General features: G+C 37.7%; 95 protein-coding genes, 6 tRNA genes and 6 pseudogenes (2 of these 107 cut by a window edge). 41 read left to right on the forward strand and 66 right to left on the reverse strand.

The genetic code is table 11. The features are described from left to right. On the forward strand, positions 1-654 hold the 3' portion of the coding sequence (locus tag IPO27_07850; GenBank protein MBK8846443.1) for a serine hydrolase. 372 nt of this gene lie to the left of the window's left edge; the window shows 654 of its 1,026 coding nt (coding positions 373-1,026); its start codon lies beyond the left edge, outside the window; the stop codon is at positions 652-654. A 431-nt stretch (positions 655-1,085) separates the two neighbouring features. Here the strand turns inward: IPO27_07850 and IPO27_07855 are convergent, their stop codons facing one another. The 3 genes from IPO27_07855 to IPO27_07865 are packed head-to-tail and all read right to left on the reverse strand — an operon-like array spanning position 1,086 to position 4,076. After that, positions 1,086-1,583, reverse strand: a complete 498-nt coding sequence (locus IPO27_07855; GenBank protein ID MBK8846444.1) for a T9SS type A sorting domain-containing protein — start codon at positions 1,581-1,583, stop codon at positions 1,086-1,088. Next, the gene (locus tag IPO27_07860) at positions 1,580-2,581 is read right to left on the reverse strand and encodes a hypothetical protein (GenBank protein MBK8846445.1); all 1,002 of its coding nucleotides are present in this window, start codon (positions 2,579-2,581) and stop codon (positions 1,580-1,582) included. Before IPO27_07860 ends, IPO27_07855 begins: the two co-directional genes overlap by 4 nt. A 4-nt stretch (positions 2,582-2,585) precedes the next feature. Next, a complete protein-coding gene (locus IPO27_07865) occupies positions 2,586-4,076 on the reverse strand; it encodes a hypothetical protein (protein MBK8846446.1) in 1,491 nt (496 codons plus the stop codon). 369 nt (positions 4,077-4,445) lie between these two features. Between IPO27_07865 and IPO27_07870 the strand changes: the two genes are divergently transcribed. Genes IPO27_07870 through asnB form a run of 3 tightly spaced genes read left to right on the forward strand, consistent with a single transcriptional unit; the run spans position 4,446 to position 8,034 of the window. Further along, a complete protein-coding gene (locus tag IPO27_07870; GenBank protein MBK8846447.1) occupies positions 4,446-4,925 on the forward strand; it encodes a hypothetical protein in 480 nt (159 codons plus the stop codon). A gap of 26 nt (positions 4,926-4,951) precedes the next feature. Then, the gene (locus IPO27_07875) at positions 4,952-6,133 is read left to right on the forward strand and encodes a glycosyltransferase (GenBank protein MBK8846448.1); all 1,182 of its coding nucleotides are present in this window, start codon (positions 4,952-4,954) and stop codon (positions 6,131-6,133) included. A gap of 2 nt (positions 6,134-6,135) precedes the next feature. Further along, on the forward strand, positions 6,136-8,034 hold the full coding sequence (gene asnB, locus IPO27_07880) for an asparagine synthase (glutamine-hydrolyzing) (GenBank protein MBK8846449.1): 1,899 nt from the start codon (positions 6,136-6,138) through the stop codon (positions 8,032-8,034). A 582-nt stretch (positions 8,035-8,616) separates the two neighbouring features. On the opposite strand, the gene IPO27_07885 is transcribed toward asnB, so the two are convergent. The 6 genes from IPO27_07885 to IPO27_07910 all read right to left on the reverse strand — a co-directional run bounded on the left by IPO27_07885 (position 8,617) and on the right by IPO27_07910 (position 15,062). After that, positions 8,617-9,273, reverse strand: a complete 657-nt coding sequence (locus tag IPO27_07885; protein MBK8846450.1) for a phosphatidylserine decarboxylase family protein — start codon at positions 9,271-9,273, stop codon at positions 8,617-8,619. A gap of 114 nt (positions 9,274-9,387) precedes the next feature. Further along, positions 9,388-10,665: a Glu/Leu/Phe/Val dehydrogenase gene (locus IPO27_07890; protein ID MBK8846451.1), complete on the reverse strand. Its 1,278-nt coding sequence runs from the start codon at positions 10,663-10,665 to the stop codon at positions 9,388-9,390. A 658-nt stretch (positions 10,666-11,323) separates the two neighbouring features. Next, on the reverse strand, positions 11,324-12,244 hold the full coding sequence (locus tag IPO27_07895) for a hypothetical protein (GenBank protein ID MBK8846452.1): 921 nt from the start codon (positions 12,242-12,244) through the stop codon (positions 11,324-11,326). A 19-nt stretch (positions 12,245-12,263) separates the two neighbouring features. Further along, complete coding sequence (locus tag IPO27_07900; protein ID MBK8846453.1) at positions 12,264-13,574, reverse strand: hypothetical protein; 1,311 nt, start codon at positions 13,572-13,574, stop codon at positions 12,264-12,266. Positions 13,575-13,662: 88 nt separating this feature from the next. Next, positions 13,663-14,154, reverse strand: a complete 492-nt coding sequence (locus IPO27_07905) for a hypothetical protein (GenBank protein ID MBK8846454.1) — start codon at positions 14,152-14,154, stop codon at positions 13,663-13,665. A 14-nt stretch (positions 14,155-14,168) separates the two neighbouring features. Then, complete coding sequence (locus IPO27_07910) at positions 14,169-15,062, reverse strand: hypothetical protein (protein ID MBK8846455.1); 894 nt, start codon at positions 15,060-15,062, stop codon at positions 14,169-14,171. Between the two features lie 572 nt (positions 15,063-15,634). Between IPO27_07910 and IPO27_07915 the strand changes: the two genes are divergently transcribed. The 14 genes and pseudogenes from IPO27_07915 (at position 15,635) to rpoC (ending at position 29,391) form a co-directional block, all read left to right on the forward strand. Next, positions 15,635-15,707: transfer RNA gene (locus IPO27_07915), tRNA-Thr, on the forward strand. 101 nt (positions 15,708-15,808) lie between these two features. Continuing rightward, positions 15,809-15,891, forward strand: a tRNA-Tyr gene (locus tag IPO27_07920). A 27-nt stretch (positions 15,892-15,918) separates the two neighbouring features. Next, positions 15,919-15,991: transfer RNA gene (locus IPO27_07925), tRNA-Gly, on the forward strand. 49 nt (positions 15,992-16,040) lie between these two features. Continuing rightward, a tRNA-Thr gene (locus IPO27_07930) sits at positions 16,041-16,112 on the forward strand. 221 nt (positions 16,113-16,333) lie between these two features. Further along, a complete protein-coding gene (gene tuf, locus IPO27_07935; protein MBK8846456.1) occupies positions 16,334-17,521 on the forward strand; it encodes an elongation factor Tu in 1,188 nt (395 codons plus the stop codon). A gap of 71 nt (positions 17,522-17,592) precedes the next feature. Continuing rightward, positions 17,593-17,661, forward strand: a tRNA-Trp gene (locus IPO27_07940). 102 nt (positions 17,662-17,763) lie between these two features. Next, positions 17,764-17,955 (forward strand): preprotein translocase subunit SecE, encoded by a 192-nt coding sequence (gene secE, locus IPO27_07945; GenBank protein ID MBK8846457.1) that lies wholly within the window; start codon positions 17,764-17,766, stop codon positions 17,953-17,955. A gap of 38 nt (positions 17,956-17,993) precedes the next feature. Continuing rightward, positions 17,994-18,542, forward strand: a complete 549-nt coding sequence (gene nusG, locus IPO27_07950; protein ID MBK8846458.1) for a transcription termination/antitermination factor NusG — start codon at positions 17,994-17,996, stop codon at positions 18,540-18,542. A 121-nt stretch (positions 18,543-18,663) separates the two neighbouring features. Continuing rightward, positions 18,664-19,101 (forward strand): 50S ribosomal protein L11, encoded by a 438-nt coding sequence (gene rplK / locus IPO27_07955; protein MBK8846459.1) that lies wholly within the window; start codon positions 18,664-18,666, stop codon positions 19,099-19,101. A gap of 209 nt (positions 19,102-19,310) precedes the next feature. Next, entirely contained in the window at positions 19,311-19,994 is a 684-nt protein-coding gene (locus IPO27_07960; GenBank protein ID MBK8846460.1) for a 50S ribosomal protein L1, read from the forward strand. A gap of 37 nt (positions 19,995-20,031) precedes the next feature. Next, positions 20,032-20,559, forward strand: coding sequence for a 50S ribosomal protein L10 (locus IPO27_07965; protein ID MBK8846461.1), 528 nt, complete (start codon positions 20,032-20,034; stop codon positions 20,557-20,559). A gap of 103 nt (positions 20,560-20,662) precedes the next feature. Beyond that, positions 20,663-21,040, forward strand: a complete 378-nt coding sequence (rplL, locus tag IPO27_07970; GenBank protein MBK8846462.1) for a 50S ribosomal protein L7/L12 — start codon at positions 20,663-20,665, stop codon at positions 21,038-21,040. Between the two features lie 215 nt (positions 21,041-21,255). Beyond that, positions 21,256-25,075: pseudogene (gene rpoB / locus IPO27_07975) on the forward strand (DNA-directed RNA polymerase subunit beta). A gap of 44 nt (positions 25,076-25,119) precedes the next feature. Then, positions 25,120-29,391: a DNA-directed RNA polymerase subunit beta' gene (gene rpoC / locus IPO27_07980; GenBank protein ID MBK8846463.1), complete on the forward strand. Its 4,272-nt coding sequence runs from the start codon at positions 25,120-25,122 to the stop codon at positions 29,389-29,391. Between the two features lie 448 nt (positions 29,392-29,839). On the opposite strand, the gene IPO27_07985 is transcribed toward rpoC, so the two are convergent. The 11 genes from IPO27_07985 to IPO27_08035 all read right to left on the reverse strand — a co-directional run bounded on the left by IPO27_07985 (position 29,840) and on the right by IPO27_08035 (position 46,734). Continuing rightward, positions 29,840-31,330, reverse strand: coding sequence for a T9SS type A sorting domain-containing protein (locus tag IPO27_07985; GenBank protein MBK8846464.1), 1,491 nt, complete (start codon positions 31,328-31,330; stop codon positions 29,840-29,842). Positions 31,331-31,378: 48 nt separating this feature from the next. Next, on the reverse strand, positions 31,379-32,266 hold the full coding sequence (locus IPO27_07990) for a hypothetical protein (GenBank protein MBK8846465.1): 888 nt from the start codon (positions 32,264-32,266) through the stop codon (positions 31,379-31,381). Between the two features lie 430 nt (positions 32,267-32,696). After that, positions 32,697-34,175, reverse strand: coding sequence for a T9SS type A sorting domain-containing protein (locus IPO27_07995; GenBank protein ID MBK8846466.1), 1,479 nt, complete (start codon positions 34,173-34,175; stop codon positions 32,697-32,699). A gap of 41 nt (positions 34,176-34,216) precedes the next feature. Further along, on the reverse strand, positions 34,217-34,645 hold the full coding sequence (locus tag IPO27_08000; protein MBK8846467.1) for a hypothetical protein: 429 nt from the start codon (positions 34,643-34,645) through the stop codon (positions 34,217-34,219). Beyond that, the gene (locus tag IPO27_08005; protein MBK8846468.1) at positions 34,642-35,040 is read right to left on the reverse strand and encodes an endonuclease domain-containing protein; all 399 of its coding nucleotides are present in this window, start codon (positions 35,038-35,040) and stop codon (positions 34,642-34,644) included. Before IPO27_08005 ends, IPO27_08000 begins: the two co-directional genes overlap by 4 nt. An 84-nt stretch (positions 35,041-35,124) precedes the next feature. Continuing rightward, on the reverse strand, positions 35,125-36,609 hold the full coding sequence (locus tag IPO27_08010) for a T9SS type A sorting domain-containing protein (GenBank protein ID MBK8846469.1): 1,485 nt from the start codon (positions 36,607-36,609) through the stop codon (positions 35,125-35,127). 2 nt (positions 36,610-36,611) lie between these two features. Next, the gene (locus IPO27_08015) at positions 36,612-37,076 is read right to left on the reverse strand and encodes a T9SS type A sorting domain-containing protein (protein ID MBK8846470.1); all 465 of its coding nucleotides are present in this window, start codon (positions 37,074-37,076) and stop codon (positions 36,612-36,614) included. After that, entirely contained in the window at positions 37,073-37,471 is a 399-nt protein-coding gene (locus IPO27_08020) for an endonuclease domain-containing protein (protein MBK8846471.1), read from the reverse strand. The genes IPO27_08015 and IPO27_08020 overlap by 4 nt, the downstream gene beginning before the upstream one ends. A 105-nt stretch (positions 37,472-37,576) precedes the next feature. Further along, positions 37,577-39,025: a hypothetical protein gene (locus tag IPO27_08025; protein MBK8846472.1), complete on the reverse strand. Its 1,449-nt coding sequence runs from the start codon at positions 39,023-39,025 to the stop codon at positions 37,577-37,579. Position 39,026: 1 nt separating this feature from the next. Continuing rightward, positions 39,027-44,036, reverse strand: coding sequence for a DUF11 domain-containing protein (locus tag IPO27_08030; protein MBK8846473.1), 5,010 nt, complete (start codon positions 44,034-44,036; stop codon positions 39,027-39,029). Beyond that, positions 44,029-46,734 (reverse strand): hypothetical protein, encoded by a 2,706-nt coding sequence (locus IPO27_08035; protein MBK8846474.1) that lies wholly within the window; start codon positions 46,732-46,734, stop codon positions 44,029-44,031. Before IPO27_08035 ends, IPO27_08030 begins: the two co-directional genes overlap by 8 nt. 569 nt (positions 46,735-47,303) lie before the next feature. Here IPO27_08035 and IPO27_08040 point away from each other — a divergent pair. Together IPO27_08040 and IPO27_08045 are read left to right on the forward strand one after the other, a co-directional pair. Next, positions 47,304-47,480 carry a hypothetical protein gene (locus tag IPO27_08040; GenBank protein ID MBK8846475.1) on the forward strand — a complete coding sequence of 59 codons (177 nt, stop codon included), beginning with the start codon at positions 47,304-47,306 and terminating at the stop codon, positions 47,478-47,480. 295 nt (positions 47,481-47,775) lie between these two features. Continuing rightward, positions 47,776-47,967, forward strand: coding sequence for a T9SS type A sorting domain-containing protein (locus tag IPO27_08045; GenBank protein ID MBK8846476.1), 192 nt, complete (start codon positions 47,776-47,778; stop codon positions 47,965-47,967). Between the two features lie 13 nt (positions 47,968-47,980). Here IPO27_08045 and IPO27_08050 read toward each other — a convergent pair whose 3' ends face one another. The 6 genes from IPO27_08050 to IPO27_08075 form a co-directional block, all read right to left on the reverse strand. Further along, on the reverse strand, positions 47,981-48,175 hold the full coding sequence (locus tag IPO27_08050) for a hypothetical protein (GenBank protein MBK8846477.1): 195 nt from the start codon (positions 48,173-48,175) through the stop codon (positions 47,981-47,983). Between the two features lie 227 nt (positions 48,176-48,402). Continuing rightward, positions 48,403-49,266, reverse strand: a complete 864-nt coding sequence (locus IPO27_08055; GenBank protein MBK8846478.1) for a TonB family protein — start codon at positions 49,264-49,266, stop codon at positions 48,403-48,405. Between the two features lie 14 nt (positions 49,267-49,280). Further along, on the reverse strand, positions 49,281-49,931 hold the full coding sequence (locus IPO27_08060) for a biopolymer transporter ExbD (GenBank protein ID MBK8846479.1): 651 nt from the start codon (positions 49,929-49,931) through the stop codon (positions 49,281-49,283). A gap of 62 nt (positions 49,932-49,993) precedes the next feature. Further along, positions 49,994-50,590 carry a biopolymer transporter ExbD gene (locus IPO27_08065; protein ID MBK8846480.1) on the reverse strand — a complete coding sequence of 199 codons (597 nt, stop codon included), beginning with the start codon at positions 50,588-50,590 and terminating at the stop codon, positions 49,994-49,996. 54 nt (positions 50,591-50,644) lie between these two features. Beyond that, on the reverse strand, positions 50,645-51,469 hold the full coding sequence (locus tag IPO27_08070; GenBank protein MBK8846481.1) for a MotA/TolQ/ExbB proton channel family protein: 825 nt from the start codon (positions 51,467-51,469) through the stop codon (positions 50,645-50,647). A 306-nt stretch (positions 51,470-51,775) separates the two neighbouring features. After that, entirely contained in the window at positions 51,776-52,585 is an 810-nt protein-coding gene (locus IPO27_08075) for an SDR family oxidoreductase (GenBank protein ID MBK8846482.1), read from the reverse strand. A gap of 348 nt (positions 52,586-52,933) precedes the next feature. Here IPO27_08075 and IPO27_08080 point away from each other — a divergent pair, with 348 nt between their 5' ends. The 5 genes from IPO27_08080 to IPO27_08100 all read left to right on the forward strand — a co-directional run bounded on the left by IPO27_08080 (position 52,934) and on the right by IPO27_08100 (position 57,830). Continuing rightward, positions 52,934-54,076: an acyl-CoA dehydrogenase gene (locus IPO27_08080; protein MBK8846483.1), complete on the forward strand. Its 1,143-nt coding sequence runs from the start codon at positions 52,934-52,936 to the stop codon at positions 54,074-54,076. A 39-nt stretch (positions 54,077-54,115) separates the two neighbouring features. Then, entirely contained in the window at positions 54,116-54,913 is a 798-nt protein-coding gene (locus tag IPO27_08085) for a polysaccharide biosynthesis/export family protein (protein ID MBK8846484.1), read from the forward strand. A gap of 33 nt (positions 54,914-54,946) precedes the next feature. Next, a complete protein-coding gene (locus IPO27_08090; protein ID MBK8846485.1) occupies positions 54,947-55,696 on the forward strand; it encodes a hypothetical protein in 750 nt (249 codons plus the stop codon). Further along, complete coding sequence (locus IPO27_08095; GenBank protein MBK8846486.1) at positions 55,632-57,341, forward strand: polysaccharide biosynthesis tyrosine autokinase; 1,710 nt, start codon at positions 55,632-55,634, stop codon at positions 57,339-57,341. The genes IPO27_08090 and IPO27_08095 overlap by 65 nt, the downstream gene beginning before the upstream one ends. Before the next feature lie 117 nt (positions 57,342-57,458). Then, the gene (locus IPO27_08100; protein MBK8846487.1) at positions 57,459-57,830 is read left to right on the forward strand and encodes a response regulator; all 372 of its coding nucleotides are present in this window, start codon (positions 57,459-57,461) and stop codon (positions 57,828-57,830) included. Between the two features lie 378 nt (positions 57,831-58,208). Here the strand turns inward: IPO27_08100 and IPO27_08105 are convergent, their stop codons facing one another. From IPO27_08105 to mnmA, 4 genes are all read right to left on the reverse strand, one after another. Continuing rightward, entirely contained in the window at positions 58,209-61,004 is a 2,796-nt protein-coding gene (locus tag IPO27_08105; protein ID MBK8846488.1) for a hypothetical protein, read from the reverse strand. Then, positions 60,980-61,540, reverse strand: coding sequence for a hypothetical protein (locus IPO27_08110; GenBank protein MBK8846489.1), 561 nt, complete (start codon positions 61,538-61,540; stop codon positions 60,980-60,982). The genes IPO27_08105 and IPO27_08110 overlap by 25 nt, the downstream gene beginning before the upstream one ends. A gap of 17 nt (positions 61,541-61,557) precedes the next feature. Next, positions 61,558-62,346: a hypothetical protein gene (locus IPO27_08115; protein ID MBK8846490.1), complete on the reverse strand. Its 789-nt coding sequence runs from the start codon at positions 62,344-62,346 to the stop codon at positions 61,558-61,560. A 243-nt stretch (positions 62,347-62,589) separates the two neighbouring features. Continuing rightward, positions 62,590-63,681, reverse strand: coding sequence for a tRNA 2-thiouridine(34) synthase MnmA (gene mnmA, locus IPO27_08120; protein ID MBK8846491.1), 1,092 nt, complete (start codon positions 63,679-63,681; stop codon positions 62,590-62,592). 173 nt (positions 63,682-63,854) lie between these two features. On the opposite strand from mnmA, the gene IPO27_08125 reads away from it, so the two are divergent. Further along, complete coding sequence (locus IPO27_08125) at positions 63,855-65,084, forward strand: T9SS type A sorting domain-containing protein (GenBank protein ID MBK8846492.1); 1,230 nt, start codon at positions 63,855-63,857, stop codon at positions 65,082-65,084. Here the strand turns inward: IPO27_08125 and IPO27_08130 are convergent. The 6 genes and pseudogenes from IPO27_08130 to IPO27_08155 form a co-directional block, all read right to left on the reverse strand. Then, positions 65,085-66,862 (reverse strand): annotated as a pseudogene (locus tag IPO27_08130) (ABC transporter ATP-binding protein). Between the two features lie 62 nt (positions 66,863-66,924). Continuing rightward, positions 66,925-69,027 (reverse strand): S9 family peptidase, encoded by a 2,103-nt coding sequence (locus IPO27_08135; GenBank protein ID MBK8846493.1) that lies wholly within the window; start codon positions 69,025-69,027, stop codon positions 66,925-66,927. Between the two features lie 158 nt (positions 69,028-69,185). Beyond that, complete coding sequence (locus tag IPO27_08140; GenBank protein MBK8846494.1) at positions 69,186-69,401, reverse strand: hypothetical protein; 216 nt, start codon at positions 69,399-69,401, stop codon at positions 69,186-69,188. A gap of 23 nt (positions 69,402-69,424) precedes the next feature. Continuing rightward, a complete protein-coding gene (locus tag IPO27_08145; protein MBK8846495.1) occupies positions 69,425-70,153 on the reverse strand; it encodes an aminopeptidase in 729 nt (242 codons plus the stop codon). 69 nt (positions 70,154-70,222) lie between these two features. Next, positions 70,223-72,196 carry a glycosyltransferase gene (locus tag IPO27_08150; protein MBK8846496.1) on the reverse strand — a complete coding sequence of 658 codons (1,974 nt, stop codon included), beginning with the start codon at positions 72,194-72,196 and terminating at the stop codon, positions 70,223-70,225. Positions 72,197-72,385: 189 nt separating this feature from the next. After that, positions 72,386-73,144, reverse strand: a complete 759-nt coding sequence (locus IPO27_08155; protein ID MBK8846497.1) for a hypothetical protein — start codon at positions 73,142-73,144, stop codon at positions 72,386-72,388. Between the two features lie 161 nt (positions 73,145-73,305). Between IPO27_08155 and IPO27_08160 the strand changes: the two are divergent. Beyond that, positions 73,306-74,543 (forward strand): annotated as a pseudogene (locus IPO27_08160) (dicarboxylate/amino acid:cation symporter). Between the two features lie 663 nt (positions 74,544-75,206). Here IPO27_08160 and IPO27_08165 read toward each other — a convergent pair. Continuing rightward, positions 75,207-76,796, reverse strand: coding sequence for a T9SS type A sorting domain-containing protein (locus IPO27_08165; protein MBK8846498.1), 1,590 nt, complete (start codon positions 76,794-76,796; stop codon positions 75,207-75,209). Positions 76,797-77,097: 301 nt separating this feature from the next. On the opposite strand from IPO27_08165, the gene IPO27_08170 reads away from it, so the two are divergent. Genes IPO27_08170 through IPO27_08180 form a run of 3 tightly spaced genes read left to right on the forward strand, consistent with a single transcriptional unit; the run spans position 77,098 to position 80,193 of the window. Beyond that, positions 77,098-78,396: a transglycosylase domain-containing protein gene (locus IPO27_08170; protein MBK8846499.1), complete on the forward strand. Its 1,299-nt coding sequence runs from the start codon at positions 77,098-77,100 to the stop codon at positions 78,394-78,396. Beyond that, on the forward strand, positions 78,351-79,445 hold the full coding sequence (locus IPO27_08175; GenBank protein MBK8846500.1) for a hypothetical protein: 1,095 nt from the start codon (positions 78,351-78,353) through the stop codon (positions 79,443-79,445). Before IPO27_08170 ends, IPO27_08175 begins: the two co-directional genes overlap by 46 nt. Positions 79,446-79,461: 16 nt before the next feature. Beyond that, positions 79,462-80,193, forward strand: coding sequence for a menaquinone biosynthesis protein (locus IPO27_08180; GenBank protein MBK8846501.1), 732 nt, complete (start codon positions 79,462-79,464; stop codon positions 80,191-80,193). A gap of 6 nt (positions 80,194-80,199) precedes the next feature. On the opposite strand, the gene IPO27_08185 is transcribed toward IPO27_08180, so the two are convergent. Then, on the reverse strand, positions 80,200-82,044 hold the full coding sequence (locus IPO27_08185) for a gliding motility-associated C-terminal domain-containing protein (GenBank protein MBK8846502.1): 1,845 nt from the start codon (positions 82,042-82,044) through the stop codon (positions 80,200-80,202). Between the two features lie 170 nt (positions 82,045-82,214). Between IPO27_08185 and IPO27_08190 the strand changes: the two genes are divergently transcribed. After that, a complete protein-coding gene (locus IPO27_08190; protein ID MBK8846503.1) occupies positions 82,215-83,801 on the forward strand; it encodes a glycosyltransferase family 39 protein in 1,587 nt (528 codons plus the stop codon). Positions 83,802-83,850: 49 nt separating this feature from the next. On the opposite strand, the gene IPO27_08195 is transcribed toward IPO27_08190, so the two are convergent. Both IPO27_08195 and IPO27_08200 read right to left on the reverse strand, forming a co-directional pair. Continuing rightward, a complete protein-coding gene (locus IPO27_08195) occupies positions 83,851-85,356 on the reverse strand; it encodes a T9SS type A sorting domain-containing protein (GenBank protein ID MBK8846504.1) in 1,506 nt (501 codons plus the stop codon). Further along, on the reverse strand, positions 85,305-86,093 hold the full coding sequence (locus IPO27_08200) for a hypothetical protein (protein MBK8846505.1): 789 nt from the start codon (positions 86,091-86,093) through the stop codon (positions 85,305-85,307). Before IPO27_08200 ends, IPO27_08195 begins: the two co-directional genes overlap by 52 nt. A gap of 98 nt (positions 86,094-86,191) precedes the next feature. Here IPO27_08200 and IPO27_08205 point away from each other — a divergent pair, with 98 nt between their 5' ends. After that, positions 86,192-87,388, forward strand: a complete 1,197-nt coding sequence (locus IPO27_08205) for an alanine dehydrogenase (GenBank protein MBK8846506.1) — start codon at positions 86,192-86,194, stop codon at positions 87,386-87,388. A 312-nt stretch (positions 87,389-87,700) separates the two neighbouring features. Here the strand turns inward: IPO27_08205 and udk are convergent. The 19 genes and pseudogenes from udk to IPO27_08300 form a co-directional block, all read right to left on the reverse strand. Continuing rightward, positions 87,701-88,299: pseudogene (gene udk, locus IPO27_08210) on the reverse strand (uridine kinase). Positions 88,300-88,379: 80 nt separating this feature from the next. Continuing rightward, a complete protein-coding gene (locus IPO27_08215) occupies positions 88,380-88,676 on the reverse strand; it encodes a hypothetical protein (GenBank protein ID MBK8846507.1) in 297 nt (98 codons plus the stop codon). After that, a complete protein-coding gene (locus tag IPO27_08220) occupies positions 88,634-88,870 on the reverse strand; it encodes a hypothetical protein (protein ID MBK8846508.1) in 237 nt (78 codons plus the stop codon). The genes IPO27_08215 and IPO27_08220 overlap by 43 nt, the downstream gene beginning before the upstream one ends. Positions 88,871-89,222: 352 nt before the next feature. Then, the gene (locus IPO27_08225; GenBank protein ID MBK8846509.1) at positions 89,223-89,405 is read right to left on the reverse strand and encodes a hypothetical protein; all 183 of its coding nucleotides are present in this window, start codon (positions 89,403-89,405) and stop codon (positions 89,223-89,225) included. A gap of 742 nt (positions 89,406-90,147) precedes the next feature. After that, complete coding sequence (locus IPO27_08230; protein ID MBK8846510.1) at positions 90,148-90,450, reverse strand: hypothetical protein; 303 nt, start codon at positions 90,448-90,450, stop codon at positions 90,148-90,150. A 70-nt stretch (positions 90,451-90,520) separates the two neighbouring features. After that, complete coding sequence (locus IPO27_08235) at positions 90,521-90,721, reverse strand: hypothetical protein (GenBank protein ID MBK8846511.1); 201 nt, start codon at positions 90,719-90,721, stop codon at positions 90,521-90,523. Positions 90,722-91,249: 528 nt separating this feature from the next. Continuing rightward, positions 91,250-91,765, reverse strand: coding sequence for a T9SS type A sorting domain-containing protein (locus IPO27_08240; GenBank protein ID MBK8846512.1), 516 nt, complete (start codon positions 91,763-91,765; stop codon positions 91,250-91,252). Positions 91,766-91,811: 46 nt separating this feature from the next. After that, entirely contained in the window at positions 91,812-92,354 is a 543-nt protein-coding gene (locus IPO27_08245) for a hypothetical protein (protein ID MBK8846513.1), read from the reverse strand. A gap of 1,822 nt (positions 92,355-94,176) precedes the next feature. Next, positions 94,177-94,794 (reverse strand): hypothetical protein, encoded by a 618-nt coding sequence (locus IPO27_08250; GenBank protein MBK8846514.1) that lies wholly within the window; start codon positions 94,792-94,794, stop codon positions 94,177-94,179. Next, positions 94,742-94,990, reverse strand: a complete 249-nt coding sequence (locus IPO27_08255) for a right-handed parallel beta-helix repeat-containing protein (protein ID MBK8846515.1) — start codon at positions 94,988-94,990, stop codon at positions 94,742-94,744. Before IPO27_08255 ends, IPO27_08250 begins: the two co-directional genes overlap by 53 nt. Continuing rightward, positions 94,959-95,666 carry a hypothetical protein gene (locus tag IPO27_08260; protein MBK8846516.1) on the reverse strand — a complete coding sequence of 236 codons (708 nt, stop codon included), beginning with the start codon at positions 95,664-95,666 and terminating at the stop codon, positions 94,959-94,961. Before IPO27_08260 ends, IPO27_08255 begins: the two co-directional genes overlap by 32 nt. Before the next feature lie 495 nt (positions 95,667-96,161). Then, positions 96,162-96,431 carry an ATP-binding cassette domain-containing protein gene (locus IPO27_08265; protein ID MBK8846517.1) on the reverse strand — a complete coding sequence of 90 codons (270 nt, stop codon included), beginning with the start codon at positions 96,429-96,431 and terminating at the stop codon, positions 96,162-96,164. Between the two features lie 93 nt (positions 96,432-96,524). Beyond that, complete coding sequence (locus IPO27_08270; GenBank protein ID MBK8846518.1) at positions 96,525-96,737, reverse strand: ATP-binding cassette domain-containing protein; 213 nt, start codon at positions 96,735-96,737, stop codon at positions 96,525-96,527. A gap of 23 nt (positions 96,738-96,760) precedes the next feature. Further along, positions 96,761-97,207: a hypothetical protein gene (locus IPO27_08275; GenBank protein MBK8846519.1), complete on the reverse strand. Its 447-nt coding sequence runs from the start codon at positions 97,205-97,207 to the stop codon at positions 96,761-96,763. Further along, positions 97,188-97,394 (reverse strand): hypothetical protein, encoded by a 207-nt coding sequence (locus tag IPO27_08280; GenBank protein ID MBK8846520.1) that lies wholly within the window; start codon positions 97,392-97,394, stop codon positions 97,188-97,190. The genes IPO27_08275 and IPO27_08280 overlap by 20 nt, the downstream gene beginning before the upstream one ends. Positions 97,395-97,709: 315 nt before the next feature. Further along, the gene (locus IPO27_08285; GenBank protein MBK8846521.1) at positions 97,710-97,874 is read right to left on the reverse strand and encodes a hypothetical protein; all 165 of its coding nucleotides are present in this window, start codon (positions 97,872-97,874) and stop codon (positions 97,710-97,712) included. A 2-nt stretch (positions 97,875-97,876) separates the two neighbouring features. Beyond that, positions 97,877-98,083, reverse strand: a complete 207-nt coding sequence (locus IPO27_08290; protein ID MBK8846522.1) for a hypothetical protein — start codon at positions 98,081-98,083, stop codon at positions 97,877-97,879. Next, positions 98,076-98,246 carry a hypothetical protein gene (locus tag IPO27_08295; GenBank protein ID MBK8846523.1) on the reverse strand — a complete coding sequence of 57 codons (171 nt, stop codon included), beginning with the start codon at positions 98,244-98,246 and terminating at the stop codon, positions 98,076-98,078. The genes IPO27_08290 and IPO27_08295 overlap by 8 nt, the downstream gene beginning before the upstream one ends. Positions 98,247-98,344: 98 nt before the next feature. Next, complete coding sequence (locus IPO27_08300) at positions 98,345-98,539, reverse strand: hypothetical protein (protein MBK8846524.1); 195 nt, start codon at positions 98,537-98,539, stop codon at positions 98,345-98,347. 266 nt (positions 98,540-98,805) lie between these two features. Here IPO27_08300 and IPO27_08305 point away from each other — a divergent pair, with 266 nt between their 5' ends. From IPO27_08305 to IPO27_08320, 4 genes and pseudogenes are all read left to right on the forward strand, one after another. After that, on the forward strand, positions 98,806-99,087 hold the full coding sequence (locus IPO27_08305; GenBank protein MBK8846525.1) for a response regulator transcription factor: 282 nt from the start codon (positions 98,806-98,808) through the stop codon (positions 99,085-99,087). 252 nt (positions 99,088-99,339) lie between these two features. Continuing rightward, positions 99,340-99,447, forward strand: coding sequence for a hypothetical protein (locus tag IPO27_08310; protein MBK8846526.1), 108 nt, complete (start codon positions 99,340-99,342; stop codon positions 99,445-99,447). Positions 99,448-99,729: 282 nt separating this feature from the next. Further along, a pseudogene (locus IPO27_08315) lies at positions 99,730-100,679 on the forward strand (nitronate monooxygenase). 48 nt (positions 100,680-100,727) lie between these two features. Further along, a complete protein-coding gene (locus IPO27_08320; GenBank protein MBK8846527.1) occupies positions 100,728-101,063 on the forward strand; it encodes a hypothetical protein in 336 nt (111 codons plus the stop codon). A gap of 219 nt (positions 101,064-101,282) precedes the next feature. Here IPO27_08320 and icd read toward each other — a convergent pair. Then, a pseudogene (gene icd / locus IPO27_08325) lies at positions 101,283-102,615 on the reverse strand (NADP-dependent isocitrate dehydrogenase). 213 nt (positions 102,616-102,828) lie between these two features. Here icd and IPO27_08330 point away from each other — a divergent pair. Next, positions 102,829-102,904, forward strand: a tRNA-Lys gene (locus IPO27_08330). Between the two features lie 217 nt (positions 102,905-103,121). After that, a complete protein-coding gene (locus IPO27_08335; GenBank protein ID MBK8846528.1) occupies positions 103,122-103,754 on the forward strand; it encodes a hypothetical protein in 633 nt (210 codons plus the stop codon). A gap of 149 nt (positions 103,755-103,903) precedes the next feature. On the opposite strand, the gene IPO27_08340 is transcribed toward IPO27_08335, so the two are convergent. The 6 genes from IPO27_08340 to IPO27_08365 form a co-directional block, all read right to left on the reverse strand. Further along, entirely contained in the window at positions 103,904-104,908 is a 1,005-nt protein-coding gene (locus tag IPO27_08340) for a HipA domain-containing protein (GenBank protein MBK8846529.1), read from the reverse strand. Next, complete coding sequence (locus tag IPO27_08345) at positions 104,905-105,234, reverse strand: HipA N-terminal domain-containing protein (GenBank protein ID MBK8846530.1); 330 nt, start codon at positions 105,232-105,234, stop codon at positions 104,905-104,907. Before IPO27_08345 ends, IPO27_08340 begins: the two co-directional genes overlap by 4 nt. Positions 105,235-105,238: 4 nt before the next feature. Continuing rightward, positions 105,239-105,448 (reverse strand): helix-turn-helix transcriptional regulator, encoded by a 210-nt coding sequence (locus IPO27_08350; GenBank protein MBK8846531.1) that lies wholly within the window; start codon positions 105,446-105,448, stop codon positions 105,239-105,241. A 288-nt stretch (positions 105,449-105,736) separates the two neighbouring features. Beyond that, positions 105,737-109,072 carry a choice-of-anchor J domain-containing protein gene (locus IPO27_08355; protein ID MBK8846532.1) on the reverse strand — a complete coding sequence of 1,112 codons (3,336 nt, stop codon included), beginning with the start codon at positions 109,070-109,072 and terminating at the stop codon, positions 105,737-105,739. 289 nt (positions 109,073-109,361) lie between these two features. Further along, positions 109,362-109,985, reverse strand: coding sequence for a response regulator transcription factor (locus IPO27_08360; GenBank protein ID MBK8846533.1), 624 nt, complete (start codon positions 109,983-109,985; stop codon positions 109,362-109,364). Positions 109,986-109,993: 8 nt separating this feature from the next. Continuing rightward, positions 109,994-112,171: a hypothetical protein gene (locus IPO27_08365; protein ID MBK8846534.1), complete on the reverse strand. Its 2,178-nt coding sequence runs from the start codon at positions 112,169-112,171 to the stop codon at positions 109,994-109,996. 210 nt (positions 112,172-112,381) lie between these two features. On the opposite strand from IPO27_08365, the gene IPO27_08370 reads away from it, so the two are divergent. From IPO27_08370 to IPO27_08380, 3 genes are all read left to right on the forward strand, one after another. After that, positions 112,382-113,716 carry a hypothetical protein gene (locus IPO27_08370; protein ID MBK8846535.1) on the forward strand — a complete coding sequence of 445 codons (1,335 nt, stop codon included), beginning with the start codon at positions 112,382-112,384 and terminating at the stop codon, positions 113,714-113,716. A gap of 220 nt (positions 113,717-113,936) precedes the next feature. Next, positions 113,937-114,428, forward strand: coding sequence for a hypothetical protein (locus IPO27_08375; GenBank protein ID MBK8846536.1), 492 nt, complete (start codon positions 113,937-113,939; stop codon positions 114,426-114,428). After that, a protein-coding gene (locus IPO27_08380; GenBank protein MBK8846537.1) for a T9SS type A sorting domain-containing protein crosses the window boundary here: on the forward strand, positions 114,386-115,343 show its start. It continues 1,475 nt past the right edge of the window; 958 of the gene's 2,433 nt are visible here — the first part of the coding sequence; it begins with the start codon at positions 114,386-114,388; its stop codon lies beyond the right edge, outside the window. Before IPO27_08375 ends, IPO27_08380 begins: the two co-directional genes overlap by 43 nt.

Consider the following 115,343-nt stretch of genomic DNA (forward strand, 5'->3'; position numbering starts at 1 on the left):
TATGAGCCAGCCTCCTTAATGAAGATATCTATTTTGATTACCTATTTGCGGCAATCAGAAACCAACCCTTCGCGCCTTAATGAGAAGTTGACTTATAATAAAAAATTGCATAATTCGAGAGCGGTTGTATATACTGACCAAACTTTAATACTAGGAAATACATATACCATAAGAGAGTTGCTTGAGTATATGATAGTTTACTCAGATAATGAGGCAACAGCTTTACTAAATCAACAAGTTGGCGTTGAAGATTATTTGCAAACTTTCAAAGATTTTAATTTGCCCATCCCAAATGCAAATGATGCTAGCTATCCAATTACCGCAAAGAGCTATTCTTATTTTTTAAGAAGTATATACAATGCAGGTTATATAAACCATAAAAATTCAGAGTTTGCTGCAGAATTATTAAGTAAGTCGAAATTTATTGATGGATTTAAGAAGGGTATTCCTTCGGATGTGTTAATCATTCATAAGTTTGGTGAGTTTCCTGCTCAACCATTGAGCCAACTGCACGAAACTGCTATTATATACTGCAATCAACATCCTTACCTTATTACCGTGATGACCAAAGGGAACCGCATTGACAACCTTCCAAAAGTTCTTGCATCGATGGCTCAGATTTCATACCAATTTCAAGTTAGCAAAATACAGTAAGTAACCGGGAATAGATTTTTTTTGCAAGGGGCAATATATTGTATATTTGAAGCCCGATTCATGCATATGGAAGCATCAAATTATACTGAAGTAAATTTTTTTCCAATATCGAGCTAAAGCAGCTTCTCGCCCTTGAAAATAAACAGATTCGGAAGGTAACTTATTAACACTATATTAATAGGCGGCCCCGAAGAGTAATTGACAACGCCCTTGCCCCATAGAGGAATTTTATTGTACCCGTATATAAAGTACGAATTCATTTGACCTTGAATTTCGACTAAAAAGAATAAATTACAAAAGGCCAAAAGCAATAGAACCTTGGTAACTATTTTTTTTGATATCGTGAAAGAAGAATAAATTAGATTCAGATTTTTCATTCGATGTTAAGATTTCTTAATAATCTTCAATTAAATTAATTATAAATTTCCTTGTCACTCTACCAATATACGTTTGCTTTCACTTACATTATTACAACTTACATTAACTACATACAAGCCCGGTGTGTACATTGCAGTGGACACTTGTAGGTTAGAAAAATGTCCATATAAATTATGCTGTTCAACTTTTTTGCCTGTTACATCATACACAGTAGCAAGTGCTGTTGCATTGCCCGGTATGGAGTAGCGTATATTGTAAAATCCGCTTGCCGGATTTGGAAACAATTGCAAACCTACCGAAGTTATAACCTCATATTGCGCCAAGCCAAGGCTATCGCATATACTGCCTATCTCCGGGCCAAGCTCGTAGTTTGGCCAGTTGGGGCAAGTGCGTTGATTTAATTTTGATAGCATTAAACCATGTTGTATCACATCACAAGCAAGTCCAAGGCTATCTGGATTATTAATTACATTCATGGCCAAGTAATTTGCCTGTGTAACCACATAGATTTTATTATCTGCCGCAAGAAACTGTTGGTAAAATGTATTCATATGTTGTGAGCCACCGGCAAGATCATACTATCAGTATGAGCTACTTTAATTTTATTTGCCAACATATTTATTGTATCTTCTAAATTGTATTGATACAAGTCTAACCAGGTTGATACATACAAACGTTTGTTGTTAGGTGAAAATCCAACACCTCCGCAGCCCATTTTTGAAATTGTATCATGCAATACATTAAAAAATTGCCCGGTGCATCTATCAAATTGCATGATGACTATTCCACCATTTGCATCAGCACGGGCATACCATTTGCCATCGTTACTAAAGTTACTTTGACCTGTGTATTCAATAGAGTCCATTACTGGGCCAATTTTTTGGCTACTCACTATCATAGTATCAGGGGTAACTAATACTTTATAATATAAATTGGTATATGCTTTATTACATATAATCCACCAATCGCGCCCATTAGCGTGTTTAACGCCAGTAAGAAAACCATCAGTAAGTGTATCATAAATTACTTGATGGTTGCACGATACATTTTCTCCATGTCCATTGTCGCCATCCATATCAATCAAATGAAAATTAAGCCAAGGGCCTTGACTATTTATTGAAATGTTATAACTTAATTGAAACATATAATAAAAATGTGAATTATTACCGGGTTTTGGAATCACAAAAAATAATTGTGAAATAGGAAGACCATCTTTAATTGATAAAGTATCTAAATAATAATTATCTTCTAAACAAATACTATCACAGCCTGCAATATTTGTATTCTGACTGTTAAATAGAAAAACCCCATTTGAATAAAATAGAATGTTTCCAGTAGAATCATTCATAAAGCCGTTAGCCATAGTAAATCCCATAGGAGTTGTTATTGGAAGATTTGTTGGCGCACCACTACTAAAATTTAATAATGAAGTTCCAACATATGGGATATTGCCTGGCCAAAATCCATAAAATAAATTATTCTTCATGGATTGTCCTACCGCTGTTGTTATTATAAATAATAACAAAGCCATTATAACTAAACGCTTCATAATATTATTTGATTACAATTCTTGACAAATAGTGTTTGTTTTTTATATCTACTACATCTAATAAATAGATGCCCGATGTTAATTGTGCTTCAAGTTTTTGAATGTCAATTTCCACATCTCGCAATACCACTCTTCCGGTGTATTCGTAAATTGTTACGTTTCGCATTTCATTTGATAATATGAGAGGTAAATCAATTTTATTATTTTGAGTTTGAAAACTCATAACTTGGTTTGAAGCATTGCTGGTTTTATAATTAATACTCATAGTGCTATTTAGGTGTGGCAATGGTGAGGCAATACCAATATTAGTAACTACGATACCTTCGACACCTTTGTAAACATTAATATTATTATTGCTTATATCAGTGGTTGTACTTGTATTAGCAAGTGCTGAATAATCAATACCAGTTCCAAATCCCCAAATAGAACCAGCTTGTATATCAAGTTTAATTTTATTTTGAGAGATTTGAGTATTGGTGCATAAATCAGCTTGAGTAACAACTATTCCATCATTTTCACAATTCATATGATTGCCATATATGCTACACGATGAAACAGGTAGAAGCCCTATCACACCATTAGTCATATAATCCATTTGACATTGGGTAATTTTTACATTGGCACGCTCAAATCTTACACCGGTAAAACAATTATTAAATGTAAGGGGCTTTGGAAACATAATACTGGAAATTCCTAAACCAGTTATAGTGACTACATCATCCAAATTTCCATTAATAAGAATACCACACCCATTAGAAAGCAGATTAAAATAATTATCATAATTTTTGATATTTTCAAAACTACAATCTGCAACAATTAAATTTTCAGAATTGCTTATTATACCGCAATTCAGATTATTGAAAGTATTATTATATCCTGATAAAAATGATGAGGTAAACAATGTGCCAATTTCTGTACTAAGAATTCCTGCAAATGAACGAGTTCCGGGATTTGAATTCGGCATTTGATTTTGATAAGGAATAATTAAATTGTTGGTGCAAGTAAAATGTGTTCCACCCATAGCAAAGCTAATGGCATTATAGCCAAGACCATCGCCAAGTCGTATTCCAATGTAATTAGCATCAAATGTAGAATATAGCGAGGCAAGACTTCCTCCTTTGCCTACATCAACCCCTATGTTTGCATTTAGTATTATAACATCCGATAATTCACAAGTACCACCACTTCCAAATTGATTGGAAGGATTTCCTTGTAATGTGATGCCACTCCACATGCAAGTTTGGCTGTTTGCGAGTGTTACACCTTCAGCATATAAAGTACTGCCAGATTTTACAATTATGCCTTTGCCCGGAGCAAAAGAAATAGTACCCGGCCCATAAATTTCCAACAAGGAATTTCCATCAACAATAATATCTTCATTATAAATTTGTGGTGCATTAATAATAGTGTTTACATTAATTGTTTGAGGCGGGTTGTTAATGACTGAGCATTGAGAATGTACGCTGCTATTTACTAAAAGAAGAACGGATATCATTGTAAATAAAAATGCAAATTGCCTAATACGATTAATATAAGAATATACTACATTGTACTGTGTGCTGTGTGCTGTGTGCTGTGTGCTGTGTGCTGTGATTTCATAACGATATATTTTTATTGATTAGAGTGTAAATATATAAATTAGTTGAAATGGGAAAATTATTTGTAGAATTTTTTTACAGGCTATCAAATAAATTTTCAAATGGTTTTTGGACTCAACCATAGACAAGGGCCATAATCAATGCTAGCAACTTTAAAATCTACACTTTAAGTTCAATGGCTTAAAATTTGGAGCATTCAACCTCCCAAATCTTTCATTCTTCCAAACCCATTTTAGTATTATCTTTGGCCTCCCAACAATTTAAGTATGCAAGAAAGTAACTTTACCGAAGTTAAATTTTTTAGTGCGAGTGAATTAAATCAATTATTATTGCTCGAAAATCAGCAGATTCAAAAAGTAACTTATTTTAATTGGGTAAATAAGGCCAAAAATGATGAGGCTGTTGAGTTTCTTGATAAAATAGAATTTACTTTTATTGATAAAGAAACCATTTGCATAAGTGTAAGTGAACTGATGGATGCACTTGAAGTAATTGATTTTAATATAATTGCTGTCAATAAGGAGTTGTATGATAAATTTGAAGGCGATGTATATATCAAAGAGAGCGATGTATCCAATTCAGATGTATGGCAGAATGTACTTGAATACGAAATTAACGAAGTGCAACTGGAAATGAATGAAAAGCACGAGTATTTTAGCGATAAAATTTTGCTCAGCTTTGGCCCTGAAAAACGTTTGATAAGCCTCGGACAGCAAGGCATTGTAGTAACTATTCCAAGTTTGTAAAACTAAGAATCAATAGATAGGTAGTTTTGAAAATTCTATATCTCACATCGCGATTTCCTTACCCACTTGAAAAAGGTGATAAGCTGCGTGCTTATGAATTTATTAAGCATCTGAGCAAGAATCATGAAATAATCCTGTTTGCACTAAACGAAACGGAGGTAACGCAAAATCAGTTGGCACAACTGCAACCGTACTGTAGTCAAATACATACTGAAGTAATATCCAAGATTAACAGCTATTTTAATCTGATAAAAAATATTATTGGATATCTGCCGTTTTCGGTGGTGTACTTTAAGCGTTATTCTGCACAATCAAAAATTGATGCATTGATATCAGAATTTCAACCTGATCATATAGTTTGCCATCTGATACGGATGAGCGAGTATGTAAAGCACATAGACAAAATTCCCAAAACGCTTGATTACATGGATGCATTTGGCATGGGCATGTCGCGGTTGGGCGAGCGCAGTTCATTTCCAATGAGCATGTTTGCCAGGATGGAGCAAAAGCGCCTCGAATGGTATGAAGAATCAATCTATGAGCATTTTGAAAATCATATCATTATCAGCGAACAAGATAGGCAGCATATAACCAAAACTGATGGTGGTCATATACACATTGTGCCCAACGGTGTTGACCTGGATTATTTTAACCCGGCACAAGTACCGGCTAAAAAATACGACTTGTTATTTGCCGGCAATATGAACTATCCACCCAATATTGAAACGGTACTTTTTATACACGACAAAGTTTTGCCGTTGTTGTATAAGGACTTTCCTGATTTGAAATTTGTAATTGCAGGCGATAATCCTGATGCAAGAGTAAAGGCGCTTGCCAGTGGCGATGGAACTAATAGGGTTACCGTTACAGGATGGGTAGATGATATTCGCCCTTATTTTTATGAGAGCAAGTTGTTGTTTGCTCCTATGCAAATTAGTATTGGATTGCAAAATAAAATATTGCAAGCGATGGCCATGCAAACACCATGTGTAATCAGCAATTTGGCCAACAACGCAATACATGCAACACATGGGGTACAAGCATATGTTGGGTCACAACCCGAAGAATATGCCGCGCACATTACAAAACTGTTGAATAGCGAAGCTGAGCGCAACAACATAGCCAACAATGCTATTAAATTTGTAAGAGAAAACTTTGATTGGCGTGTGATTATACAGCAATTTGAAAAAACAATTACGCCCGAGTAATTATGTGTGGTATAGCAGGTGTTATAGCCAAAACGGAAAAGGGAAAATCGTATTTATCGAAGATAAATATAGCAACCGAATGTCTGGCACACCGCGGCCCTGATGGGCAAGGTATCTTTAGCGATGAGCAAATAGCTCTGGGGCACCGCAGATTGTCAATCATTGATACAAGTACAAGTGGCAACCAGCCAATGTATGATGCAACCAAGCGATACGTAGTTGTTTTCAATGGAGAGTTTTTCAACTACAAGCATTATCGGAATCAACTGTTGCAAGAAGGTGTTACATTTAATAACGAAAGCGATACCGAAGTACTGCTGCAATTATACATAAAGCATGGAATAGATTTTTTGCACCATGTGAATGGTTTTTTTGCACTTGCACTATACGATACGCTTACCAAAAAGCTTGTGCTGGCTCGCGACCGATTTGGAGTGAAGCCAATGTACATTTATGAGGATGAGGATGTCTTACTTTTTGCCTCTGAGTTAAAATCCATTTTGACTTTTGGAATAAACAAGACATTAAACTATACCGCATTGCTTGAGTATTTGCAGCTTAACTACATAAACGCACCTCTTACCATTATTAAGAATGTACACAAGATGCCGGCAGCTTGCTACAGCATATATCAGTGCAACAAGGATGTGGTTGATATTATTTGCAAGGAAAAAAGATTCTATCAAATTCAACATACTGTTGCACAGTATTACCAGGATTATGAAAGTGCAAAAAAGAAATTAAATAATCTCATGCATGATGCTGTGCAACGAAGGTTGGTGGCCGATGTGCCTTTAGGTGCATTCCTGAGTGGAGGTATCGATTCTTCTATTATTTGTGCATTGGCAAGCAAGAGTGTAAGCAAGCTTAACACGTTTTCAATTGGATATGCCGATGAAAAATATTTTGATGAAACAGTTTATGCCAATCTTGTTGCTAAAAAACTAAATACCAACCATACCGTCTTTAGTTTGCGCAATGATGATTTATTCAACAACCTGTTTGATGTGCTAGATAGTATTGATGAGCCTTTTGCTGATTCTTCTGCCATAGCTGTATATATATTGAGCAAGGAAACACGCAAGCACGTCACCGTGGCTCTTAGTGGCGATGGAGCAGATGAAATTTTTGCCGGATATAACAAGCATGCGGCCGAATTGAAAATACAGCTAAGTAACATTACAAATTTGGTGATGGGCGTGGCCAAGCCTGTACTAAATGTTTTGCCCAAGTCGCGCAACAATAAAATAACTAATACCTTCAGGCAGTTGCATCGTTATGCCGAAGGTGCAGCGCTAAGTACATCCGAGCGATATTATCGCTGGATTTCTTATGCCGTGCTACAACAGGCATCATCAATTCTAAAGGAAAATAAAACTGCCGATTTTATTGCTCATCAGCAATTGCTGATGAGTGCGTTAAACGATTATATAGATTTCAATTCTGTTTTGCTAGCGGACGTAAATATTGTATTGCAAGGTGATATGCTTGTAAAGGTTGATACCATGAGCATGGCTAATAGCCTTGAGGTAAGAAACCCGTTTTTAGATTATACCATTGTTGATTTTGCATTCAAGTGCCCACCTGGTTTTAAAATAGATGCACATAGCCGAAAAAAAATATTGAAAGACACTTTTCGAAATGATTTGCCTGAGGAAATATTTAAGCGTGGTAAACATGGTTTTGAAGTACCGTTATTAAAATGGTTGCGCAATGATTTGAATCAATTGATACGAGAAGATTTGTTAAGCAAAAAAACAGTTGAAATGCAGGGCATATTTAATTATCACGAAATTGAAAAGCTCATTGCCCAGCTCCACAGCACTGACCCTGGCGAGGCCGCAGCACGTATATGGGGGTTGATTGTGTTTCAGTATTGGTGGAAAAAGAATATAGTGTAATGTAAATCGTTTGTAAACGTCAGTTATTATATTTGAAATTATTCTTAGCTACCAAACTACCATTCAAAATCACTCTTCTATCCTCAACTCAACTTTTGCTTGCACTGCTTTGGTAAATTCTTGCACATTGCAATAACGTATAGCCTTACCGTTAACAAAGAAAACGAACAAGGTAGAATGCAATTTATTTTCTGTTGCCAGTTTTTTTAAGACGAGTCGATAAGCTTTAGCTAAAAATCATGTATTTAGAGTCCCTAGCAGCAGTTGGGGGTATTGTCATTATTAAGTTAAGAAAATAATGTCACCTCTACGAGCCTGCCTTACAGAAGGTAAGGGTTTAGGTTCAACTCAACTTTTATTTGCTATAATAATTTCAACCCTTCGGGTTTTAAACAGCATTCCAATCACGAAGTGATGGTATTATTATAGAATGCACCCAAAGTTATGTTCAAACCCGAAACGGGTGACATTATTATTTTTCAACCTAAACTTAATGACATTGACCTTGCAGGCGGTTGGGGGTTTTGTTGCTTGCAAAAAAAATCAAGACCAATCTAAATTACTACAATCACATCTCTGCAATCACATCTCTGCAATCACCGTTTCATTCCCAACAGCTTTATCACCAATTTTTACGTGTAGTTTAGTACCAAGTGGTAGATATATATCAACCCGCGATCCAAATTTTATAAAGCCAAGTTCGGTGCCCTGTTTTACAACAAGGCCTTCGTTGCCGTAATACACAATTCGCTTAGCCAATGCACCTGCAATTTGCCTCACCAAAATCGAAAATTTATTTTCCTTTTCTATGACTATGGTACTACGTTCGTTTTCGGTACTTGCTTTGGGGTCCCAAGCAACCAGGTATTTTCCGGTGTGATACTTCAGATATTTAATTGCACCACTTATCGGGTACCAATTTATATGCACATTAAATGGCGACATAAAAATGCTTACCTGCAATCGCTTTTCTTTGTAATATTCAGGCTCATAGGTTTCTTCTATCACCACTACTTTACCATCACAAGGCGACACAATCAATTGCTCATTGCGAAATATTTTACGATCAGGCGATCTAAAAAATTGCAAAATGATGTAGAGAAAAATCATTGTAAAAATGAAAAGTCCTACCTGTATCGGAAAATAATTTTTTAATAAAACAAAGCTCGCTGCATTAACTAACACAATTCCAATCAGTGTATATGTAATAGTAGCTTTTCCTTCTTTATGCAGTGTCATGGTTGGGTATTTTAAGTCAGGGTGCAGTTGAATATTAGGTAGCTATAGATGTTATTCACATAATGATTAGAAAAAGAAATTCCCCTTAGCTCAAGCTAAGGGGAAGTATTTATATTAATAGCTGCCGCGCGATTTTACGCCATCAGCAACTTTGTTTAATGCAAATACATAAGCTGCAATGCGCATCGATATTTTATGCTTAATGCTTTCTTTCCACACATTTTCAAATGCTTTAATCATCCATTTATCAGCACGTCTGTTTATTTCTTCTTCGCTATAATAGTAGCCCGTGCGATTTTGTACCCATTCGAAGTACGACACCGTTACACCTCCACCATTAGCTAAAATATCTGGTATAATAACAATACCTTTTTTGTTTAATATATCATCAGCATCAAATGTAGTTGGGCCATTAGCGCCTTCCACTATCAATTTTGCTTTTATGTCTTTTGCATTTTTTGTTGTTATCTGATTTTCCATGGCACATGGAGCAAGCACATCTACTTTAAGTTCAAGTAGCTCCTCATTGGTTATAAGGTCGCCTCCCTTAAAGCCTTTCAATACATTGCCATTTTTAGACTTATAATCCAAGGCTTTAGCAATATCAATTCCTTTTGCATTATAAAATCCTGCTGTATGGTCGCTTATACCAGTTACTTTAAGTCCACGCTCTATAAAGTGCTTGGCAGTAATGCTACCTACATTACCAAAGCCCTGCACTGCTGCGGTGCTTTTCGTAGGGTTCATTTTCATTTTGTCCATAGCACAAATTGCGCTGGTGGTTACACCACGTCCGGTAGCCTCTACACGCCCAAGCGACCCCCCCAGATGTAATGGTTTGCCGGTAACAATACCCGGAGTAAACCCACCGGAAAAACGAGAAAACTCATCCACTATCCACGCCATCTCACGACCGCTTGTATTTACATCAGGAGCAGGTATATCTTTATCTACACCAAAAATATCGCTCATGGCACGTGTATAAGCACGCGTCAATCGCTCCAATTCTCCTTCCGACATAACCGCAGGGTCGCATTTAATTCCACCCTTTGCTCCTCCATATGGTATATCTGCAATAGCACATTTCCAGGTCATCCACGCGGCTAACGCTTTCACCTCATCTTCGGTTACATCAGTGCTATAGCGTATTCCTCCCTTACTGGGCCCTAATGCTGTGGAGTGTATTACACGATATCCGTTAAATACTTTGATCTCGCCACTATCCATTTTTATTGGTAGGTTAACCTCAATGGAGCGAGAAGGATACTTCATTATCTCATACACATCGTGTTCAAGTTTCAATGTTTTTGCAGCAATATCAAATCGCTTTATCATCTCTTCAAAAGGATTTGCGCTGTGCACCGTATCCAGGATGTTCTTATTTTTTGCCATATTATGTTTAAAATTTAAGTGGGGCGAAATTAGAAATTTTATTATTCACAACAGGCTTCAAAGTGCATTTATAATCAGGAATATTAAACATTGCGTATTTGATTATCAAAAACAGGGATATATGTATTATTTTTTTTGGCGCCCGGGCAGGCTGCTGCGGGCTTCGGCTTTTTAAGGTTTATGTTTCTGCTTCCTGCAGTTGAGCATTTTATTCTGCATTAAACAATTTTTCACTTTCGTATTATTATCTCTTCACATAAACCTAAAAAGAGCTGCCCCTTCGCATCCTTGGCGCAACCTAATTCAAATAATGTTTGGTGCTTAAAATCACTAGTCCATATCAAACAATTTATCAAAACAAACATCTCATACTAATAGCAGAAGCTCCATTTCCTAATGCTTTCAGCAACTTCATCAGGTAAGGAAACTAGCGTTTCTCCTGAGCTAAATCAAGCTCGATAATTCTTTGTACAATTTGAGTTAATCATCCTTTTTTCGAGAACTGCAATTATTGTTATATAGCTGGTATTACGGCAATTCTAACAAGTCCTTGTACTACCTTATTAGTTTACCAATACTTTTAAAAGCACGTAAAATAAACCGCGCAAGGCAGAAACAAAATTAGAAACAAAAAAATTGAACCGAAAAGATGTTGCTATTAATACACAATCATAGCAAAATAGGTTTTGTAATAATCAGGGCTTAAGTTGTTTGGAAATTCAACATTATTATTTGGATTACCATCACCTACATAATACCTGAAGTATAACACCTGATTCTTTGGCAATAAGGAACAGTCAACCGGAGTATAATAAATTTCGCCAGGTTGCAAGTTAAGGTAAGTGCAAGATAAGGTAATAGCCTGGCTAAAGTCATCCTTTTGAGTCGAAATCTTTAACTGATTAATCGTTAATGCACTTATCGCAGTGCTATCATCTGCAAGTGCAAAAGCCATTATCATTTGAGTAGCACTCGGTATCTGAAATGGATAATACTGCAAGCCATTTTGCCTTAAGGTATCTACTTGCACATTGCCTACAAAAGCTCCGTATCCGTTAACCATTGGTGGAGCATTAGGCAGCGAAGCTTGCGAAGCAGGAGTGCCAAACATATCCTGAGCGCCCTTCATTATCCATCCATTTATTTTATCCATCTCGCTTTGCTTTAGCGGATTACCATACAGTGGCATTTGACCAAGGTCAGGATCATCAGTAATAAGCCGCTCATGAAGCCATGAATTTAGTGTATCATATGGTTTTACACGATATATAAAACTTCCTTGTGGATTGTTCTTTTTTACCTTCTGATACACCATAGTCGAATATGAACTTTGTATGGTTCGAAAATCAGGTTCAAAATTGCCATCATGGCAACCAGGATTATTGCATTTCGGGTTAAATATATTTTTATGCAGCCATTGAATGGAGTAGGGGCTATTGGTATCCACAGGGGGAGGGGTTACTGTTATTTTAATATCATCATACGGGTTAGGAGGCAATTCCTCTTTTCCACATGTTACAAATAAGATTATAGATGTACCTCCTATAAATAACAATGATAGTATACGTTTTAGTTTCATTGATAATTTTTTTTTCGCTTTATATAAATGATTGTTGCAATACCTGTCCACTAAGCATACCATTCGGTATGCCTGTATCAAAGCCAAGTATGTTAGCAATAGTAGGTACTATGTCAATACTTTCACCCTGAATAGAGTTTATTACCTGTCCCTGTTTTACTACCGAAGGCGGCCCAATTACCATACAAAATATTTCGCGCGAAGTTTGGTCACTGGTATGGTCTAGGGCTTTGCGTCCATAATTATCAACTATCGAGTTTGGATTTAAGTTGCGGCCATGCTCAGGTGCAATTATCATGATGGTATCATTAGCCATTCCCGGAGTGTTCTGTATGGTATTCCACAAATGGGCTACGGCATAGTCACTCTTGCGAAGGTTGTTGCAATATTGCGTAAAGTTTGAATGACATATATCCACATCCTGCATGTTTACAACCATTAACTCAGGCTTAAACTCCTGAATTATTTCTTCTGCAAAAAGTATGTTATACATATCATTCGTCATAATGCCACCGTTAGCCAGATTCCACGGATTAGCATACTGACCACTTACTGCTTTATTAAACTTATCAAGAATAAAATCCTGAAGCCTTTTTACATCCTGTGTTTCATTAACAACACCTACTTCATTATCTTTAAATTTCTTATTAAAGTTCAGATTCATAAAGTTACGAATGTTTTTTATCGTAGCTTCCTCGCTGCTGGTAAAGGATTGCATGTTGCCTAAGGCATCGTAACCTTCCTGACTAATTAAAAACGTGGGTGCAATAAAGTTGGCGCCAAATGCAGCACCATATCCCGGATATTTGCTATAATTTAAAGCTGGATATGGACCGAGACTATTCGATACCCACCAGGTATTTAATGCGCTTTGCGATGTGGAATTATATTTACGATAATATTCAAATATAGTTGGGTTGGCCGGATTATCTCTGATGTTTAAGTCAACCGCAGTATAGGTTCCGGTCACTGCAGTTGTATGTCCATTATAGTGCCCCGTAGGCCCGGTGCCATATCTGAACTCTTTATATAATGTACCATAGTTTTGTAATGGCAATGGCAATGGCGAATTTGGCAGCGGAGACATAGCAGGCAATATATCGGCTGTTATGGCCTCATTGCCATTAAGCATTGCACGCATTAGGTTGCCTTCTGCCTTTTGTATCGATTCAAAATTACGAACCCCTCCGGCAAATAAACAAAACACGACATGGTTAACCTTTCGAGCACCTGTAGCTGCAAATAACCGCCCACTGGGCAATATATAAGGTGCAGCAAAAGCGCCTGCGCTTGCAACCATCGATTTTTTCAGAAAACTCCTTCTATTCATTATTTGTCTTTTTTCTTAATATTTCAATTCAAATACCTTGTCTGAAGAACTAAATTCTATTTAGCATCTGATTTAATTTTTTCGTTAGTTAATAATACCTGTATTCATCCGAAGTCATCATAGCATAATAAATCATTTTTGGGGTAAGTGATGCATTATCAGTTATCTCCTTTTCCATAAACCAGGTTTCGTATTCGCCAGGATTCCGGTTGTAAATTTTCTTAAAAGTTTCGGAAATAAATTTCTGTTTGTCTGCCATCATCACTGCTTGAGTTGGTATGGTCGTATTTGGTTGGTTGATAAAGTTTTTAATTATCATATCTTCAATTAACTTTTTGTCGCCAAAAGCGGTATAGGCAACGCTTAGCGATGACAATTTCTGAGCCGAAATAGTATTGCCAAACAAATCCTGATAAGCAATTGAAATAAATTCAACCGTTGTTTTAATACGTTCTTTTGGATTTCCAAAAGTGTTTACCGTGCTCTCATTTACTTCATATACTACATTTGTTTCTTTTTTACATGAACCTAGTCCGGCTATAATAAAGTCCAGTATAAGTAATTTTATTTTGTTAACCATTGCTATATATGTTTTTAAATTCCGGCAAATTCATTTTCAGCTAAAATGTCTGACTGGAATTTTGTAAAGTCTTTATAAGTTTTTAAATCCTTTGTGTACTTAATCATTTCAGCATTATCGGGCTCACGAAAATAATAGCGTAAAAAATATTTTCGCACCTGACCCTCAAAGTAATCATCCGAATTGAAGAAAATATCATTAAAATCTTTTTTTGATTTTCCCAATTGACCAAACAAGAGGGCAGACTGCCCATCTATCATTGTAACACATGACGTCTCCTCGCTATTGCTGGGGTTTCGTAAAAGGAAGTGTTGAAAAACCGATATCACATAATTCAATGAACCCATATTAATTTGGTCATAAAAATAGTTGTCAACCATCATGCGGTGTAATTCATCAACACGTTTATTGCCTACAGCCCATTCATTATTAAATTTTTGAAAATCAATGAGCCGATTCTGTTCTTCCTGTATAATTGACCAAAATGGGGCATATGTTGTATCGTTTAGTAAAATTCCAAATACGCTTATCATCAGCGAAATATCTGTAGTATCCTGATTGTTTAAAAGTTCAGCTAAAAATACAGTGTAGGTATGAGTTAGATAGTCGGGTAATTTAATTACATCCTGCAAGAATTCTTTTCGTTCGGCCATCGAAAAATTCGCAACCAACAAGTTCTGTTTGTAGAAGCCTAATTCAGCGGTTGAGGGCTCTCTTCCAATCAATGTGATGAAAGATTTATTTACATAGTTTTCTACCTTTACTTCATCAACAGTATAATCTGGTGGTGGGGTATTGTTTGGTTCGGTAACAGTTTCATATTTTTTACATGAAAAAATAAGTAAACTAAAAAGAACCAAAACATAAAAACACCTGCTTAATCGAAAAAAACCTGAGTCGTTTTGCATTTCCGGATATTTTTTTTCAAAAGTATAAATTTTTGTCTCGCATAGTCATTAAACCGTAAAATTAACTTTTTAGTATTCTTATCAGGCCTAACTTACCTTTTTTTAATCATTAATAGAGGATAATCTTCAGTAGTTGGTATCGCTAAATAACAACAATAATAAGATTCTAATTGGATAAACATAAGAGTGTTTTAATTTGCTTTACAGACTTCACGCTTCCTTTCCCGAGTTGTTCTTTAAACTCTAAAACCTAACTTTTCAATAGATTAAATAGTTTAACAGCGAAAACGAATTTACTAAATGAGGCAAAGGATCGGGAATATTGACATAATTTTAAAGAAATGAAAATGTGTCAAAATGTATAAAAACAACTAATAAACGTCCTTTTATAGTGCTAAAATATTGCCTAACTTGACGCGACCCAAAGAGGAAAAAAAATTGAGTTCTAAATTTGTAGGTTAAAAATTGTTTTCTACATTTGCAGTCCCAAAAAAATGGCATCTGTACAAATGCCGTTCCAATGGGTTCGCTTTGAGCAAGTTACCTTGGTAATTTATCAAATCTAATCGAAGGCCGAAGTAGCTCAGTTGGTAGAGCAACTGATTTGTAATCAGTAGGTCGGGGGTTCAAGTCCCTTCTTCGGCTCAAGAGCTTCCTGTATTGTTAGTACATACAGGAACTTTTTTTTGTTTACTGACAAGCGATTGGTTCTTTGAAACAATAAAGTTGGTAACTTGAATTAAATAGGGGAGTTACCAGAGTGGCCAAATGGGACAGACTGTAAATCTGTTGTCTTACGACTTCGGTGGTTCGAATCCACCACTCCCCACTTGGTATTTGGTTATAAACCATCAATGCGGAAGTAGCTCATTTGGTAGAGCGATAGCCTTCCAAGCTATAGGTGGCGGGTTCGAGCCCCGTCTTCCGCTCTAGTTGTAGTTCTTTTGTTTATTAATACAGAGCTTAATAAATTAGTAAGCTGTTGTAGCTCAGGGGTAGAGCACTTCCTTGGTAAGGAAGAGGTCGTGAGTTCAATTCTCATCAACAGCTCTTCTCAAATTTTGGCTCTTTGATTTATGCTCGAATCGGGTTTGCTTAAAAAGTTAGTCTCCTAGCGACACAAACCATTAAGAATTGGTATTCGGCAAATGGGTTTATTAATAAACAGTAAAGGTTAGCAGCCTTCTAAATTGAATGAATTATTGAAATGAAAAAACGTATTTAAATCTTATAAAAAACACTTAAAGTTAACAATTTAACACTATATCAAAATGGCAAAAGAAAAATTTGATCGTTCCAAACCGCACGTTAACATTGGAACTATTGGTCACGTTGACCACGGTAAAACAACCTTAACCGCTGCAATTACTACCGTATTGGCAGAAAAAGGACTTTCAGAAAAGCGTTCATTCGATTCTATCGATAATGCTCCTGAAGAAAAAGAAAGAGGTATCACCATCAACACTGCACACGTAGAGTATCAAACTGCTGCGCGTCACTATGCACACGTTGATTGCCCAGGACACGCTGATTATGTGAAGAACATGGTTACCGGTGCTGCGCAGATGGACGGTGCTATATTAGTGGTTGCAGCTACAGATGGACCTATGCCACAAACCCGTGAGCACATTCTTCTTGCCCGTCAGGTAGGAGTTCCAAAGATTGTTGTTTTCATGAATAAGGTTGACATGGTTGATGATGCTGAAATTTTAGATATCGTTGAGATGGAAATCCGTGAATTATTAAGCTTCTATCAATTCGATGGTGACAATACTCCTATAATCCGTGGATCTGCTTTAGGTGGATTAAACCTGGATGCTAAGTGGGTAGAGAAAATCATGGAATTAATGAATGCAGTTGATACATTCATTCCACTTCCTCCTCGAGATGTTGATAAGCCATTCTTGATGCCAGTAGAAGACGTATTCTCTATTACTGGTCGCGGAACTGTTGCAACAGGCCGAATCGAGCGTGGAGTAATCAACTCAAATGAAACTGTTGAAATCATCGGTATGCAAGAGAAGAAATTAACTTCTACTGTAACTGGGGTTGAGATGTTCCGTAAAATTCTTGATCGTGGAGAAGCAGGTGACAACGTGGGTTTGTTATTACGTGGTATCGAAAAGAACGATATCCGCAGAGGAATGGTTATAGCCAAGCCTGGCTCTATTACTCCTCATACTGTTTTCAAAGCTGAGATTTACGTATTGAAAAAGGAAGAAGGTGGTCGTCATACTCCTTTCCACAATAAATACCGCCCTCAGTTCTATATGCGCACTACAGATGTAACTGGAGAGATAGAATTGCCAGAAGGTCGTGAGATGGTAATGCCAGGTGATAACGTTACAATTACTGTAAACCTTATCGTACCCGTAGCTATGGATAAAGGATTACGTTTCGCGATTCGCGAAGGTGGTCGTACTGTAGGTGCAGGTCAGGTAATTGATATTGTTAAGTAATCTTAACTGAGTCAATTATAAACAGCATTCACCGGAGGTTTTTGAGCCTTCGGTGATTGTTTGTATATGAAAGGAGCATAGTTCAAGGGTAGAATAGCGGTCTCCAAAACCGTTGATGGGAGTTCGAATCTCTGCTCCTGCAAGTATCAACGGTGTTGTAATTCAATAAGTTATCTGTGATTATTAAAATAGTTTATTGAATAGGAATAACAATTAAAAACAAGAAAGTAAAACAAGCAAAGATGGATAAATTGAAAATATATGTGCAAGAGTCGTACAACGAACTAATGCACAAGGTATCCTGGCCAACATGGGCAGAATTACAAGAATCGGCCATTACCGTTTTGGTAGCAACAGTAATTGTTGGATTAATCATTTGGCTTATAGACCTGGTATTCTCTGGTATACTTGGATTTATTTATAGCCTTACTTAAACGAATAAATCAATCAGGTTTTATTAAGCCGAACAAAGATGACAGAGGTAGCAGAAAAAAAGTGGTACGTAATACGTGCCATCAGTGGTAAGGAAAAGAAAGTAAAGCAATATATAGATGCTGAAATTTCACGATTGAAATTGCAGGATTTTGTTGCTCAGGTTCTTATACCTACCGAAAAAATATATCAGATTAAAAATGGTAAGAAGATTTCTAAAGAACGCAGTTATTTGCCTGGTTATGTATTGTTGGAAGCAAATATTTCTGGCGAAATCCCCCATATAATTCAGAATATTCCAGGAGTAATTAACTTTCTGGGCCCTAAGGGAGAGGCACCAGCACCATTGCGTGTGTCTGAAGTAAACAGGATTTTAGGAAAGGCGGATGAATTGGCCGAATCTCCTGAAATTGCTAACATTCCTTTCGTAGTTGGCGAAACTGTAAAAGTAATTGATGGACCATTCAATAGTTTTTCAGGAGTTATTGAAGAAGTTAATGAAGAAAAGAGAAAATTAAAGGTAATTGTAAAAATATTTGGCCGCAAAACTCCACTTGAGTTGAGTTACTTGCAAGTTGAAAAGGAATAAAATCATCGCATTACTCAGTTTTTGCTTAGACCGGAAGTATCAAAATAGCTTCCATATTTTGCCGGCTAAGAATGGCACAAAAACATAGGATTAATGCCTACTCAAACTAAAAAAAAATAAAATGGCAAAAGAAATAGGTGCATTAATAAAACTTCAGGTAAAGGGTGGCGCTGCCAATCCTGCCCCTCCAATTGGTCCTGCATTAGGAGCAAAAGGGGTTAACATTATGGAGTTTTGCAAGCAGTTTAATGCTCGCACACAAGACCAGGCTGGCAAAGTATTGCCAGTGGTAATAACAGTATATGTAGATAAGTCCTTTGAATTTATTATTAAAAAGCCACCGGTAGCGGTAGCTATTTTAGAGGCCACAAAACTTAAGAGCGGTTCGGCAGAACCTAACCGTAAGAAGGTTGCTACTATAAATTGGGATAAGGTGCGTGAAATCGCCCAAGAAAAAATGTCTGATTTGAATTGTTTTACAATGGAATCAGCCATGAGTATGGTGGCGGGTACTGCACGCAGCATGGGGGTAATTGTAGAAGGCACTAGGCCTTTCTAATTGTTCTTTGATTTTTTTCGAATGTTGGAATTAAAAAGGTAAGCGGAAAAGTAAGCAGTATAGAAAAACATCTTCAAAAGTTAGATGTTCTAAATACTTAATAGCTCATAACGTATCTTTCAAGGTCATCATTCTTAGACAAAAAAGATTGTTCACTTGATGGAGTGTCGCAAATAACGGCACGCTTGCACATCGTAATAAATTAATAAATGGCAAAATTAACGAAAAAACAAAAAGCTACGCTTGCCAAGTATGATCCTTCGAAAACATACAGTTTGAAGGATGCAAGCAAAATTGTAAAGGACATTTCCTATACAAAATTTGATGCTTCAGTTGATCTGAGCATCCGCCTGGGGGTTGACCCGCGTAAGGCAAATCAAATGGTTCGTGGGGTGGTAACTCTTCCACATGGTACCGGAAAAAATGTACGTGTTCTTGTTCTTTGCACTCCCGATAAGGAGGCAGAAGCAAAAGCAGCAGGTGCCGATCATGTTGGATTGGATGACTATATTTCGAAAATCGAAAAAGGTTGGACCGATATCGATATTGTAATTACCATGCCTTCAGTAATGGCTAAGGTAGGTAAGTTAGGTAAGATATTGGGACCTCGCAGCCTTATGCCAAATCCAAAGACTGGTACAGTTACAAACGATGTTGGTAAAGCAGTGGAGGAAGTTAAAGCCGGTAAGATTGATTTTAAAGTAGATAAGCAAGGAATCATTCATTCTTCAGTTGGTAAGGTATCATTTGATGCTAAGAAAATTGAAGAAAATGCAAATGAATTATTGAACACTATTGTAAAGCTAAAACCTAGTGCAGCCAAAGGAACTTATATGAAGAGTGTAAGTTTGTCAAGCACAATGAGCCATGGTATTAAGATAGACACTAAATAAATAGCTTAAATTATAAACCCATAAAAACTTACACAAAATGACAAGAGAAGAAAAGAATAAAGCAATAGATGAGATAGTGGATACCCTTTCTGCTTACAATGGGTTTTATATAACCGATATCTCAGGTTTGAATTCAGAAAAAACAAGTCAATTGCGAAGAATGTGCTACGACAGAGGCATTAAAATGAGTGTTGCAAAAAATTCGCTCATAAAGAAAGCCCTTGAACGCATGAATACTGAAGCTTATGAACCTTTGTATGATTCATTAAAAGGATCTTCGGCACTTATGCTATGCGAAACGGCAAACCTTCCCGCAAAACTTATTAAGGAAATTCGAAGCAAAAAAGACAACACCAAGCCGATATTAAAATGCGCTTATATTGACTCTTCAGTTTTCATTGGCGATAATCAAGTTGAAGTGATAGCCAGTCTGAAGTCGAAGAATGAATTAATAGCAGATGTATTAGCCTTGTTGCAATCTCCAATACGCAATGTTATTGGTGGATTACAAAGTGGCGGTCACAAAATTGCAGGAATTATTAAAACGCTTGAGTCACGTGCATAATTTTTCTATAACTGTAGCTTCCATACAGTTTAGTTAATCTTTGCAATCGATTCTTTAAACAATATCAAAATCAATAAATAACAAATTAAAAATTTCAAATAAAATGGCAGATTTAAATTCATTAGCAGAAACACTCGTTGGCTTAACCGTAAAAGAAGTTAACGAACTTGCAAAAATCCTTAAAGACGTACACGGTATAGAGCCGGCAGCAGCAGCAGCTGTAGTTGCAGCCCCAGCAGCTGGTGGTGGTGCAGCAGCAGCCGAAGAAAAGTCAACTTTTGATGTTATTCTTAAAAGTGCAGGTCAAGCTAAACTTAACGTAGTTAAGTTGGTTAAAGATCTTACAGGATTAGGATTGAAGGAGGCAAAAGATTTAGTTGATGGTGCTCCAAAGGCAATTAAAGAAGGTGTATCTAAAGCTGAGGCTGATTCATTGAAAGATCAATTAGTAGCTGCAGGTGCTGAAGTTGAAGTTAAGTAATTCAACACATAAAAGTTTTGATTTAGGCCAATGGTGCACTTCAGTGCACCGTTGGTCTTATTCCTGTTTATAACGCAAGTATATTTTGTGTTTTTCTAAAACCAAATGGATTTATAAAAATACAAACTTCCCTGGGTAGATTATCTATCCAACTCATTTCTCTCAACTCACGGTTTCCTTTATTTTAATTTAAAAATCTTATTATAGTGGCTTCAATCAGCACTTTCCACGAAAAAGGCACGAAACGAATTAACTTCGCCAAGGCCAAACAAAATCTGGAGTATCCTGATTTTCTAGAAATTCAGTTAAAATCTTTCCAGGATTTTTTCCAGTTAGAAACAACTTCTGATAACCGCGAAAAAGAAGGCTTGTATAAAGTATTCAGTGAGAATTTCCCCATCACTGATTCGCGAAATAATTTTGTCCTCGAATTTCTTGATTATTTTATTGACCCTCCTCGCTATTCTATTGAAGAATGTATCGAGCGAGGTCTCACCTATAGCGTACCGCTAAAGGCAAAACTTAAATTATATTGTACAGATCCCGAGCACGAGGATTTTCAAACGATTGTACAAGACGTTTACCTTGGAACAATTCCTTACATGACTCCTAAAGGCACATTTGTAATTAATGGTGCTGAACGTGTAGTTGTATCGCAATTGCATCGATCGCCTGGTGTATTCTTTGGTCAAAGCAGACATGCTAATGGTACCAAATTATATTCGGCACGTGTAATTCCGTTTAAAGGCTCATGGATTGAATTTGCCACCGATATAAACAATGTCATGTACGCATACATTGATCGTAAAAAGAAGTTCCCAGTAACTACGCTTTTACGGGCTATCGGCTTTGAAACTGATAAAGACATATTAGAAATATTTGGGCTTGCCGATGAGGTAAAGGTGTCAAAGGCTGCCCTGAAAACATGTGTAGGCCGCAAGTTGGCTGCCAGAGTATTGAAATCCTGGGTTGAAGATTTTGTTGATGAGGATACTGGTGAAGTAGTTTCTATTACACGAACCGAAGTAATTTTGGATCGTGAAACGATACTCGAGTCTGAACACATTGATCTTATTGCTGATGCTGGAGTAAAAAGTATCATCTTACATAAAGATGAAACAAGTGCTGCTGATTATGCAGTAATTTACAATACACTTCAAAAAGATACATCAAATAACGAAAAGGAAGCGGTGGAGCATATCTACCGTCAATTACGTAATGCAGAACCACCTGATGAGGAAACAGCTCGTGGAATCATTGAGAAGTTATTTTTCTCTGACAAACGTTATGATTTAGGTCAGGTTGGTAGATATCGTATCAATAAGAAGTTAGGACTATTAACTCCGTCAGATACCAAAGTACTTACTAAAGAAGATATCATATGCATAATTAAATATCTTATTCAACTTATCAACTCAAAAGCTGATGTAGATGATATCGATCACTTGAGCAATCGTAGGGTTCGTACAGTTGGCGAGCAATTATATTCGCAATTTGGAGTAGGATTGGCCCGCATGGCCCGCACAATACGTGAGCGTATGAATGTTCGCGATAATGAAGTTTTTACACCAACTGATTTAATCAATGCAAAAACATTGTCATCAGTTATTAATTCATTCTTTGGAACTAATCAGTTGAGCCAGTTTATGGATCAAACTAATCCATTAAGTGAAATTACTCACAAACGCAGGTTGTCAGCTCTTGGACCCGGAGGTCTTTCGCGTGAACGCGCAGGATTTGAAGTACGTGATGTGCACTACACCCACTACGGTCGTCTATGCACAATTGAAACACCCGAAGGGCCGAATATCGGTTTGATATCTTCCCTTTGTGTTTATGCAAAAATCAACAATTTGGGATTCATAGAAACACCTTATCGTCCGGTAATTGAAGGTAAGCTAGATGTAGATAATACCGATGTTGTTTATTTAACTGCTGAAGAAGAAGATAACAAGGTAATTGCCCAGGCGATTGCTCAGGTAGACTCTAAAGGAAATTTTGAAACTGTAAAAGTTAAAGCTCGTAAAGAAGGTGACTTCCCAATCGTTGACCCGCACGAAGTAAATTTAATGGATGTGGCACCTAACCAAATTGCATCTATTGCGGCTTCGCTCATCCCATTCTTGGAACACGATGATGCGAATCGTGCGTTGATGGGTTCGAACATGCAACGTCAAGCGGTGCCTTTATTGCGTCCCGAAGCACCAATTGTAGGCACAGGACTTGAAGGACGCCTTGTGCGCGATTCACGGGTATTAATTAATGCTGAGTATGATGGAGTTGTAGAGTATGTGGATGCCGAAGAAATTCATATTCGTAGCAACCGCAGTGACGAAGAAAAGTTGATTTCATTTGAAGACGATTTAAAGGTTTACAAGCTTACTAAATTTCAAAAAACTAATCAGAATACAAGCATTAATCTTAAACCTATTGTAAGACGAGGTGATAAGGTTAAAGCAGGTCAGGTGCTATGTGAGGGTTATGCTACCAACAATGGAGAATTAGCTTTGGGACGTAATTTAAAAGTAGCTTTTATGCCTTGGCGTGGTTTCAACTTTGAGGATGCCATTGTGATAAATGAAAAAGTAGTAAGTCAGGATATATTTACCTCGGTACATATTGATGAATATAGCCTTGAAGTACGCGATACCAAACGCGGTATGGAAGAATTAACAGCCGATATACCAAACGTAAGTGAAGAGGCAACTAAAGACCTCGATGAATATGGAATGATACGTGTAGGTGCAGAGGTTCGTGAGGGTGATATCCTAATAGGAAAAATTACTCCTAAAGGGGAGACAGATCCTTCGCCAGAAGAGAAATTATTACGCGCTATTTTTGGAGATAAGGCCGGTGATGTTAAGGATGCATCGCTTAAGGTTCCGCCATCGGTAGTCGGTGTTGTAATTAACAAGAAATTATTCTCTCGTAACCTTAAGGATAAGGTATCGAAAGGCGATGAAAAGGCTATTCTTACCCAGCTTGATGAAGACCAGGCTAAGCAGCTTGTTGAGTTAAAATCTAGATTGGTTGAGAAGTTATTCACGCTGGTTAACGGAAAAACATCGCAAGGTGTTTCAAACTTATTAAAAGCAGTTTTAATTCCAAAGGGAACCAAGTTTACGCAAAAGATGTTAGCAGACTTAAGTCTTGAAAACATCAACCCGTTAAAATGGACTACCGATAAAGAATTAAATGAGAAGATTACTCAGCTGTTACATAATCATACTATAAAGTCGCAAGATGTAATTGGAGCTATTAAGCGCAAGAAATATGCACTTACCGTGGGAGATGAATTACCAGCTGGAATTATGCAACTAGCTAAGGTATATATTGCCAAAAAGCGTAAACTAAAGGTTGGTGATAAAATGGCTGGTCGACATGGAAACAAGGGTATTGTAGCAAAGATTGTGCGTGCCGAAGATATGCCTTTCCTTGAAGACGGAACACCGGTAGATATTGTACTTAACCCACTGGGCGTGCCATCGCGTATGAATATTGGTCAGATTTATGAAACCGTTCTTGCTTGGGCGGGTGAGAAGTTAGGGGTTAAAGTTTGCTACACCTATTTTTGATGGCGCAACCCTTGATGATATCTGTAACTACACCGACAAGGCCGACATTCCTCGCTATGGTGTAACTCAGTTATATGATGGTCTTACAGGCGACAGATTCGATCAGTCTGCAACGGTAGGTATTATCTATATGCTTAAACTGGGCCATATGGTTGATGACAAAATGCACGCACGTAGCATAGGACCATACTCACTGATTACGCAACAACCATTGGGGGGTAAAGCTCAATTTGGAGGTCAGCGTTTTGGAGAGATGGAGGTATGGGCTATTGAAGCATTTGGTGCTGCCAACATTTTGCAAGAATTACTTACTGTAAAATCCGATGATGTAGTTGGACGTGCTAAGGCATATGAAAGTATAGTAAAGGGCGACAACATGCAAACTCCGGGTGTACCCGAATCGTTTAATGTATTGTTGCATGAACTTCGTGGTCTTGGCCTAAAGATTACTTTAGACTAAGCATTAAACATTTATCATTTAGAAATAATTTAAAAAAAAATACTGTGAAGAAAGAAGTAAAAGTTAAAAGCAATTTCTCACGAATAACCATAAGCCTGGCTTCTCCTGAGGATATCCTTGAGCAATCGGCCGGTGAAGTGCTTAAGCCTGAAACTATTAATTATCGTACTTACAAACCTGAACGTGATGGCTTGTTTTGCGAACGAATTTTTGGGCCTGTAAAGGATTGGGAATGTCACTGTGGAAAATACAAGCGTATTCGCTATAAAGGAATTGTTTGTGATCGTTGTGGAGTAGAAGTTACCGAGAAAAAGGTACGAAGAGAGCGCATGGGCCATATACAACTTGTGGTTCCGGTTGCACACATTTGGTATTTCCGATCATTGCCAAATAAGATTGGATACCTGTTAGGATTGCCAACTAAGAAGCTTGACCTTATCATTTATTACGAACGCTATGTGGTAATCAATGCCGGTATCAAGTCTGCTGATGGAGTAAACTATCTTGATTTTCTTACCGAAGATGAGTACCTGAATATTCTTGAAAGCTTACCAAAAGAAAATCAACACCTTGATGATGAAGATCCAAATAAGTTTCTTGCCAAGATGGGAGCTGAAGCACTTTACGATTTGTTGCAACGACTTGATTTAGATTCATTGTCATACAAACTTCGTACACAAGCTGCTAACGAAACTTCGCAGCAACGTAAGAATGAGGCATTAAAACGTTTATCAGTTGTTGAAGCATTCCGTTCAGCCAACGAAAACATCGTTAATCGCCCCGAATGGATGATAGTAAAAGTGGTACCGGTTATTCCACCCGAGTTAAGGCCTTTGGTGCCATTGGATGGAGGCCGCTTTGCAACCAGCGATTTAAATGACTTATACCGCAGGGTGATTATACGTAACAATCGCTTAAAGCGATTGATGGAAATTAAAGCCCCGGATGTAATCTTACGTAATGAAAAACGTATGTTACAAGAGTCGGTCGATTCCTTATTCGATAATTCGCGTAAAGTAAATGCGGTTAAAACTGAAAGTAACCGAGCCTTAAAATCCTTGAGCGATTCGCTTAAAGGAAAGCAAGGAAGGTTCCGTCAGAACCTTCTTGGAAAGCGTGTTGACTACAGTGCGCGCTCGGTTATTGTTGTTGGGCCTGAGCTTAAGTTGCATGAATGTGGATTGCCAAAAGATATGGCGGCCGAGTTGTTCAAGCCATTTATCATTCGTAAAATGATTGAGCGTGGCATAGTAAAAACAGTAAAATCTGCCAAAAAAATAGTTGACAAGAAAGAACCAATTATTTGGGACATACTTGAAAACGTGTTAAAGGGACATCCTGTGCTACTTAACCGCGCGCCAACACTTCACCGTTTAGGTATACAGGCATTTCAACCTAAAATGATTGAAGGTAAAGCCATTCAATTACATCCTTTGGTTTGTACGGCATTCAATGCCGACTTTGACGGTGATCAAATGGCTGTGCATGTACCCCTTGGCAATGCCGCAATATTAGAAGCACAGATGCTGATGCTTGCATCGCATAATATTCTTAACCCTGCAAATGGTGCACCTATCACCGTACCTTCGCAGGACATGGTTTTGGGACTATACTACATTACCAAAGGAAAGCGCAGCAGCGATATCCTAAAGGTTAAGGGAGAAGGATTGACATTTTATTCATACGATGAATTAAATATCGCATATAATGAAGGTCGTGTTGACTTACATGCATTTATCAAAATACGTGTACCTGTAGAAACTGAAAACGGTATTGAAATCAAGATACTTGAAACTACAGTTGGTAGAGCTCTGTTCAATCAGGTGGTCCCTGAAAGTGTTGGATATATTGACGAATTGCTTACAAAGAAATCGTTGCGTGAAATAATTACTCGCGTATTGAAAAAAGTAGGTATTGCAGGCACTGCCCAGTTTTTGGATGATATTAAGAGCCTTGGATTCCGTATGGCATTTAAAGGTGGCTTGTCATTTAACCTGGGTGATATCAATATTGAGGTTGACAAAGAAAAGCTTATTGGCAAAGCAAATGATCAGGTAGAAGAGGTATTGGACAATTATCGTAATGGATTTATTAACGACAACGAACGTTATAATCAGATTATTGATATCTGGTCACGTACCAATTCACGCATCACCGAAAATCTGATGAAGAAAATTGCTACCGACAAGCAAGGATTTAATGCAGTATGGATGATGCTTGATAGTGGTGCCCGTGGAAGTAAAGATCAGATTCGTCAGTTAAGTGGTATGAGGGGATTGATGGCTAAGCCACAAAAATCGGGAGCAGCAGGAGGTGAGATTATCGAGAACCCGATTCTTTCCAACTTTAAAGAAGGACTTTCCATCCTTGAGTACTTTATCAGTACACACGGTGCGCGTAAAGGTTTGGCTGATACAGCCTTGAAAACTGCCGATGCAGGATACCTTACACGTAGGTTGGTTGATGTAGCACAGGATGTAATTATTAATGAAGCAGATTGCGGAACCCTTCGTGGGCTTGCCGAAACTGCATTAAAGAATAACGAAGAAGTAGTAGAATCATTATACGATCGTATTTTAGGTCGTGTTTCATTGCATGATATTATTCATCCTCTTACAGGTGAAGTAATTATACATGCAGGTCATGAAATAATAGAACCAATTGCCGATATGATTGAAAACTCTCCGATTGAGAGTGTAGAAATTCGTTCGGTATTGACGTGCGAAAGCAAGCAAGGTGTATGTGGCAAATGCTACGGACGTAATCTAGCTTCGGGACGCATGGTTCAAAAAGGCGAAGCGGTTGGCGTAATAGCTGCTCAGTCAATTGGTGAGCCGGGAACACAGCTTACACTTCGTACATTCCACGCGGGTGGTGCAGCAAGCAAGCTGGCAGCCGAAACTAATCTTCTGGCCAAGTATAGCGGAATTATAGAATTTGATGAATTACGTTCTATAGCTTTCGATAGCGAAAGCAAGAAAAAGATGACAGTTGTAGTAGGTCGTTCGGGCGAAATGCGAATTGTAGATAAAAATACAAAAGCCATACTGGCAACCGCAAATATCCCTTACGGTGCTCACTTATTTGTAAAGGAAAATCAGGAAATAACCAAGGGAGATGAAATCTGCACCTTTGACCCTTACAATGCCGTGATTATTACTGAAGCAACCGGTGTTATTGATTTTGAGCATGTAGAAGAAGGGATTACTTTCCGCGAAGAAAGCGATGAGCAAACAGGATTTAAGGAAAAAGTAATTATTGATAGCCGCGATAAATCTAAAAACCCGGTAGTTAGAATTCTGGGTAAAGATAAAATGGTATTGAAATCATATAACATTCCAGTAGGAGCTCACGTAGTAGTTAACAAAGGAGATAAGATAGGTGCAGGACAGATTCTGGTGAAGCTACCACGTAGCAGCGGTAAGACATCGGATATTACAGGTGGTCTTCCACGTGTAACCGAATTGTTTGAAGCACGTAATCCAAGTAATCCGGCTGTAGTTTCTGAAATTGATGGAATAGTAGCATATGGAGGAATTAAGCGGGGTAATCGCGAGATTATTGTGACCAGCAAAGATGGTGAAGTAAAGAAGTATATGGTGCCACTTAGCAAGCACATTCTTGTACAAGACAATGACTACATACGTGCCGGAATGCAGTTAAGCGGTGGTAGCATTGCACCATCTGACATCTTAAATATTAAAGGACCAAATGCCGTGCAAGAATATCTTGTAAACGAGGTACAGGAAGTTTACCGTTTGCAAGGCGTAAAGATTAACGATAAGCATTTTGAGGTAATTGTAAGGCAGATGATGCGTAAGGTTGAAATTGATGATCCGGGAGATACGCGTTTCCTTGAACGTGAGTCTGTAAATCGTATCGAATTTATCGAAGAGAATAATGAGATATTTGATAAAATGGTAGTATTAAACGCAGGCGATAGTGTCAACTTTAAAGAAGGCCAGATAGTTACAGTACGTAAACTGCGCGATGAGAATACTATGCTTAAACGTATGGATAAAACTCCTGTTGACGCACGTCAGGCAGTACCAGCTACTTCACATCCTTTGTTACAGGGGATTACACAAGCATCGTTACATACACGTTCATGGATTTCGGCTGCTTCCTTCCAGGAAACAACCAAGGTATTGAATGAAGCTGCAATTGCCGGTAAAATTGATGATTTGGTAGGATTGAAAGAAAACGTTATTGTAGGGCACCTAATTCCAGCTGGTACAGGTATGCGCGATTATGATAAGTTGATTGTAGGTTCGCAAGAAGAATACGATTTGTTGATGGCAACCAAAGAAGACTAAATCGTAGAAACTGATAAATTGAATTCCCGCATCAAATTTTTGATGCGGGAATTTTTTTGAAAAAAGCCGCAAGCATTTACAATTGACCTAACCACCTTTACACTCCCCTCACCACTTGGCCAATTCATCTTACAAAAATAAACCCCTGCACTAAGTGCACTAATATCCACCGTTTTATACTGGCTCCACTGAGCCACCCTCTCCGTACGTATACAGCCACCGTTACAATACACCCCAAACCCCTTTCTGGGGCTTACCTATTCTCGGCTGGCTATTTCGTATCATTACGTTACTCGTTCTATTAGATTTATAGTTTTTTCAATTACACACAATACTTTACTTTTTACAAATAAGCAAAATTTAAATAGGAAACCTAAAGCAACTATAAACCAAAATTCCTTGTATTTAAGCCCCTTAAGGGGTTTGGGGTGTATTTTGGCTTACATGACTACTCCAACCTAACCACCTTAACACTCCCCTCCCCACTCGGCCACCGCATCTTACAAAAATAAACCCCCGCACTAAGCTCACTAATATCCACAGTCTTATACTGACTCCATTGTGCAACCCGCTCGGTACGTATACACTCACCGTTAACATCATAAATCTCTAACCAACCCACATCTTTATCAACCGGAAACCATAAAGTAAATTTATCGTGTGTAGGATTACCAAACACTGTAACTTTCTTAACCTTCCAACTTTCTAAACTTTCATAACTCAAATTATTGCACAACCCATTTGCACCGAGAAAATAATTAGGGTGATTTGGTGGTGCCGACACAGATTTGGTTGGTAATTGTAACCCATGTTGAATAAAATTGCATGCTGTGCCAGGGCTATCCGGTTGGTCTATGATGTGCATATGTAATGTACTGTTGCCTGTGTTTATGTATATTTTGCCATCGGGCGCGAGGCTCATCCACTCATATAGTGTTGCAAAAGGTGGGCTTGGGCTGTAGAAACTATCCCATTCAGCAACAATAATTTCGCTATTTTTTATGTTGACCTGACTTAAATCATACTGAAAAACTTTATAGACGGTTGCTACATATAAATATTGGCCGTTTGGAGAAAATGCTATACCACGAGCATAACCAACCGAATCTATTGATTCAATGTTTCGCTCATTTGATAAAATTCCGTTGCATCTATCAAAATCATATAAATGAATATTGAATTTATGAATGGAATCCCCCAAAAAAACGCCAGCATATTTTGTTCCATCACGCGAAAATGCATTTCCACTTCCGCTTTGGTTATGGAAAGAGGGGACACTAATTTTAGGTAAATTAATGATGCCGTATGGAGTCAATATTGCGCAGAAAAATTTATTGGTATATCTTTCAACCGCTGTTATCCACCAATCTCGTCCATTACCGTGTTTGCATGCGTTAATCGCACCCAACATTATTTGACCGTTAAATAAAATATTATTTTTTGAAATTATTCCACCGAAACCATTATTTAAATTCATATCAATTACCGAGTACCATACATAATTTGTAAAATTGTAATTGTTTGGATTGTCAACTGATGAATGTATAAGAAAATAAATGTTACTATCGTTAGGCTTTTGTAAAAACATTGAACATTGACCAACCCATAGCCCTAATGAATCTTGCACTACAGGTGGACTAATACCACCGCCATTAACTATAGTGTCGTCATTTGCCCCTGCAACCCAAATACCATTTGTATATAATTTAATATTACCAAGGCTATCGCTAATGGTGGCTACTCCTGTGCTAAAATTCATGGGAATGTATTTGTAGTTTACGTTTATACTCCCTGTTTTGAAATCCAAGACAGTTCCACCAAAAGGCAAACCACCCCAGCTTGCGTAGCCACTCAACCAAATATTGGATAATCCTTGTGATTTAACATTGATACTAATTATACAGCATAGCAATAACAAAAAGCACTTAAACTTTCTCATGTTACTTACGAATAATTATTAGGTTTTCGTTAAAAATATTTTGCTCCTCTAATAATAATGCAATATGATAAACACCAGTTGCATAATCTTGAGTTCCAAATTTGAATAATTGCGATTGTCCAATATTTTTTCTAAAATAATCTGACCGAATACATTTGTAATTCTAAGTACAACATTTTGGTTTGGTTTATTATTGAACAAAATAGTAGCTTCGTCACTTGCTGGATTTGGAAACAATTTTATTTTTTCAATTTTTTCAATTTTTAGTTTTCCTTTTCTTATTGGTATTCCAATTGCATTACAAGCACTCATATCATTATATTCTGCATTACATTCAATAATACTGTAGAGCGTTCGAGCTTTAAAAACTACATCGCCAAATGCTATTGGACATAAATTGGCAATCGTGTACAGTATTTGCTTTTGATAAGAATTAATATTGTAATTATGTCGGCCAACCGTACTCAGATAAATCTCATTGAATAGTTGTTCATAATCGGCAATATCATTACTGGAGGCTATGGCATCGTTATCAGTTTTTATTATGGCTGCATCTAATTCATCCGTTGCTTCCTCTTCCGTTTGCAAACTATCGCCTTCGGCCATTGTAATGTATAGTTTATTTTGCAACTGAACTATTAACTGAATAAGGCTATCGATTGCGGCAGTATCGGTCATGTTTGCATAGATAGCTTCCAGGCTTAAATTTACCACATCGTTGGTCTGTTTAATAGTGTCTCGCTTTTGGTCTAATTGCCAAATATCAGCACTGTCAGACATATTTAATTGGCTTTTATCATCTTCTACTGCTACTAAATCTGCCAGGTCAGTATTTAAATTACTTTGGTAACCCATCATCCACAAATTACTTAACCCCTGAGCCATGCTACTTTTTGCAACAAAAAGCAATAAAACTAAAAAGCAAGATTTTCTCATGGCTACTTCAGTTTTATAAGTTTACCATGGTAAAGCCCCCCGTTCCCGCAAGCACCCTCGCTTACAGCTCGTGAAATAGTTTTGCATTGTTCATTCATTTTATAACATAAATATTTTACTAAGCAAATATAAAATTTTGTTATTCACAACTGACATAGATGCAACCACAAGCGTAGTCGCATTCGGCACCAAAATACACCCCAAACCCCTTAAGGGGCTTACCTTTGCTACGCTGGGTTTCTCTTATTATTTAGTATTAGTTTTCAAATTTTATTCAATTAAAAAATCAAATAGTCACGAAAATCCAAGCCGAGAATAGGCAAGTCCCCCTAAAGGGGATTTAGGGGTGAATTGCCAATTGTCTGAACCACACATTAAGCTGATTGAACAGATTACACAAATTTTAAAACTTTCTCAACCTTCAAAACTTTCAAAACTTCACAACCCTACAACTCCCCTCACCACTCCGCCACCGCAACTTACAAAAATAAACCCCTGCACTAAGCGCACTAATATCCACCGTTTTATACTGGCTCCATTGGCTTACCCGCTCGGTACGTATACACTCACCGTTAACATCATATATCTCCAACACACCCACATCCTTATCCACCGGAAACCACAATGTAAATTTATCATGCGTAGGATTACCAAACACAGTAACTTTCTTAACCTTCCCACTTTCTAAACCTTCAAAACTCAAATTATTGCACAACCCATTTGCCCCCAAAAAATAATTAGGGTGGTTGGGAATAGTATTGAAATAAAACGAAGGCACCATTAACCCATGTTGTATAACATTGCAGGCAAGCCCGGGGCTATCTGGCTGGTCTATTATATGAAAATAGCGGGTACCGTTACCAGTAGTTATGTATATTTTGCCATCGGGCGCAAGTTGTGGGTAGCATAGGTAAGTGCCAAGGCCAGGTACACTATCATAAAACCCATCATATGTAGCAACTACCATTCTGTTGTTTAGTAAGTTGGCATCATTTGCATTGTACTGATATATCTCTGTAATATTGCCAACATACAATTGCTGTGAGTTTGGCGAAAATTCTACGCCTACATTGCCATATTGAATTGGTATGGTATCGTTACGCCAATTGCTTAACATGCCTGTGCAACGGTCAAAATCATATACATCAAGACCTGCGGTATTGTAATGAAAGTATGCATATCGTGTTCCGTCTGAGGAAAATTTTGCTTGACCAGCATCTGTTGCTCTAAAGGATCCTATTGATTGTTCACTTATTGAATCTGCTCCATATGGCGTTACCAATATTTTATAAAACTTATTACTATTCATACGGTGAGCGACTACCCACCAATCTCTACCATTGCCATGTTTACATGCGGTTATTTTGCCAACATTTAATGTGTCACTTATTATCGCAACATTTTTCGTAATTACTTTCCCCAATCCATTATTTAAATCCATATCAATAGTTGTTATTCTTAAGTGATACGCAATACTGCTGTTTGGATTGGGATAATTATCGACTGAAGAGTGAAATAAATAATAAATATTACTCAATGGTTTTCGGATTATCAAAGCACCCTGCGGTATCAAAAACCCATCAGGCACAAAGTTGGCGTAAGCACCGGGGTTTATGCCACCGCCATTATCCATTGTATCGTCTGTAGCATCGGCAATGTAGTACCCATTTGTATAAAACAACATATTGCCTGCGCTATCGCTTATATTGGCATGGGTGTGTGCAAAATTCATATCAATGCTATCATAGGAAACTGTAGGAAATCCAGCAAAAAAATTCATACGATTTTGACCAAAGGGTTTACCCCAAATTGAATAATATCCTGATAGCCAATTATTGCTGATACCTTGTTGTGCAACGCCAAAACTGCATGCAAATAGCATAACAATTATTAATGCCTGCGTTTTCATGCTTAGTGTATTATTACTAATTTACCTGTTTCGATAATGCTTTAGTCACATTTTATTTGGTAGGTATAAATACCGATACGCCAATGCTTTCGTACTAAATGTAAATGGCACCTTGGTTTGTCCAATAAATTATACAATGCAATTGGTTGCCCTAATTTATTGATGAGCTCAAAATTGGCTGCACATTCTATACCAGCGTTTACAACAACCGTTACACTCTCGTTGGCAGGATTGGGATATACGACTGCCGTTGGTTTTATTATTTCCGTTTTAGGTAATTGCCTCAATGTAATACCAACACTGTTGCATATATCGCGGTCGTTATATGCCAGTGTATCGTTAATAGCCTGCAACATAGCCCGTGCTTTAAACACTGCCGTGCCGCCTGCAAGTGGGCATTGCATTGCAATAGAATACGCCCCAAACCCCTTAAGGGGCTTTCCTATGCAGCGATGCGTGTTTCTTATCATTTTAATTTCTTTTTCAATTGTTGAATTGTGTTTTCAATTTCATTTAATGCATCAGTTATTCTATCTAAAATAATATCGTTGGTAAATCGGATTTCAAATATACCTTTTTCAATTAGAAATTTGGTGCGCTCACAATCATATTCTTTTTGTTTTTCATCCTGATGTATTTCGCCATCCAGCTCGATGCTCAACTTTATTTGGTGACAATAAAAATCTAAAATAAAATTACCCAATGGATGTTGTCGTCTAAATTTTAAACCTTGCATTTGTTTGTCTGAAAGGTATGACCATAAAATTGATTCTGCCTTGGTTGGTTCTTTTCGCATTTGCGCTGCAAATACAAATTGAATTGGCTTTGCTGTAGAATGTAAATTTTCAAAATGCTCATTATTCATAAGAATCTGTTTTTAAACTAAAATAAAAAGCCTGTGCGGATGCAAGCCCCTTAAGGGGTTTGGGGTGTATTTTGGCTTACATGACTACTCCAACCTCACCACTTTCACACTCCCCTCACCACTTGGCCACCTCATCTTACAAAAATAAACCCCCGCACTTAAATTAGATATATCCACAGTCTTATACTGGCTCCATTGTGCTACATACTCCCTACGTATACACTCACCGTTAACATCATATATCTCCAACACACCCACATCCTTATCAACCGGAAACCACAATGTAAAATTATCCCGTGTAGGATTACCAAACACAGTAACTTTCTTAACCTTCCCACTTTCTAAACTTTCATAACTTAAATTATTGCACAACCCATTTGCACCAAGAAAATAATTAGGGTGGTTGGGAATGGTATTGAAATAAAACGAAGGTACCATCAATCCATGCTGTATTACATTGCAGGCTAGCCCGGGGCTATCTGGCTGGTCTAATATATGAAAATAGCGGGTACCGTTACCAGTAGTTATGTATATTTTACCATCGGGGGCAAGTTGTGGGTAGCATAAGTAAGTGCCAAGACCGGGAAAGCTATCATAAAAATTATCATAAGTGGCCACTACAATTTTATTGGTTTGTAAGTTAGTATCATTTGCATTGTACTGATATATCTCTGTAATATTGCCAACATACAATTGCTGTGAGTTTGGCGAAAATTCTACACCTACATTACCATATTGAATTGGTATAGTATCGTTACGCCAATTGCTTAACATGCCTGTGCAACGGTCGAAATCGAAGACATCTAAGCCGGTATTATAAAAAAAATATGCGAATTTATTGCCATCTGGCGAAAATTTTGCTTGGCCTGCATCATCAGGCCTTATTGAACCAATGTTTTGAATAAAAGGACCGGTAAAACCATAAGGAGTGAGTAAAAATTTAAAAAATCTATTTGTATTTACTCTATGAATAACTATCCACCAATCTCTGCCATTGCCATGTTTGCATGCGGCAATTTTACCAACATTCATGCTGTCATTAATCAAAATGTAGTTTTTACTAATTACAGAACCTAAACCTCCATTTAGATTCATATCTATTGTTGTTACATAAAACTTGAAAGAAGTACTATTGTTTGGAATAATTGGATATGCATCTGCAGTATTATGAAACATATAATAAATGCTATTGCTACCTGGATTTTGCAATATCAATGCTGCTTGCGGTATCAAAAACCCATCAGGCACAAAATTGGCGTAAGCACCGGGGTTTATGCCACCACCATTGTCCATGGTATCGTCTGTAGCATCAGCTATGTAATATCCATTGGTATAAAACAACATATTACCTGCACTATCGCTTATATTGGCATGGGTGTGCCTGAAATTCATATCAATGCTATCAAAAGCAACAGCAGGGATGCCAGTAAAAAAATTTATACGGTTTTGGCCTTGTGGCTTACCCCATTGCGCATAATAACCACTTATCCAATTATTGCTGATGCCTTGTTGTGCAACGCCAAAACTGCATGCAAATAGCATAACAATTATTAATGCCTGCTTTTTCATGCTTAGTGTATTATTACTAATTTACCGGTTTCAATAATGCTCAAATCGCATTTTATTTGGTAGGTATAAATACCTGCCGTCAGTGCGTTTGTACTAAAAGTAAAGGGCATTGGTTTATCCGCTAAGTTAAACAATGCAATCGGCTGCCCTAATTTATTTGTGAGCTCAAAAATAACTGCACAATCTGTACCAGCGTTTACAACAACCGTTACACTCTCATTGGCAGGGTTTGGGAATACGCTTGCCGTTGGTTTTGCAATTTCTGTTTTATTGAGTTGCCGTAATGTAATGCCAACACTGTTGCATATATCGCGGTCGTTATAGATAGTGGTATCATTTATGGCCTGCAACATGGCACGGGCTTTAAACACCGCTGTGCCGCCTGCAAGCGGGCATTGCATTGCAATAGAATACGCCCCAAACCCCTTAAGGGGCTTACCTATACTGCGATGGGTATTTCTTATCATTTTAATTTCTTTTTCAATTGTTGAATTGTGTTTTCAATTTCATTTAATGCATCAGTTATTCTATCTAAAATAATATCGTTGGTAAATCGGATTTCAAATATACCTTTTTCAATTAGAAATTTGGTGCGCTCACAATCATATTCTTTTTGTTTTTCATCCTGATGTATTTCGCCATCCAGCTCGATGCTCAACTTTATTTGGTGACAATAAAAATCTAAAATAAAATTACCCAATGGATGTTGTCGTCTAAATTTTAAACCTTGCATTTGTTTGTCTGAAAGGTATGACCATAAAATTGATTCTGCCTTGGTTGGTTCTTTTCGCATTTGCGCTGCAAATACAAATTGAATTGGCTTTGCTGTAGAATGTAAATTTTCAAAATGCTCATTATTCATAAGAATCTGTTTTTAAACTAAAATAAAAAGCCTGTGCGGATGCAAGCCCCTTAAGGGGTTTGGGGGTGTATTTTGGCTTACATGACTACTCCAACCTCACCACTTTCACACTCCCCTCACCACTTGGCCCCCCGCACTTAAATTAGATATATCCACAGTCTTATACTGGCTCCATTGTGCTACATACTCCCTACGTATACACTCACCGTTAACATCATATATCTCCAACCAACCCACATCCTTATCAGGCGGAAACCAAAGTGTAAAATTATCCCGTGTAGGATTATTGAACACCGTAACTTTCTTAACCTTCCCACTTTCTAAACTTTCATAACTCAAATTATTACACCCCCCATTAGCCCCCAAGAAATAATTGGGGTGGTTAGGCGGAGACGAAATAGAAAATGCAGGAAGTTGCAAACCATGATGTATTACGTTGCAAGCAAGACCGGGACTATCTGGTTGGTCAATTATGTGCATGTGCAATGTACTGTTACCTGTACTTACATATATTTTCCCATCAGGAGCAATGCCCATAAAGCTAAAGAGGGTGGCAAAAGGCGGATTTGGGGAATAAAAGCTATCCCACTCCGCAACTTTTACCATTGTATTTTTAATATTGGCTTGCGTTATATCAAATTGAAATATAGATAATAAATTTGATATATATAAGTATTGTGAATTTGGTGAAAATTCTATGCCTCTTGCACTTCCTAATGAATCGTAAACTTCAAAATACCTATCATTGCTAAACACTCCGTCACATCTATCAAAATCGATAACTGCAACATTAAATTTATAAAGCGAATCTCCCAACATTGTGTATGCAAACTTGCCACCGTCAGGTGAAAATGTGCTTTGCCCGATAAATCTTGTATGGCTATTTCCAACCGAAATCGCAGTAGGTGGACTTATGCCCCATGGTCCAAGTAATGATAAATAGATGATATTTGTATTTTTACCCAAAAAAGCAATCCACCAATCTCGCCCATTCCCATGCTTGCATGCGGACAAATTTCCAAGGACAAAATTGCCCGTTTGTAAAATATTGTTTTTGGAAATTATTGCGCCAAGCCCATTATTTGCATTCATATCAATAATGCTGTACTTTATAAAATAAGATTCACTGAATACCGGTGGATTATCAGTTGAGGTATGTATTAAATAATATATTGCGGTATCATTTGGTTTTGGTAAAATTATACACGATTTAGGAATCCATAAACCAAGTGAATCATTATCTACTGGTGGGCTAATACCACCTCCATCGACAATTGTATCGTCATTTGCCCCAGCTATCCATATACCATTGGTGTATAATTTTATATTGCCAAGGCTATCGCTGATGGTGGCTACTCCTCTGTCAAAATTCATGGGAATGTATTTGTACTGAACATTAGGTGCCCCGTTTATGAAATCTATTTCAATGCCTCCAAAAGGCAGTCCACCCCAACTTGCATATCCACTCAACCAAATATTGGATAATCCTTGTGATTTAACATTGATACTAATTATACAGCATAGCAATAACAAAAAGCACTTAAACTTTCTCATGTTACTTACGAATAATTATTAGGTTTTCGTTAAAAATATTTTGCTCCTCTAATAATAATGCAATATGATAAACACCAGTTGCATAATCTTGAGTTCCAAATTTGAATAATTGCGATTGTCCAATATTTTTTTCTAAAATAATCTGACCGAATACATTTGTAATTCTAAGTACAACATTTTGGTTTGGTTTATTATTGAACAAAATAGTAGCTTCGTCACTTGCTGGATTTGGAAACAATTTTATTTTTTCAATTTTTTCAATTTTTAGTTTTCCTTTTCTTATTGGTATTCCAATTGCATTACAAGCACTCATATCATTATATTCTGCATTACATTCAATAATACTGTAGAGCGTTCGAGCTTTAAAAACTACATCGCCAAATGCTATTGGACATAAATTGGCAATCGTGTACAGTATTTGCTTTTGATAAGAATTAATATTGTAATTATGTCGGCCAACCGTACTCAGATAAATCTCATTGAATAGTTGTTCATAATCGGCAATATCATTACTGGAGGCTATGGCATCGTTATCAGTTTTTATTATGGCTGCATCTAATTCATCCGTTGCTTCCTCTTCCGTTTGTAAACTATCGCCTTCGGCCATTGTAATGTATAGTTTATTTTGCAACTGAACTATTAACTGAATAAGGCTATCGATTGCGGCAGTATCGGTCATGTTTGCATAGATAGCTTCCAGGCTTAAATTTACCACATCGTTGGTCTGTTTAATAGTGTCTCGCTTTTGGTCTAATTGCCAAATATCAGCACTGTCAGACATATTTAATTGGCTTTTATCATCTTCTACTGCTACTAAATCTGCCAGGTCAGTATTTAAATTACTTTGGTAAAATGCTTCCATCAAACTATCATTACGTAAGATATCATTTTCAGTTAATTTGGCAAAAAGTTTTTTGCTTAAAAGCCAAAGGCTTTCGGTTGTATATGCTCCATTTTCAAATTCACCTGTTGCAACATCATCATCAAGTGCAGTGCGGCAATTGCTGCAATCGTCCGGGTAATGACTGCAATAGCTCATATTGCCGGTACCGCATGTCCAATTTGTTCCTGGAAAATCTTGAAACCAATTAGTAGGGGATTGAACCAAAGGTAAGCAATTATTAGAATTGTCAACAATTGTTTTTGGATATGTTTGTTGACCTGCAAAATACTCATTCCAAGCATCCAAAGTATTGCTAAGAAAACGGTTACCATCATTATAATCATTAATTATTTTTGCACTACCGGTTTGCAAGCCAAATCGTAATCCGTTTTTATTATTTGCAAAGTCATTTCCTTTTACTGATAATCCTGCTATGGGGCTTTGTACCAATAAGCCATTCTCCACACTGCTAAGATTATTGCATCCTACTGTGTGTGCATCGCCATTTATCATTTTTACTGCTGCGGGTATGCCTGTACCTGTAGTACCTGCCCCTGTTACAATATTGCAGCTTACATTGTTTGTACGGCTGCCATCTATAGCTATGCCGTAGGTGTTTATGGTGGCATCGGTCATGGTAATCTCGTTCTTGGCTATTTCGGCACCGTAGTTGGCATTGCTCAATATACCTATACGTGCATTGGTGGCTCCGGCTTTAAAAAATATATTGTTTTTGCGTATGTGTACATTTTTGTTGGGCAGCCCTGCTTCTTTTAGTACTATGCCTATGGCTGTTGAGTTGCTATTCCCACCAAAAGTAACAACGTTTTGGTTTACTATTAATGAGTTGCATCCATCGTTTATATACAGTTGTATACCGTCCATGTCTGATGTCACATCATTTAATCGTATCCGCATATCCTTACCCTTGCCTGCAGTAACCCTAAATCCCGTTCGCATATTGACCATTTTATTGTGCTGTGCTTCAATATTGATTCGGTCGGCAAATAAGCCATAGTTGCAATTGTCGAAGGTGGTGATGGTGTTGCCTAATCCATTTAAATGTACAAAATTATTGCTGCGGCCCCCAAATGCATATACGGCACTGCCATTATATACTACATCAAATATTCCTTTAGTGTGGTCTGCATATTCGGTATTATTTGGTTTTATATCAAAAAACCGATTGTCGCGCAACTCGAGGTTGCTGTTATAACCAATAATGCCGTTGCTTAGTTTGTTGAACACATTATTTACGCAATTATTAATATTGGCTCTGTAGGCTAATATGCCAGCTAGGGGCTTTGCCATTGCCACAGGAGTTTGCTGCTGATAATTTACCGTTAGTGGAGCACTACCATCAAAGATGCAATGATCAATAAAATATACTGATGTATTTATTTGGTCAACTGCTGCATTGGCAGGTATGGGTATATATAAACTCACATAATTACGGTCGAAGGTACTGTTGGTAAGCGATACAAAGCAATAATCTTCAATGTTAATTGCATACTGCGCATCGTTCACTTCAGAATGGTCAATAGAGAGGAAACTACCATTTAGCGTTTTGCTATACAACAAATGTATGCCCTTCCACATTTTGTAACAGGCAGTTATTTTTGTGGGTTTATTATTGGCGGCATTTTTTCCTATTATAAGTGCCTTGCCGGGCTTTACAATTATTTCGGCAGCATGTCCCATTTTAATGTCTTTGCCCTGTATGTAAAAGTAATTTGAAGCCGGGTCAATTACAAGTTTCCCATTTATTTTCATATCGGTATTGTTGGCAATACCAGAAGCAATGGCCGCGTTAGAAACATAGTTTATTGACGAGCTGTTAACGCCTATTGTGAAAGGCTGAATAGCTGCGTAGCAATCCAGCGGTACGGTTACCAAAGCATTGTCTTGTATGCCATTCGAAAGTTGAGCAACGTTATCATGATTACCGCTTTGTGTAAAGTACCCAGTTAGCGTGTATATCAACGGAGATGAGCCGTACTGCAAATTAATATTGTTCACAGGAAAAGGATTTGGCGATGTAGGTGAAAAATTTGGCGGCAAATTATCAGTAAGATCTACATTAGTTGCATTAGCACCATTATATCCTGTAACGGTAACTGTATATGTTATTATTTCACCAATTTCTGCGGTAGGGGCACTTATGTCTTTTTGTATGGAGTAGCAATCGGTGCAATGGCTGGGGTCAGACGAATTTATGTCTATAGGCGGTATGGTTGCTGATACATTATATACTGATTGGCAAAATAAAGTAAACCCTAATGTAATAAAAGGCGGTTTTAAAGGGTTTAAAGATGTACACCCAATACTGTATTCATAACTAACTTCTAAACAAGCGTTTTTTTTCAGGCTTCCATCCGCTGCCAGCAAATTATTGGTGTTTAAAAAATTTATAAAATCTCCCATATTGGCTATGGCGTTATTTATTACTGGCAAAGTTACTGAATTACCAACACAGTCACTTACTATACAAGATGTAATATTAAAAACGCCTTGCGGCACATTTGTAAAATCAAAAATAAGATTTGTGGGAAATAATATTCCATCATCTGTTAAATTATAAAATCGCACAGTAGCAATATTTTGTTCACTACAAAGCGTAAATGTTTGGCTTATAGTTGTAATATTAGTAAATACATTTGGTTTTATGCTTTGTACGTAACAAGTACTTTCAGCAGCGTCATCACAAACTATACTTGAATTGGCTGTGCAGGTCCATCTTGCTGCAAATTTAAGTTGCAAGGTATTTGGAAAACAATTAAAATAATTGGCCTGTATGGTGCCTGTGACCTCATCAAGGGTCTCTAGTCCATGTAATAGACTATTGGCATCGTGCAAATCAAAAACTATTACATTGCCATTTACCGCACAGGGTTGATAGGGCCATGTGCTACCATTAAGTTGCAAGTTGCTTATTGCAAAATTATTAAAGTATGGCAACATATTAGGAGGTAAATCAATGTAGATATAAGGTGCTGTTGATGGGCCGCTATTCGTAATTTTAAAAGTCCACTGCACTTGATTTGAATTAGCTATGGTAACAACATCAAAAACATTGAGTAATAGCGAAGGAGCCTTTGCTATCCACCGATCCTCAGGGTAAAGTGCTATTGTTTGGCTTGGCATGGCTTGAATGGTTGTACAAGTACTATTGGTATTATTATCAATAAAAGTACAACTCAAATCAACTGCACTATAAATATGTGTTGGGTTAACAGGAGTACAGCTGTTTTGATTAAAATTCGCAAAATATACTATTGTACTCCTTTGATCGAAATGGGCAGGTGTTGTACCAACGGTATAAGTCTCATCTGCTACCTTTATTTTATCGAAAAATTGGTTGGTGCCATTATTATTACCTCGTTCAATTTTTAATATTGGAGGGGCATTCACAAATGAAGCTGGAATCAATTGCGAATAATTTCCATTAAAATCCCAAGTTGCCATTCTTGGTGCCAACGATCCTGATGTTATTAATCCATAAGCTGGTGATAAATTTGAATGACTCCAATCATCCACTGAAAAAACTGAAGGCCTTACTTCGAAAGCGAAACAATCATCTGCAGGATTAGCAATTGAACTCGTAACTTTGGTTGATAAATCTGCACTACAGTTAGAAGCATTATTATGATATTCGGCTTCGGTATTTACGGCTGTCGAAGCAAAATAGAATTTGCAACCATAAACCTCGCACTTGAATTTGAAACCTTGCGCCAAAGTAGCATTACAAGCACAAGATGTAAGTGGTAATGGTGTATTTATACAATTACATAAGTTACAACCAAAGCACCATCCTAAGCCTGTTACATCTGCAATAGTTCCGGGCATTTCTGGATACTTACTTTTATTAAATGCATTTGCAAACGTTATTTTATCTCCAATTAGATATGCATCATTGGTTATTACAGATTGTGATAGTGCATTACTAAAACTTGCATCGGTCGTTATATTGCCGCATACTTTGTACCTTAACACGAGCCTATACCTCTGTTCTGTATCAAAATTGAACGTATTTTGTGAAACGTTGTTTATCCAATTATTGGATGAACTTGCAAAGAAGTAGTTTGCGTTTTGGTTCAATTTAGCATTCTTAATATCTTCATCATGCATTGTGAAAAAATAATTTCCATTTTGATCCGCTTTCAAGAATTTGATAGGGAATGTTGAGCGATAAATTTTGAAAGTCGTTAATATGCATTTCGAAAATGGTTGTTTTATCACTATAAGATTCAAAATTAGGGCAATCAATACAGTTGCCCGCACCATTTTCATCAACATAAAAATCCAAACCTGTAACAATCAAATTCATATTAGATTGGTCTGCTAATGGTATCTCCCTTAACACTTGAATCCAGTCTAAAAACTCTCCATGTGCAGTCATAGCAGCATAATTGTAACCCCCATATCCCACATTCCCATCTTGAAAATATAAAATAGTATGATCTTCTATCTCATCTCCATGCGTTGCTATCTCATGTGACATTTGATCATATTCGTTATATAAAGATTTGCCATCTGCAATGGTAGGCTTATATTGAATTAATTGGTTTGCATCAGTAAAACCATTATCGTTAGCATCCTGATAGCCTAAAGACTTTCGCCTCATATAATAACTATCAGTAATTAAACCAGGCGCATAGCAACCTGGACAGTTCACAGTAATATGGTCTGCATATTTGTTCAAAGGAATCCAACAAATGCTTGGCGAATTATAATTAAGTTCATCAATGATGATAGGACTTACGGTACAATTATGCATAATACTGAATTCTAAATCATAATCGCCAGAATTAGTGGCTTGTGAAGTAAGTAAACTGCAACATGCAAACAACTTAAAATTAAAATTACTACTCTCAATAAAGGTGAACGGATTCACATTTCCTATCAGAGCAAATAAATCTTCCATCTTATAAAAAAAATAATAGTCATGCTTTTTCCCACATTCATAATCTACCACTGGCAGAATAAAATCAGGCGCCCAATCAACAGCACCATGAAACACGGGTGTAAAGTCAATTCCAAGCGTGTTCAGATTATTTTGTTCATCAATTTGTAATCCAGATTGGCAAGATATTTTTACTCTTATATATGCATCCTTTAACCCACTATTTTCATAGTCCGGTATTTGTCCAGTTAGTTTTCCTTCATAACCGAATGCTTGTAAATCGTATTGGTCATTTAGTCCATTATCTCCTATCAAATCATTAATGTTTATTTTATTATTAATTACGATAGGTGGGTTAAGTATTGTTGCTACATCTATTTCATTTGAAGCATACACAATAACATCCATTACCGTTGGAGTAAAAGGCGCTACCATATCTAAATCAGGCGGTTTATTATTAAAATTTTGATGCGTACTTATTCCACCATTATTATACAATGAATTTGACTTTGGCGTGGTTACTTTGATGTTATTGTTACAAATATCCTTTCCGGTAATTTGCAGGCTGAATTGATTAAAATTTTTAGGTTTATTAAAGAGATTTCCAAACAAAATAAAATCACTGGTACAACATTTCTTTGTTTTAAATTCTACGGTCAAGGTTGTACTTGGTTTAAAATCTTCGATCGAGAGTACAAAACCGGATATTGGACTGACTACTTGCGCGGTACAAGCTGGAACTTGTCCGGCATAAACAGTTGGGATATTGCTAATAATATTTGCGCCTGTACCTGCTGTGGTTACCGTTACTGTATTCCAATCTAAAATAACGAGGTTATTATTTGCAATTCCATTTTCATTTAGCTGTAGTTTCATATTTTTTACAGTAGCATTGTTTGCTAAGTTGCGAATTTCATACTTCCAAAGTACTTCGTCATCAATTTCTGCGCAGCTAACATCGTATGGCATTTGATAAATTGGCGCATTTGTTCCGGCATTTGCATCAAGTGGTTCCATTCGTTCATATTCAATAGTACATTTTTTATTTGAAATATTGATATAATTAACAACTTTCTCAGCTTCGCCACAAGCATTGCAATCAGTGGACAAGGCTGCATCTCCACATCTATATTTGAGAATTGCTTGTATATCCTGTGTCCCGCCAGGTGGGCAGCTTGTCATAGTAATATCAATTGAAACTGTAAGTGGATTTGTGCCATTTTGTAGTTGAAATGTTTCACCTATAATTGGATTAGTTAAGGTGGTTAAATTTCCATTGATATAAATTTTATTAATCGTAAATGGCAATACGCCAGCCGATACCAATTCCCAATCAAACGTCAAATCGCTTATTGATGTGGAAGCAGGACTTTTATCGAAATTATATATGAACGTAAACGATGTGTTTTCTAAATATCCAAGGGTGTTAACAATATTGTTGTTTGGGTCAGCAGCGACAACAATAGAATTAATATTTGCATCTACATCAACCGATAAATTTCCGAATGTCAAATTACAATTCAATGTAGGACTGGCGTAATTCAAGAGGCTGAAATATCCATTCAGTGAGCAATTTAATTTCAGGTTGAAAGATAAGCTGTAAGTACCAGCAGTGGTAAATTCTAAATCATAGATATTGTAATTAGACTGATTTTGTTGAAATGTAACGCCAGAGACATTTGTCATGTCAAATAAAAATGGTGAACTGCTAATTTGTGTGATTGATCCAAAACAACTTGGGTATTCATTCGCATTAACAGGAACTACAATTCCTCCATCCATTACACTAAGGGTTATTGTTACTTTATCACTTGCTTGCATATTAGGAAAACTTATTTCATAACTGCTTCCTGCATTATCGCAGATACTTATATCTGAAGGCGCATTTGTAAAAGTAATACCTTGTCCAATTGCATTATTCAAATTAAACATCAAAATGCACAACAGACTTAATGCAAGGTATAAAATAGTATTACTCAGAATTTTTGCGATGCCGTATTTCGCTTCTATTCTGTCGTTACTTACTCTAATCTGAGCGCATTGAGCAGAGGGGGGGGGGGGGGCAGGCAGGCAGCGCAATTAACATTATTTCCCACTTGTGAAAATAATGCCGCAGAATTTAATAATGTTTCAGGCTTTTTCATTTTAAGAAGTATTAAATTGTTAGACTACAATATAATTAGAAAATAAATTTTCAATAAGGGATACTTTGCAAATACTCTTTGGCTGCGGATGGTAAACTATTTTCTCAATCTGATATACGTATTGCTTGTCTATATACTTTTGTGATGCAGTCAACGATTGCTGAACTCGTTATTTTCTCCACAATTATAAACATTAATTTGAAATGGCAATAAGGTTGTTTAAAATATTTGGATTTGTTTAAGAGTATATAAATTGGAATCATCATAAGCATCCCCCTTAGGGCAATGATATGACGATACTAAAATGGAGGAGGTGCAAGTAATGATATGCAACCCAATCAACACTATTTGCGAAATAGAATCTACCTTCCGATGCCTTATATAGGCCTTGACCGGCATCCCATATATCACAAGCGCGATGTTAGTTCCATTGCACACCTGCATGTGGGATTGCTTGCATACTTGATGGTAAAGACAATACGCCATCAACTCAAAAAACAAAACATCAACAATAGTTGGCAGTAGATTGTAAGAATAGCAAATACCAAAAAAATGATTACCACCTCAAGCCAACATACTTTTGAATAAATCATACTTGTGCATAAAGGTTCTGAACCAAATGAGATCCTCAAAAAAATATACGTTGCCCTCAGACTAAAACCAAAGCCCTTCTGCAAACAAAAATCTGTAGTACACAAACCGCCTCCCAAAAAAAAATGAAACTTCCATTTTGCAACTTCCTATGGGTTAGGGCCTGCAATGTGATTTAAAATGCACATATATTTCCGCTTTACAAAAACTTGTACAAATTGCAAGTGGCTTGCGAGGCAAGGATGTAACGGTGTCTATATACGATGGTCGAGGGCAGCTTCGTTTCCATAAGTGCAACGAACAGGTTATCAACGGCTATGCAACTGCGAATTTTGATTGTAGCAGTTGGAGCGATGCATTGTATATAGCAATTTTGAAAACTGAAAGCGAAGTATTAAACGCAAAGTTTATAAAGCAATAACTTATAGTTCTTTTCACACATTCCTTTTCATCATCTGCATAGCGCGTATAGCTCTAAAAATGCCATACACAATAATAAACCCTCCAAACAGGTATTTATAAAGAGGTTTGATGATTAACTGTGTATCAATAAAAATTAAATACAAACCAACCAAAACGTACAATACACTAAAGCCTATGGCCGAGTAGTAAAAATATTTTTTATTCATTAATAATTAGTTTAAAGTTTAATCCCGATAGACATCGGGAAAAGTTCTAGTGAGTTCTCAGTTTGATGTTTGAGGTTACTTAGTTCTTGATATAGTTCTCAATTGTGCTTCATAAATATTCTCATTTCAGCATACAGTTCTCCGACATTTGCTCTCCGCGCTTCAACTTAAAAAAAATCCCGCAACAGATATTCAGTCACGGGATTCATTTTATTTAAAATGTGTGTTTATTTTAACACACAGCGCACCGGCAAATTATATTGAACCGATACTTCTTTTCCATTTTGCTTACCGGGTTTCCATTTTGGCATTGACTTAACTACACGAATTGCTTCCTTTTCTAAATTAGGTCCTCCATTAACACCACGCAATACTTTAATATCACTTACTTCTCCTGACGGCCTCACAACAAAGGTAAGATATACCGTACCTGTAATATTGTTTTCACGTTCCATTGCAGGATACCTGAAGTTAGAACTTATATATTTAATAAGTGCCTCTTCACCACCAGGAAATCCTGGCATTTGTTCAACAATGGTAAATATCTGTGGAGTCTCGTCTATTACTTTAACTTCATCAACCAAGCTATTATCAACACCTGTTGGATCACCTTCTTCGGTTTTTTTACCTACATCTACATCTTTTAGTTCTTCTACCGTTGGTGGTGGTTCTTCTTTTACTTCCTCATCTTTTACAATTTCGGGAGCCACAAACTTCACCGTTGATTTTAAAGGTGGAGGTGGTGGTGCCTCCGGAGGAGGAGGAGGAGGCTCTGTTTTATCTATTGGTGGAGGTGCTTCAAGCGTGGTTACTTCAACTATCTTATCTTTGCTTTCTGTAAGTTTGCTGAATATAGTTGCAATTAATGGTGCACTCAACCCAACTCCCAGAGCAATAACAGAAACAGCCACTCCGGTCATTACATTCTTATTGGCAATCTTACGCAGTTCATAAGCACCATAAGCTTTGTTTTTATCATCGAAAACAATGTTGGTCCATTTACTGTCGTATAAGGATATTTTGGAAGTAAGCCAATCAATGGCAATAAAGGCTACTACTACTAAAACAACTATTATTAAGGCTATTGACATATGTTATTCAATTTTTAGTTTGTGGTAGGAAGCGTTCCTGATAATAATTGTAAGTCCTGAGGTGTAATGTCAACCACTGCGTAGCGGCCAACATTGCAAATACTCATTTCATCTAAAATGTCAATCAGGTTTTTATACTTAGATTCATCTTTTGCTTTGATTACACAAATAAGCCCATCTTTATAAGCCTTAATGCGCGCAATGTTCTTTTTGGCTGCATCCTTATCAGGAGTTTGTGTGTTAAATTGCTTATTTACAATCATCGATTTATAAATGTTTACCGAGTCAACAAGTGGATTGCGTTTTGTAGATTCGGTTAGGAGTACTTTGCGAATTCCTGCAGCGCTAAAATTAGTGCTATCAACTACCGGATTATTAATTCCGAAGTAATAGTATATTCTATCTTTTTCGCCTAGTATAATCGTCATTGTTTGCGATTCTTTGAATTTGGTTTTTTCTTCATCCGGAACGTCCTCTTTCAATGGCATATTTATTTCCATTGTTTTAGGCTTGTTCATAGTGGTAGTTAACATAAAGAAAGTTATCAAAAGAAAACCCAAATCCACCATTGGGGTGAAATCAATTAATATGGTTTTCTTCTTGGGTTTGGCTTTGCTTTCCCCTTTCTTATGACCACCGCCACCGCTATCATCTAATTGTGCCATTCAGATTACTTTTTGTTGATGTTGGTTAAATTAATTTTCCATAAAAAATTCTAAAAAAAATTTTACTCACCTGATTCAAGGTTGGTAATAAAATTAAAGCGGTTTACTTTCCGTTCTTGCAAGGTGTCCATTATCCTTTTTATTACCGGATAATTTGTTTCGCGATCACCTTTAATTGCTATACGTACATCAGGATTAGAAAGGCGGCCTTGCCATATCCAATCGCGCAATTCATTTTTTGTGCTGTCACAAGGGATCCCTGTTTGCTTAAATCGAGGACGCTCCTCGACCTTTAAAGCCAAAAACGCAGGAAGCTGCGCTATGGGCATTCCAAAACTTGAAAGATTTGAAAACGTAGCTTTTTGTGCCGGGGTAAATGCAACCCCATATTGCTCACTCATTTTTTCGAGCATTTTAATACGTGCTTGTTGCCCGTCCATGGTAAAAAACACCTGTCCTTTTGCATCTACCGAAACCTGCATAATATCAGCCTCCGGAAGTATTATTTCTGAAACAGACGAAGGTGTATCTACCGTAAAAGGCTCATCGGGCTTAAACTTGGTAGTTAACATAAAGAATGTCAACAGCAAGAAAGCCACATCCGTCATTGCCGTCATGTCAATGTGGATGTTTTTTCGTCCTGTTCTTGATTTTCCCATTCTTTTACTTTTTTATTGAATAGATAAATTATTCATCCGTTTCCACAAATACAATTATTTGTGGCTTTGAGAAAAGGTGTTCACAATGCTGAAACCTGCTTCATCTATACTAAAAGTAAGCGAATCTATTTTGGTAGTAAAATAGTTATAGGCAATAATAGCCAACGCTGAGGTACCAATACCAAAAGCGGTATTAATCAAGGCCTCAGATATACCATTCGAAAGTGCGATAGAGTCAGGGGAGCCTGCTTGTGCCAAGGCCCTAAAGGCCTTAATCATCCCGATTACCGTTCCTAAAAGTGCGACAAGTGTGCCGATAGAGGCGATGGTTGAAATAATAACCAGGTTGCGTTGCAACATCGGTAGTTCCATTTCGGTAGCTTCTTCTACGCTCTTTTGTATGGCAACTATTTTTTGTTCCTTATCCATGTTTGGTTCTGTTTCTACCTCACGATATTTTTTCATCGCACTTCTGACAACATTGCCAAGCGAACCTTTTTGACGATCGCATTCCTGCACTACGCCATCAAGATTATTGGTGTTTAACATGCTACGAACTTTGGCAAGAAATGTATGTGACGAAACATTACCCATTGCCTTGTTGATTGTAAGAAAACGTTCAACAGAAAATGTAAAAACTAATATTAAGAGGCACAACAATAAGGGAACAATTACTCCCCCTTTGTAAAGTAATCCAAATATACTGCCTATGCCTGTTGCTACAGGGTGATTGGCGTTGTTGTTGTCTTCAAAATTGGCAGGATTGCCTAGTACAAAGACATAGATAATGATGGAAACAACTAACGCGATTACAATTGCTAAAGAGGCAAACATGCCGCCTCCACTTGATTCTTGCTTTTGCTGAACTGGTTTATTCATAACTGAAATTTATGTTTTATTTAGTTTATAGTTTTTTTTGATTTAATTAATTCTTTCGTTTTTAGTTTCCGATTCTGAAACTCGTTTTAAATTTTTTTCTATTGATATTTGATAATTTTAATTCAAAAGATTTTTTTTGAGAGGCGGCAAATATAGTTTTATTGTTTAAAGAAAATATTATTCAATTTATTTCTGCAGAAAATTTAGAAAATTGTTGCGATGTCAAACATGATAAAATAACTCACTTCTTGCATTAAAAATTTTGTTAACCAATCTATTTTTACATGCAATTGACAGTTTACTGCACTACATAAACTTTTCCATTACCTCATGACTAACCCCTGTATAGCTGAAACCGCCATCGTGAAAAAGGTTTTGCATGGTAACCATTTTGGTAAGATCGCTAAACATGACTACACAATAATCAGCACACGACTCGGCACTGGCATTACCAAGTGGCGAAATAGCCTCGGCATAATTATAAAAGGCATCAAAGCCTTTAACTCCGCTGCCAGCAGTGGTCTTGGTAGGAGATTGCGATATGGTATTAACACGTATTCTGTTAGCTTTGCCCAAGTGGTAACCGAAACTACGTGCTATGCTTTCAAGCAACGATTTAGCATCGGCCATCTCATTATAATCGGGAAAAACCCGCTGTGCTGCAATGTAGGTAAGAGCAATAACACTAGCTTCGGGTGACAGCGCATCTAACTTTAGTGCAGTTTGCAAAACTCGATGGAGCGACATGGCACTTATGTCCATTGTCTTGTGCATGTACTCGTAATCGAGGTCGTTATAACTTTTGCCTTTACGAACATTTAAACTCATACCTACACTGTGTAGAACAAAGTCGATTTTGCCACCAAGTTTTTCTTGAGATTGTTTAAAGAGGTTTTCAAGGTCAGGCAGTGACGTTACGTCTGCGCCAATTACCTCGGCACCGGTTTTTTCGGCAAGTTCCTTAATGGTGCCCATGCGTAAGGCAACAGGGGCATTGGTGAGGGTAAATTTTGCTCCCTCTGCATGCGCTTTAAGGGCTACTTTCCAAGCAATACTGTTGCTATCTAATGCTCCGAAAATTATTCCCCTTTTGCCGCTAAGCAAATTGTGTGACATCTTTTATTATTTAGCTTGATTAATTAAAAGGATGGGCAAAGATAGAATCGCAATTGGAATATGCAAAAAGGTGACGAGCCATTTAGTGTGCACTTTTAATCGTGTTGACCATTGAGCAATCTATCGAGTTCATGTATTCAACATTCACTAACGCGAATTGGCGCAATTGCGCCAATCATCATTTTCAAAAACGAAAACATAATCTTTATGGATCTGTGTAATGTTTAAGTAATTGTAAAGGTTCTACGTTTGACTAAAATATAAGTTTTTCACCTATTGTCATCGAATAAAATAAAATTACTTTTGCGCTTCAAATTCACCTATAATTAAATCTAATCTTTTCAGCGTATGAACTTTCAGTTGACCGAAGAACACGAAATGATTCGTCAGGCAGCACGCGACTTTGCCCAAAACGAATTGCTTCCCGGAGTAATAGAGCGCGATGAACATCAAAAATTTCCTGCTGAACAAATCAAAAAACTTGGGGAGCTCGGTTTTTTAGGAATGATGGTAAGCCCGGAGTACGGTGGAGGTGGTATGGATACTATCTCGTATGTGCTGGCAATGGAAGAAATTAGCAAGGTGGATGCAAGTGCCTCAGTTGTTATGTCTGTAAACAATTCATTGGTATGTTGGGGCCTCGAAACATTTGGTAACGAAGAACAAAAACGCAAATACCTTGTGCCGCTGGCCAAGGGAGAAAAAATTGGAGCCTTTTGCCTTTCGGAACCGGAAGCGGGTAGCGATGCTACCTCGCAGCGCACCACTGCCATTGATATGGGAGATCATTACCTTCTTAATGGTACTAAAAATTGGATAACAAACGGAAGTACTGCATCAACTTATTTGGTTATTGCACAAACCGATGTTGCCAAAGGCCATAAGGGAATTAATGCCTTGATAATAGAACGCGATATGCCTGGTTTTACGGTAGGGCTAAAAGAAAATAAATTAGGAATTCGCGGCAGCGATACGCATTCATTAATGTTTACCGATGTAAAAGTTCCTAAAGAAAACAGAATAGGGGAGGACGGTTTTGGTTTTAAGTTTGCCATGAAAACGTTAGGTGGAGGTCGAATAGGAATTGCATCGCAGGCGTTAGGTATTGCTTCAGGTGCATTTGAACTAGCTACAAAATATTCAAAAGAGCGTAAAGCTTTTGGTAAAGAAATATGTAATCATCAAGCTATACAATTCAAGCTTGCCGATATGGCCACGCAAATAGAAGCTGCACGAGCATTATGTTTAAAGGCTGCATGGCTCAAAGATCAGGGTCAGGAATACACCATTGCCGGTAGCATGGCCAAACTGTTTGCTTCTAAAGTAGCCATGGATACTACCATAGAAGCGGTGCAAGTGCATGGCGGCTATGGGTTTGTTAAAGAGTTCCATGTGGAGCGACTCATGCGCGATGCCAAAATTACCCAGATATATGAAGGTACGAGCGAAGTACAGAAAATTGTAATTGGCCGTGCAGTGGTTGGCAAATAGTTAGTATATCAATTCTGTTCTATCTAAACTTATAATAAATTGAAAAATTATTTCCGACAATTTTGCTACGTCCTGGTGGTGATATGCGTTTTAAGTGCATGCCAGTCGCAAAAGAAGATTGTTTACTTTCAGGATAAATCGGGAAGCTCATCTCCCTCAGAAGGCAATCCCATGCAGTCACCCGGCAATACGGGCGAATTTTTGCTCAAAGTTTACAAGCAAGACTTTATTACGGTACAGTTTTTTATTGATAACCCTGAAGCGGTACCAGGCATCAGCAGTACCATGGATCAACGTATGACAGATACTCGTACTTTTTATGAACGCAGTTTTATTGTTGACAATAATGGAATGTTAGAATTACCCCTTGTTGGTAGGATTAAAGTAGATGGACTTACCTTAAATGAATGCAAGGAAGCAATCATAAAAGAATACAAAGAGTACATTACCAATCCGGTAATTGTAATAAAAAAATTGAGCTTTCGTATAACTGTGTTAGGTGAAGTAAACAAGCCCGGCCAATATTATATTCCAAACGAATCGGTTACTATTAGCGAAGCGCTTGGCATTGCAGGTGACCTTACGCAGTTTGGCAGTCGAACCGATATCAAGATTTTTCGCAAAGCAAATGGCAAGTTCGAAGAAATTATATTAGACCTCACCAATAAAGATTTTTTAAACACGCCTCTCAATTATCTAAATCAGGATGATGTATTATACATTCGTCCGTTGCGCAGACGTGCTGCTGCAAATGCACAACCTATAATTCAAATAATAAGCACAGCAGTTTCTTCCGCTATTTTGGTTGCTACTTTTTTTGCTATACGTACCAACTAAATTTTTTTATCAACTCAAAACAGCTTAAATATAATGTCACGAATAGAAGCTCAACGAAAAATAAACGAGGATGAAATAGACCTGGTTAAAGTATTCCACGCATTACGGGATAAGTGGTTTTATTTTATGCTTTCATTTATCATTTTTGGTGCTCTTGCAGTTGTTTACCTGCTATTTGCATTGCCTGTTTATGAAGGCACCTCAAGTATTATTGTTAAAGATGCCAAAGCTCCCGGAGGCGATGCAAGTCAAATTATAAATGACGGTGGCATGTTTGGTTCACAAACCAATGTGAGCAATCAAAAAGCCATTCTTGGTTCTTATTCTGTATTGAGTAAGGTAGTTCAGAATTTGCATTTACGCACGCTTGTTTACAACGAAACGTCATATCCACCGTACCCATTGTACAAGCGATTGCCATTTGCAAAGGAAATTATTTCTATAAATAAGTTTTATCAAAATGGTCAGAAGTTTTACATTAAACCAAGCGGTCTAAATAAATTTGAATTAAAATGTGAGTACGATGGCAGCAAAATGCCTGAGTTTACTTACAATGAATTGCATACCTGGGGTCAACCAATTAAAACAAAGTATTTTGAGTTCATGATTACCAAGAGTGATACGGTTAAATTCGATCCTGAAATTACTGGATACTCATTTGTTTGTTATGATGAACCAACAGCTGTATCAAATTCATTTGGGCACCTTACCATTGAAGATGCTGATAAGATCGGCACCATTATCAATCTTACCTACAAAGACAACTTACCTGCGGGCAGTTGATGTGCTAAACGAAATAGGGCAGGTGTATATTAATAAGGAACTGGAAGACAAAATTAAGGAAGCCAATACAACACTTGCTTTTATAGAAGAGCAATTGCTTGCCACCAATGATGAATTGAACACGGTAGAGAAAAATTTTGCCGATTACCGCCAACGAACGCAATCCCTGAATTTGGGCGAGCAGTCAAAAAACTTATTGGGACAATTGCAGGAGACAGATTTGCAATTGCGACAATCCGATGTAAAAATAAAGAGCCTTGAAACACTGGAAGGCTTTGTAAAAAAGAATAGTGATTTTAGTGTGGTTACACCTTCAAGTTTTGGTATTGACGAACCGCTGCTTGTAGATTTGATAAATGATTATAGAAATTTACAACTAAAGCGAAGAAGCCTTTCGGTAGGAGGCACAGGTAAGGTTACCCCACAGGTTCAAATTGTTGACGAGCAAATGGAAAGTACCAAAGCCGCCATGCTTGAAACCATTAAGTCAATACGCAATCAGGCATCTATTGCCGATGCATCCATAAAAGACCAATTACAAAAGTACGAGCGCAATGCACAACAAATTCCTGAGCAAGAAAGAGAGTTTATGAACCTGCAACGTAAGCAAGATGTAAACTCTAAAATGTACTTATACTTGTTACAAAAAAAGCAGGCTACCGATATTCAGCTCTCTACCATGAAACCCGACAACCGGGTGTTGGATGATGCAGTGGTAAGCGATAAGCCTGTGGCACCCAAGAAAATTTTGATAGCCATTATTGCTGCCTTGCTTGGCTTTATTTTCCCAAGTACATTGGTGTTTTTTCAAAATGTATTTAAATCTACGGTTAGCAGCCGCGATGATATTGATACCAATACCAACATACCGGTGCTGGGTGTGATAGGGATGAAAGAGGGCGGAGACACCAAGCGAAGCTTATATGTTTATGATAATCCAAAGAGTGTAGTTGCTGAATGCTTACGAAGTATAAGAACCAATATTCAATTGAGCGATCCCGATGGTAAAAACCAGGTAATATTAATTACCTCAACCATTGCCGGGGAAGGTAAAACATTCATGTCGCTCAATCTGGCAACGGTATTCGCCATGCAGAATTATAAAACCGCAATTTTGGGATTTGACTTGCGTAAACCACGCTTGCATAAAGAGTTTAATCTTGATAATGATATTGGTATAACTAATTATTTGCGCGGTCAATGTTCATTCGAAGAAATTGTGCAAGAAACACATATCAAGAATTTGCATTTATATACCGCAGGTCCTATTCCCGATAATCCTTCGGAGTTACTTTCGGGCGGACCTATGCAGCAGTTATTCGAGAAACTTAGAGCCAATTACGATTATGTCTTTGTCGACACACCGCCTATTGGAGTTCTATCGGATGGTTTTGTATTAATGCATTACAGCGATATGAATGTGTATGTGATTCGCGAGAATTTTTCGAAAAAGGAATTTCTTGCTACCCTCGAGGAATTGCGTAAAGAAAACAAAGTGCCCAACATGCACATTTTACTTAATGCAGCCGATCTTGATAAGGGATATGGTAACTATGGACACTATCACGGTTACAATAGCAAGTATAAATACTATAGCGATAATGAAAAGCGCCCTTCTTTCTTTAAGCGATTATTTCGTAAGTAATATTCTGATTATTGCCCAATAAGAAAACTTATTTTTAATAAGAATAAGGCGAATCTACTTGTGAATAGTGTGCAAAGTATTTTATTTGCCATGCATCTCTCAAACAAGCAAATGTTTATGGAAAATAAAAAGGTTCTGATAGTCGAGGACGATAGTGTATTATCATTATTCTATCGTTCGTTACTTAAGCGCATGGGTTATCAGGTTTGTGCAGTGGTAGCTAATAGCGACTTAGTAGAAGAGAAACTGCGAGAAACATCGCCTGATTTTATTATGATGGATGTGAAAATAGCAGGAAACTTGGATGGAATAGATACAGCCCGCAAGGTGCGCGAAACGCATCATTTGCCAATTATATTTTCTACCGGCAATTCCGAATTGGCAACCATGCAACGCGCTCGTGAAATATCAAATTCAGAATACTTAATTAAGCCTATAATGGAAGCAGACTTGCGTATTGCTTTCGAAAAATTTATGATTGGAGCATAACCTATATAAAAAAAGCCTTATTGAAAACGCTGGTCATTTGTATTGGCGTTTTTTTTTGTTTAAAGATGAAATGAATTTTACACATCGCTTGTCTGCCTTTTGAAATGTGGATGCAACATGGTTAATTCATCCTCCAATTATACCCAGTGCACAAGACACCTGCTTACAGGCATTGCTAAGACTAATCGAGGACGAGGGTATTGACAAATCATATAATGCTCATATATTGCTACTTTAAAACATTACAAATGTTCAATTATATGTGCTTCGACATGCCATGTGGAATGTGTCGAAGATTTGGATGGGTGCAAAGTATTGGGAGCGCCTTTAAATGTTTTGGAAATAGTTAATCGGCAAATTAAATATAATAGCAATGACTTATTGTTGCGTTATACTATCAACAAAATACATTTCAATAAGATCTCTATTTTTTGTTGCTATCGGGCCACGATATGTGCAATTGAATTTATCTTTTATTAACTCGTATGTATGCCCTGAGATATTTACTTTACCCGCTTCACTTGAGCTTTCCATGCGTGATGCAATGTTTACAGTATCACCCCAAATGTCATAGGCATACTTCTTTGAACCTACAATGCCTGCAATTACAGGCCCTGTGTGCAAACCTATTCTGATTTCGAAAAAATCTTTGCCTTCTTTTTGTCTTATTTCTTTTTCCTTCAAAATAGTATCTCTTATTTCCAAGGCTGCCATAACCGTATCGTATGGATTGGTTTTATTTTCGATTGGTAATCCACCAACGCACATATAGCTATCGCCAATAGTTTTTATTTTTTCGATGCCATAATTCGAAATAATGTTATCGAATGTTTTGTAATAGAAATCAATAAGGTTTACCAATTCATGTGCATTGCGTTTTTCACTCATGAGGGTAAAGTTTTTAAAATCGGTAAATAGCACAGTAACGCATTCAAAATCTTTTGGAACCACTTCGCCATTTTGTTTTAATTCAGCTGCAATTTCTTCAGGTAATATGTTCAGCAATAAACTTTCAGAAAGGTTTTTTTCTTTTTTTAATTCTGCTGTACGAACTTCCACTTTTTGTTCGAGGATGACATTCTTTTTTTTCAATTCACTTTCGCGCCATCTTATAAAGGTGATAAATGCAGTGACAAATGAAATTACGTACAACATATAAGCCCACCATGTACGGTACCATGGCGGTAACACTGTAAAACTGTATGTTATAGTATCACCCCATATTCCATCGGGGCTTTTGGCTTTTAACATGAAGGTGTAATCGCCTTCAAACAAGTTGCCATACTCGGCAGTGGTACGTTCGGTTTCGGGGTTCCAGTTTTTATCATAGCCTTGTAACATAAATTTATAGCGCACAAGGAAAGGACGTGCAGGTTCTATGGCTGCATAATCAAATGTGATATTGTTTTTTTGACATGGCAAAACCAGGTTAACAGGTAAAGGATAATAAGGAGTTATACTATCGAATTTTATTCCCGCAAAAGTTGTTCTCATCATTTGCCGCAAAGAATCGTTTAAAAGATGACCGAACGTTATTACTTCTTCCGATTTATTTGGTGATGTGCTAATGCTATCAGTATAGTCAAGTATTTTTTTATCAAACAAATCATACCAACTGATTTTGGTGTTATTGATTTTTAGGGCTTGTAAAACCACTTTTGGTTTCAGGTTGTTTTTCGAGATGTCGTTGTAATCAAAACTAATAAGTTTGTCGCCAGTGCCCGCCCACAAAATACCTTTGGTATCGATATACATTGCATTTACATTAATGTCTTTTATAGGGTAGCCTGTTTTTTGATTAAAGTACGAAATGCTGTCTTTCGAAAAGGGTTTTTCACCCGGATTATATCCGCCTTTTATTAAAGTAATTCCCAAATTGGTTCCGATGATTATGTTGTTTTTTTCATCTTCCAGTATGCTATATATCACATCGTCAGCAAGGCCTTGTGTGGTTGTAATATTTTGAAAAACAGGATTGTACTTTTTATTTGGCTTGTTGGATGATAAAATAGGAATGTCTTCTTTTCGCAACAGGCTAATGCCACCACCATCGGTACCAAACCATAGATTGCCTTTGCTATCGGAAGTAATACAATACATGGTATTGCCCGCCAGCCCTGCCTTAACGTTGTAGTTGATAAACGATTTGCCATTAAAACAAATTACACCATCACCCGTAGTACCCATCCATATGTTGCCAAACACATCTTGTGTTATCGATTTTACCTGATGGCTCGAAACTCCAAAATCGGTATAGCTTGTAAAATTATGCCAATCATATTTTGTTATTCCGTTATCGGTACCAAACCATAAGTTGCCATCTCTGTCACTTGTAATAACCCAAACATTGGAATGTGCCAATTGTTCTTTAAAATTTGTGAAAGATTTACCATTGTAATATGAAACACCGGCACCTGTGGCAAACCATAAATCACCGTTTTTATCTTTATTAATATCATGAATTGAATTGGCAGGTAAACCCTGAAATGTGGAGTGATTAAAAAAATATTTATTGTTATAGCAACTTGCGCCATAGTCATTTCCTCCAAACCAGTAATCACCATTTTTATCTTGAATACAGGTATTGATAAAATTGTCGGCAAGGCCTTGTTCTGTTGTGTAATCAATTATCGAATTGCCATCGAACCTTTCTATGCCATTGCCATAAGTACCCAGCCATAAACTTCCCGATAAATCCTGGGTAATGCAATTAACTTCGAATGCAGACAATCCATTCAATTTTGAAAAACATGGGATTGCATTTTTATTATACAAACTAATTCCGTCATCGGTGCAAAACCACAGGTTGCCTTTACTATCCAGTTTTATTTGTGTCACCGCTTTATCGCACAAGCCGCAAGCAGCATTGTATGGCTTAAAAGATTTTGAATCAAAACAGCTTGCGCCACTTTCTGTTCCTATCCAAATATTGTCATCAGCATCCTCAGTAATGCACTTCACAGCGTTGTTTATTAAACCATCAACTGTAGTATAATTTTTGGTCTTATGCTTATTGTAAACTATAACTCCACTGCTATTGGTACCAATCCAAAGGTTTCCAAATTTATCGTCTGTAATGCATTTTACAAATGGTTGAACACTATCTTTTGAAATAATAAAAGGGGCAAAAAAAGTTCCATCAAAATATCTTAAACCGCTTTTGTTCCCAACCAAATTGTTCCCTGTTGGTCGCAATAAATTGTTTTTAAATCATCTTTAATTACACCTTGCCATGGCTCAGAATAAATAGTAAACGATATTCCATTGTAACTGCAAATGCCACCACCATTGGTAAGAAACCAAATAGCACCTTTAGTATCCTCAGTTATTTTTACAACAGCATTATTGGCAAGTCCGTTGCTTGTTGTAAAATTTGTAAACGACTTACCATCATACCTGCTCACACCACCGCCATCGGTACCAAACCAAACATTGCCTTGTTTATCGCAATAGCTGCAATTAATAGAACTTAACGCTAATCCATTATTGGTATTGAAATTTTGAGTGGTTACAAAAAGGCCGTTTGGTAGCGGTTGTTTTAATGGAGGTGCCAACCATAGCGTATTTCCTAAAAAAGGAATTGCTGCAACCACTTTTGAAGGGGTTGCAGCAATTGAATTATTTTGAAATGTAGTGTTTGGTATTTGGGTCTTATTATTGCTGTATGATGCAAAAAGTAAACAGCAAAAGATTGTTTTTACAAACCACATTCTAAATCATAATTTACTTAATTTGGTCTGGAGTTTTCTTTCCAGGAGTTTCGAATATTTTTTCCATTTGCATCTACACCCACTAAAATAACTCTAATTTTACTGCCTCTAGTAATTTTACTATCATAACCAAAATAATATCTTATGCCTTTACATTTAGGATAGGTGCTAAAAATAGTAGCAATTGTTGCGTCAAAATTAAAGCAACCCACGAAATCAGCACAACCAAAATCAGCATTATAATATTCATTGTTCGTTAGATTTTTTTTGTATCTAGTAACATTAGAATCTGGTAGCTGTTGACAGGAATAATCATCTTCCGCAGTAGGCGGTATGCTAAATGCAGGAGGGATCGTATGGCTTTCAAGTCTTGACAAATAATTTTCTGGTGGGTTAATTGCTAAATGGCCAAACATTTCATCACAAGAAATTAAACAATCATGAACACTAAGATCGAGAACCCCCGAAGTGCATTGACCACCTTCAAAAGCCAAAAAAAGCTTTCGTGAATCGTCTCCTAAAGAACAAAAATGAAATTTAATAACTTTATAATCAGCAAGTGCCAAGTTATAAAAATAGTCATAATCTCCATAAATAGTTCCACCATAAAAAGTTGCTTTTGAAAATTTTGCCCTAAAGGCTTTGATATATTCTACTAAAACTGCATCAGTAATATAATGCGGATTCGGATCTCCAAGTCGAAAACTTGCATCACAATAGTTGCAAGAATGCTGAGCTATTAATTTATCATTTTTAAAGAAGAAAATTAATAGAAGTACAAGAAAAACGGTAAGTGTTTTTTTCATAATTTTTAGATTTTAGAGTTAGAGGTTAAGAGTGATTAAATAGTAATGCAAATATAAGATAATTTACTATAATGTGGCTGGAAAATTTAGCAGTTTGTAAATACAGTTTTTGAGATTGAAAATTGCAAACATGAACTGAAACGGAATCAGGCTCTGCTGAGGAGCAACCTGCCAGGGATAAGTTCAGGCATTATTGCATATATTAATCATCGCTTATCTAAAATTCCATTTGTATGATTCGTATTAATCCTGCCTTTCGATAAATCCGCCACCTATTACATCATTGTCTTCATAAAAAACCGCACTTTGTCCGGGTGCTATGGCTGCCACCTTTTTATTAAAAGTGACTTCTACTTTATCACCAACCAATTGTATCGTGCTTGGTGAGCCGGGGTCCTTGTATCGTATTTTAGTTATGGCATCAAGGCTGCCATCAATTGTTGCATATTTCTGCAGATTATAATCGCGTACCAACATGGTGGTTCTATCCAACTCTTCCAATTGTCCAAGTGTAACGGTGTTGGTTTTTGGATTTATATGTGTAACGTACATAGGTTGGCCAAATGCAATTTCGAGGCCTTTGCGCTGACCAATGGTATAAAATGGATAGCCTTTGTGCTTGCCAATAACATTTCCTGTGGTATCAATAAAATTTCCTCCGTCTAAATTGTTCACTTTGTCAGGAGCACGAAACTTTAAAAATTCGCGATAATCATTATTAGGGATAAAACATATTTCGTAGCTCTCGCCTTTTTTGCTTAGTTCATCAAAGCCCATTTTAGAAGCCATATCACGAATTTCTGATTTACGAAAGTTGCCAATCGGAAATTTAGTCCGCGCCATGGCATCTTGCGTTAAGCCCCAAAGCACATAGCTTTGATCTTTTGCAGTATCAATACCTTTAGAAATAACATAACGCCCGTTTTCTTTGCGCACTTGCGCATAGTGGCCCGTGGCTATAAACTCGCAATCCAACATATCGGCCCTCCGTATTAATGCATCCCATTTGATGTGGGTATTGCACAATACACAAGGATTTGGTGTGCGTCCTGCCATATACTCATCAACAAAATTATCTATCACATAATCGCCAAACTCACTACGAATATCGAGTATGTAATGCGGGAAACCTTTTTGAACTGCAATTACACGAGCATCGTTTATGCTGTCTAATGTGCAACAGCCGGTTTCTTTTTTATTGCTGCTGCCGGCATAGTCCCACGTCTTCATGGTTAGTCCTATTACTTCATATCCTTCTTCGTGTAATAGCATGGCTGTAACCGAACTATCGATTCCACCGCTCATGGCTACTAGTATCCGTCCCTTTTTACTCATGTGACAAAGGTAAGTAATCTTACAAAGATTAATAATACTGAATATGGACAAGGATAAATCGAGTAACGATTTCAAAACATTCGCCCCAAAACTGATTTAAGTCATCTCTGTTTAAGATTACTTTCATTTCAATTTATTTGTACTTTTAAGTCCATCAAACATACATTTGCCACATGAAAAAATATTTCAGTCAAGTAATCTTTTTATTCGTCTTTATTTCTTTTGCAAAAGCGCAATCGGTGCAGTTATTCAATACTAGCAACTCTCCATTAACTGACAATACAGTAAGAAGCATTAAAAGGGATAGTACAGGCACTATGTGGATTTGTACCGATTATGGCTTATGCACCTATAATGCCGGCACTTGGGCTGTTTATACAACTGCCAATTCAGGGTTGCCTGATAATGCAATACGTACCGTTGCTTTTGACAAGCTTGGCAATACCTGGATTGGCACTGCAAACGGTGGATTGGTAAAGTATGATGGCACTACGTATACGGTGTATGATATCTTTAATAGCGGTATTCCTGATAACTCTGTTAAATGCATTGCCTTTGATACCGCAGGAGTAATTTGGGTAGGAACAATTGGCGGGCTCGGGCGTTTTGATGGTACTAACTGGACCACCTTTAATATGTTTAATTCGGGAATGGTAAGCAGCAATGTAGCCGGTCTTTTTTTTGATGTTGATAATACCTTATATGCCGGTACTATAAATGGGGGATTGTCGATATTTAAGTCCGATACTTTATATACTACGCTAACTTACCAAAATTCGTTTTTGCCTGATAATACCGTTCTCGATATTTTGAAAGATACCAATAACATCCTATGGTTGGCTATGCCTGCCAATGGCATTACGGCATTTATCAACGGCATTTCGTTTGTAAATTACAGTACCACCTCTTCTGGCATTGCATCCAACTCACTTAACGATTTTGAGATTGATGATAAAAACAACATTTGGATGGCAAGCCTTGATAGTGGGGTGCTGTACAAATATGGAATTAGTTTTTTAAGTTATAATACCTCAAACATTCCCACCTTTTCCGATAACTCAGTACTTTGTGTTACTTGCCATGCAGGAGAAATTTGGGCCGGAACTTCAAGCAATGGTATCGTAGTGTTTACACCCTTTTTTACTTCCATCGCTGAAGAAGAACTTGCTCATACCACCCTGTTCCCAAACCCATGTGTAAATTTTGTACAGTTAACTTCTAATAAGGAGATAAAAGCAATAAGCATCTACAATACAGCAGGCATGCGCCTGCCTGCAAATTCAAGTTTTCAAAATGAGTTATCGCTTGTTATTGATATGAGTAAGTTTACGAGCGGAGTATATTTTATACATGTAAGTTACATGCATGGAGGACAACAGTTGCACAAAATAATTAAGCAGTAATTAATTTAAATTTAGAACCGGCTTTGTATAAGTGCGTTCGCCTATTTGCTGACGCCACATGGCATAATACAAACCTTTTTCTTTAACGAGGTCATCGTGTTTTCCGGCTTCTACTATTTTTCCTTTTTCTAAAACATAAATTCTATCGGCATGCATAATCGTACTTAGGCGGTGTGCAATAAGAATGGTGATATGGTTACCGCTTTTAGAAATGCTGCGAATGGTGGAAGTAATTTCCTCTTCAGTTATCGAGTCAAGGGCAGAGGTGGCTTCATCAAAAATGAGTAAGGCCGGATTTCGTAGCAATGCCCGTGCAATTGATAGGCGTTGTTTTTCGCCTCCCGAAACTTTTATACCCCCTTCGCCAATTACTGTTTCTATACCATTATCAGCTCGAGATAATAGCGATTGGCATGATGCACGTTGCAAGGCGCGATTCAGTTCCTCGTCAGTTGCAGTAGGATTTACAAACAAAAGATTTTCTTTAATGGTGCCGGCAAATAATTGGGTGTCTTGTGTTACAAAACCGAGGGTGCTACGCAACTCGGCAAGGTCAATATCATTAATACTTTTTTTGTTGTACAACACATCCCCTTGATTGGGTCGGTACAAGCCAACAAGCAATTTTACCAGCGTAGTTTTTCCACTTCCCGATGGACCAACAAATGCAATGGTTTCTCCAATTTTTGTTTTAAAGTTAACCCCATTCAATGCCGGGCTGGTTGCAGATTGATGTTTAAATTCAACATTGTTGAATTCGATGTGTTGCAAGGAGCCAAGTGGCACAGGCTGCTCTGCACGCGGTTCGAGCGGTGTTTCCATAATGCCTTTAAAATTGCTGAGCGATACTTCAGCTTCGCGATATACCGCAATTACATTTCCAATTTCCTGCAATGGGCCAAAAATAAAGAAGGAGTAAAAGGTCATGGTCATCATTTCGCCAAGCGTAATGGTGTTTTTAAAGATCATGTAGTATAACAGAAACACAAAACTAGTGCGCACAAAATTTACCATCGTGCCTTGAATAAAATTTAGACTGCGTACAAACCGCACTTTTTTAATTCGAGACTGAGAATTTTTTTTGTAATTCCATTAAGATGTAAAATTTCCTGTTTCTGTAAGCCTAAACTTTTTACTAACTCAATGTTACGCAATGATTCGGTGGTGCTGCCTGCAAGGGCAGTTGTTTCACCAACTATTTCGCGGCTAATTTTTTTTATTCCTTTACTTAGGAAATTACTTGTAACGACCAACAAAATTGCAGCAAATAAGAAAAAGGGAATGAGCGCCCAATGCAGTCTCACTGCATAAACGGATACAAATATTAATCCTACCAGCGTTTGAAAAACAATATTGATGGATGATATAATCAGTTTCTCACTATCGATTCTTACCTTTTGTAACTTGCCCAGGGTTTCGCCACTTCGCTGGTCTTCAAATACCTCATACGGAAGCTCGATAGAATGTGCAATGCCATCGCTATAAATTTTTGCTCCCATGCTTTGTGTAATCACATTGGTATAATAGTCCTGAAAATTTTTTGCAATCCTCGAAATCATGGCCACGCCCATTATGGCAAGCAAATAATAAATAATGCTATGTAGGAATTCCATTGCATTACCATTAAAAATATCTTTGGCTTTCACACCAAAACGATCAATCATTTTGCCTGCTATATAAGGGTCCATCATCGAAAAACTTTGATTAATAGCAGCCAGCAGCAAGGCTACTAACAAGTAGCCTTTATAGTTTTTTAGGTAATGAAGAAGAATTTGCATTGTAGTGGTCAAAGGTATGAAAAATAGGAGGCGGTAATGGTTTAAGAAGCGATGGGATGAAATTAAAATTTCATGCCGAGCTGTGCCATCATAAAAGAAAAAACATCGGTTTGCTCAGCAATCAACTTTGATGTTGGTTTGCCGGCACCGTGCCCTGCATTGGTATCTATTCGTATCAGTAAAGGATTGTTTCCTCCATGTGCTGCTTGAAGCGTAGCTGCAAACTTAAATGAATGTGCAGGCACTACGCGGTCGTCATGATCTCCGGTAGTTATTAGCGTAGCGGGATAGGCGGTACCTTGTTTTACATTTTGCAAAGGAGAATATTTGATTAGCGTTGCAAATTCACTTTCGTTATCACTGCAACCGTAATCGGTTTTCCATGCCCAACCTATGGTAAATAAATGATAGCGTAACATATCTAACACGCCCACAGCCGGCAATGCAACTTTAAACAAGTCGGGGCGTTGGGTCATACATGCACCTACCAGTAAGCCACCATTGCTGCGTCCGCTAATGGCAAGTTTTGAAGGTGTAGTATACTTTTCTGCAACAAGAAATTCGGCAGCAGCAATAAAGTCATCAAATACATTTTGCTTTTGCAATTTAGTACCTGCCTTATGCCAGGCTGCACCGTACTCACCACCACCGCGAATGCATGGCATTGCAAATATTCCACCACGCTCAATAAATACCATGCGCTCAGGCTTATACTCGGGAGTTTTGCTTATATTAAAGCCTCCATAGCCAAACAACAAAACAGGGTTATTGCCATCTTGTTTTATCCCTTTTTTGTAGGTAATAAACATGGGTATGCGTGTGCCATCTTTGCTCTTGTAAAATACTTGTTTGGTTTCATAGTCATTTTTATCAAAAGGTAATTTAGGTTCAAAGTGAATGGCAAGAATTTTTTTATAAACATCATATTTATAAATCACCTGTGGGCTAATGAAATTTGTTGCCGAAAAAAACACAAGACTATCTTCACGGTTACTTGTAATCATTTCAATGGTATTGGAACCCGGTACTTGCAGTGTTGTTTCATACACTCCCTTTAAATTATAAATTTTTAACTCATGCCTGGCATCGTGCATATACTTTACTACGATTTTTTCAGAACACATGTTCACGCTTTGCATTACATCATCTTGTTCGGCAATCAGTGTTTGCCATTTTTCTTTTGCTGGATTTTTTGTATCAATTACTATCAGTCGTCCGCGGGGTGCGCCATCGTTAGTAAACACCAATAGTTTTGTGCCAATATTATCAATCACCTGATAGTCGAAATTAAAGCTATCGACAACCGTAATAAAGGTGCTACCCTGTTGGCGAAGATCTTTAAACATGAGCGAGTTTCCCGATGTGCTTTCGCTTCCATATACAATCAAAAAGCTTTCATCACTGGTAGTTTGTGCACTAAAATTTCGCAATGGAAATTTTTTGTCTTCATATACCATTACATCTTTGTCTTGTGTAGTGCCAAGTTGATGAAAGTAAATTTTATGGTTTTCATTTTTATTGGAAAGTAGATTCGATTTATCCTTCAAGTATTTGCTGTAGTAAAATCCAAGTCCCTGCCAGGCAATGTTAGAGAACTTAACATCATCAATTGAGTCAGTTAATGTTTTCGCAGACTTTACTTCTTTCACCCGTATCTGTTGCCAGTCGCTGCCACTACGCGCCACATTAAAAGCTACAAAAGCTCCCGATTTGTCAGGGGTATAATCCGACAAATAAGCTCCGCCATTGTTATCGATGCGTGCAGGGTCGAGTATTTGCATGGCAATGTGTTGCAAACTACGTTGATACCAAAGTGTGTATTGATTTTCGATGCCTTGATTGCGCAAATACAAGTACGCTGTCCCGCATTTAAATGGTGGCTGGTATTTGGGATAATTCCACAAAGCGGTCATGCGTGAGCGTATGCTATCGCGCATGCCAATGGTTGACAGGTGTTTTTCTGTAAATTCGTTTTGTGTTTGTACCCATTCCATGGTTTCGCTGCTTGTATCACTTTCAAGCCAACGGTAGGGATCTTGTACCTGTGTGCCATGATAAGTATCGGTTTGATCTACCTTTTTTGTTGCAGGGTATTTCCAGTTGCTTTCCTGGGCAGTGCAACATATACCATATACCATGCTCAGTAGTATCAATTTAATTTTCATATTTTCTTTTTTTAATTGGAAGCACGAAGGTAATTTTTTGTTTGCGAATAATGCATGCCCATTATAGCTAATTTAATAGGGGAGGGTATTAAATTTTGTTTAAAATTTGGGATAGTCGCGAATTTGTTTGTGCTTCAGAGCATGCATTCCATTGAGCTTTACCACAACGTTGGCGGATATTTTTTTTGATAATATTTTATCATGGCCGGTAAATCATAGCTGAAATTATTTTTCAATTCGCGTGAAAAATTTTCAAGCAAGTCGCGGTACATGGCATTGTCCATAAAAAAAGTATTGTCGGGTAGGCTGTCAGTGGATGGATTCCAACGGTAACGCAGATAGTTGTTAAGCGGCAAAGAATCGATGGCTTGCATTAGCTGTAAGATTTTTTCGGTTTTTAATTTTTTGCTGTTGTCCTGTCAACTTGGTTTATGCTTTTGTAAAATCCGGCTAAACTATCTGCACATGTTAAAAGGTAGTTGCCATAAATAATTTCATCATTTCGCCAGTTCACATATTTTTGAATTATTGAGTCAGCATTGCGGTCCATACTTTTTAAAAATGATAGCGTGGCATGTTCACTAACGAAAGTGGCAAAATTTTCATTAAAGCGTTCATCACCTTTTTTAAAAACAGTACCATGTACCAACTCATGAATGATGAGCTCAGCTAGTTGCCCTTCGTTACGCCTTAGCATATTGCTCAGTACAGGATCTTTTAGCCACCCCAAAGTGCTCCAACCTCCGGCATAACCTACCGAGGCATCGTAACCAAGTTGATGCAACCTGCTCATTTCATTATAAGCTGCTGTGCTGTCAAAAAAGCCTTTGTAGTTTAAATTACCCAATAGGGGATATTGCCAATCATGGGCTTGCAATGCATAGGGCTCGCAGGCCGCAACCACAAACATAATGGGCTTGTGGTGTTGATTGTATATGGTCGTATAATTTTTATGATTTGTCAATCCAAGACTATCATAGGCATAGTTGCATATGTTTTCTATTAGTTTTAATTTTTGCTTTTGTTCATTGGTATAGGCAGTAGATTGTAGGGCATCGTGTATGTTTTCGGCATTCCACATAATATGCAATTGCCCTCGCAATTGCCGCAGCAGGTAACTTGTCATTTTATAATGATAACCTGCAAATGCTATAAAACTCAGAAAGAGAAAAGTAGAATTCGCTTAAAAGTAATTTTAACTTTCACTTATTTTAGAAATAGAGCGACCCAGATTTTTGAAATTTTTTACCACCAGGTTAAAGTCTTCGCTTACCGAAAAATTACGTGCATACAGTATATTCAAGCGTTCGAGCGTGTCTTTATCTGCAATTACAGTTGCCGATGCATCGGCAGGAGTGAGCACTCCCGGTTTGGTAAGTGTATTTTTTGATTGCATGGTTTCTGTCAATCCAACCCAACTGTATTTTCCCATCCATACGGCAATAGCATTTTTTATAAAGCCCCATTTGTTTCTGATAAACCAAACACATATAGGCATGGTTAACAACAATAAGAAGGCAAGGCCAAAATCAAAAATCCGCTTGTTGCGCACATTTTCAGGATGCGAAAGGGTATTCATATCTACCAGGTATAGTTTACCTTGCTCATGAATACTGTTGCTACCAATGATGTAGCTGCTTTGTTCAGGTGCAATTTTAAATTCAATTTTTGGATTCAGGTTTTTTTGCATCAATTCAATAATTTGATGTGCCGCTATGTCTTTTGATGAAAAAACCAACTCGTCAACCTGATATACCTGACACAGGTCGTTTAGACGGTCGGTAGAGCCAAGGTAATTTTCGTCATGACCTTCGTTTTCTCCTACAGAAAAAATCTGACCAATGAATTGGTAATTTGAACCGGTGCCTGTTAACAGTTGTAATATACGCTGGCATTCCTTGTTGGAAGCAACAATGGCAATTCGCTTTTTAATGGAACTGTTGTATGTAAAAAACGGGAGCTTAAACAATTGAAAAAGCCAACGGTAAGATACAATGGAGGCTGCCGCCCACAAGGTGCCCAACATAATTAAGGCACGAGAGTAGCGCATATCTTCGGGCAGTAAGGCATATACCACTAGTATTGAAAGCGTGCCATAAAACACCCCGCGAATTAGTTTTATATAATTAACGGGCTTATCGTAGCCGCCACTAAGGAAAATGCCGGTAAGCCATATGAGTACATAGCAGGGGATAATGATGGTTTCATAAAAAGAAGGATAATCGAATACTTTTATTTTGTCCTCCCAGTAAATTTTAAGAATAATATAGCCCGCATACATAAACAGGGAATCGGTTGCAGGTGCAGCAATGTTGCGCATAAAGCGGGCAACAACTGCCATGGCTGCACGCAAGTACACAGCCATATTTATAAGCCAGGAAAAAACTTCTGCATTTTGTTTGCTAAAATGTTTTTGTGCAAAAATGATCATGGCGCGGTAAAACACAAACACATAATTTACGCTACTCTTTTTGGTGCTTTCTCCTTTGTAATGAATAATTCGTGTTTCGGGAAAATAGTAATTCTTATAGCCTGCTTTTAATATGCGATAGCTAAGGTCGATGTCTTCGCCATACATAAAAAAAGTTTCGTCAAGCAAACCAATTTTATCAACTACCGATTTTCGCAGGAGCAAAAATGCTCCTGACAGTATCTCAACTTCATGCGTTTTATTTTTGTCAAGATATCCCAGGTGATATTTTCCAAATGTAGTGGACTTTGGAAATAATGCTGAGAGCCCAAATATTTTGTAAAAAGCAACGGATGGAGTAGGGAGGCCACGTTTCGATTCAGGAAGAAAATTTCCTTTGCCATCAATCATATAAACCCCAAGTCCACCAGCATCGGGATGCGCGTCCATAAAGCGGATTACTTTTTCAAATGTATCCTCTTCGACCAGTGTATCAGGATTGAGCAAGAGCACATATTCGCCCTTACTAAGTTTTATTCCTTGATTGTTTGCTTTGCTGAAGCCGGTATTTTCTTTGTTGCCAATCAGCGTTACCTGCGGAAATTTTTGTGCTATCATGGCCACACTACCATCTACCGAATTATTATCCACCACAATAACTTCAAGCGCAATACCATGTGCAGCTTTTAGCACCGAGTGCAGGCATTGTTCAATAAAATATTGAACATTATAGTTTACAATAATTACCGAGAGTTTCATCTAAAGGCTACAAGGGCAAAGAAAAAATTATTAAATTTGATTAGAAAGCGATAATTGTACGTATATTATCCTTTGTTAAGTATATAAATTGATACGAGTGCCAGCACAAATCCGGCATAGTTTATTTTGCTGAATCGTTCTTTAAACACAAAGTATCCTACCACAGAGGCTCCTATAATTACCCCAATATTAACTATTGCAAATATTAGAGAGCTTTGTGCTCCGGGCGCTTTTAGAGCTTTCATAAGAAAAAAACAAGGAGAAGTAGTTTACGGTTCCCAATATAATTCCAGCACCTATACTCTTGGGTGATGGTTTATCTGTTCCTTGTGCCAGTTCTTTTAGTAAGTAAAACATACCCCAGATGCCGGCCATAGCAAATACACAACTTATGTACAAGGTTTCGTTGTCAAATGGGGTGCGAGTTATAAGCCTTGCCTGCATGAACTTAATACTTGTATCTACCATTCCGCTGCCAATAAAAAACACGAGCAGTAAAAAGAACGATGCCAGTGTCATGGGCGATTTGCTTTCGCTGTCTTTATAATTTGTAAGCAAAATGGCTATCAGGGCAAGGGCAATACCAACATATCCTGTAACTGTTATTATTTCATTATATAATAAGGTACTGATAATTATGGTGATAATAACACTCATTTTGTTTAGCACGCTCATAATGGCGAGACCGTGCTTTTCTGCTACCAGCGAGGTAAGATAAAATACCGAAAAGAAAACCAATCCCATTGGTGCTGCACCTTTCAGTATGCCGGGTATCATATCCAGATGTTGTAAATTTTCGGAGGCTTGTGTGCTAAAGGTAAATATGCCGGCTGTAAAGTAATTGGCAATGAGGGCCTGTACTTTGCTAAGTCCAAAATATTCAAAACTCTTTATAATGGCGATCATGGTGGTAATGATCAGGATAATATAAAGTACCGTAATATTCATTGCTTTTCTAATCTTTTTGCTGGCGCAATAGTAATCAATCAGCAGGTAATATGCATGGAAGAAAAAGCATGCGCCCGGTATATTGTAAAAAAGCCGCTGCGGATATTGCAGGCACATCAAAACTATATAGTATCATTGCAAGCAAACAAAACACAATTTATATGCTACGAAAAATATCGCTTACCTGGTGGATTTTTATTGGTATGGCTTTGGGTGTAGTTATAGGCCAATATGTTTTCCTCAATTATCACACCACAGAAACGCAAAAAGCTTTTTGCGACAAAATTGTCTTGTTCAGCGATATTTTTTGCGCCTGATTAAAATGATTATTGCGCCACTGGTATTTAGTACCCTGGTGGTGGGTATTGCCAAACTTGGCGATTTTAAAACGGTTGGCCGTATTGGTATCAAAACCCTTGGATGGTTTTACTTTGCAACCATTTTGGCGCTGGTACTAGGTTTAATTTTAGTAAACGTGTTTAAGCCCGGGCATTACCTCGATTTTAGTTCCATGGCCAATCTTAGCAGTGATGTAGATGCAAGCAAGGCGCCCACACTTAAAGGATTTATTGAGCAATTAATTCCTAAAAGTATTCTGGAGGCTATGGCTACCAACAACATTCTGAGTATCGTAGTATTTTCTTTGTTTTTTGGTGTTGCAGTTGCATCCTTGGGCGAGCGGGCCAAACCCATCGTACACGGGCTTGATGCCCTTAGCGAAGTCATGTTTAAGATTACCGCATACGTGATGTATGTGGCTCCCTTGGGTGTATTTGGTGCAATGGCTAATGTTATTGCCAAAAATGGCATTGGCATTCTTAAAGGGTACGCTTATCTGATAACCGTTTTCTATGGAGGCTTGTTTTTCTTTGCTATCATTGTACTTGGCTTTATTTGCTATTTATTACGCATTCAGTTTTTGCGCTTGTTGCGCGATGTTTCGCAGCCAGTTGTTATTGCCTTTAGCACCGCCAGTAGCGAAAGCGCCTTTCCAAAAACGGTGTCAGCCCTTAAGCGTTTCGGTTGTAGCGATCGCATTGTGAGTTTTGTTTTACCTCTTGGTTATTCGTTTAACCTCGATGGAAGTATTATGTACATGACCTTTGCAACTGCTTTTATTGCTCAGGCATATAAGATGGATCTGAGCGTTGGTCAGCAGATTACCATGATGCTCATTTTGTTAGTAACGAGCAAAGGAGTAGCGGGAGTGCCACGCGCTTCGCTTGTGGTAATTGCAGCTTTGTTACCTCAGTTTGGATTACCAGAGCAGGGTTTGGCTTTATTGCTGGGCATCGATCAAATTTTAGATATGGGACGTAGCGCCACCAACGTGGTTGGTAATTCGGTTGCTGCCGCTGTAGTGAGTAAGTGGGAAGGCGAATTGAAAGAACCTGAATAGCATTTTGCTTTCGTGTAACTGTTTTTGGTAAAGGGAAATTACCCAACATCTTCATTGCGTTAATTTTTTGTAAGGCTATCTTATAGTGATAGATGGTCATAATAATTGAAAGAATTCTACACTTCCTGATTCTTATCTCCATGCGTAACTATAACCCTATACGTTTCAAGCTTGTTTTTTTTATGGTGTGATGTTACTCAATGCTAATTGGATGTAAATGCTTCTCATGTATTCTTGAAAAATGAGCAAGGCATTAAAAACACATGCATCAAGACAAGTGTATGAGAGTTTTAAAAAAGCAAACCTTTAAGGATTTTTAATTTCCTATTCTGAGAAGCTATCCTCTATTAATCAAAGAATTTTTGTTGCACCCAATAAACATCTATCAAATTGATAATAGAACTGAACGCATTTTCGAGGAAAACCGTTTAGCTCCGTAGGAGCTAAACTAAAGAGGCGTTGTTTGATTCAACTAAGATATCGCTCCTACCATGCTATGAGATTTTTAAAGTTGCCGATGAAGCACCAGCGTGGCAGCAGGTTAAAACATTTGTAACCGATAAAAAACAGCATGACCAAAGTAATGACTTAAAAGGTAGCATAGAAAAAAAGCCCTGCATACTTAGTATGCAGGTTCTTGTTTGTTATTTGCCAAAAGTTTATTTATTCAATAATCAATGTGCCGGAATAAATATTGCTTTTCGATGTAAGTTTTATTGCATAAATGCCTGTGGCAACATCTTCTACATTCAATCGGATAAACGGAGTGGATGCAGGAACGTAAATATCTCTAACAATTCTGCCGTTTACATCCAACAGCACTATGTGGTTTCCTTCTGCCGGCAGATTGGAGAGCATGAGGTAGTCGGAGGCAGGTACCGGATACATGATTACATTACTTTGAGCAAGCGATTGTACACTTGCTGCTAAAGGAATAAACACCGAGCCGGTAGTGGTGCAGCCGTTAGCATCTGTAACGGTAACGGTATAAGTTCCGGCAGGCACACCTGCTAGTTGGCCATTGGTACTGCCATTACTCCAAAGGTAGGATGCAATGCCATTAGGTGAAACTACGTAAGGTGTAGCAGTGCCATTAGAGGAGGAAAATCCTGAAGGTGTGGCAATAATGCTATCAATAGCCGGCAGGGCGTTAATAACATTTACGGTGGCTATGCTCTGACATCCGGCACTGTCGGTCATGGTGCAGGTGTACACGCCATTTGCAAGGCCGCTAATGGTGTTGGTTGTATTTCCATTATTCCATAAAAATGAAACAGCCCCTTTATTAAACTGATACGCAACACTAATGGCGGCACCATTAGGATTGCAAGGTAATGTTGAAACGGTGGAGGAAGATGTCATTTGGCAAGAAAAGATAGGGTGTATATAATATGCAAAATAGGCATCAAATGCCTCGTTGCGTACCCATCCTCCTAAAGCATCGTAATAAAAGAAATTGCGAAAAGCATTCCATCCCCGGTTTGAGCAGGCTATGTTAATTGAATAATCGTATTCATAAATTCCAATGCAATAACCTCCTGCCGTAAGTTTGGTATTAAGCGGAAAGTTAAGAGTAATATCTACTTCACCTAAGGTGTCGGCTGCTTGTATGTAATACATATTGGATTCGTAAACGATGATATTATTGGTATCAGGATAGTTTAGCGCAGTATCAAATTTCATGATAAAGGCTTTTACCGAATCGCCAAAAGTTGGTTGGTACAACTTGATTTTTACGGAACTTATATAGTCATCTTTTTTAAGGAGATACGTTTGACACATTTTTCCGTTTTGCCCGGGAGCATTTAGTCCTGTTACCGTGTCAATGATGGCCTGAAAATTTAAATTGTCGCGAGCGAGTTCATCATCCGTTATTTCAAAATATTTTTCATCAATGTTATTTGATGTGTTTCCATCTATCTGCCCATACATAGTAATGGTGCATATGCCCCTATAAACCCCTTTTTGTGTTGCCAAAAATTTTCCAACTCGATAGGGCAAGTAATTTCCGGTTGTGATGGTATCAAAACCGCGCAGAACAACCGAACTAGTATAGATAGTAGTGGCCGTTTGGTCTTTTACATCAAGGGAAACTAAAACCGAATCAAAATTGAGAAGCCCATAGTTAAATATACGCCCTGAGAAAGTAATCTCCTCATTGTAATACATGGGCCATTTGCTTAATCCGTTGCTTGTGTTAACCCTGTAATATACTAATGAATCGAATCCTGCATCGTAATTTGGTTGAGCCATAGATGTTAAAGAAAATAACAGTAAGGTTAAAATACCCGCTGAAATGTTTTGAAATTGTTTTTCATTATTTATATTAAAAATTTTAGGACGCAAAAGTAGCTGAAACCCTATACAAATAAGCCTATTGGCCTAATAATTATTAACAAAATATAAATATGAATCCACTTATTGGTTAAAATGTCACATGCTTGCATAAAAAGGCATTTAAAACCACTTTCAATTACTATTTGTATAATCAAACAAAAGGGGTGACTTTTGGCGGTTCAACCCTTTTATTTAAGGACGGGGTATTAATAAAAATATGTGGCAATCGATAGTTAAGGTTTTTAAAGCACTACAACTTAGAAATTATATCAGCAATAAGTTCATCTTATGGCCTGTGCGTATCGTATTATGGATGGTTGTATACGTTGTGGCTTTGGAGCTTAACTTCCTTTGGTTGTTTGGTTATACTCCTAGTTTGGAAGAAATACGCAATCCGGAGGTTGCCATTGCTTCGGAAATAATTTCGAGTGATAGTGTTATTATAGGTAAATATTACACAGAAAACCGCACCCCCATTACATATCAAAGCATTGCACCAGTAGCAATAGATGCGCTTGTAGCGACTGAAGATATACGATTTTATAAGCACAATGGTCTTGACATATACGCACTTCTCAGTGGAATGATTAGCACAGCGCAGGGTGATCAGCGAGGTGCCAGCACCATAACACAGCAGTTGGTCAAGAATATGTTTAAAACCCGAAAGGAAATCAATCAGGGACTGCTGCAATATGTTCCATATGTGCGGGCGGTAGTTTATAAAACCAAAGAGTGGGTTACTTCGGTAAAACTCGAAACTTTTTATAGCAAACAGGATATTCTCGAAATGTATTTTAATACAGTTGACTTTGGGAATAATTGGTTTGGAATAAAGGTGGCAAGTCAAAATTATTTTAGTAAGCAACCTTTAGAATTAGAATTAGAAGAAGCTGCATTGCTTATTGGAATGCTGAAAGCTACCAGCAGTTACAATCCTATTAAACAAAAGAAACGAAGCCTCGAAAGGAGGAATGTGGTTTTGGGGCAAATGCTCAAATATGAATTTATAAGCAAAGTAGCTCATGATAGTGCAGTGGCCTTACCCATAAGCCTGTCGCTTAAGCAAAAGAAAAAAAGCGATGAGCACGATTCGTACATCCGCGTGCAGGCCGAAAATATTTTGAAATCGTGGTGCGATAAATATAAGTACAACTTATACGAGGATGGTCTAAAGATTTATCTGACTATTGATTCACGATTACAAAAATTTGCTGAGGATGCCACACGTGAGCATATGAAAAAATTGCAAAAGCAATTTTACCAACAGTGGCGCGGTCAAAATCCATGGCGTAATGAAGATGGTGCTGAGATTCCTCGCTTTATTGAGGACAATATAAAGAACACGCCAATCTATTTAGATTTAATCAGGCAGCATGGCGAAAAAAATGATTCCGTATGGAAACTGTTGCGCACCCCAAGGCAATGCGGGTATTTACACACGAAGGGCCAAAGGATACTACATTATCATCTATGGATTCGTTGCGTTACTATGCAAAAATTTTACGTGCAGGCATGATTTCTTTTGATCCATTTACAGGACACATAAAGGCGTATGTTGGTGGAATTGATCATAAGTTTTTTAAATACGATCAGGTGTTTCAAAGTAAAAGGCAGCCGGGTAGTACCTTTAAGCCATTTGCTTATTTAGCTGCTATAGATTGTGGCTTTACACCTTGCGACCGCTTTACCGACAAGCCCGTTAAAATACGTTACGAGGGTGGACAAGAGTGGGAACCTAAAAATGCCAATGAAAAATTTAGTTATCGCAATATGACATTACGCAGGGCATTAGGCCGCAGTTGTAATTCGATAACGGCACAACTTACCGATTCGATAGGTTGGGGAGAAGTAATAGAATACTGCAAAAAACTTGGCATCAAGAGTAAGCTTGATTCAGTGCCATCTATATGTTTAGGCTGTAGCGATGTCAGCTTGTTTGAACTGGTAAATGCGTATGGCACTATGCTTAATCTGGGTAAGCGCACTGACCCCTTGCTTATAACCACCATTACCGATCGTAATGGTAAAGTATTGGCAACGTTTACGCCTAAATTTACGCAAGTCGTAAATCCAGAAACAGCCTGGCTTACCATTTTTATGCTTATGGGTAGTATACAGGAACCCGGTGGAACCGCATCGGGATTGTGGGCTTATAAGGTGTTTGATGATGGAAATGAACTTGCTGGCAAAACGGGCACTACCAGCAATTACAGCGATGGTTGGTTTGTAGGCATAACAAAAAATCTGGTAACCGGTGCATGGGTTGGTGCCGATTATCGCAGCGTGCATCTGAGGTGGGGATCGGGGCAAGGAGCAAGCACCGCATTGCCCATTGTAGGCAAATACCTCGAAAAAGCACTGCACAGCAAAGGAACCGGAGTACAACGAGGCCGCCTAAGCAAGCCGCCTATTAAAATTCGTAAGGAGTACTGGTGTCAAAACCAGGATGATATTTACATGCGAGATTCGTTACGTAAAGATTCGGTTATTAATACTGCGATTGATTCAAGTATAAATTTCGAATTGCCTTTACCGGTCGAAATACTTAAAGATTCATTGCAATAACACTTTTTTTGGTGGTATGTTAAGAGTAGCAGCAGTTTCCTATTTAAATACCTTACCATTTATTTTTGGTTTACAACAATCGCCTTTACAATTCGAGCTTCAATTGCATTATCCCAGCCGCTTGTTGGATATTTTTAAAAACAATGAGTGCGATATTGCCTTACTGCCGATTGCTGCATTGAAACTTATTCCCGATGCTCAAGTCATAACCAATTATTGCATAGGCTGCAATGGGGCGGTAGCTTCCGTAATATTAGCAGGAAACTGCAACATGGATGATGCACAGAGCATATTGCTCGACTATCAAAGCACCACCAGCATTCAACTTACACAGTTGTTGATTCGCGATTATTTTAAACTTAATAAAAAGTTCGAACCGGCATTGCCGGGATATGAGTTGCAATTTGATAAGAATAAATCATTGGCGTTGATAATTGGTGATCGCGCCTTGCAGCTTAAAAATCAGTTTTCGTTAATATATGATTTGGGCGAATTGTGGAAACTGCATACCCGGTTACCTTTTGCTTTTGCTGTGTGGGTTTGTAAGCCAGGTCTTGATGATAAAATGATAAACGCATTTAATAATGCGTTAGCCTTTGGTGTATATAATATTAAGGCCGCTATTGCTTCAAGTAAACAGTATGAAATTGATGAAGCAGAAGCCACTCACTACCTTACTGCTAATATAAATTATCACCTTGATGAGAATAAGAGAAAAGCGATTTCGCTTTTCCTCAAAAGCATCTAGCAACCATTAGGGAATGACAGTTACGCTACCTGTTATGCTTTTCTCAAAAGTAGGACTTTCAAGTACATAAAAATAAACACCCTCACTAACCAATTTTCCATTTTCTGATTTTCCATCCCACATCTTGCTTCTGTCACTATTGCTGTATACCAGGGTGCCCCATCGGTTATATATCTTTAGAGTAAATTCGGCAGGAAGATTTTTTATAAAGAATTCATCGTTTACGCTATCGTCATTGGGAGTAAACACATTGGGAATATTGAGGTAGCAATCCTGTTCAACCTTAACATCATATTGTATTTCGGATGTTTTGCCCAACAGGGTAAGTTTTAATTTGACAATATGTTTGCCTGTATCTTTATAACAAACCAAAGGTGGGTTGTAACTCAAGGCATAGGATGGTTCGCCATTTTCGAACGACCAGTACCAAAAACCATTGGGCTGCGGCACGCTATTGTTTGTAAACTGATAACACAAGTCAGGACATTCACTTTTCTTGCTTGCGCTAAAAGCAATACAAGGAGGCAATTGGCTGCAAAGTATGTTTTGATTTATCTGCAACTGAGCCTGACTAACCTGCGTATCAATTGGAAATGTTGCAGGTGAAGTTTCTATATACGCAATAGACGATGAACTTAAAATTGAATCACGAATGTTCCATTGAAAATTTTGTGTAAAGCAACCTGCCCAACCGCTACTATCGGTACTAAGCATCACTGCATCACGACCACTCCCTACTCTAAAATCGCCTGTTGCCACCATATTGTTTTGATTGTTAATGCATCCGCTAAATAAATAATTGGTAAACAAGGGTGATGCATTGTAACGCTTACTCCAATCTATATTGCCATTAAGATTAGTACGTGTAATGGCCATATCGCGCTCATCAAAGGTGCCAATATCTCCCAACAGATAAAGTTTGCCCAGATGTAATTTTAAAAAGCGAAAGGCTTCGCCTTGCGCAGTAGATGCATCATAAAATTTTGAATACTTAAGGTTAAATGCAGCATCCAGTTTTAGCAAAAAGGCATCGTAGGCAGTAGCTATAAAAGGGGTGCGGCCGGCAATATAAAAGTTACCACTGTTGTCTATTTCCATGTCTTCCGGTTCGGCATCGTAAACGGTGTTGTATAACTTGGCCAATATAAAATTGCCTTGCGCATTGTGCTTGCTGATTGCCAGATTTAAAAATGGATCAGTTATGCTCTTCGCTTTTGATAAAATAACAATCTCATCATTACCTGTTAATTCCAGAGCTACCGGAGTAAGGCCATATTCATAACTGAATTTTTTATAAAAGACCAGTGTTCCGCTTAGGCTTATTTTTACAAGTGCAATCTCGGGATATTGCCCCTGCGTATTTTGTGCATTGGTTACAAAGTATATGTTTTCATTCACATCCAAAATCATATCATCAGTTTGTAAACCACTAAACGGAAATTGCTTACACCATTGCTGATTAAAAGCACTATCTGTTTTAACTATGCATACATGATTGGTTTGTGTGCTATTCGAAATTAGTTGAAAAACGTAACCCTTATCTTTGGTTTGATGCAGGTTAAGTCCAACGCTAACATCTCCTATTTTTAACGTGCGGTAAAATTCAATCGCACCATTGCAATCGGTTTTGATAAGCGTAGTACCAAACAGATTATTAAAGGGTGGGTTAATGCTGCCACTAGCCAGTATAACATAACCGCCATCGGTAGTTTGCACAATGCTATTGCCTTGTTCGGCACCCTGCACCGTTCCAAAAGAAGATAATGCAGGCCCCTGCGCATAAATGTTTTGGGTGTATGCTAACGTAGCTAATAGCAGCATGCACAAAAACATGTTCTTAAAAGCGTTCATTTTTTTTTTTATAAGATGGTAAAAATAATTTCATCGCTACCAGCATTGCAGTTGATATAGAAAAGTTTTCAAATAGAAATTAACCCAATTATTTGAATTTGTATTGCTGTTACGTTAAACAAAATGTGTTTTGTATGTTTGCCATAGTTTATCTTCCCTATTTAAGCTTTATGAATAGTAATAGTAATTCCAGTGGCCTTAGTCGATTTTTGAATATCGATTTTAGAAATGCTGATGTAATTTTATTTCTCCTTAGTGTGGCTTTACTGTTTTTTGTTTTTGGATTTAGCCGGTATCTCTTTCTAATCCCACAAGGTATTCACTTTTGGCGCCAAACCGATAGCCTTTCGTTTACGCTTGGTTATTATTATTTCGAGTCCGGTTTTTTTTCTCCTTCTATTTTAAATGCCGATGCTAACAATTGCCATTGTGCCAGCGAGTTTCCTATTGTGTATTATTTAGCAGCATTATTTTATCGGGTTTCTGTTGAACATGTTGCCGTATTAAAAATCCTAAACACAAGTATTGTACTTATCGGTTTTTTTTATTTCTATAAATTATTAAAAGAGTTGTTTAATGAGCAATTCTATGCATTGGTGTTTACAATGTTATATCTTTCATCAGGTATTTTGTTGTATTATGGTATAGGTGTAATTCCTGATCCTCCAGCTCTGGGATTCACTCTTATTGGTTTTTACTTTTATTATCAGTTTATACAGAAAACATTACTCCGTTACTTATGGCTTGCTTTACTGTTTTTAACGCTTGGCTCACTTATTAGAATCAGCTTTGCCTTAATACCTGTTTCGCTTTTTGCAGTAACTGTACTCAATTATTTATTCAATAAAAAAAGGAAGATCATTCATGGGAAATTGGTTGTTTCATTTTTGATTACAGTTCTAATTTATGCAGGCAGCATAGCTGCATGGAATGTGTATGTTATTAAGTTTAATGAAGCTAATTCCTGCTTCTTTTTCTTAACCAGTATTAATGCAATATGGCAAAAGTCTGATCAAACCATCCATGAAGTTTATCAGCGTGTATCTAATGGCTGGTTTGGCAGCTATTACTATTTTTCGACCTGGCATACATTTTTTGTGTTGGCAGCATTGGCAATAGTTTTGGCATGGAAAAACACATTTAAAAATAACGCTTTTGCGTTAGTGCTGCTTTTGGGTTCCGTTGCATATGTGCTGTTATTTTACTTTCAGTTTTATGATCACGATTACTACTTTCTTGCCTTGCTGCCTGTTATTATGATTATGACCTCATTTGGTTTTGCAAATGTGTTGAAGTTATTTCCACAAATTATCAGAAACCCAATTGCACGCATTGCCCTGGTAGTGTTAGTGTTTTTGAGTTTTAACTTTGCATCTAAAAAGTTGGAGGCGAGGTATGAAACCGGTGAACGTAATTATCACGCGCGTGTTGGATTTCGTTTACGCTATGCCAAAGAAGTGCTTGAAGATTGTGGTGTACCGCAAGATGCAAAGATTGCAGTATTGCCCGAGCATACTCCCAATGGAGCATTGTATTTTTTAAAACGGCAAGGGCATGTTATTGAAGATACCTCCGAGAGTTCGTTTAAGAAAATCAGGCGAGTAATTGACGAAGGCACCGAATATTGTTGTATTACCGATGCTTCCTACTTGCAATGTAATGCCTTAGTTGCAACACTCGGGCAGGAAGTATATGCTGACCGCAACTTCCGACTTTATAAATTTAAGCAAAACGAAAATAAAGTAAGACGCGACTAGTTTTTATTAGCGATCTCTTAAACTGGCAATAAACACTTAGAGCTTACTGTTAACGGTTTACAGCAAATTTTTTTAAAAAAAGTTTATCGTTAATAACAATTTTTGCAATATAATTTCCATTACTCAAATCGTATATGGGTATCGTTATATCTATAGCACCGTTTTTATTTTCTTTCCATTGTTTAAGCATGCGCCCTTCCATCGACAAGATTTCAATAGACAAAATGGGAGTATTAGTTTTTAGGTAAAGGTTGCTTGTTGCTGGATTGGGATAAATAGAAATTCCCGATTCCTGCACTTCTGCCTGGGCTACAGGCAACACATTAATATCGGCCAGATAAGGTTTGCAATTGTAACCATACACAGTAAGTTGTAAGGTATCCTGATTTCCAATTGAATTAAAATTCAATAGTGCCTGCCCGTTTTGCAAGGGCTGCTTATCAAGTAGTTGACCATTATTGCTAAGGCATACCGTAGCGCCATCCTGTTTGTTGCAGGATAATGCAAGCGTATTGTCGTTAAACGAAATAATGGTTGTATGCGTAGCTGCAAGAACAAAGGGAGGTGCTGTGCGCACTTGCATCGAAGGATCGCCAAACAAACACCACGTGTCGGTCATTTCATCGCCTGCAGGGCCGTAGTTATCGTTCATATGCATGCATCCATTGACGCTTATGCCACCAAAACTTCGTTTTATGTTGTTAACGTAAGTTTCGGTAAGTATATCGATAAACTCGTCCTGCGCATCCATGGGTGGCACCCATGATTGATTAATACTTGACATGAGCGTGGCCACAGCTCCTGTAGGCTGACCATTGTATTCGGCACGCAAAAAACTTTCGGCCATACAGGTACCATTATTAAAATCACCATTGGCACATGCTACCGACCAAATATAGGGCCATTGGTTAAAGTTGGTAAGGCTGCTGATGTCGTTGCTATTGAAGCCGGTGGTAGTAAATGTACTGCTTGTACCGTGGCCTGTATACGTTGCCAGGCTTATGCCGTTTTGCAGCTGAGTGTAAAAGTCAAACGCAAGCGGATCTCCGCTTGCATCGTTGCCTCCGGGGTGGGTGCCATCATATAACTCCTGCACGTTGGCATAGGTGTATGCTAACAATTTAGTGCGCAGGTTTCGGGCATGTTCCCAGTCCATTTCGCCATCATCACCCGGGCCGGCATTACTGCCTATAACCGTGGCATGGCCATAATATGTTTTAGTGGTGTCCGGATTTATTTCGTAAGCAAGTATTTTTGCTACCTGCACTTGCAACTCTGCAAGGGTATTTGCCGAAAGCCGGCCAACAAATACTTCTGCATAACTATCATTTCCATTAAGATAGCCATACGAGGGGTCGGCAGCGCCTCCCCAGAAAATTGGCGTTGCAACATCCTGTGCATCGCCCGCAAGCAGAATATATTTTAATTCCGGATGGTTGATATAGTAATTTTGAATATAGGTTTTTATGGCACCTGCATTATTACCAATCTGATTTACATCTATTACTTCGGTAGCTGTGCCAGAGCGAATTTTCCAATCAACGAGTGGTTGCAAAGTAGGGAGTAGCCCGATGCCGCAATTATCAGCATGCTTCCATTTTCATCTACCGGCAGAGGCAGGTTTATACCATTCATAGTTTTGAAAAGCCTTTTGTATGTTTCGTCAAACTCGGTATCAATATTTCGAACGGCAGAAACTTTTGGTGTTTCGCAATCATCCGTGCAAAATAATTCGAGTGCCATGTTTGTATAAACGCGTAGCATGCGCTGCACAGGATTATATTGAAATGGAAATACATGAATGGTTATCCCTTTGAAATCGCGCAGCATAAATGTATGACTTACCCTTGCTGACGATGATGGAAAGAATTCATCTTTTGTGTAACTATCCCCGTATAGGTAGTTTACACTATCCTGATTTATATTGCGGTATAAGTTGCCTTTTGCAGGTAGCAGGTTAACATCTTTGATTTCATAATAGGACGAGGAAGTAATTTTTATCTCGTAATTTCCGGACGATGGGATTATAAATGTTGCGGCAAACTTGGGAACATCGGGGTTCGAAAATGATAAAAGTGGGGTGCTGCCTTTTGCGTTTATTTTATGAACTTGTTGTTGAAGCAGCTTATCATAAACGGTATCTAAATAAAAACTGTCAGAATTAAAGTTGAATTGCAATGGTCCTATAGATGCTATATTCCGAAAAAACACGGTGTCACCCTGTGCTTGCAACCTCGCATGAAATAGCAGCAGCCAAAACGGCAACAAAGTAATAGTTAAATTTTTTTTCATGTCTGTATGCTTTATATAGAACACCTCAAATAAACAAAAAAATTCTTTTTCAAAATAGGATTACTACTTTCGCAGTCCTTTAAAAAAAACGATTCATCTTGAAAATTGGTATCATCAAAGAAGGGAAAACTCCCCCGGATAAACGTGTAGCCTTATCCCCTTTACAATGCAAGCAACTTATACAGCTATACCCGGGCATCGAAATAGTTGTCGAGCGAAGTGGCATTCGCAGCATTCCCGATAGTGAATATGAGGCTGCCGGAATAAAATTAACTAATCATGTATCGGATTGTGATTTGTTATTAGGAATAAAGGAAGTTCCCAAAGAGAACCTGCTAGCAGGAAAAAAGTATTTATTTTTTTCGCACACTATAAAAAAGCAACCCCACAACCGCACCTTGCTTCAAACATTATTAAGCAAGAAAATGCAAATGATAGACTACGAGTGTTTAGTGGATGAATCTGAAAATCGGATAATTGGTTTTGGCAGGTTTGCTGGCATAGTTGGCGCCTACAACACCATCCGCTTGCATGGCTTAAAGTATGGCTCGTTTACCTTGAAGCCTGCTCAGGATTGTGAGCATAAGGCTGAGCTTGAAAAGGAATTGCGCAAAGCGCGATTAAAAAATATTCGTATTGCCGTAACCGGTGGAGGCCGGGTAGGTAATGGTGCATTAGAAATTTTGGGAGGCATGAAAATTCGTAAAGTGTCTGTGTATGAGTATATGATGTTCAGCTTTAATGAACCTGTTTACACACACCTCCACTCTAATGACTATCATGTGCATCAGGATAAGTTACCCTGGAACAGCCCTCACTTTTATGCGCATCCCGAAGAATATATAAGCACCTTTAATAAGTTCAGCAACAAGACGGATATGCTTATTCACTGTGCATTTTGGCATCCCCGAGCGCCTCGGTTGTTTACGTTAGAAGATATGGGCAAGGCTAACTTTACCATACGTACTATTGGAGACATTACCTGTGATATCAATGGCAGTATACCATGCACCACTTTTGCAACTACTATAGAAGAGCCATACTATGAGTGGGAACAGTACGAACGTCAGTATGTTAATGGATTTAGTGAAAGCTCAATTTCTGTAATGGCAGTTGATAATCTTCCATGTTCGCTACCACGCGATGCAAGCGAAGATTTTGGTGCAGAACTAATAACGAAAGTGTTCCCATCATTAATTAAAGCTGAGGATGATGGATTAATTACGCGGGCATCCATAACTAAAGATGGAAAGCTAACCGATCGCTTTACCTATCTTAGCGATTATGTGGCTTAATATAAGATAGTGTAAATTAAAAGGATTGCTTAGGGTAGGAGTGTAGTATTGACATTAGGCTATTGATTTCGACTTTGAAATGGTCACGTGTTTATTGAGAAATTTGATTTGCTATAGATGCCTAAGCTATCACGAACTTTAACCTCACGTTAGCCTTCAGTATATTCTAGCGAAAGCAAGGTCTGCAAACAAGTAGCAAGTATGCGTGCTTACAGCCAAAAGAGAAAAATTTCTTGATTTTGAAGTTTAATTAAAATTAGGGGCAATATAATAACTGAGTGTGAATCAAAAGACCCAACTACTGATTCGACTTCAATAACTTTTGAGTATGGTTGCTACCAGCATATTTATGGCCACTTTGTTTTCGCCCCCTTGTGGAATTATAACATCGGCAAAGCGTTTGGTAGGTTCAATAAATTTTGTGTGCATTTCTTTCACTACCGTGTATCTGTTAATCACCTGATGTGCGCTGCGGCCACGCTCGCGCATATCACGCTCTATAATGCGTATGAGGCGGTCGTCGGGTTCGGCATCTACAAAGACTTTTATATCGCACAAGTCGCGCACACGCTTATCGGTAAATAATAAATGCCTTCTACAATAATTACATTATTTGGCTCTATGTTATTTACTTCTTTTAGTCGGGTGGAAGTAATATAATCGTATAGTGGTTGTTCAATTTTGCCTTTGCGTAGTTCGTGCAAGTGATTTACAAGCAAATCAAATTCTATACTTTCTGGATGGTCAAAGTTTATACCCTTCCTTTCCTCAATCGTAATGTGGCTGCTATTCTTTATAATAACTATCCTGCGAAAGTATAGCAACCTGATTGAGCGAAAAAGAACTCATCACTTCTTTTACCACTGTTGTTTTCCCGAGCCGGAGCCTCCTGCAATTCCAATTATGAGCATGATTATTTTTTGCAAAAATACAAAATGACTTTTGAGTTTCATCATCATATTAAATACGATTAATATAACAATTGAAAAAATCAATAAATATTTCCATTCCTTAATAAATTTCTTCGACAACCTTCCTTATCCGTTTCCAAACATACAACATACATCCCACTCGCCCAACCACTACAATCCACATCCACTGTAGCGTAACCGTTATGTAAGGGCACAAAATTGTGCCCTACCAATACTCCCGCCCATCGTATATACTCACCGTTACATTCTTCCCTTGCAGCCCACCTGCATTTATAAACAACTTCTCCCCATGCAGATATGTAAGTAATTTGAATTACTCCCTCTCCTTTGGAGAGGCCGGGGTGAGGTTTGTCCACTGCAACGTATCACAAGGTGAACCGTAAAGCCGCCCCAATTCATAATTGGGATTATTAGGCAAACCATAATAAGTGCGCTTTGCCACCGAGGTAAAACTAAATGGTGTAAAATTGCAATTATCACTATCGGGCTCATTTATTACATTTAGGTTTTCGTTTATATAGTTGTGCACACTATCTGGAAATGGATACATGAATGTGACAACAGGGTTAACCTCAACATGATAAATAAATTTTTATTGTTTGGCGCCAGTTCTAATAAGCCAGCATAAGCAAGATTTGTTATATCGGCAATTGTATCTTTACTTGCTTGCACATTGGCAGCTTGGAAATCGTATTGGATAACATGATTTAATGAATCCATAATCATTATGCAATTGACTTAAATATAAATACCTATTACTGGCCGAAATTTCTAAATCGAAAAACCATGGAAAGCTATCCACTTGATTTGCAACAGGATTTTCAATTCTTAATCATTACTTAGTTCTCCATTGCATCTGTTAAAACCAAAAACAGTTAATAAACCCCTTCGTTCCATGCAAATTAATTTACTTCCATCTTCGAAAATTGAACAGTGGTTGCATTATCAACAATAGCCTCACCAATATGTTGCTCATGGTGCAAATAAACACTATCTGGTGTAACTAAATAAAAATAAAAAGCACTATCGTAAGGTGGTTTTGTCCACTCTCTCACAACCAGCCACCAATCTCTTGCCATTGCCATGTTGCACTGCCGCTAAGCCATCCGATGCTATAAAGTTAGTGCCTTGCAAGGGTACATTTTTTGAATGACAGCACCACGCCCGCTATCTTGGCTCATGCTCAATTATTGAATAGTAAAACCGAACCGTAGTAACTCCAGCACTAAACATATAATATTTACTTATATCATTTGGAATAGGAACTGCTACATACTCCCTATACCATGCAGTGCCAACTAAGCTATCACCACCAACAGCTATTTTATTTTCCGAATTATAAACTTTTGCAGCTTGAGGATATTGTGCATTTAATGCCTCAATGGACCCTGTTATACTAAATAAATACTTACCTTTTTATCTGCCACACTGCTCGCACTACCTCTTGAAACACATATTGAAGAATCAATTTTTACGCCTATTGTATCAAATATTATTATACAGCTATCACCGAACACCCAAACTGAATTTCTGTTTTGGCCACTACTAAACAGAATAAATAAAAACCACAAAACCCAAAGTGCTTTCATTATTATTTTTAAAAAAAGGGCATCAAAATGATGCCCTATAGGTTACTCGAAATAATTAATTTTGCGTTACCAATACTTAAATCTAAATTGTACAACTGTGCAATGTAAACACCATTTGGAATTGAGTTTATCACCATTTTTAGGATAATGTATTTTCCATTGCATAAGTTGAAGAAACTGTCCTACCATATATATCCGCAATAATTAGTTTTTATTAAAGCTTTTATTACTGAAACCCTCAATCTAGCTTTTTAGCTGGGTTTGGATTTACTTTAATCGTTACTAAATTTAAATTTGTTGCTATTTCTGTCACATCAGCCTTACGCAATCCTAACAAATAATAATCTTCCAAATCTAAATGCAACATAGCACGCGCTATGTAAACCGCCTCACCGCCTTCAATTGCTTTTTGATAAGCGATGCTTTCAAGTTGTGCGCGAGTCGCAGAATCTAATTCTAATTGCTCGTTATCTATTACATGGTCGAGATAAATTTGGCGGAGTACTTTTAAATTGGTATTGATTTGATTATTCGTGCTCATCGCACTTACTTTATCTGAGCCGCTTGCTTATTCTTGGCGGCTATGTAATCGCGCACATCTTCAAATTTGCCTATGTTGCTTTAGCTTGAAGTATCGAAAGATATTCCAAATAAGCTTGGTCGCTGGTGTCAGCCAAGTTGAGCAAGCAACTATCTCTATTGCCTGCACGGTAATACGCTTCATCGTCAAGGTAATCGAAATAAACAGTATCCTCTCCTCCCGCAAGCGTCCTCGCTTGTGGCGCTATAGCGAATTGAGAATTGTATTGCATACCCGTTAATTTTTACGAAGGATAATTATTTATTTCAATCAAAACCCTACTCCTCAACCTTAAGCTCAATTTTATTCTCAACAGCCTTTGCAAACTCCTCCACATTGCAGTAACGTATAGCCTTACCGTTACTAAAAAAAACAAAAACAGAAGATTGCAATTTATTTTCTCTTGCTAATTTTTTAAGCTCATTAGTTCGGCTGCAGTTTTACAAACACGAAATTGAATAACATGGGGTTTAATTTTGTTCCCATTACTTCTTCCATAGTGTGGTTGGTTTTTGTTGTGAAAATATACACGGTGTGCATATTCATAATGGGCAAATTGCAGGCTTGGGCTTTTGCTTTTTGTGTTGCAATGAACATTGCAAAAAAGAGAAATACCAAAATGAGATTTTTCATAATTTTATTTTTTTTTAATTTATTTTTTTTAGCCCTGAAGGGGAGCCAGCCACTTATACAAACAAAATTTTCAATTGTACGCCATTGTTGCGCCCTTTAGGGCAACGGGTGAGCGAAGGCCGCATTTTCACATCTTTATTATTTTCCCTGTAAATATATCATTTCCACCACTCAGCATAACAAAATAAATTCCCTGTTTTATTTTTTCTAAATCTATTTCTGTTTTTTGTTTCACAATCTCCTGTTGCCAAATTTCTTTACCCATTGCATCCACTATTTTTAAAACATAACTTGCATTTTTAAAATCACTCAACTCAATATTTATTTTTGAGGCCAAATGGATTGGGATTGATGCGCATGTTCTTAAAGCCCCTTGGGGGTTTGGGGTTTCGGGCGTGCCCACCCACTGCAACGTATCACAAGGACTCCCAACCAACCGCCCCAAACTATAATTGGGATTGTTGGGCAAACCTGCATAAACTCTTTTACCACCAAGATTAAAACTAAATGGTTGAAAATTACATGCCTTACCAATGCTATCAGGATAATTTATTACGCCAAGATTTTCATTAAACATATTGCGTACACTATCGGGGTATGGATACGCTGGAAAACCCCAATCGTACCAACTAGTAATATACATTTTATTATCAGGGCAAGCGGAATGCGCCTAAAGTAACTGGATTATTTTATTTCATACAATGTATCACAACTTGCAGGTATATCAGTTGCGAATAAATTATATTGCAATAGCATTGAAGTGTCTTTTGGAAATACATTCCACAATTTTGTTGCATAAAACAAACTATCATTTGGCGAGTAAGCCCCTTCCCAAAACCATCTATCAATGTTTGTACTTTGTTCAGGAAAAACAATTTGGGATTTGATAAAATGCCTGTGCATCGGTCAAAATTGTACTCCGTCATTAAACCAGTAATGTTAATGTTCATCAGTTTATTGCCTGGGTTGTTGAAATATATTTTTTGCAAATCGCTATCCACGGCGTTGCCAAAGTCTTGTATTATGGGAGGCGAAATACCTGTTGAAGAAACCAAGTAAACATAAAAACGATTGATATAAGTAAAACCAGCATCATGAATTTTTGTAATTATCCACCAGTCGCGGCCATTACCACTTTGTATAGCTATTAAACAATCGTCAACCCAATCATTGACTATAATTGGGCATTTTTTGGCAATTACTTTTCCTAGGCCACCATTTGCTAATATCAAGTATTGAAAAATAAAAAACCCTTTACAGTATAAACACCACTAGGAAAATAAAATAATAAATTTGTATCATCTAAGTTGTTGCATCAAAAATAATTTGATCATGCTACTCCTATACCAATTATATTGTGCCATTTTCAACTGTATCATTTGTTATGCTACACGGTAGTCACAAAACCTGTTACAGTATTTAGCTATAAAATTGAAGTCGCTATTTGAATCAGAAAGAATGTGCAACTACCTCGACCAACTACGATGCAAATGGAACAACGGATTAGGAATTTAAAGTCAATACCTGCACTGTCACCAAATAACCAATTACCATTCATTTTTTGCTGTACAAAATTTACAAATGCAAATAAGTTATCAAATAAATACTTTTCATTTTATATAATTAAAAAAAAGGTTGTTACAATGCAGCACCAGTGATAATTATTTGATTAAAATTAGTTTATTGGGAATCTGTATTTATTCCATTATATATACAATGAATAAAATAAACGATTGCTTCAACTGGTTGTGCTAATTATCGTTTTAGTATTGTCAATTTGCAATCTCATTAATTTTTTCCAATTGCAATCAATAATCTTCTAAACTCAATTTTATCTGATTTATTTTTTCTAATTAAATAGCTCATAATCTTTTGCAGGGTTTGGATAATAAGTCATTTGCAATTTCAATTACATTTGTTTTTGAATTTTTGGTCGCCCTCTTCTCAAAGGAGGCAAAATATCTACCACATCAATATGGAAATCGCTCTTGCCCAATACACAGCCTCGCCACCATAAAACGGATGGGCTAAGGCAATCTTAAGTTGTTGCTGTAATGGTCGCCATCGTCCAAAATAGAATCAATATTTATTTAATGCAACACTCTTAATACAAATTGTTTATTTTGTTTTATCATTTGCTTGCATCAGTGCATCCACAATTGAATTTGCAGTAATCAATCACCGTCAGTTACTTTGTACAAACTCCGCACCAAATCATACTTGCCATCGTTTGATTCAATTGAGTGTAATTGTTTATCAAATAAATAGCATCTTGGTCACATTTTAATCAAATATAGTTGTGTCCAAATTTGCAGCATCAAAAAATGCTTCTTCGGCAGCATTTCGAAAATATGCAGAGTCGGGGTCGTTCCATATAGTTCATGCTGTTTCTTCAAATACATTGCGCTCTCGATGTATCCTTATCGCACATCAGCGGTGCTATACAACTTGTTATTGTATTATTTACGGCTGTACAGTTACGTATTGCGGATTTGAAGGCACCAGGTGAACAAAGGTCAAATTCATGAAGTCGTATAACCATAATGGGGCGTACCAACTGGCATTCACATTCATCCCATCCACTCTTGCCAATGAATTGCTGGGTCATTATTAACCCATTTATTTCCCCAACTAGCACCAGCTGTACCTTGCCTGGACTTATGGAGTTGCAGCACCTTGTCAAGGTATGCACCGCGGCAACAGTTTGCCATTGTATTAAAATAAAACTGTGCCTGTACACTCGCCTTTCAAAGAAATACCTCGCACCACCATTTTCAGTTTTGTTTTCTACCAAAGTAATTAATAGAATTTTCGTTCAATATTTATTCCTGTAACTAAACTAGTCTTGTTACATCGGGTTTGTGCAAACGAAACTGGTTGTTATTGCATAGCCAAGCAAATTGGCAATTTTGTACATTAGCATACCATATTTGTCTTTGCCATTCAATATCAAAATCGGTTTTGTAATATTAATTGTATTTTATTACATTTAAAACCGTGCGCCATTGCCACACTTTTGAAACCCAAGTAAATTTCGCAACTTTATAGCATAAGCTACATTGCGAGAATTAAATTATCTTCAACATTCAACGTCACCACAGTAGGTAAAAAATTCTGCACATCAATTCCACTTCTACCATAAGCTGTAGGGTCGTAAAATCCGTTTTGGTTTATCATGTTCTTATTTATATTGGCAATAGTGACTAATCGCAAATTATCTACACGAATGCCTATTCCACCTAATGGTGTTTTGGTAATAGAATTGTTGTTAATGTTTAGGGTGTTGGTAGTAGGAGTACCATTTACATTAAGTGCGTAAATGCTTGTAATGCAATTTTCAAAAGTGTTGTACAGGGCATCGAGGGTGATGCGTGTTGTTTTGCCACCAGCAACAAATATTCCAAAATCGCAATTGGTGAAGGTGTTTGTTTTGTTTTGGTCACCAATATTTACAGTGGGGGTGTTATTGTAAGATACTGCGGTAATTGCAGCACAGTAATAAAGTTTTGTCCACGAGGGTATTGCATTGGCGGCATACTGCAATTTACCAATATTATTAAATGTATTATTATAACAATTAAAAGTAGAGCCAGTTGCCAATATGCCAAGCAAATTGCGGTTAAAAATATTCTTTTCGGCCACTGTAGCCGCCAATTTCGAGGGCAGTAACATTATTCAATCGTATGTGGTGTGCAGGGGCAATGCCTGCGTATGGTGCTTTGGTAAGTGGCCCTGCGGCATTTGTAAATGTGTTGCCGGTTATTTTCATATTTGAATAACTGCCTTGATCTAAAAACAAATCGGTATTGTTGCCGGCAAAGGTGTTGTTGGTAATGTCATAGGATACCGTTGTTTTGATTGTGCACAGCTTCTATTGCATCTTCAATAGTTGATGAGTTTGTAATATTTACAGTGCCTCCATTGTTTATAATGCCTTGCCACATATCGCCACAGGCATATAAATAGCTATTGTCTTCAATAATTAATGTCGCATTTTGCTCCACAGTAATTTTTTTTCCGGTAGCTATGGCTAAGGTACAGCCTGTCAATGTGATTGTTGTATTTGAAGCAATTACTATGTCATTATTTACTTCATAAAAACGATTTTGTGCATAATCGTTTACATCAAATTCATTCACAATATCACACTTCCAAACTCCAAGCCCACGTACACAAGCAAAAATATTCTCGCTACAAGCTTCCTTTTTACTTGCATTGCTACTTATTGCAACGCAAACTTTATTTGGTAAATTACCAGTAATATCGCTCCAACAATCATCAACATCACCCGTGTAAGGATTGTAACTACCACGATATACCCTGCCCGTAACAGGCCCTGTACTTGTTGGTTGATAGGCAGTACTTAAATAAATAGTATGACGCCAAGGATTTACTTCTATTGAATTTACTCCTCCATCGGTCTTATCCAGTAAGTCTAAATACATATTAGTAAATATATCGGTAGGTACAGGATTAGTGCCACACGGGTTGTTGTTTACTAAGGTATTCGTGCAAGTAGGAAATTCAGAATTAAATATTTCCACAAGCTTTGGGAGTGTGTTGTATGTTTTGTTAACTAAACCACACAAAACTCGGAAATGATTTTGTCCATTTATTGTATAAGGTACGATGGCTAACTTATCAGGTATAACATCAGCTGTGTTAAATGTAGTTGTACATATAGCGGTCCAACTTAAACCAGCACCGTTGTAACAGTGTGCAGTGTGCTAAAATTTAGCCCAGCAAGTTGATTAATTTTTTTCATTAGATAAATAATTATATTGTTACAATTAAGAATACGGTATGGTAAAAGTATAGATTTAAATTTATATGTTTTACACAAGGTGTATAATATTTTTCTGCCTGAGATTAGCATTTTCACCAATCACAAAATGCTAGCTAGCAGTCTATCGAAATTTTGTACAAGATGCCTTGCTTATTGAGTAGCACTGTAACATAAACTTAATTACCTTTATTACAAATTATTTTCAAACTGCAGTTCGTACAATTTCTGTACAATCCACTTATTAATCAATTCATTATGGGTTCCCTGTTCTTTTGATTTCGCCTTTACTAAGCAGGTAAATGCACGTAGCGTGGTGTATGGTAGTAAGCCTGCGCGCAATTACAACACTTGTTCGGTTGGCCATAAGCGATTGTGTTGCATTAGAAATTAATTTTTCGCTTTCATTATCAATAGAAGAAGTTGCCTCGTCAAGAATAAATATAGTTGGATTAGCCACCAATGTGCGTGCAAAGGCTAGTAGCTGACGCTGACCTGCACTTAATTGTGTGCCTCTCCTGTACATTAAATTCCAAACCTCCCGGCAATTGCTGTATTAAAAGGATGCAGGCCTACACTTTTGCAAGCTTGCTCCACAGTTAGCCTGCTAATTCCATTTTCAAAAAAGTAATGTTATTGTAAATGCTATCTGAAAACAAGAACACATCCTGCTGTACCAGCCCAATTTTTGCGCGCAAACTATGCAGTTCATAATGTTGAATGTGGGTATATCATCAATCATGATTTCGCCCTTTTGTATTTCGTAAAAGCGATTGAGCAACGCGATAATTGTTGTTTTGCCTGAGCCGGTTGTGCCTACTAAAGCTGCCATTTCTCCGGGTTGTATGGTAAAGCTTATATTTTTAAGTATCCAATTTTGATCAGCATCTTTTTTAGTATTATCATATTGGTAAGTAAAATAAACATTTCTAAATTCAATTTTCCCGCGAATGTTTGTAGCACCTGTCTTTCCTGTATTTGTGTTTGTTCATCAGCACCAATTAGTTTTATAATACGTTCGCTGCTAAGCATACCCATTTGTAGAGTATTAAACCCTCTCTGCCAACTCACGTATTGGCCTAAGAGCAAGTTGATGTACATGATAAACGAGACAATAATCCCGAACGATGGTTTGGTATCAAGCATTTGCAGAATACCACACCATAATAACAGGCCTATAGCAGTAGCGCTAAGCAACTCCACCACCGGAAAGAAAATGGAATAATACCAGATAGATTGAATATTAGCTTTACGATGTTGGGCATTTATCTCTTTAAATTTTTTATACTCTTTGCTGCTCACGATTAAAAGTTTGAACAATCCGAATACCTGATAAATGCTCTTGTACAAATGTGTTTAGTTGTGCAACAGCATTGCGCACATCATTAAATGTTCTTTTTATATTTTTTTGAAAAATGCGGGTAGCAATTAACAACACAGGTATCGTACTTAACGATATTAAGGTCAAGCGCCAATCAACATAAAACATAAAAGCAATGATGGCTACTAATTGCAGGTAAATCGCTTATAATTAGTAGTAGGCCATCGGTAAAAATGTCTGCAATGGTTTCCATGTCACTTATCAATCGGTAACAGTAACTCCTATGGGAGTTTTATCAAAAGGAAGTACGGAAGTGCAATAACCGGTGAAATAACTTTTTCGGATATCTTCAATTACCTGCCGCCCAAGAAAATTCGTGTTGTTAGTGTATAGAAATTGCAATATCGAAGAAATCAAAGCAGTACCAAGCATTAATATCACACAAACTATCAACGAGTGTTTGTTGCCCTGCGGATATATTCATCAATCGCTATCTGAGCAATATAGGGCCTTAAGGGTGACAGCAAGGCAAGAGCAAGTGTAAAGAATAACGGTAACAATAAACGTGGAGTTGTATGGTTTCACAGCCAACATTACTTGCTTAAGTAAATTAAAGTCGAACGCCTTACCGCTGTTTTTGCTATCCATGATTAATTTGTATTGCCAAGCATCCAGGGCAAACGTATATACTTATTGTTAATAAATGGGTAGTTAACTCCTGAAAGATAAAGTCCATAAGGTTCTTCATTCTCTCCGGCAAGTTTTCGATCGCGACCATGTAATATGTTTTCAAATTGGGCAACCGTCATTTTTTCACGACCAATGATGAGCATAGTACCAACCAGTGCTCTAACCATACCGCGCAAAAACGGTTCGATTCGATTCTGAAGTAAGTAAAGTCGCCAACGTTGACCCATTGTGCATGCTGAATGCTACAAAGGTTGGTTTTTGCTTGCGTGTTTGTTTGCTCAAACTTTTAAAATCTGTATGCTCCTTTAGTAGTTGGCATGCCTCATTCATTGGCGCAAGATTTAATTGATCGTATTGATATAATGCAAGATGATTAAGAAAAGGATCTTTATAATGAGTAATTACATAATGATAACAGCGAGGTAGCATCAAACCAATACTGCATGGCAACCATCATCAACCGGGTAAAGTCCCAACATGGCTATATCATATCCAACTATGGAATTAAACGGATAGATAAATCGAAAGGAATCGATTGTTTGATTCGTGTCAAAGGAATATAATATTGTGTGGCATGCACACTTATCTGTACGGCCACAACCAATATACTCAATTTGATCCAAGTAGGGTTGTTAAAGCCTTATTTACTGCCTCTTGTATGGTTTTGCATTTTGCTGCACCCTTGCCAGCCACAATAAGCAAAGCCATTATATCGTATTTCGGCAAAGTAACGCAACTATGTTTTTTTTTAATTTGTGCAAAGGTGCATTTTAATTTTTTTCATTAAAATAATTCGATTGGGTTTTTAGTTTGTGTAACGTCTTATCACGAATTGTCGCTATTGCAGCTATATTTGTGCTTCTATACTATTGTACCAAAAATAGCAGGAATGGAAAAAATAAGAGTAGTAGCATTTGATGATTTTGCTGATATCCGTGATATGTATGAGATATTGATAAATGGAGAAGAGGATATGTTGTGTGTAAATTCATTTCCTGATTGCAATAATGTTATTAAGCGTATAGAACAAACATTGCCCGATGTTGTATTAATGGATATTGCTATGCCGGGCATAAACGGTATAGAAGGCGTGCGGCTGTTGAAGTCTAAATTTCCCAATCTTAAAATTATTATGCAAACTGTGTTTGAAGATGGCGACCGCATTTTTTGATGCAATTTGTGCAGGTGCCTCAGGTTACATTCTTAAAATTGACTCCGAACAAATAGTGCAAGCCATAAGAGATGCTCCAAAGGAGGTAGCCCAATGACACCGCTCATTGCCGCTAAGGTATTAGGAGCAACTGCGCATGGTTACCCCTGTAAAACAGGCACAAGAAGAATACCACCTTACCGAACGTGAAAAGAATTATTGCAATTATTAGTGAAGGGTATGAGCTATAAAAATGATTGCCGATAATTTAAAATCAGTTACCATACCGTTGATTCGCATATTCGTAAGATTTACGAAAAGTTGCATGTACATAGTGCTACCGAAGCAGTAAGTAAAGCTATCGAACGTAGGATTATCTAACTATTATCTTCTATTACTTTCTAAAATTTTTTCTGGATTCCCGCTTTAAAGCGAATTGGTAATAGTGAGATTCATTAGCACCCAACAATGTTAGTTTAAGGAACCTTCAAGAATTTTTTAAAACGGAAAAGCGGTTACTTGTGTGATTCTTGTTGTGAACATTGCTGCAAAATAAATGCAATGCATGTTTCATTTTTGCATTAAAGGATTTCCTTTGCTAAAAATAAGGCATCTTGCAAACTGTTTTTTCACAATCATTAAAATCTACGTGCGCCCATTGAAATGGCACCAATGTTTCTGGTATCAAATGAGTCTATGATGCGCGAGGGGTTTGCAGCGGCATTGCCGCTACGTTTTCCAACTTTAAATTACCGTAATGATAATGATCTGAAGCAAGTGCTTCAACGTCTTTTAAGTTTGGACAAAATTGTGTATTCGGGAATGCTTGGTGTAAATCTGATTTGCAGGAAACCAACATTTTTTATAAAAGCATTTGGAAATTTGCAAGCAGGCTAAAGTTCCTTTATACATCACATCGCTAGGTAGCCCGCAACATGTGATTGAAGAGGTAAAACCCTACGGGGCAAAAGTATATTGCGATGTTACTAACATGATGCATGCACATAAGGCAGCAGCTGTCGGTTGCGATGGCTTTATAGCAGTAGGGCAGGGGGCAGGTGGTCATGCAGGCCCATATCCTTTGAGTGTATTGGTACCCGCATTAAAAAGCGCCTACCCCAACAAGCAGGTTATTGCAGCCGGGGGCATAGCTAATGGCAGTAGTATATTAAGCGCCCTGGCAGCAGGAGCCGATGCCGTTTCGATAGGAACACGTTTTATAGCTAGCAGTGAAGCATCGGTTGTAAGGGAATATAAAAGGCTATTGTTGATGCAGGCATGGGCGACATTGTTCTTACTGAGCGATTGAGCGGTACTCCCTGCAGTATCATTAATACCGACTATGCCAAAAGCATTGGCTACAGACAAAACTTTATCGAGCGCTGGTTAAATGCTAACAAGCAAACCAAAAAATATTTTAAAGCTCTGGTGCAGTATCGCGGAGCAAAAAAAAACTTGAAAGGGCAATTATGCCTGGCAACTATCAAAGTTTGTGGAGTGCCGGCCAATCGGTTGAACTTGTTCATGATATACTGCCATGCGCAGAAATTGTTAATAAACTTATAGCTGAAACAGACGAAGAATTTTTAAAATTGTGTAGCCTTTTTTCCTAACCCAAATGAATTGGAAATTAATCATACTGTGTAGCACCAGGTGTAATAATGGGATTGTTATCTGTATTAGGGTACACCCATAAGATAGAGATTTACCTTTGGATTTGCTTTGCCATAGCTACTGCACTTATCCTTGCGCGAAATACAGTAGACCGCTTATTTGTACATGCTTTGCTTATTGGTATTATTTGGGGATTACTTAATGCTATCTGCCAAAAGTTATTCTTCGACATGTATTTCAAAAACAATCCGCAACTGCACCAAGCATTTTCAAAATCTACCTGGTACACCACACATGTTACCCTTGGTTTCGGGTCCTGTTATTGGTTTAATAGCGGGCTTGGTATTGGCGCAATGTCCTTTGTTGCAAGAAAATTATTTTAATAAGGCAATCGCAATGGCAAGGGTTTACCCTCATTTTTTTATTTCAGGTAATTACCATCTTTTTTTATCAGCATGGCTGCTGCTATATTTTGTACCCATCATACAAACCATTACTAACTTTTACACACTATAAAATTAGCTTTTCGTTTTTATTAAGGGGAAAAAAGCCGGTGGCACCAAACCTCCGGCTTTATACATTGTACTGTTTGTATCTTCAAATTACATGCTGCCAATAATGGCATCGCCAAACTCTGAGCATTTTACTAAAGTAGCTCCTTCCATCAAACGATGAAAATCATAAGTAACTTTCTTGTTTGCGATGGCACCATTTAATCCTTTTAAAACAAGATCGGCAGCCTCTGTCCAACCCAAATAACGCAACATCATTTCGCCACTCAATACTATACTGCCCGGATTTACTTTGTCCTGATTAGCATATTTGGGAGCAGTGCCATGGGTTGCCTCAAATATGGCATGGCCGGTTACATAATTAATATTAGCTCCCGGAGCAATTCCAAAATTCCCCCAACTTGAGCAGCAAGAGCATCGCTCAGGTAATCGCCATTCAGGTTTAGCGTTGCTATCACATCAAAATCTTCGGGGCGGGTAAGAACTTGTTGCAAGGTAATGTCGGCAATAGCATCCTTTATTAAAACCTTTCCCGAAGCCAAAGCTGCCTTTTGTTCATCGTTTGCTGCTGCTTCTCCTTTATCTTTTTGGTACGCTCCCACTGACTCCAGGTATACACATCTGAGCCAAATTCTTTTTCAGCAAGGGCATAACCCCACGATAAAAATCCACCTTCGGTAAATTTCATAATGTTGCCTTTGTGCACAATGGTTACACTCTTACGTTTGTAATCAATTGCATATTTTATAGCTGCGCGTATCAATCGTGCAGAACCTTGTTGCGAAACAGGTTTGATTCCAATACCTACCATTACTTTGTTTTCACTCGATGTATCACCGGCTTGCTGTATCCATTCACTTACTGATGCTTCGGTGCCAAAACGTATTTTCTTAAATTCCTTTTCAAAGGCACCTTTAAACCAATCAAGAAATTTTTTATTGTCATCGCTACCGGCAGCAAATTCTATACCGGCATAAATATCTTCGGTATTTTCGCGAAATATAATCATATCAACCTTTTCGGGAAATTTTACCGGTGAAGGCACTCCCGTAAAATATTGCACCGGACGTAAACAAACATAGAGGTCCAAAATCTGACGCAGTGCTACATTCAGCGAACGTATACCACCTCCGATAGGCGTAGTTAGAGGCCCTTTATTGCAACCAAATATTCGCGAATGGTATCAAAGGGGTTTCATCGGGCAACCAGTTTTGCGTTTTATTAAATGCCTTCTCACCTGCAAGCACTTCAAGCCATTCGATTTTCGGCTGCCATTGTAAGCCATATTAACTGCGGCATCAAGCACACGTACACTTGCTCTCCATATATCCGGCCCGGTGCCATCTCCTTCTATAAAAGGTATTATCGGATTATTAGGCACAATCAGTTTGCCGTTTGCTATTTTAATTTTCTCTCCACTCATAATATATTTTTTTTCAATTGATTTTTCGGGGCGCAAAAATAGAAATACCCCTGCAACATCAAAGTTTTAGCAAGTTTATATTTTTTAGGATGCGCTCAGGTTGTGAATAAATGTGCAAATATTATTTTGAAGAAATGAATTAATATCTATTTTTGCACCCTCAAAATCCGGAAATAGTTACCCAAAAAGTTTTCTAAACCCGTATTTACAGGCGATTCCGTAGCTCAGTTGGTAGAGCATTACACTTTTAATGTAGTGGTCCTGGGTTCGAGTCCCAGCGGGATCACCAAAAAACTAAAGCCATCAGCAATGATGGCTTTTTTGTTTCATCTCCTTAGTAAATCAATCTTTTACATGTTCACTATTACTATTCTTTGATTAGCCATGCACAAACTTATTGCAAAGTAAACATGGACGCATGTTCTGTTAAATGTACTATAATGGAATTTAATCCTGTTTTTGTTTTTCTATATTAGCATCAAAATAAAGGTTGAAAAAAGTTTATTATGACATTAACCGAGCAGGAGCAATCAGACATATTAAAGTATTTTGGTAAGCCATTGCTCCAAATGCAAAGTGATGAATTTCAGGAATTGAAAAGAAGATTGTTTGCAAAGTATCACCCTGATAAGTTTCAACATTACGAAGACGAGGTAGTGTTGGCACTAATGAATGATCAATTTCAAAAGATTAGCGATTTATGTAGTAAGATGGAGGTGTTTTTTGGTGATAAGAATAGTGTCTATCAGCAAGAGATTAACAGCCTAAAAGTGAATTCAGTTTTTGCGGCAAACGCTTTGCCTTTTGAAATAATTACAAAGGATAAGGACTTAAAATATAAATTACTCGAAACACATTACCGCTTGATAAGAAGAGCAGATAAGATTCATATTAAAGGAACACAGGGATATTTGTATATTGAGGAGGATCATGTAGATCAAAAAATAGGATTTTCTGAGAGTCTTAAATTATTCCTCACATTTAAAGAAGAAGACCACGTAGAACTTATAGCAGAGTGGCTTTATAAGAAACTTGCAGGCACCGATAGTAAATTACTCATCAACAAACAACTTGTGCAAATTGACTATTTCCAAATTATCACAATGCTTTTGCGAACTACACGAAAACTATTAAGTTAATTTAGTTTGGCGATACTATGATTGATAAGCGAGCCTCTTTGAGGCATGCCCAATTTCTGAGTCTACAGATTTATTTAGTTTTGCTTTGCAAAAATTTTTCTTCCCATCCTCTCCCAATAAATCATTAAAGGCAATAGCGTGGTAACATCTTATTTTGTCAGATAATTTCTTTTCTTGTTATGCATAAGTATATACCCTCTCTTGTTTACATCATTTAAAAAAGAATGGCTTACTAATGTTTCCATTAAGTTTTGCTTTTCTAAAAAGGGTTTCATTAATTTTTCGATTCGGCTTTCTGTTACACCTATTCTATTTGCAAATTCTATAAAGTCAATTTTGGAAGGGTGTCCATTTTTTTTGTAGTCTTTGCTTTTAAAACTATCGGCAAATAATCCTTTGTCCAAAGCAAAGTCAGCATCGTCCACATGTAGCCTTGTATTAAGTAAATCATAAGCGGGGCTTAACAGATAATCACCTTTAGATGATTCGAGCAGTGAAAAATTTTTCAAGTGAGCATCGCCATTCGAAAACAGGAAGTTAAATACCACCAACGAAAAATATTTTTCTATTTCTACTCTCCAGGCCGGAACATATTTTTGTATCAGCATTCCAACTTCTTCATAGCTGTACGCATATTTAAAATTGGCTCCGGCATTGTCTTTTGTTTTCCCTGCCAGTGTTGCAAAATCTTCTTTGCCCCACTTTCCACCATCTTCTTTTATATCAAATCGTTTGGTTAAATATGCAGGCGAGCCATTCTTAAAAAATATCATCGCACATTCTGCTGTGTTTAATCCATAAACTTGTTTAGCTATTTGCATGGTCAGATGTTCGTTTGCCGGAACCTGCTCAACTTTCTTTAAATCTCGTGGTATAGGTTTGAGTATGTAAGTCCCTTGTTCTCCTTTATTTGTCAGACGCAAGTATTTTTTTTCGAGTACAAAAATTAGTTTTTCCTGCACACCGGAGATGGATATACGCTTGCGGTTTTCTATAAATTGCTCTGTAACTTCTTCGCTTTGCTGTGGATGTTCATAGGGCAAAACATGACTTACCTTTTTGCCGCTAAACAAATTGCGTAAGCAACTTGGGCTGTAAGTAGTAAAACCCTCCGCCAAAGTTCCCGGACAATATTTTAGTTCGTCTAAGTTCATTTATTTGCTTTTGGTTTTACTGTTACTGCTCCTATGGTATCGTACTGTGCTGTTTCCATTAGTAGCCCAACATTATCTTCTTCGTCAATTCGCAGTTGAGTGCATTGCAACTTTCTGTTTACCCCTTCGCTTAGCATGTTATAAAAAAATGGAAACAAAAACTTGCTGCTATATTCCATTTGAGTTTTGGGCATTGTTAAACTTATGGCTGGTTTATTTGCATTACTAAAATAATGGTCGTCATATCTGAATACAAAGTGCTGACGATTTACTTCAGTTAGTGTTCCTGCTAAAGTTCCATTGCGGTATATTTCCATTGCTCTCATTTATTCAATGTTTCTTTTTTACTTCAAGTGTAAATTCCATTCCCATAATTTCTGCCAGTTTGCTCAACACATCCAATGATGGATTACCTTGTCCGCGTTCCAACTTATACAAAGTATTGATGCTCACTTTTGCCAATTCAGCTAAATGTGGTTGCGTAATGTTCAACTCTTTTCTTCTGTGTTTTATTATTTCCCCAAGATGCTTAGCTAACATTATAGTGTGATTTAGGTGGTAAAAATAGTTTTTATTCTCAATAATTCAGATAAAATCACAACATATTGTGATTTGGTTGACAAATAATTAGAGAGGAAAAACAAGACTTATTGAATCACAACCTAGTGTATGTGCACTTTTAAAGGTCAGTTCGTATTGAGTAAAAATGTTCTGATTGGCAGCATTCCATCTCTTCGACCTATTCCACAACACATACCAAAGCACATAACAATACATATGTTACCCTCCAACAGAAGTCGATGCGTTAGCTAATACCAATCATTTTTATTACTGATGCAACACCGTTAATCTGGTATTGAATTCACTGGTACCGGTTGCAATCTTTATGGTGTATATACCATTCAGCAGTATCGAAATATCAAGAACAATATTTTCAGAAACCTGACGCTCTAATACCAATTGTCCTTTAGCATCAAAAATTTGACAGGTGGAATTTTTTGTTGCTCCATTAATATGCAATTGTCCATTTGCAGGATTAGGATAAATCTTTATAGCGCTGTTCTTATTGCCTTGTGGCAATGAGGTTGGCTGCCCAAGATTGATATTATCAATGTACAAGCAGTTGCCGTAACCATTAATATTTTCGAATCCGAATTGAACACTGGTACTCGTAGCAATGCTGCTTAAAGATAATTGGTAATTCATCCACTCATTGCTATCCGGAATAAAATAAGCCTGTGTAGTAGGTGTAGTGAGTAAGTCAACACCTCCTTTATTGAAGATATACGTTCGTGTAACACCGCAATCAAAACTGTAAAACACTTTAAGCGTATCGTAATAACCGGGAAAGTTAGTATAGGCCACATCAAACGAGAGTAGGGGATTGCTTATCGTTGTAAGATCGAATGGTGCAGTAAGTATCACATCGCTGGCGCCAACACTATTATAAGCATAGTTGTCTACAAAAATTGATTTAATACTTTTTCCAAAGCCGCCTACGCTACGTATTATCCAGGTCATGTTAGCATCCGCATTTATTAGGCGCCAGTCAGGTAACAGAAACATATTCTCGAAACCTTCGGCAAAGGGTATGCTTTGCGAAGCAGGAATGGCAACGGTAATATAGTTTGTAACGGTAATAGTATCCGTTCCAAATGGATTTGAAACTATAAGTTGTACATCATACATTCCGCCAGTAGGATAGTGCACTACCGGATTTGCAAGCGTACTGGTAGAAGGCACACCTCCGGTAAACGACCATTGCCACCCCTGATAGGCGTTTATAGATGCATCGTAAAAATGTACACTATCAGCAGGACATATGCTTTGACGATCGGAAGTAAAATTAGCCTGAGGCGGGGCTTGATTGCTTATGAATAAATCACTTTCCCATATTCCACGTCCATAAGTAGCTGCCCGTATTTTGTTAGTGGGATAAAATATTTCGAGTTCAGAAATGTTAACTATAGGCATCCCTTGCCAGTAAGGTTGCCAATTACTTAACAGCGTATCTTTATAAAACACACCTATATCGGTGGCAACATATAAGCCATCATCCGATCCTGCCTGATATACAATGCAATTGGCCGACACGTTGGGCAAGTTGCCTGTAATGTCTGTCCAGGTAATGCCTGCATCGGGAGAGTGTACAGCATGTTTGCCATTGCCTCCACTAGAATAAGTGGCCCATACACGCGATGCATTTGTTGGATCAATACATAAATAAGTAATAAAGCCTGCATTGGGTGGTGTGCGTTGTTGCCAAGTTGCACCACCATCATCTGTATAAAATATAGAGTCATTATTGGTAACATAAATAACATCGCTATTGGATGGCGCCACACTAAAAAAGTCAAGGTTACTTTGCGAATTAAAATTCGAAATCTGATTCCAGTTATCACCTTTATCATTACTTTTCCATAGCTCGCCATATGCGGCATAAATGGTATTGTTATCCGATGGGTCGAGCATATAAGGTGTAACCCAATTGCCTCCTCCAGCACCGCCAGGCGAAATGGTTGACATGGTTATGCCTGCATCCATGCTTCGGTTTAACCAACCTCCTTGTCCGCAAGCGTACAAGGTATTTGTATCTGTAGGATCAATGGCTTCTTCCATTCCATCTGCACCAAGTACATGGGTCCACTGTCCACGATCATAAAAGTTGCTGCCATTATCCTGAGCACCTGCCATAATTTTATGTTCATTAGTTGCCGAGGCTCCCAAACGGTAAAACTGTGTTATAACTACACCGGCTGTTCTATCATTCCAGGTAGTTCCCATGTCATCGCTATAAAATGCTCCACCATCGCAGCCCACTATTAGTTTGTTTTTATAAAATTCTAAACAGTGTTGATCTGCATGTACATAAGGCACTATTTGGTTGTTTGGGTAATACCAGTGTGATATAATATCCCATGTTGTGCCACCATCCAGCGAATTCCATAAGTTTATGCCTCCGGCAAAAACATGATTTTTATTGGTTGGTGATACTGCAATGGTTAAGTCATACCAGCTTTGCCCACCGCTTCCTATGCCATCAAGCGCATAGCTAAGTATGTTAGGATTGCTACTACGTAAGCTAAAATTTACCCCTCCATTTATCGAACGATAAAGTCCATAGTAGCCGCTCGTTGCGTCATCACCGGCTATTACATAAACATAATTTGAATCGTGGGGAGTAACTCCAATCTGAAGGTGATTAACATCTGATGCAGAGGGCAGCCCGGAAGTAACCAAGTTAAAAGTATTGCCTCCATCAGTACTGCGGAAAAATTCGGTACCACAGGCATAGACCACATTATCATTGCCCGGCATAAATTCGATATCGCGAAAACTACCTGCCAAAACTAAGTTGAAAGTTAATCCACCATCAGTGCTTTTATAAATGCCATTGTTTGTGCTTGTAATAATTGCATTGGTATCATTGGGATAAATTAAAATTTTAGTAACCCTTTGAGCCTGATTTAGATTCCATGCTAGACCGGTAGTGTTCCAGGTAATGCCTCCATCAGTAGACTTAAGTATACCAACACCGTATGTGTCGCCAGCATCTTTATCACCCGTGCCTATGTAGATGGTATTGCTATTGCCTTTGGCAATAGCTACTGCCGAAACTCCTAATGTTGGTAACGAATCTGTATTGCTTATCCACGTATTACCTGCATCAATAGAGTGCCACAAACCACCCGAAGGGGTACCCATCCACCAACTGAGGCTATCGTTAGGGTCGATGTAAAAAATATTAACTCGGCCAAGACCCGGGTTATAGCTATTGGTAAGCCAGCTGCTTGGGCCTAACGAGGTCCAGTTGCCTACAATTTTTTCGCTGGTGAGATTATGTTTTTTAATGTATTTAAAATATTCCTTCCATGCCAAATCTCCTTCAAGTCTGCGTCCGGTAGGAAATACGCGTGGAGTCATAAAATATTCCCAACGCTTAAACTGCTCATATCCCGGTACTTCGCGTTCTTTTTCTTTCTTCAAAAATCGGAATACCTTTTTATGCCACAGGTTTTGTTTACGCATCTCCTGTTCATAGTAGTTGTAAAATTCTTTCTGCGTTTGGTAAAAATTTGTTTTGTTATCGTTCATCATGTTTACCCACTGTTGCGCTTGACACCATGAGGTAAGGAAAATTAAAAATACAGTTATTCTTTTCATTCAATCTTGTTTAAAAAAATGAGCTGACTAAGGTAAATGTTTTAAGTTGGGATGCTTTGCTTGTTGAGAAAATATTTTTGATGCCGCGTTTAAAAAAATTGATAACGGGAAAAACATAAGTCAAAGCAGGCTTCAATCATGATAATTTGCAAGCTTGTATACATTCACTGAAATAATTCGATTGCCTGATTGCTTGCATATATATTTAATGTTACAATGCAATAATGACCGAACTGTTTTTTTTATAACAGGTTGTATGCATTTAGTTATATCATGCCTGCACACCCTGCTAGCGTGCCAGGTATTTTGCAATGGCTTCGGTTTTGTTGTGCACGTGCAATACTTTGTACAACTTTTTTACATGGCTGCGCACTGTTTCAACCGATACAAATAATTCATTGGCTATTACCTGATAGCTCTTGCGTTCGGTAAGTTTTTTTAGTATCTCTGTTTGACGTTCGGTAAGATTATCGGTAATGGTGCTGCGTGTATTTACAAGGTGCTTTACAATTTCGCGTGCTATACTTGGCGACATATACGAGCCACCATCGTATACTATTTTTATGGCATCGGTAATTTCGTTGATGGGCGATTTTTTGCTGATATAACTGCACGCACCAGAGCACAATGATTTTAAAATTATCTGCTCCTCATCGAAAATCGTAAGCATAATTACATCCATATCGGGAAATGCTGTTTTGATAGTTGGTAGCGCATCTAACCCCGAAATGCCCGGCAAGCCTATATCTAACAATAAAATATGGCTGCTAAAGTTTTCTTTTTTTGCTTGGGCAAAAAAATCATCTACGCTATTTGCTGCCAATACTATTTGCATGTTTTGCTGTGCATTAATGTATGCCACTAAGTTTTTGCTAATAATTTCGGTATCTTCTATAATGCTGATGTTTATCATTTTGTTGGTTAGTTAAAATGTAAGGTGATGGCATAACCTTGGGTGGTAGCGATATTCAATTGTCCGTTTATTTTTTTTGCACGGTTGTGCATGCTGTTAATTCCTGTTCCGTTTTTGTTGGGTGGTGTAGATGTTTGGCCATTGTCTTTTATAGATAAAGTTTTATCGTTCGTGTTTTGCTTCATAGTAATAATTACTTGGCTGGCATTGCTGTGTTTTAAAATATTGGCAATGGCTTCTTTAAAAATCAGATAGATGTGTTGGCGTGTTGCAGGAGATATTTCTTGCTTGCCTGCAAAGTGCTCGATATCGAACGTGGGCACTATATTTTTTAGTCCCAATTGAAATTCTGCATGCGCTATCATCTTATCAAATAAATTATCATACGTATCTTTTGAGCTATCCAATGCCCATACTATATCGCGCATTTGCTCCATGGCGTGGCGGCTTATGCTGCTAATTTCCTGCAACGCGTTTTTTTGTCTGGGTGTTGATTGCACACTCAGTACATCGGCCTGCAATGCAAGGCCGGTAAGCATGGTGCCTATTTCATCGTGCAAGTCGCTTGATAGTTGATTGCGAAATGCATCCTTTTGTGCAAGTAAGTTTAGTTGATTTTTGCGCGCTACTCTTTTTCTATTAATAAAATAAAGTGCAATACCGGCAATGCATAAAAAACTAAATATAAGAATGGTAATATTCCGTTGGTAAAGCGTTTTATTGTTTTTCAAATTTAAGGCAGCAATGGTGTTTTTTTGTTCGGCAACATTTAGTTTTTCGGAAAGTTCTATGGCATCTTTCAACTTTTGCAAATTAAAAATTGTGTCTTTAAGCGAGATTAACTTTTCTTGATAGGCATTGGCCATAGCAAAATTGTTTTCCGATTTGTAGATAGTAATATAACTCTGGTAGATGTCTTCGAGTGTTTCGTAGTTGTTCCCATTGGCATTTAGTGCCAGTGCTTTATCAAGCATGGCCTTTAGTTGTGCAGGAGGTGTTTTTTTTGGTTCATTTATTTCCTGCTCCAACTTTACAATGCACGGTAGTAGCCAGCCCATATTAGAGGTTTCGTTTAGTTCTTCAAAAAGATGCAAGGCTTCATACATATTTTTTTGGGCTAAGTCGTATTGCTTTTTTTTGGCAAATATTTCGCCCATATTGAATAGCGCGTAAGCCTGTATATGCTTATCATTTATTTGCTGGGCTGCAGCAACTGCCTTTTTATAATAGGGCATGCCGCTATCAGGATAAACTAGCTCTATACTTGCTGCAAAATTTTGATATAAACGGGGTAACTGCACAGGATATTTATGTTTAATACTCAATTCTATTCCTTGCAGATAATATTCGTTTGTTGTACCGTTTCCAATTTTTTCTTGCACATTGCCTAAGTTGACATAACAATTAATCAAACCTACAATGTTTTCTGTGGTTTTACATAGTTGCAAAGCCTTGGTTAAATTTTTTAGGGTCAAATCATATTCACTTTGTTTATGGTAAATGCTGCCTTTTACATTATAGGCTGCGGCCAACACATTGCTATAGTCATTTTTGGTGCTAACATTTATTACACTATCTATAAATAGATGTGCATTTATATAGTCGGCCTTTTTATTTCTCAATAAATAAGCAAGTGAAATTTGTGCTAATGATTTTTCATAGGATATATTTTTTGATGCAGCTAATTGCGATGCCTTTTCATAAAAATATAGAGCACTGTCGCTGTTGTTGTAATACATATTACCTAAGTACATGGCATAATCTATTTGTACCTCAACAGCGTTTATATTTTTCATCAGTAATGAGAGCCTGTTATGATTGGCAAATGCTTGTGACTCATTTTTGTAGAAGTAATAATAGTGAGCTTGCAACAACAGAAGTTTGGCCTCAAATAAATTATTGCCAATACAATATGGTTGCATGCTTTGTATTTGTTGCCATGCGTTTTCATTTTTGCATTGATATAGGTGCAACTTGCAAAGCGATTGATGGGCTGCAATTATTGCCAGTGTGTCACGCATGGAGGTTGCATTTTGCAGCCAGGTTTGCATTTGCTTTATTCCATTTTCCGAATTGGCGTAAGCAAGTGGCAATTGTTTTTCTATTTCTACCGCTAACGATTTTTGTTGCCCCCAAGCAATACTTGCAAATAGGTTGATATAAAATAATAGGAGCAGTTTTTTCATTTGATAAATATAGGACAAACGTACAGTATAAAAAAAATACAAAAGTTCGTCTTGAGCAAATCACCCTTTTTTCACCCTGTGCATAATTGGATTGTACAGAAAGTATATTCAATTTTGCTGTACAAAAGTAGCAGTGCTATCCCAAATTAAAATTTTAATAATTCTGAAATAACATTTCCATAATTAACTAACAAATAAAAAAATTTAAAAATGAATAAAAGTAAATTTATCATCATGTTGCTGGTACTTGCAAGTGCAGGCAGCAGCTATGCGCAATGGTCACTTACCGGTAATGCGGGCACAACACCGGGCACCAATTTTATTGGCACTACAGATAACAAGGCGTTGCAATTGCGCACTAATAACCAAACGCGTTTGTCTATTACCAGTGCTGGTAAGGTTGGTATTGGTAATAATGCACCTACCTATAGATTAGATGTAAATGGCGATGGCCGTATTAACACCACACCACAAAACGTTTTGTATCCATCACTTATATTAAGTAGCACTCCTACAGTTGCTAACTATACGTTATACGAGCCATTGCAACTTCAGAACAAAGCTTTTTTTGCCGGGCAACATGTTGGAATAGGATTTTACAATGGTGGTATAGCATCAGCAAAAATAAAGTCGGTTTTAAATGGCGGCAATGATTATGCATTACAATTTGATGTTGCTGATGGAAATAGTGTTATGCAAACACGCATGTATATTAATGTAAATGGCAATGTAGGTATAGGGTCAACGTCACCTATTTCGAAACTCAGTGTGCATACGCCTACCGAAGATTTTGGTATTATTCATACTGATGAGAATGTAAGAATTGGAACCTTTATAGGTGCGGGTGTAGCAGGCGCGCAAGGTGGCTATTTTGGTACAACTACAGCACATCCATTATATTTCCACACCGGCAATAATTGGCCACAATTGAGCTTGCTTGTAAATGGAAACTTTGGAATAGGCACCGAAACCCCACATGCACAGTTGCAGTTGGGTAACCTTTTAACCAATCGTAGAATAGTATTATGGGAAAGTGTCGATAATGAACATCAATTTGCGGGCTTTGGTATGAATGCAAATACTTTGCGTTATCAGGTAGAGGGAACTGGTGGTAGTCATGTTTTTTATGCTGCAACATCGGCTACAAGTAGCAATGAGCTAATGCGCATACAGGGCGATGGCCGTGTAGCCATAGGCGGCAGTGCTTCTAATAATTATAAACTAACAGTACGTGGCAGTGTTATCTGCACCGATTTGCGTGTGCAGTTGCAACCATTTCCCGATTATGTGTTTGCCAGCGATTACAAAATGCTACCGCTAAATGAATTGGAAAATTATGTAACAACAAATAATCATTTGCCAGGCATGCCTACTGCTGCAGAGGTAGATGAGCTGGAAGTTACCGTAGGCCAATTGCAAATGAAACTGGTAGAAAAGGTGGAGGAGCTAACGCTATATTTAATTGAATTGAATAAAAAGAATGAGCAATTGAAAGGTGATAATGCTGCATTACTTGAAAGGGTAAAAGTGTTGGAGCAAAAGTAATTTGAATTTAAGTAATGTGCTACGGGTGGCTGCATGGTGGCATGCGTGAGGGATGGTAGCGGATATCCTTTTGTTTTTTTTGATTCACCAAAGTGTACAAACACACGAAAAAAACAAAAGATAGAAGCGGACAGCCCGACCCTGAAAAAATAAATTTCAAAACACTTTTTTTCAGGGGCACGCCCTAAACATTTTACTTAATTAAAAACAAAAAAGAGAAATGAAAAAAACAATAGGTATAATATGGTGCTTGGGCTTATTAATAAGTTTGAATGCACAGGATAGAAATTTTAAGGCGGACTTTCATAACATTCCGGTTGGTGCAAGTTTCGACTCTATATGCAACGTGTATGATGCGTGGTATGAAATTAATGGCAAGGGCCGTGGCTCGGGTTATGTACAATACAGCAGATGGAAATATGACACGCAAATGCGATTGGATGATAATAGACGTATTGTGAATGCTACTGCCAAAACATGGGAAGCCTACTATGAGCATGAGCGTGCGCTAAAAACTAATCCCACGCAAAAGGGTATGATGGCACCGGTGGCGAATTGGGTATCGATGGGTCCTACAAATTTTACACTGGGGAAAACAGGTTATAGCGGAGGCATGGGGCGTGTGAATACGGTAGCTTTTCAGGGCAACTCGTTTGGGGCATCGAACTTTTGGGTGGGAACGCCTGCTGGGGAATATGGAATACATCCATAGGCGGTAATGCATGGAATAGTTTAAGTAATGGATTGCCCGTGCTGGGGGTGAGTGGTATTTGTATAGAACCTTTCAATACAAATATTATATACATACTTACCGGTTATGGCGATGGAGGCAATACCAAGTCGGTAGGGGTGCTAAAAACTACCAATGGTGGACTTACTTGGAACACCACAGGATTATCATTTACCGTATTGCAAAGTATACGTGGATACAAATTGATGATGAGCCCTACTAATAGTAATTTATTGTATGCAGCAACATCTGATGGGTTGTATAAATCGGATAACGCTGCATCTACCTGGACCAAGGTGCTAACAGGAAATGCTCGCGATGCGGAGTTTAAGCCGGGTAACACATCTACTGTGTATTGTGCTGTGGGTACGGTTGTAAAGTATAGCACTAATAGTGGTTCCACATGGAGTAACGCTATAGGCATACCGGGTAATAATATAGCGCGTATAGCTATAGCAGTTAGCCCGGCAGCACCTAACCGTGTGTATGCATTACTTGGGCAGGCATCAAAAATTGGTGGCTTTAGAGGTTTTTATGTGTCTAATAATAGTGGAGCTAATTTTAGTTTTAAGTCGAATTCGCCTGCTATATTAGGCTATGAGGAGAATGGCTCAAATGGTGATAGCTCAGCACAATGTGGATATGATTTGGCGTTGGCGGTACATACTACCAATCCATCAATTGTGATGGTTGGAGGTATAAATATTTGGCGCAGTGTGGATACGGGTGCTACATGGACACTATCAGCACATTGGGTGCAAAATGCTACGGATACTAACTATGTACATGCAGATATACATGATTTAAAATTTACCGATAATGATAATGTGTTGTATGCATGTAGCGATGGAGGTATTTTTAAAAGTCTCAATAATGGAAGCACATGGTTTGACATAA

This window comes from Bacteroidota bacterium, from assembly GCA_016714535.1.
GTDB lineage: Bacteria > Bacteroidota > Bacteroidia > AKYH767-A > OLB10 > JADKFV01.

Bases quoted from the DNA above. Each gene is read 5' to 3' on its own strand.
- IPO27_07855 (MBK8846444.1), bottom strand. From the start codon at position 1,583: ATGAATACATTTTACCAACAGTTTCTTGCGGCAGATAATAAAATCTAT.
- IPO27_07860 (MBK8846445.1), bottom strand. From the start codon at position 2,581: ATGAAGCGTTTAGTTATAATGGCTTTGTTATTATTTATAATAACAACA.
- IPO27_07865 (MBK8846446.1), bottom strand. From the start codon at position 4,076: ATGATATCCGTTCTTCTTTTAGTAAATAGCAGCGTACATTCTCAATGC.
- IPO27_07870 (MBK8846447.1), top strand. From the start codon at position 4,446: ATGCAAGAAAGTAACTTTACCGAAGTTAAATTTTTTAGTGCGAGTGAA.
- asnB (MBK8846449.1), top strand. From the start codon at position 6,136: ATGTGTGGTATAGCAGGTGTTATAGCCAAAACGGAAAAGGGAAAATCG.
- IPO27_07885 (MBK8846450.1), bottom strand. From the start codon at position 9,273: ATGACACTGCATAAAGAAGGAAAAGCTACTATTACATATACACTGATT.
- IPO27_07890 (MBK8846451.1), bottom strand. From the start codon at position 10,665: ATGGCAAAAAATAAGAACATCCTGGATACGGTGCACAGCGCAAATCCT.
- IPO27_07895 (MBK8846452.1), bottom strand. From the start codon at position 12,244: ATGAAACTAAAACGTATACTATCATTGTTATTTATAGGAGGTACATCT.
- IPO27_07900 (MBK8846453.1), bottom strand. From the start codon at position 13,574: ATGAATAGAAGGAGTTTTCTGAAAAAATCGATGGTTGCAAGCGCAGGC.
- IPO27_07905 (MBK8846454.1), bottom strand. From the start codon at position 14,154: ATGGTTAACAAAATAAAATTACTTATACTGGACTTTATTATAGCCGGA.
- IPO27_07910 (MBK8846455.1), bottom strand. From the start codon at position 15,062: ATGCAAAACGACTCAGGTTTTTTTCGATTAAGCAGGTGTTTTTATGTT.
- tuf (MBK8846456.1), top strand. From the start codon at position 16,334: ATGGCAAAAGAAAAATTTGATCGTTCCAAACCGCACGTTAACATTGGA.
- secE (MBK8846457.1), top strand. From the start codon at position 17,764: ATGGATAAATTGAAAATATATGTGCAAGAGTCGTACAACGAACTAATG.
- nusG (MBK8846458.1), top strand. From the start codon at position 17,994: ATGACAGAGGTAGCAGAAAAAAAGTGGTACGTAATACGTGCCATCAGT.
- rplK (MBK8846459.1), top strand. From the start codon at position 18,664: ATGGCAAAAGAAATAGGTGCATTAATAAAACTTCAGGTAAAGGGTGGC.
- IPO27_07960 (MBK8846460.1), top strand. From the start codon at position 19,311: ATGGCAAAATTAACGAAAAAACAAAAAGCTACGCTTGCCAAGTATGAT.
- IPO27_07965 (MBK8846461.1), top strand. From the start codon at position 20,032: ATGACAAGAGAAGAAAAGAATAAAGCAATAGATGAGATAGTGGATACC.
- rplL (MBK8846462.1), top strand. From the start codon at position 20,663: ATGGCAGATTTAAATTCATTAGCAGAAACACTCGTTGGCTTAACCGTA.
- IPO27_07985 (MBK8846464.1), bottom strand. From the start codon at position 31,330: ATGAGAAAGTTTAAGTGCTTTTTGTTATTGCTATGCTGTATAATTAGT.
- IPO27_07990 (MBK8846465.1), bottom strand. From the start codon at position 32,266: ATGAGAAAATCTTGCTTTTTAGTTTTATTGCTTTTTGTTGCAAAAAGT.
- IPO27_07995 (MBK8846466.1), bottom strand. From the start codon at position 34,175: ATGAAAACGCAGGCATTAATAATTGTTATGCTATTTGCATGCAGTTTT.
- IPO27_08000 (MBK8846467.1), bottom strand. From the start codon at position 34,645: ATGATAAGAAACACGCATCGCTGCATAGGAAAGCCCCTTAAGGGGTTT.
- IPO27_08005 (MBK8846468.1), bottom strand. From the start codon at position 35,040: ATGAATAATGAGCATTTTGAAAATTTACATTCTACAGCAAAGCCAATT.
- IPO27_08010 (MBK8846469.1), bottom strand. From the start codon at position 36,609: ATGAAAAAGCAGGCATTAATAATTGTTATGCTATTTGCATGCAGTTTT.
- IPO27_08015 (MBK8846470.1), bottom strand. From the start codon at position 37,076: ATGATAAGAAATACCCATCGCAGTATAGGTAAGCCCCTTAAGGGGTTT.
- IPO27_08020 (MBK8846471.1), bottom strand. From the start codon at position 37,471: ATGAATAATGAGCATTTTGAAAATTTACATTCTACAGCAAAGCCAATT.
- IPO27_08025 (MBK8846472.1), bottom strand. From the start codon at position 39,025: ATGAGAAAGTTTAAGTGCTTTTTGTTATTGCTATGCTGTATAATTAGT.
- IPO27_08030 (MBK8846473.1), bottom strand. From the start codon at position 44,036: ATGCATGATGAAGATATTAAGAATGCTAAATTGAACCAAAACGCAAAC.
- IPO27_08050 (MBK8846477.1), bottom strand. From the start codon at position 48,175: ATGAATAAAAAATATTTTTACTACTCGGCCATAGGCTTTAGTGTATTG.
- IPO27_08055 (MBK8846478.1), bottom strand. From the start codon at position 49,266: ATGTCAATAGCCTTAATAATAGTTGTTTTAGTAGTAGTAGCCTTTATT.
- IPO27_08060 (MBK8846479.1), bottom strand. From the start codon at position 49,931: ATGGCACAATTAGATGATAGCGGTGGCGGTGGTCATAAGAAAGGGGAA.
- IPO27_08065 (MBK8846480.1), bottom strand. From the start codon at position 50,590: ATGGGAAAATCAAGAACAGGACGAAAAAACATCCACATTGACATGACG.
- IPO27_08070 (MBK8846481.1), bottom strand. From the start codon at position 51,469: ATGAATAAACCAGTTCAGCAAAAGCAAGAATCAAGTGGAGGCGGCATG.
- IPO27_08075 (MBK8846482.1), bottom strand. From the start codon at position 52,585: ATGTCACACAATTTGCTTAGCGGCAAAAGGGGAATAATTTTCGGAGCA.
- IPO27_08080 (MBK8846483.1), top strand. From the start codon at position 52,934: ATGAACTTTCAGTTGACCGAAGAACACGAAATGATTCGTCAGGCAGCA.
- IPO27_08090 (MBK8846485.1), top strand. From the start codon at position 54,947: ATGTCACGAATAGAAGCTCAACGAAAAATAAACGAGGATGAAATAGAC.
- IPO27_08095 (MBK8846486.1), top strand. From the start codon at position 55,632: ATGCTGATAAGATCGGCACCATTATCAATCTTACCTACAAAGACAACT.
- IPO27_08100 (MBK8846487.1), top strand. From the start codon at position 57,459: ATGGAAAATAAAAAGGTTCTGATAGTCGAGGACGATAGTGTATTATCA.
- IPO27_08110 (MBK8846489.1), bottom strand. From the start codon at position 61,540: ATGTGGTTTGTAAAAACAATCTTTTGCTGTTTACTTTTTGCATCATAC.
- IPO27_08115 (MBK8846490.1), bottom strand. From the start codon at position 62,346: ATGAAAAAAACACTTACCGTTTTTCTTGTACTTCTATTAATTTTCTTC.
- mnmA (MBK8846491.1), bottom strand. From the start codon at position 63,681: ATGAGTAAAAAGGGACGGATACTAGTAGCCATGAGCGGTGGAATCGAT.
- IPO27_08125 (MBK8846492.1), top strand. From the start codon at position 63,855: ATGAAAAAATATTTCAGTCAAGTAATCTTTTTATTCGTCTTTATTTCT.
- IPO27_08135 (MBK8846493.1), bottom strand. From the start codon at position 69,027: ATGAAAATTAAATTGATACTACTGAGCATGGTATATGGTATATGTTGC.
- IPO27_08140 (MBK8846494.1), bottom strand. From the start codon at position 69,401: ATGCAAGCCATCGATTCTTTGCCGCTTAACAACTATCTGCGTTACCGT.
- IPO27_08145 (MBK8846495.1), bottom strand. From the start codon at position 70,153: ATGACAAGTTACCTGCTGCGGCAATTGCGAGGGCAATTGCATATTATG.
- IPO27_08150 (MBK8846496.1), bottom strand. From the start codon at position 72,196: ATGAAACTCTCGGTAATTATTGTAAACTATAATGTTCAATATTTTATT.
- IPO27_08155 (MBK8846497.1), bottom strand. From the start codon at position 73,144: ATGAATATTACGGTACTTTATATTATCCTGATCATTACCACCATGATC.
- IPO27_08165 (MBK8846498.1), bottom strand. From the start codon at position 76,796: ATGGCTCAACCAAATTACGATGCAGGATTCGATTCATTAGTATATTAC.
- IPO27_08170 (MBK8846499.1), top strand. From the start codon at position 77,098: ATGTGGCAATCGATAGTTAAGGTTTTTAAAGCACTACAACTTAGAAAT.
- IPO27_08175 (MBK8846500.1), top strand. From the start codon at position 78,351: ATGGATTCGTTGCGTTACTATGCAAAAATTTTACGTGCAGGCATGATT.
- IPO27_08180 (MBK8846501.1), top strand. From the start codon at position 79,462: ATGTTAAGAGTAGCAGCAGTTTCCTATTTAAATACCTTACCATTTATT.
- IPO27_08185 (MBK8846502.1), bottom strand. From the start codon at position 82,044: ATGAACGCTTTTAAGAACATGTTTTTGTGCATGCTGCTATTAGCTACG.
- IPO27_08190 (MBK8846503.1), top strand. From the start codon at position 82,215: ATGAATAGTAATAGTAATTCCAGTGGCCTTAGTCGATTTTTGAATATC.
- IPO27_08200 (MBK8846505.1), bottom strand. From the start codon at position 86,093: ATGAAAAAAAATTTAACTATTACTTTGTTGCCGTTTTGGCTGCTGCTA.
- IPO27_08220 (MBK8846508.1), bottom strand. From the start codon at position 88,870: ATGTATCCATTTCCAGATAGTGTGCACAACTATATAAACGAAAACCTA.
- IPO27_08225 (MBK8846509.1), bottom strand. From the start codon at position 89,405: ATGGCAATGGCAAGAGATTGGTGGCTGGTTGTGAGAGAGTGGACAAAA.
- IPO27_08230 (MBK8846510.1), bottom strand. From the start codon at position 90,450: ATGAGCACGAATAATCAAATCAATACCAATTTAAAAGTACTCCGCCAA.
- IPO27_08235 (MBK8846511.1), bottom strand. From the start codon at position 90,721: ATGCAATACAATTCTCAATTCGCTATAGCGCCACAAGCGAGGACGCTT.
- IPO27_08240 (MBK8846512.1), bottom strand. From the start codon at position 91,765: ATGTATATTACTAGTTGGTACGATTGGGGTTTTCCAGCGTATCCATAC.
- IPO27_08250 (MBK8846514.1), bottom strand. From the start codon at position 94,794: ATGTTACTGCCCTCGAAATTGGCGGCTACAGTGGCCGAAAAGAATATT.
- IPO27_08265 (MBK8846517.1), bottom strand. From the start codon at position 96,431: ATGTACAGGAGAGGCACACAATTAAGTGCAGGTCAGCGTCAGCTACTA.
- IPO27_08270 (MBK8846518.1), bottom strand. From the start codon at position 96,737: ATGGCAGCTTTAGTAGGCACAACCGGCTCAGGCAAAACAACAATTATC.
- IPO27_08280 (MBK8846520.1), bottom strand. From the start codon at position 97,394: ATGTTTTATGTTGATTGGCGCTTGACCTTAATATCGTTAAGTACGATA.
- IPO27_08285 (MBK8846521.1), bottom strand. From the start codon at position 97,874: ATGGATAGCAAAAACAGCGGTAAGGCGTTCGACTTTAATTTACTTAAG.
- IPO27_08290 (MBK8846522.1), bottom strand. From the start codon at position 98,083: ATGGTTAGAGCACTGGTTGGTACTATGCTCATCATTGGTCGTGAAAAA.
- IPO27_08295 (MBK8846523.1), bottom strand. From the start codon at position 98,246: ATGAATGAGGCATGCCAACTACTAAAGGAGCATACAGATTTTAAAAGT.
- IPO27_08305 (MBK8846525.1), top strand. From the start codon at position 98,806: ATGGAAAAAATAAGAGTAGTAGCATTTGATGATTTTGCTGATATCCGT.
- IPO27_08320 (MBK8846527.1), top strand. From the start codon at position 100,728: ATGGGATTGTTATCTGTATTAGGGTACACCCATAAGATAGAGATTTAC.
- IPO27_08335 (MBK8846528.1), top strand. From the start codon at position 103,122: ATGACATTAACCGAGCAGGAGCAATCAGACATATTAAAGTATTTTGGT.
- IPO27_08340 (MBK8846529.1), bottom strand. From the start codon at position 104,908: ATGAACTTAGACGAACTAAAATATTGTCCGGGAACTTTGGCGGAGGGT.
- IPO27_08345 (MBK8846530.1), bottom strand. From the start codon at position 105,234: ATGAGAGCAATGGAAATATACCGCAATGGAACTTTAGCAGGAACACTA.
- IPO27_08350 (MBK8846531.1), bottom strand. From the start codon at position 105,448: ATGTTAGCTAAGCATCTTGGGGAAATAATAAAACACAGAAGAAAAGAG.
- IPO27_08355 (MBK8846532.1), bottom strand. From the start codon at position 109,072: ATGAAAAGAATAACTGTATTTTTAATTTTCCTTACCTCATGGTGTCAA.
- IPO27_08360 (MBK8846533.1), bottom strand. From the start codon at position 109,985: ATGATAAACATCAGCATTATAGAAGATACCGAAATTATTAGCAAAAAC.
- IPO27_08365 (MBK8846534.1), bottom strand. From the start codon at position 112,171: ATGAAAAAACTGCTCCTATTATTTTATATCAACCTATTTGCAAGTATT.
- IPO27_08370 (MBK8846535.1), top strand. From the start codon at position 112,382: ATGAATAAAAGTAAATTTATCATCATGTTGCTGGTACTTGCAAGTGCA.
- IPO27_08375 (MBK8846536.1), top strand. From the start codon at position 113,937: ATGAAAAAAACAATAGGTATAATATGGTGCTTGGGCTTATTAATAAGT.